Below are 115343 nucleotides of genomic sequence, written 5' to 3'. Positions count from 1 at the left end.
AATTATAGTAACTATTATACTAATTCAGAAACAAAAGTCAACCTATTCTTTTAACTAAGGTAACAATTTTTGTAACAGCCGATTTTGCATGTAAAAAGAGACCTCAAGAGGTCTCTTGTGATAATTAGCGCATGGTTACAAATTCTTCTGAGGCAGTTGGGTGGATAGCTACTGTAGCATCAAAGTCTGCCTTGGTTGCACCCATCTTGATGGCAACAGCGAATCCTTGAATCATCTCATCCACTCCGTAACCAAGTCCGTGAAGACCAACAACTTTTTCGTCAGCACCAGCGGTGATAAGTTTGAAGCGCGATTCTTGACGATGGTTTGTAACGGCTGAGTACATAGATGCAAAGCTTGACTTGTAGACTTTGATGTTATCTTGGCCGTATTCTTTGATAGCTTGATCTTCAGTTAAACCGACTGTTCCGATTGCTGGGTGGGAGAAGACAACAGTAGGGATAGTTCTGTAATCCATCTTGGCATTTGTTTTTCCGTTGAAAAGGCGTTCAGATAGGGTACGTCCTGCCTTGATGGCTACTGGAGTTAGTTCCTTCTCACCAGTAACGTCTCCAAGGGCATAAATACCATCTACAACAGTATTTTGATACTCATCCACTTGGATAAATCCACGTTGGTTGAGTGTGACGCCAGCCTTTTCTAACTCAAGACCATCTACATTTGGACGGCGTCCAGTAGCCCAGATAACTTGGCTTGCAGTGTGACTAGAACCATCTTCGAAATGAATGGTAATACCTTGCTCCGTTTCTTCGAGCTTGACGGGTACCTTGTGTGTGTGCAAAGGTAGACCCGTTTTTTCCATTTCATTGACAAGTCCTTCAACGATGTAGCTGTCAAAACCACGCAAGGGACGATCACGGCGGACAAACAAATCAGTTTTTACTCCGAGTGCGTGGAGAACACCTGCTAATTCAACAGCGATATAGCCAGCTCCAAGAATCGCAACGGATTCAGGAAGTTGCTCCCAAGCAAAGACATCGTCTGAGCTGCCACCGAGTTCAGCTCCAGGAATAGTTGGGATGCTTGGACGAGCCCCAGTCGCAATCACGATATGCTTGGCACGAATCAATTCACCATTGACGCTGACTGTGTGGGAATCAACGAAATGAGCACGACCTTCAATCAAATCAACCCCATTGCGCTTGAAACTTCCATCATAAGATGAGCGGGCACGGTCGATGTAGGCTTCACGATTTTGACGAAGTTTTGCGAAATCAAATTGAACATCTGAACTTGTAAAACCATAGTCAGGGCCGTAGTGGTGGAAGCTTTCAGCGATTTGCGCTCCATACCACATGATTTTTTTAGGAACACAGCCGACATTGACGCAGGTTCCACCTAATTTTTTCTCTTCGATAACAGCAGCTTTAGCACCGTGTTCGCCAGCGCGGTTCATAGTGGCAATGCCGCCGCTTCCTCCACCGATGGCGATGATATCATATTCTCTCATAGAAAACTCCTTATAGCTTTGATAGTCATATTCTATCGTTTTTATTTTTTGAATGCAAAAATCTGCTACGATAAAAAAATTATAAAAACGCTTGCCAAATTCAAAAAGATATTGTATTATATATCTAGCACAATAATCCAATAAACGAATACCGAACGAAATAATGATCCTGAATTGTCATTGTTTCCATCTGAACTGACATTGTTTGGGCTTGGTGTTTCTGATATAATGGTTTTTGTAAGGCAAAAGAATAAAGGAGCTTAAAAATGAAAAGAAATAAGAAGGCAAAAAAATGGCAATTATACACAGCGATTGGTGTTGCCAGTGCTATTGTTATCGGTGCTGCGGGGATTTTGATTTTTAGACAACCTTCCCAGTCAGCTGTCAAGGAGGAAACCTCTCATATCGTTACTGCTAAGGAAGGTTCTGTTGCTTCATCGGTTCTCTTGTCAGGTACGGTTACAGCAAAAAATGAACAATACGTTTATTTTGATGCTAGTAAGGGAGATTTAGATGAAATTCTCGTTTCGGTTGGAGACAAGGTCGAAGAAGGACAAGCTTTGGTCAAATACAGCAGTGCAGATGCTCAAGCTGCCTATGATGCAGCCGATCGTGCAGTTGCAAAGGCAGACCGTCATATCGAGGAGTTAAACAAAGCTCGTGAAAATGCATCAGCTGTACCAGCTTCCCCACAAGTTCCAACAGAAGCAGGACTCCCAGAACAAGCGCAAGCAGCGACTTCTTCCGTATCTTCTATTGATTCTCAAATCAGTGATGCCAAGGATAACCGTGCAGATGCTGTGGCTCAGCTCAACAAGGCTCAAGCTCAGCTGGATGCTGCAACTGTCCTCAGTACACTAGAAGGGACTGTAGTTGAAGTTAATCGTAATGTTTCCAAATCGCCAACGGGTAACAGCCAAGTGGTAGTACATGTCGTAAGTAATGAAAACTTGCAGGTCAAAGGGGAGTTGTCTGAATACAACCTTGCTAACCTTTCTGTAGGCCAAGAAGTTACCTTTACTTCGAAGGTTTACCAAGATAAGAGCTGGACAGGAAAAATCAGCTATATTTCTGATTATCCTAAGAACAATGGAGAAGCAGCAAATGCAGCTCTTGGAGGGAATACTGGATCTAAGTATCCTTATACTGTTGATGTGACTAGCGATATCGGTGAGTTGAAACAAGGCTTCTCTGTCAGTGTGGAAGTCAAAAACAAGAGTAAAGCCATCCTTGTTCCTTTGACAAGTGTTGTTACCGAAAATGACAAAAACTATGTCTGGGTCGTTGACGACCAGAAAAAAGCGAAGAAGGTAGAAGTTACTTTGGGGAATGCGGATGCAGACAATCAAGAAATTACTTCAGGTGTGACAGACGGAGCCAAGGTCATCAGTAATCCAACATCTTCCTTGGAAGAAGGAAAAGAGGTGAAGGCTGATGAAGAAACTAATTAGTCTCAAAAATATCTGCAGGAGTTATCGAAATGGTGACCAAGAACTGCAGGTCCTTAAAAATATCAATCTAGAAGTTCATGAAGGTGAGTTTGTTGCCATTATGGGACCTTCTGGTTCTGGTAAGTCCACTTTGATGAATACCATTGGAATGTTGGATACACCAACCAGTGGAGAGTATTATCTTGATGGCCAAGAAGTAGCAGGTCTTGGAGAGAAACAACTGGCCAAGGTCCGCAACCAGCAAATCGGCTTTGTCTTTCAGCAGTTCTTTCTCTTGTCCAAACTCAATGCGCTTCAAAATGTCGAATTGCCCTTGATTTACGCTGGTGTTTCGGCTTCAAAACGTCGGAAATTGGCTGAGGAATTTCTGGAAAAGGTTGAGCTGACGGAGCGCAGTCATCATTTGCCTTCCGAGTTATCAGGTGGTCAAAAACAACGTGTAGCGATTGCGCGTGCCTTGGTAAATAATCCCTCTATCATCCTAGCAGACGAACCTACAGGAGCCTTGGATACCAAGACAGGAAATCAAATCATGCAGTTGTTGGTGGAGTTAAACAAGGAAGGGAAAACCATTATCATGGTCACGCATGAACCTGAGATTGCTGCCTATGCCAAACGCCAGATTGTTATTCGTGATGGGATCATCTCGTCTGACAGTGCTCAGGTAGAAAAGGAGGAAAACTAAGATGCAGAATCTGAAATTTGCCTTTTCATCCATCATGGCCCACAAGATGCGTTCCTTCCTCACCATGATTGGGATTATCATCGGAGTTTCGTCTGTCGTTGTCATCATGGCTCTGGGAGACTCCATGTCGCGTCAGGTCAATAAAAACATGACCAAATCGCAGAAGGATATCCACGTCTTTTTCTCTCCTATCAAAAGCAAGGACGGCTCCTTTACGCAGAAACAATCCGCTTTGACAGTCAGTGGGAAAGAAGAGGATGTTCATGTTGAACCACCAAAACCACTGGAGTCTTGGGTCAAGGAGGCTGCTAAACTTAAAGGAGTAGACAGTTACTATGTCACCAACTCGACCAACGTTACCTTGTCTTATAAGGATAAGAAGGTTGAACGAGCGACTCTGACAGGCGGAAATAGCACCTACATGAACGCAGTTGAAAATGAAATCGTTGCGGGTAGAAGTCTAAGACCGCAAGACTACAAGGAATTTGCCAGTGTGATTTTGCTGGATGAAGAACTAGCCAAGAGTTTGTTTGATAGTCCAGAAGCTGCGGTTAATCAAATCATCTCTGTCAATGAATTTAGTTACCGTGTGATTGGCGTTTATAGTAGCAATGAAGCTAAAACTGCTAAAGCCTTTGGGATTGGTGGTCTTCCAATTACGACCAATATCTCTCTAGCAGCCAATTTTAATACTGATGAAATCTCGAACATCGTCTTTCGTGTCAATGATACTAGTCTAACGCAGACCTTGGGTCCAGAGTTGGCTCGAAAACTGACTGAGATTGCAGGTCTTCAACAAGGGGAGTACCAAGTTGCGGATGCAACTGCCGCCTTCCAAGAGGTACAACAACTATTTGGTTTTATGACAACCATTATCAGTGCCATCGCAGGAATCTCTCTCTTTGTCGGGGGAACTGGTGTTATGAATATCATGCTGGTTTCGGTGACAGAACGCACGCGTGAGATTGGTCTGCGGAAAGCTCTCGGAGCTACTCGGGCTAATATCTTGGTACAGTTTTTGATTGAATCCATGATCTTGACCTTGCTAGGTGGTGTCATCGGTCTTGGGATTGCTGCTGGAATGACCATGTTAGCTGGAGTATTGCTTCAAAACATGATTGCAGGTATCGAAGTTGGGGTTTCCCTCCCAATCGCTCTCTTTAGCTTGGCTGTGTCAGCAAGTGTTGGGATGATTTTCGGAGTCTTGCCGGCCAATAAAGCCTCTAAGCTTGATCCAATCGAAGCTCTTCGCTATGAATAAGATATAGAACAGAAAAAAACAAGATGGACATTTGTCTATCTTGTTTTTGTATGGATTTTCCTATCGAAAATCACTAAAAATATGATATAATGAAGTGTTAGAAAAACAGGTTTCATTTGCCTGGAAAGGAAAAATTATGTCTGAAAAGAATTTTTATATTACAACACCGATTTACTATCCATCTGGTAAACTTCATATTGGTTCTGCCTACACAACCATCGCTTGTGATGTCCTAGCTCGCTACAAACGCCTCATGGGCTACGATGTCTTTTATCTGACAGGTCTTGACGAGCATGGTCAGAAAATCCAGCAAAAAGCGGAAGAAGCTGGCATCACACCTCAAGCCTATGTTGATGGGATGGCAGTTGGTGTCAAAGAACTCTGGCAATTACTTGATATCTCGTACGATAAATTTATCCGTACGACGGATGACTACCATGAAAAAGTAGTGGCGCAAGTCTTTGAACGTTTACTTGCTCAAGATGACATCTACCTAGGTGAATATTCTGGTTGGTATTCAGTTTCAGATGAAGAATTCTTTACAGAAAGCCAGCTTGCAGAAGTTTTCCGTGATGAAGCTGGAAATGTAACGGGCGGTATTGCTCCATCAGGTCACGAGGTTGAATGGGTTTCAGAAGAGTCTTATTTCCTTCGCCTCAGCAAATACCAAGATCGTTTGGTAGAATTTTTCAAATCTCACCCTGACTTCATCACTCCAGATGGTCGTCTTAATGAAATGCTTCGTAACTTTATTGAGCCAGGTTTGGAAGACTTAGCGGTTTCTCGTACAACCTTTACCTGGGGTGTGCCAGTCCCATCCAATCCAAAACATGTTGTCTACGTTTGGATTGATGCCCTTCTCAACTATGCGACTGCTCTTGGTTACGGTCAAGACGAACATGCTAACTATGATAAATTCTGGAATGGAACAGTCTTCCACATGGTCGGAAAAGACATTCTTCGTTTCCACTCAATCTACTGGCTAATCCTTCTCATGATGTTGGATATGAAATTGCCTGACCGCTTGATTGCCCACGGTTGGTTCGTCATGAAAGACGGCAAGATGTCTAAGTCTAAAGGGAATGTGGTCTATCCTGAAATGCTAGTAGAACGTTATGGACTTGATCCACTTCGTTACTACCTCATGCGTAGTCTTCCAGTCGGTTCAGACGGAACCTTTACTCCTGAGGACTACGTCGGCCGTATCAACTATGAACTAGCCAATGACCTTGGAAATCTCCTCAACCGTACGGTTTCCATGATCAACAAGTACTTTGATGGTCAAATCCCTGCCTATGTAGAGGGTGTAACAGAGTTTGATAATGCTCTTGCTGAGGTTGCAGAACAATCAATCGCAGACTACCATACACACATGGAAGCCGTTGATTACCCACGTGCTTTAGAAGCAGTATGGACTCTTATCTCACGTACCAACAAATACATCGATGAGACAGCCCCATGGGTCTTGGCTAAGGATGAAGAGCACCGTGACCAATTGGCAAGTGTTATGAGTCACTTAGCAGCTAGCCTTCGCGTTGTAGCTCACATGATTGAACCATTTATGATGGAAACCAGTCGTGCAGTTTTGACTCAACTTGGTTTAGCAGAAGTTTCTAGTCTTGAAAACTTGAGTTTGGCTGATTTCCCTGCAGGTGTAACAGTCGTTGCCAAAGGAACACCAATCTTCCCACGTCTGGATATGGAAGAAGAGATTGCCTATATCAAGGAACAAATGGAAGGCAACAAACCAGCTGTCGAAAAAGAATGGAATCCAGACGAAGTTGAACTCAAACTCAACAAGGATGAAATCAAGTTCGAAGACTTTGACAAGGTTGAGATCCGTGTCGCAGAAGTCAAAGAAGTTTCTAAAGTGGAAGATTCTGATAAGTTGCTCCAATTCCGCCTAGATGCTGGTGATGGCGAAGACCGTCAAATCCTCTCAGGAATTGCAAAATACTATCCAAATGAGCAAGAATTGGTCGGCAAGAAAGTCCAAATCGTTGCCAACCTCAAACCACGCAAGATGATGAAAAAATATGTCAGTCAAGGAATGATCCTCTCAGCTGAACATGATGGAAAATTAACCCTTCTCACAGTTGATCCAGCTGTACCAAACGGAAGTGTGATTGGCTAATAGCAAAAAACCAACGTTAGGCACGTTGGTTTTTCTTGTTATGTACGAGATTTTCTAAGAAGTAGTCCATCTCCTTTTGAGACCGGAGGACAATTACTTTCTCAGAGTAGGTTTCTTGAACCTGCTGATAGCGTTCTTTAGCAGGTATTGTACGCCCATCCCAGAGAATCCATCTGATAAATTCCCAGTCAAAGCGTTCAGGGCAACCTGCAGCCATACTTTCTCTGACCTTGCCTCGGTATGTGAGATACCGTTTAAAGGCTCGAAAGAGACAAGTCCATGGTGAAAAATTGAGAAAGATGATTTGGTCAGCTTCCAGCATTCTTTCTTCATAGCAACACCAAGAGTAGTTGCCGTCGATGACCCAAGCTTCGTGCTTTGTGAGAAAGTTTTTCATTTCGGTCAACATCCATTCGGGGTCACTGTCTTGCCAACCAGGTTGAAATTGGAGTGTGTCCATATGCAGTTTGGGGATGGAGTAGTGGCTAGATAACCTTTCTGCCAGAGTGGACTTGCCGGCTCCAGAATATCCGATGATTGCTATTTTCATTTTCTTCCTTTTCTGATTAGAGGACAAAAAAACAGCCTCTATGGACTGTTTCTTATTTAGCAAGTTTAGCTGAAAGACGAGCTTTATCGCGGCTTGCTTTGTTTTTATGAATCAAACCTTTAGTTTCTGCTTTGTCGATAGCTGAGCTAGCAGCACGGAAAAGTTCTTCAGAAGGGTTTGCTTCGAAAGCTTTGATAGCAGTACGCATAGCTGATTTTTGAGCTGAGTTTTTTTCGTTTTGTTTAACGTTCAATTCAGCGCGTTTGATAGCTGATTTAATGTTTGCCAATGTTCTTACCTCCATATTTACTAACTATACCATTATATATGAAAACTTAGGTTTTGACAAGGGGAAATTATTTTTTTAGGTAAATTTCATCGATTTCATGGTTTTTAGTCTTGTGGAGAATGACCTCGGCGCGATTCCTTGTCGGTTCGATATAGTTTTGTAGATTTGTGAGATTAATGCTGGTCCAAACCTGGTGAGCAAAGGCTTCAACTTCTCCAATCGGCATTTGCGTAAAGCGGTGGTAGTAGCTGTTGGGATCATTTTGGGCAAAGCTGAGCAGCTTTAAGAAACGATCCAGATACCAGCTTTCAATGTCTTCAACTGCTGCATCCACATAGATGGAGAAATCAAAGAAATCAGTAATGTAAAGGCGCTCATTTTGAGGGTTTTGAAAGACGTTGATGCCTTCGACAATGACAAAATCAGCAGCTTTGACACGTTGTTTCTCTCCAGGAACGATGTCATACACTTCATGAGAATAGACAGGAATATCGACATCTTGCCCATTCTTTAGGCGGTCAAGAAAATTCAGCAAGGCTTCCATATCATAACTTTCAGGAAAACCTTTGCGATTTAAGATATCTTGGTCAATCAAGGTTTGATTGGGATAGAGAAAACCGTCAGTCGTCACCAATTCTACAGTAGCATCTGGAAGAGTGCGTGATAGAAGAATCTGAAGTAAGCGACTAGTGGTCGATTTCCCCACAGCAACACTACCAGAAACCCCAATAATAAAAGGTTGGGATTTGCTTTCACGTTGGAGAAAAATTCCTTTTGAAAAAGCCAAATCATCCTTGGTGCGCTTGTAAATATGGATAAGATGAACTAGGGGAAGATAGACATCTGTTACGTCCTGTAGACTAATCTGGTCATTGAAACTCTTGATGGATTCTAACTCTTCCTCTGTCAAGGGAGGGGTTGTTTTGCGATGCAATGATTGCCAAGTCTGGCGACTGATTTTTTCAAAATGTAAAAATTCGTTGGTCATTTGTTTTCCCCTAGATATTTTGTTTATCATACCATAAAAAGCTAAAAAGATAAAGCGGTTTCTTGATGGTAGTAAGTCAATATCGTATAATAGAGGTAGATGGAGGTTGAATAATTTAATAATGAGATAGGGAATGGTTTCTGAAGACTTATCAGTTATTGAAAGTGGGCTTTTTGGTTCACAACTTATAGGAGGTGTGTCATGAAAATCTTAAAAAGTTATATATTGGAACTCTGTTTTATTTTAAGTTTTGCCTTACCTTTTATAAGGGGAGCGAATGCGGATAATGGTAGACGCTTTGTGGAAATCTATTACGGTTTTACTTTTTTGATGGAACATGCCATTGTAACAGTTGTCTTTATCTGTTCGCTCTTGATTGCTTGGCTAGTAAAAAAGCAGTGGACGAAATGGCTTGCTGCTGGTAGTTATCTATTTTTGATTTTGTGGATTGCTACAGAAGGATATCTATTCCGTATGTCACTAGAGGATTTGATACGACTTTGGACAAGTTTGGAAATCTTGACACAAACTTATCAGTTGGGTTTTTATCTAAACATCATATTGGGAATCTTGTTGATAATAAAGTATTTTAAGGTTAAGAAATAGTAATAAAAATGCGCCTGATTGCAGACGAACTGTTTTTTCCTGACTATGATAATTTGTAGTTCCCGATAGATTGTAATGTATTTCTAATAATTGAAAGAGATTGAAGAAAAGGTTTTTTGACTAGGATTCTTCAGTCTTTTTCATTTGCTCATCACTTTGTAAACGATTTACAATTCAAGCCAAATTATGGTAAAATAGTTTTATGAGTAAAATGTATTATGCAGAAAATCCTGATGCTGCTCACGACATTCATGAGTTAAGAGTGGAGTTGTTGGGAGAAAACATGACCTTTTTGACGGATGCGGGTGTTTTTAGCAAGAAAATGGTTGACTTTGGGAGTCAGCTCTTGCTCAAGTGTCTAGAGGTAAATGAAGGAGAGACGGTCCTTGATGTCGGCTGTGGGTACGGTCCCCTTGGTATTACTTTGGTCAAGGCTTACGGAGTTCAGGCAACTATGGTCGATATCAATAATCGTGCCTTGGACCTAGCGCGACAAAATGCTGAACGTAATAAAGTAGAAGCAACGATTTTCCAATCCAATATCTATGAACAAGTTGAAGGGAAGTTTGACCATGTTATTTCCAATCCGCCGATTCGAGCGGGCAAACAGGTTGTTCATGAGATTATCGAAAAGAGCAGAGATTTCTTGAAAGACAGAGGAGATTTAACCATCGTCATTCAGAAAAAACAAGGAGCTCCAAGTGCTAAAAGTAAGATGGAAGACGTTTTTGGAAATTGTGAAATCGTAAAGAAAGATAAGGGATACTATATCCTTAGAAGTGTGAAAGAATGAGAGCAGTTGATTTAATTCAAAAGAAACGAGATGGTCAAGAACTGACTGCAGCTGAAATCAAATGGTTGGTAGAAGGCTATGTGGCTGGAACTGTTCCAGACTATCAGATGTCTGCTTTTGCTATGGCTGTTTATTTTAAAGGAATGACCACACGTGAGATTTCTGATCTAACGATGAATATGGTCAAGACAGGTCAGGAGTTTGACTTGTCAGCTATTGATGGGGTTAAAGTTGATAAGCATTCGACTGGTGGTGTAGGTGATAAGGTGACCTTAATCTTGGCTCCCCTTGTTGCGAGTTTCGGTGTTCCCGTAGCTAAAATGAGTGGTCGTGGTCTCGGCCATACTGGTGGAACAATTGATAAATTGGAGTCCATTAAGGGCTATCAAGTTGAGCGAAGTCAAGAAGATTTCATTCGTCAGGTACAGGACATTGGTGTATCTGTCATTGGGCAGTCCGATCAGCTGGTTAAAGCAGATAAACTTCTCTATGCCCTCCGTGATGTGACAGCAACTGTCGACACGATTCCTTTGATTGCTAGTTCGGTGATGAGCAAGAAAATTGCTGCAGGAGCGGATGCCATTTTGCTAGACGTAACGGTCGGTGAGGGGGCCTTCATGAAGACGGTTGATGAGGCGCGCGAATTGGCTCAAACCATGGTGGATCTTGGTAAGGCAGTTGGTCGAAAGACGGTAGCAGTCATTACCGATATGAGCCAACCCTTGGGAAAAGCTATTGGCAATCGTCTCGAAATCCTTGAGGCAATCGATATTCTCAAAGGAAATGGCCGAGAAGATATTAGTCACTTTATCTGCGAGCTAGCTCAGATTATGCTTGGCTTGGCTGATGTTGAGAAAACGATCAAGGAAATCTGTCAACACCTGGAAAATGGCCAAGCACTGGCTAAGTTTGAAGAAATGGTAGCAGCACAAGGTGGTGATTTAGAAGATCTCTATCGCCCAGTCAAAGTTGCCCATGTGGTGGAAATCCCTGCTCAAGAAACGGGTGTTATTTCAGCTCTTCCAGCTATGGAATTTGGGCTCTATGCCATGAGACTAGGAGCTGGTCGTGCAGTCAAGTCTGATGACTTGGACTATGAAACAGGGATTGTTTTTGAAAAGAAAGTTGGAGACTCCGTTCAAAAGGGTGAAATTGTTGCAAAAGTTTATACAAATGGAAAAATTTCTTCTGAACTAGTTACAGAATTTCAAAAATATGTTAAAATAAATGATGGAGTGCAAAGTTTACGAGAAATTATAGAAATTATCTCATAAAACCAGGGAGAATCCGAATATGAAGTTAAATAAATATATTGATCATACGCTTTTAAAGCAAGATGCAAGCCAAGAACAAATTGATTGTTTGCTATCTGAAGCGCGTGAGTATGACTTTGCCAGTGTTTGTGTCAATCCCACATGGGTTAAACATGCGAAAACAGGGCTTGAAAGCTCAGATGTAAAGGTTTGTACAGTAGTAGGTTTTCCTTTGGGAGCAACAACTTCAGCTGTGAAAGCTTTTGAAACAAAAGAAGCTGTTCAAAACGGTGCGGATGAGATTGATATGGTTATCAATGTTGGTGCCCTCAAATCAGGAAATCTGGATTTGGTTGAATCGGACATCCGTGCTGTCGTAGAAGCAAGTGGTGACAAGTTGGTTAAGGTCATTATTGAAGCTTGCTTGTTGACAGACGATGAAAAGGTTGTGGTCTGCCAATTATCCCAGAAAGCAGGCGCTGACTTTGTCAAAACATCAACTGGATTTTCAACTGGTGGTGCCACTATTGAGGATGTTCAGTTGATGCGTGAAACAGTCGGGCCAGATATGGGAGTTAAGGCAGCTGGTGGAGCTCGTTCATATGCAGATGCTGTCGCTTTTGTGGAAGCAGGCGCTACCCGTATCGGAACATCTGCTGGTGTAACAATCTTAAAAGGAGAATTGGCAGATGGCGACTACTGAGTTGATTGAACTAGCAATTGAAACTAGCAAGAAAGCTTATGTGCCTTATTCTCACTTTCCTATCGGAGCTGTTTTAGTTGCCAAGGATGGTAGCATTTATACGGGTGTCAATATCGAGAATGCTAGTTATCCCTTGACTAATTGTGGAGAACGTACTGCTATTTTTAAAGCAGTTTCGGAGGGGCAACGGGAGTTTTCAGAATTGATTGTCTACGGACAAACTGAAAAACCCATCTCGCCATGTGGTGCTTGTCGCCAGGTCATGGTTGAATTTTTTGAACAAGATCTAAAAGTGACTTTAGTCGCTAAAGATAAATCGACGGTCGAGATGACGGTCGGGGAGTTACTTCCATACTCATTTACAGACTTAAACTAGTCTGAGTCACTCTCTGAGTGACGCGGTCCTTGTGGCCAACCAATCCATACTTGCAACATCGTTGCACATCTTATTTAGGAGGTTCAGTAATGAACAAGAAACAATGGCTAGGCCTTGGTCTAGTTGCAGTAGCAGCAGTTGGACTTGCTGCATGTGGTAACCGCTCTTCTCGTAACGCAGCTTCATCTTCATCAGAAATGAAGACCAAAGCAGCAATCGTAACAGATACTGGTGGTGTTGATGATAAATCATTTAACCAATCAGCTTGGGAAGGTTTGCAAGACTGGGGTAAAGAACACAATCTTTCTAAAGATAAAGGTTACACTTACTTCCAATCAACAAGCGAAGCAGACTATGCTAACAACTTGCAACAAGCGGCTGGAAGTTACAACCTGATCTTCGGTGTTGGTTTTGCCCTTCACAATGCAGTTGAGGAAGCAGCGAAAGACCACTCTGACCTAAACTATGTCTTGATTGATGATGTGATTGAAGGTCAAAAGAATGTTGCGAGCGTAAGATTTGCGGATAACGAAGCAGCTTACCTTGCTGGTGTTGCAGCAGCTAAAACAACTAAAACAAAACAAGTTGGTTTTGTAGGTGGTATCGAATCTGAAGTTATTTCACGTTTTGCAGCTGGATTCAAAGCTGGTGTTGAATCAGTAGACCCATCTATCAAAGTCCAAGTTGACTACGCTGGTTCATTTGGTGATGCTGCCAAAGGTAAAACAATCGCAGCAGCTCAATACGCTGCCGGTGCAGACGTTGTCTACCAAGCAGCTGGAGGTACAGGTGCTGGTGTCTTTGCTGAAGCAAAATCATTGAACGAAAACAAAAATGAAAACGAAAAAGTTTGGGTTATCGGTGTAGACCGTGACCAAGCAGCAGAAGGTAAATACACTTCTAAAGATGGTAAAGAATCTAACTTCGTTCTTGTATCTACATTGAAACAAGTTGGTACAACTGTAAAAGATATTGCCAACAAAACAGAAAAAGGTGAATTCCCTGGTGGACAAGTGATTGTTTACTCATTGAAAGATAAAGGGGTTGAGCTAGCAGTAACAAACCTTTCAGAAGAAGGTAAAAAAGCTGTTGAAGATGCAAAAGCTAAAATCCTTGACGGAAGCGTAAAAGTTCCTGAAAAATAATGGATAAAAGTCATTTCTTAGGAAGCGGCCATTGGTCGCTTCTTTAAGGATTGAGGCAATTTTTGTCTCAATAGAGCTTGTTAATGTGATTAGCAGGTTTTATTGAAATAAAATAAACCTCTGAAAGGAAGAGCATATGGCACACGAAAATGTCATTGAGATGCGGGATATTACCAAGGTGTTTGGTGAATTTGTAGCAAACGACAAAATCAACTTGCAACTGCGAAAAGGTGAAATTCATGCACTTTTAGGAGAAAATGGAGCGGGTAAATCCACTCTGATGAATATGCTGGCAGGACTTCTTGAACCAACAAGTGGTGAAATTGTGGTGAATGGTCAGGTTGTAAAACTAGACTCACCATCTAAAGCCGCTGGTCTTGGAATTGGGATGGTTCACCAACATTTTATGTTGGTTGAAGCTTTTACAGTAGCTGAGAATATCATTTTAGGGAGTGAAATCACTAAAAATGGTGTTCTAGATATAGCTGGTGCTACTAAAGAAATCAAGGCTCTTTCTGAACGTTATGGTTTGGCAGTGGATCCTGCTGCTAAGGTGGCGGATATTTCCGTTGGAGCCCAACAACGTGTAGAAATCTTGAAAACACTCTATCGTGGTGCTGATATCCTTATCTTTGACGAACCTACAGCCGTATTGACTCCTTCAGAGATTGATGAGTTGATGGCAATCATGAAAAACCTTGTCAAAGAAGGGAAGTCTATCATTTTGATTACCCATAAACTGGATGAGATTCGTGCGGTATCCAATCGAGTCACGGTTATCCGTCGTGGGAAATCAATCCAGACAGTTGAAATCGCAGGGGCAACAAATGCGGACTTGGCAGAAATGATGGTTGGACGCTCAGTCTCCTTTAAAACGGAAAAACAAGCACCACAACCCAAAGAAGTGGTCTTGTCTATCAAAGACTTGGTTGTCAATGAAAACCGCGGTGTACCAGCTGTGAAGAATCTTTCTTTGGATGTTCGTGCTGGTGAAATTGTCGGTATTGCAGGTATTGATGGCAATGGTCAGTCTGAACTCATTCAAGCCATTACTGGTCTTCGTAAGGTTGAGTCAGGTAGCGTTGAATTAAAAGGCAAATCAATCGTAGGGATGCATCCTCGACAAATTACAGAACTCAGTGTGGGGCATGTTCCTGAAGACCGTCACCGTGATGGCTTGATTTTGGAGATGATGATTTCAGAAAATATCGCTCTTCAAACCTACTACAAAGAACCACTCAGCAAGAATGGTATCTTGAACTATGCCAATATCACTTCGCATGCTAAGAAATTGATGGAAGAATTTGATGTCCGTGCTGCCAGTGAATTTGTTCCTGCAGCAGCTCTTTCAGGAGGAAATCAACAAAAAGCGATTATCGCTCGTGAGATTGATCGTGATCCTGATCTCCTTATCGTCAGCCAGCCAACTCGTGGTTTGGATGTCGGTGCCATTGAATATATCCACAAACGTTTGATTGAAGAGCGTGATAACGGGAAGGCTGTCCTTGTTGTCAGCTTTGAATTGGATGAGATTTTAAATGTCTCAGACCGAATTGCTGTTATTCACGATGGAAAGATTCAAGGTATTGTATCGCCAGAAACAACTAACAAACAAGAACTTGGTGTCTTGATGGCAGGTGGAAACTTGGGAAAGGAGAAGAGTGATGTCTAAAAAATTACAACAAATTTCGGTTCCCTTGATTTCCGTATTCTTAGGAATCTTGCTCGGAGCCATTGTCATGTGGATCTTCGGATATGATGCTATCTGGGGTTATGAGGAGTTGTTCTATACAGCTTTTGGTAGCCTCCGTGGGATTGGAGAAATTTTCCGTGCCATGGGTCCTCTTGTCTTGATAGGTCTTGGTTTCGCAGTTGCCAGTCGAGCAGGTTTCTTTAACGTTGGACTTCCTGGTCAAGCACTTGCAGGCTGGATTCTCAGTGGTTGGTTTGCCTTGTCAAATCCAGATATGCCTCGTCTCGTTTTGATTCCATTAACAGTGATTATTGCTTTGATCTCAGGTGGAATTGTTGGTGCGATTCCAGGTATCCTCAGAGCCTATCTCGGTACGTCAGAGGTTATCGTGACCATCATGATGAACTACATTGTATTGTATGTGGGAAATGCCTTTATTCATGCCTTTCCTAAAGATATTATGCAAAGTACAGATTCAACGATTCGTGTTAGTGCCAATGCTACATACCAGACACCATGGTTATCAGAGTTGACTGGAAATTCCCGTATGAATATCGGAATCTTCTTTGCAATCATTGCTGTTGGCGTGATTTGGTTCTTGCTCAAGAAAACGACTCTCGGTTTTGAAATTCGTGCAGTTGGTCTTAATCCCCACGCTTCAGAGTACGCTGGTATTTCAGCAAAACGTACAATCATCCTATCAATGATTATCTCTGGTGCCTTGGCTGGTCTTGGTGGAGCTGTCGAAGGTCTTGGAACTTTCCAAAACGTTTACGTTCAGGGATCATCATTGGCTATCGGATTTAACGGGATGGCAGTTAGTTTGCTTGCTGGAAATTCACCAATTGGAATTCTCTTTGCAGCCTTCTTATTTGGAGTTTTGCAAGTAGGAGCACCGGGTATGAATGCAGCACAAGTTCCGTCTGAGCTTGTCAGCATTGTAACAGCGTCTATTATCTTCTTTGTCAGCGTTCACTACATTATCGAACGCTTTGTCAAACCTAAAAAACAAGTTAAAGGAGGTAAGTAAGGATGTCTATTACAACATTGCTCACCCTCTTGGTCTCTTCTATGCTGATTTACTCAGCACCACTTATTTTTACGAGTATCGGAGGAGTTTTCTCTGAACGTGGTGGTGTCGTTAACGTCGGTCTTGAAGGAATTATGGTTATGGGAGCCTTTTCTGGGGTTGTCTTTAACCTTGAGTTTGCAGAACAACTTGGAGCAGCGACTCCTTGGATTTCCTTGTTAGTTGCTGGTATCGTGGGAGCTATTTTCTCCCTCATCCATGCTGTCGCAACGGTTCATTTCCGTGCAGACCATGTTGTCAGTGGTACAGTATTGAACTTGATGGCTCCTGCCCTAGCAGTTTTCTTGGTTAAAGTTCTTTATAACAAAGGGCAAACGGATAACTTAAGCCAGACTTTTGGACGTTTTGATTTCCCAGTTTTGGCTGATATCCCTGTGATTGGAGATATCTTCTTCAAGTCAACAAGTCTTCTTGGCTACTTGGCCATTGCCTTCTCATTCCTTGCTTGGTTTATCCTCTTCAAGACCCGATTTGGTCTTCGCCTTCGCTCTGTCGGGGAACACCCTCAAGCAGCGGATACCTTGGGGATCAATGTCTACATGATGCGATATCTTGGAGTTATTATTTCAGGTTTCCTTGGGGGAATTGGGGGAGCGATTTATGCTCAATCCATTTCAGTTAACTTCTCAGTGACAACTATTGTCGGTCCTGGATTTATCGCTCTTGCTGCGATGATCTTTGGTAAATGGAACCCAATCGGTGCTATGCTTTCTAGTCTTTTCTTTGGACTTTCACAAAGTTTGGCAGTTATCGGTTCTCAATTGCCTTTCCTACAAGGAGTGCCAGCGGTTTACCTTCAAATCGCACCTTATGTCTTGACCATCCTTGTCTTAGCAGCCTTCTTTGGAAAAGCAGTCGCACCTAAGGCAGACGGTATCAACTACATCAAATCAAAATAAGCATACAAAAAAACGTCAGTTTAAACTGGCGTTTTATTTGTTAGGATTTTGATGGGTTAGGTTCAATCCCCAAGGGACAAGATTTTCAGCTTTATTTTTGATACGTGTGATATTATCCTTGTGACGAATAATAATCAAGCTAGCAAGTGCTAGGATAATCAAAATGAAGAGAGGGTCATAGCTGTTTAGGATAAAACCAAATAGTGGAAAAATCAGAACTCCGATAACGGCTGCGATAGAAGCAGTAACGCTAGACAGGGAAATCATACTGCCTAGATAGAGGGTTCCAAAGAATACGATTGCCAGGTAGAGACAGAAGACAGGCGCAAATCCGAAAACAACTCCAGCGCTTGTTGCGACAGCCTTGCCCCCTTTAAACCCTGCAAAGATAGGAAAGGTGTGTCCAATTACGGCCAAAAGTCCAAAGACGAGAGGTGATACACCTTGTTGGTGGAAAAGAATAGGAAGTAGGGTGGCCAAGGTCCCTTTAAAGAAGTCAATTACAAAGGTTGCCATACCTGCCTTCTTACCTAAAATACGGAAAGTATTGGTCGTTCCAGTATTTCCAGAACCGTGTTCACGCAGATTTGTTTGAAAGAAAACTTGTCCAATCCAAAGACCAGACGGAATCGAACCTAGCAAATAAGCTAGAATTAATAATACAAATGTCATCATAGACCTATTATACCATGAAATGCTGTGGAAAGTCAGAGATTATCTTGTGAAATTGTGACAGCTGAATGGGAAAAACTTTGCAAAATCCCTAGAAAACCTGTAAAATAGTAAAGATGAACAAATAGGAGGTTCCTTGTGTCAAAAAAGGAAATCAATATTAATAACTACAATGATGACGCCATTCAGGTGCTAGAAGGGTTGGATGCAGTCCGTAAACGTCCGGGGATGTATATCGGATCAACTGACGGTGCCGGTCTCCATCACCTAGTCTGGGAAATTGTGGACAATGCAGTCGATGAGGCCTTGTCTGGATTTGGTGACCGTATTGATGTGACCATTAATAAAGACGGCAGTTTAACGGTTCAAGACCATGGTCGTGGGATGCCAACTGGGATGCACGCCATGGGAATTCCAACTGTTGAGGTTATCTTTACCATTCTCCACGCTGGAGGAAAATTCGGTCAAGGCGGCTATAAGACATCTGGTGGTCTCCACGGGGTGGGATCTTCAGTCGTTAATGCCCTATCAAGTTGGCTGGAAGTTGAAATCACCCGTGATGGAACAGTCTATAAGCAACGTTTTGAAAATGGTGGGAAACCAGTAACAACTCTTCAAAAGGTTGGGACAGCAGCTAAGTCGAAGACAGGTACCAAGGTGACCTTCATGCCAGATGCCAGTATCTTTTCTACGACAGACTTCAAGTACAATACCATTTCAGAGCGCCTCAATGAGTCAGCATTTCTCTTGAAAAATGTGACCTTGTCTCTAACTGACAAGCGAACAGAAGAAGCGATCGAGTTTCACTATGAAAATGGGGTGCAGGACTTTGTTTCTTACCTCAACGAAGACAAGGAAACCTTGACGCCAGTTCTATACTTTGAAGGCGAAGACAATGGATTTCAAGTGGAAGTTGCCCTCCAGTACAATGATGGATTTTCAGATAATATTCTATCTTTTGTCAATAACGTTCGCACGAAGGATGGGGGGACGCACGAGACAGGACTCAAGTCAGCCATTACCAAGGTCATGAATGACTACGCTCGTAAGACAGGTCTTCTCAAGGAAAAAGATAAAAATCTTGAAGGATCAGACTATCGTGAGGGACTTGCTGCCGTCCTTTCTATCCTAGTTCCGGAAGAACACCTCCAGTTTGAAGGACAGACTAAGGACAAACTAGGCAGTCCACTGGCTCGCCCGATTGTTGATAGCATTGTCGCAGAAAAATTAACTTTCTTCCTCATGGAAAATGGAGAACTAGCTTCCAATCTCATCCGCAAGGCTATCAAGGCTCGTGACGCTCGTGAAGCAGCACGTAAAGCGCGTGATGAAAGCCGAAATGGAAAGAAAAATAAAAAAGATAAGGGATTATTGTCTGGTAAGTTGACTCCGGCCCAGTCCAAGAATCCAGCCAAGAACGAACTCTATCTGGTCGAGGGAGACTCTGCCGGTGGCTCTGCCAAACAAGGTCGTGACCGTAAATTCCAGGCTATCTTGCCCCTTCGTGGTAAGGTGATTAATACAGCCAAGGCTAAGATGGCGGATATCCTTAAAAATGAAGAAATCAACACTATGATTTATACCATCGGAGCGGGTGTCGGAGCAGACTTCTCTATTGAAGATGCCAACTATGATAAGATCATTATCATGACCGATGCGGACACCGATGGTGCCCATATCCAGACCTTGCTCTTGACATTTTTCTACCGCTACATGCGTCCCCTAGTTGAGGCAGGCCATGTCTATATCGCCCTTCCGCCTCTTTACAAGATGTCCAAAGGGAAAGGAAAGAAAGAAGAAGTGGTCTACGCTTGGACGGACGGAGAGCTAGAAGAACTCCGCAAGCAGTTTGGCAAAGGCGCCACCCTCCAACGATATAAAGGTCTTGGTGAGATGAACGCGGACCAACTCTGGGAAACAACCATGAATCCAGAAACCCGTACTCTTATCCGTGTTACAATCGAAGACCTAGCACGCGCAGAACGTCGCGTAAACGTCCTCATGGGAGACAAGGTCGAACCACGCCGTAAGTGGATTGAGGATAATGTCAAGTTTACGCTGGAAGAAGCGACAGTGTTTTAAGGAGTATGAATAATGGTTGATTCAGGACATTCGATTTTTGGTAGTTACTTGGGTTTGATTTTCTTAGTTTCTTTACCCTCGGCTATTCTTGCATTCTACATTAACAGTCGAAAAAAAAGTTTCCAAGGATTATACGCACCGATTGTATTTACTTTATTTATGATCTTGATGCTTTTATTTAATATGGATTCCTCAGAATCCAGTGCTTTAGTAGCGACTGCTATTATGCTGTTTATTGGTTTTCCTTTGATAGCAGGAGCCTTAGTATACACACTTATTCGATTGTGTTACGTCTATCCGGAGAAACGGTGGAAGGCTTTTTTGATTTTCCTATCTTATGTTTTAGGCCCCCTATCTGTAGGTATTCTGGGATGGTATGTGGTAAATTTAGTTCAGATCCATCTGTTGACATTCTTGGTAATGATTTTGATGATTCTTGTTTCCTATCTTCCTCCTCTCTATCTCCATTACACCAAACGAAATCAGTAAGACACAGAATACTTTTTGGTTGGGTATAGTGATTAATTGCTTAGATTATGTCAGAGATGGCAAATGGTTTACGATTTATAATGAAAAATAATTTCAAACAGCTCTAAGTGATGAAGAAGTGAAATATGAGAACAGATCAGGAAATACTTGGACTGATTTTAGGGACAGTTAAAACTTTAAAAGTTGACGCTGGTAAGAACTCAAGTATCTCCTCCTCAATAATCTGACGGATGACCTTACTCAGACCTGTTTCTTTAAGGGTATAACCTATACCAGACAGGGGAGTTGTAAAGTTCAAGTAAAGGTGATGATTATCTTTTGTAGGTAAACAATCGCTAAAACTATTGGAGGTGCTGGATTGATTACGTTATTAATGATGCCTTTTTTCCTTGTTCTCTTGGCCATTTTTGGAATTATATATGATTTAATGACCAATAAAGGTAGAAAAGAGTGTGCTCGCACAGTATCCTTGTTTATATTGAACATCCTCACTATTGGTATCTGTCTATTAGATCTACCCATGGAAAGTAAACCATACTCAGGAATAGGGTTTATCTTATTTTATGCACTTGCCTACACACCTTTGATGATTGTTTTCTCACTATATACTCTCTATCGGATTGGAAAACATTATAGGTATTTTAAGAGTAAGTTTGCTATAACACTCCTATTTAATGCTATTTTACTTTTCCTTCTTTCATTAGTAAATACTTTTGTATTATGGAGAAGCTTTCAAATATATCATAGAAACGATATGAATTTGTTTTATTTTATTTTAATCGTTTTGGGGATTTGTTCAACTATCCAATTGATCGTAGGCGAACTTGAGATAAAAAGAATACGAGGCATCCAAAAACAAGAGGAGCTAGACGGCAATGAAAAATAATTCTATAAAAGATATGTGCAGACAACATAGAAGTGAAGCGCAAATGCTGAGGTTGATTTCACAGACTGCTAAAACTTTACAAGTCGAGGCTGTCGCCATGTCTGGTTCACGAACGGATACAAAAGCACCAAAAGATGAATTTCAAGACTATGATGTTGTTTATCTTGTTGATAATCTTGAAAACCTAATTTCAGACTTGTCTTGGCTGGATCAGTTTGGCAAGCGCATGATTGAGCAGCATAACGTACTTGACCATCGCCACCTCTATCTCATGCTCTTTGAAGATGGCAATCGGATTGATTTGACCCTCTGCCCCAAAGACCATATTCAAGAGTGGGTAGATAGTGAAGCAGGGTTCACCGTTTTAGAAGATAAGAAGGGTTTATTTGAACCCTACTTTCCAAGTCCTCAACGTTACTGGACAAGCCCAGCTAGTGCAATAGAGTTTGACAAAGCCTGCAATGAATTTTGGTGGGTGTCAGCCTATGTGGTTAAAGGGATTTGTCGCAAGCAAGCCATCTATGCCACGAATCATCTCTACGGGATTTGTCAGCAAGAGTTGTTAAAAGTCTTTGCTTGGCAGGTCGCAAGTGATAGGGGAGAGGTCGATATCGGCAAGAACTACAAGTATCTTTTCCAGTATTTACCTACAGAGAAAGAGAAGGAATTCTCAGCTCTACTTGATTTTTCAAGTGTAGAGAAACTTACTCAGTCATTGTTTGCTACGATGCAACTTTTCCACAGAGAAGCTCAAATCCTTGCTCGAAAGATAGGCTTTGCCTACGATAAGGAAGTGGCGGAGAAGATGATTAAGTATGCTGAGGAGAAACTTCCTAATCGCTAAATACTTAAGCAACGTATTTTAAACTACAGAAAGGGTCGTTTGGTTACTTATCGTAACTGAACACGGGACTAATCCTTTCTACATCCTTTTATCATTACACATACTCTACATTCTTTGAAAGGAGTTGAACACGCCCTAAATGCTGTGTGAAAAAAATAAATTCTCTTGTGAGCATCGCTCACTGCAATAATTTCCTATTTTCACTTTGCATTTTACGGGCTTAGTATCCTATGTCTAACATTCAAAACATGTCCCTGGAGGACATCATGGGAGAGCGCTTTGGTCGCTACTCCAAATACATCATTCAAGACCGGGCTTTGCCAGATATTCGTGATGGCTTGAAGCCGGTTCAACGTCGTATTCTTTATTCTATGAATAAAGATGGCAATACTTTTGATAAGAGCTACCGTAAGTCAGCCAAGTCTGTCGGTAACATCATGGGGAATTTCCACCCACACGGAGATTCTTCTATCTATGATGCCATGGTCCGTATGTCTCAGGACTGGAAAAACCGTGAGATTCTAGTTGAAATGCATGGTAACAACGGTTCTATGGACGGGGATCCGCCTGCTGCTATGCGTTATACCGAGGCCCGTTTGTCTGAGATTGCTGGTTATCTTCTTCAAGATATCGAAAAGAAGACAGTTCCCTTTGCTTGGAACTTTGACGATACCGAGAAAGAACCGACGGTTTTGCCAGCAGCCTTTCCAAACCTCTTGGTTAATGGTTCGACTGGAATTTCGGCTGGTTATGCCACAGACATTCCTCCCCATAATTTGGCTGAGGTTATCGATGCGACAGTCTACATGATTGACCATCCGACAGCCAAGGTGGACAAACTCATGGAATTCTTGCCTGGGCCAGACTTCCCTACAGGGGCTATCATTCAAGGGCGTGATGAAATCAAGAAAGCCTATGAAACTGGGAAAGGGCGCGTGGTTGTTCGTTCTAAGACGGAGATTGAAAAGCTAAAAGGCGGTAAGGAGCAAATCGTTATCACTGAGATTCCTTATGAAATCAATAAGGCTAATCTCGTCAAGAAAATCGATGATGTTCGTGTCAATAACAAAGTAGCGGGGATTGCTGAGGTTCGTGATGAGTCTGACCGTGACGGTCTTCGCATTGCTATCGAACTCAAGAAAGACGCTAATACCGAGCTTGTTCTCAACTATCTTTTCAAATACACCGACTTACAAATCAACTACAACTTTAACATGGTAGCGATTGATAATTTCACTCCTCGTCAAGTTGGAATTGTCCCAATCCTGTCTAGCTACATCGCCCACCGTCGTGAAGTGATTTTGGCACGTTCCCGCTTTGATAAGGAAAAGGCTGAGAAACGTCTGCATATCGTTGAAGGTTTGATTCGCGTGATTTCGATTTTGGACGAAGTCATTGCCCTTATCCGTGCTTCTGAGAATAAGGCTGACGCCAAGGAAAACCTCAAGGTCAGCTATGATTTTACAGAAGAGCAGGCTGAAGCTATCGTGACCTTACAACTTTACCGTTTGACCAATACAGACGTGGTTGTCTTGCAGGAAGAAGAAGCAGAACTTCGTGAGAAGATTGCAATGCTCGCGGCGATCATCGGTGACGAACGGACTATGTACAATCTCATGAAGAAAGAACTCCGTGAGGTTAAAAAGAAATTTGCGACTCCACGTTTGAGTACTTTGGAAGATACAGCAAAAGTAATCGAGATTGACACAGCTAGTTTGATTGCCGAGGAAGATACCTATGTCAGCGTGACTAAGGCAGGCTATATCAAGCGTACTAGCCCACGTTCTTTTGCGGCATCCACTCTGGAAGAAATTGGCAAGCGTGATGATGATCGTTTGATCTTTGTGCAAACTGCCAAGACAACCCAGCACCTCTTGATGTTCACAACTCTTGGGAATGTCATCTATCGACCAATCCATGAATTGGCAGACATTCGCTGGAAGGACATCGGAGAGCACTTGAGCCAAACGATTACAAACTTTGAAACTAACGAAGAAATCCTCTATGCAGAAGTAGTGGATCAGTTTGATGATGCGACAACCTACTTTGCAGCAACTCGACTTGGTCAAATCAAGCGCGTAGAACGCAAAGAATTCTCTCCATGGCGGACCTACAAGTCGAAGTCTGTCAAGTATGCTAAGCTCAAAGACGAGACAGACCAAATTGTAGCAGTGGCTCCGATTAGACTTGATGATGTACTCTTGATTAGTCAAAATGGTTATGCCCTTCGTTTCAATATCGAAGAGGTTCCCGTTGTCGGTGCCAAGGCTGCAGGTGTCAAGGCTATGAACCTGAAAGCAGATGATGCGCTTCAGGCAGCCTTTATCTGTAACACCTCATCCTTCTACCTCTTGACCCAACGTGGAAGCTTGAAACGCGTTTCCATTGAGGAAATTCCAGCGACCAGCCGTGCCAAACGAGGCCTACAAGTTTTGCGTGAGTTGAAAAACAAACCGCACCGTGTCTTCTTGGCTGGAGCAGTTGCAGAGCAAGGTTTCGTTGGTGATCTTTTTAGTACAGAAGTAGAAGAAAACGACCAAACGTTACTTGTCCAATCGAACAAGGGAACAATCTATGAAAGCCGATTGCAAGACCTCAACTTGTCAGAACGTACTAGCAATGGAAGCTTTATTTCAGACACGATTTCAGATGAGGAAGTTTTCGATGCTTACCTCAAAGAAGTCTTTAAAGAGGACAAAACAAATTCGTAAAAAGAATCAGTCCAGAGGGCTGATTTCTTTATGTTGAAAAATTTTCAGAAAATTACAAATAATACTTGAAATTTTACTAGAAAAGTGTAGAATAGAACACATAGTTTGAATAGTATAAAGGAGAAACACATGACAGTTGCAATTGATTGGGAAAATCTTGGTTTTGCTTATATGAAACTACCTTACCGTTATATCGCTCACTACAAAAATGGTCAATGGGATCAAGGAGAATTGACAGAGGATGCAACCTTGCATATTTCAGAGTCTTCTCCAAGTCTCCACTATGGACAGCAAGCATTTGAGGGATTGAAAGCCTATCGTACCAAGGACGGCAGTGTTCAATTGTTCCGTCCTGACGAAAATGCCAAGCGTTTGCAACGTACTTGTGACCGTCTTTTGATGCCACAAGTTCCGACAGAAATGTTTGTAGAAGCTTGTAAAGCAGTTGTGCGTGCAAATGAAGAATACGTCCCACCATATGGAACAGGTGGAACCCTTTATCTTCGTCCACTTTTGATTGGTGTTGGGGATATTATCGGGGTTAAACCAGCAGAAGAGTATATTTTCACCATCTTTGCTATGCCAGTTGGTAACTATTTTAAAGGTGGTTTAGTCCCAACCAACTTCTTGATTCAGGATGAATACGACCGTGCAGCTCCGAATGGTACAGGTGCGGCCAAGGTAGGTGGAAACTATGCTGCTAGTCTCCTCCCAGGTAAAATGGCCAAGTCACGCCAATTTTCAGATGTTATCTACTTAGACCCATCTACACATACAAAGATTGAAGAAGTCGGATCAGCTAACTTCTTTGGAATCACGGCAGACAATGAATTTGTTACGCCATTGAGTCCATCCATCTTGCCATCTATTACCAAGTATTCTTTGCTTTATTTGGCAGAACACCGCTTGGGCTTGACTCCGATTGAAGGCGATGTCCCAATTGATAATTTGGATCGTTTTGTAGAGGCAGGAGCTTGTGGTACAGCAGCGGTCATTTCGCCAATTGGAGGTATCCAACATGGCGATGATTTCCATGTTTTCTATAGTGAAACAGAAGTAGGTCCTGTTACACGTAAACTTTATGATGAATTGACCGGTATCCAATTTGGTGATGTAGAAGCGCCTGAAGGATGGATTGTCAAAGTGGACTAAAAGACATGAAATAAAGAAGAGCTCCATAGCAGTTGTAAGTGCTGAAATGGAGTTTTTTCTTGCTAGTTTGAGCATTTTCTTGTACAATAGAAAAAGTGAAAAGAGGTAGAGTATGAGTAAAAAAGATAAGAAAATTGAAATCCAATTAACCGATGCAAAAGTGACTGTTGGAAAAGACAGTTATGAAGGATACGTTTTGACGATCGGGAAAAAGGTTATTGGGGAAATTGCCGAATTAGATAGCCAATTTGCCATCATAAAGAATGGAAATGTCGATAGTTTTTATAAAAAACTTGAAAAAGCTGTGGAAATTTTGATTGAAAACTATAATTTGACAAAATAATACTTGTTTTATTGAAAATTTCATGATATAATAGTTCTCGTTAAACATTGGAGAGATAGCGAAGAGGCTAAACGCGGCGGACTGTAAATCCGCTCCTTCGGGTTCGGGGGTTCGAATCCCTCTCTCTCCATTCATCAATGGGGTATAGCCAAGCGGTAAGGCAAGGGACTTTGACTCCCTCATGCGTTGGTTCGAATCCAGCTACCCCAGTTCTTAGGTAATAAATTCAAGATAAAAAGAAAAATATCTTAGGGTATTTTATTTTTATAATTGAAAGACGTGAACGATATGAACATGTCTTTGCGGGTGCTTAGGAAAAAAATTATAAGTATGTCAAGTTTGGAAAAACTTGATTGTTGGAGGATTTTTTAGATGAACGAATTTGAAGATTTGCTAAATAGCGTTAGCCAAGTTGAGCCTGGTGATGTTGTTAGTGCTGAAGTATTGACAGTTGATGCGACTCAAGCTAACGTTGCAATCTCTGGGACTGGTGTTGAAGGTGTCTTGACTCTTCGCGAATTGACAAACGATCGCGATGCAGATATCAATGACTTTGTGAAAGTAGGAGAAGTATTGGATGTTCTTGTACTTCGTCAAGTAGTTGGTAAAGATACTGATACAGTTACATACCTTGTATCTAAAAAACGCCTTGAAGCTCGCAAAGCATGGGACAAACTTGTAGGACGCGAAGAAGAAGTTGTTACTGTTAAAGGAACTCGTGCCGTTAAAGGTGGACTTTCAGTAGAATTTGAAGGTGTTCGTGGATTCATCCCAGCTTCAATGTTGGATACTCGTTTCGTACGTAACACTGAGCGTTTCGTAGGTCAAGAATTTGATGCTAAAATCAAAGAAGTTGATCCTAAAGAAAACCGCTTCATCCTTTCACGTCGTGAAGTTGTTGAAGCAGCTACTGCAGCGGCTCGTGCTGAAGTATTCGGTAAATTGGCTGTTGGTGATGTCGTAACTGGTAAAGTTGCTCGTATCACTAGCTTTGGTGCTTTCATCGACCTTGGTGGTGTTGACGGATTGGTTCACTTGACTGAATTGTCACACGAACGTAACGTATCACCTAAATCAGTTGTAACTGTTGGTGAAGAAATCGAAGTGAAGATCCTTGATCTTAACGAAGAAGAAGGACGCGTATCACTTTCACTTAAAGCAACAACACCTGGACCATGGGATGGTGTTGAGCAAAAATTGGCTAAAGGTGATGTAGTAGAAGGAACAGTTAAACGTTTGACTGACTTCGGTGCATTTGTTGAAGTATTGCCAGGTATCGATGGACTTGTTCACGTATCACAAATTTCACACAAACGTATCGAAAATCCAAAAGAAGCTCTTACTGTTGGTCAAGAAGTTACTGTTAAAGTACTTGATGTTAACGCTGACGCAGAACGCGTATCTCTTTCTATCAAAGCTCTTGAAGAACGTCCAGCTCAAGAAGAAGGACAAAAAGAAGAAAAACGTGCTGCTCGTCCACGTCGTCCAAAACGTCAAGAAAAACGTGATTTCGAACTTCCAGAAACACAAACAGGATTCTCAATGGCTGACTTGTTTGGTGATATCGAACTTTAATCAAATTGATAATCACAAAATCCTTTGTTTAAAACAAGGGATTTTTCTTTTGTCTCTTTCTCATTTTTGATATAATAGTTCTATGTTAGATTCAGAAAAACAATCACAATATCAATTGTTAAATGAGGAACTCTCTTATTTACTTGAAGGTGAGAGCAATGTTCTTGCCAATCTTTCGAATGCTAGTGCCCTCCTAAAATCTCGCTTTCCGAATACTGTATTTGCAGGGTTTTATCTGTTTGATGGTAGCGAGTTGGTTTTAGGGCCTTTTCAGGGTGGTGTTTCTTGTATTCGCATTCCGCTTGGGAAAGGCGTTTGTGGAGAAGCTGCTGAGTTTCAAGAGACTGTTTTAGTTGGCGATGTGAGCACCTATCCAAACTACATTTCTTGTGATAGTATGGCCAAGAGTGAAATCGTGGTTCCTATGCTCAAGAATGGTCAATTGCTGGGTGTCTTAGACCTGGATTCTTCACTTATTGATGATTATAATGCAATTGACCGCGATTACTTGGAACAATTTGTCGCTATTTTGCTTGAGAAGACAGAATGGGACTTTACGATGTTTGAGGAGAAAGCCTAATGTATCAAGCACTTTATCGAAAATATAGAAGCCAGACTTTTTCACAACTAGTAGGTCAAGAAGTTGTGGCTAAAACCCTAAAACAAGCGGTCGAGCAGAAAAAGATTAGTCATGCCTATCTTTTCTCAGGCCCTCGTGGGACTGGGAAGACTAGTGTGGCTAAGATTTTTGCCAAGGCTATGAACTGTCCGAACCAAGTGGACGGAGAACCATGTAATAACTGCTATATCTGCCAAGCAGTGACAGAAGGTAGCTTAGAAGATGTTATCGAAATGGATGCGGCTTCGAATAACGGAGTTGATGAAATCCGAGAAATTCGTGATAAATCCACCTATGCTCCTAGTTTGGCACGTTATAAGGTCTATATCATAGACGAGGTTCATATGTTGTCTACGGGAGCCTTTAATGCGCTTTTAAAGACTCTAGAAGAACCAACTCAAAATGTTGTCTTTATCTTAGCGACTACCGAATTGCACAAGATTCCAGCAACTATTTTATCGCGTGTCCAACGTTTTGAGTTTAAATCGATTAGAACGCAAGATATCACAGCACATATTCATCATATTTTAGAAAAAGAACATATCAGTTCTGAACCAGATGCCGTGGAAATCATTGCTAGACGGGCTGAAGGTGGAATGCGGGATGCCTTGTCTATTCTGGACCAAGCCTTGAGTTTGACTCAAGGGAATGCTTTAACTACAGCTATCTCTGAGGAGATTACAGGCACCATTAGTCTATCAGCGCTTGATGACTATGTAGCCGCCTTGTCTCAGCAGGATGTTTCAAAAGCTCTTGATTCTTTGAATCTTTTGTTTGAAAATGGCAAGAGCATGACTCGTTTTGTGACGGACCTCTTGCGGTATTTGCGTGATCTACTAGTTGTTCAGACAGGTGGCGAAAATACTCATCATAGTCCAGTTTTTATGGACAATCTAGCTCTTTCTCAGGAAAGTCTCTTTGAAATGATTCGAATAGCGACTGTGAGCTTGGCGGATATGAAAGCTAGCCTGCAACCTAAGATTTATGCTGAGATGATGACTATTCGTTTAGCTGAGATTAAGCCTGAATCTGCGGTTTCGGGAACTGTTGAAAGTGAAATTTCTGAACTGAGACAGGAAGTCGCCCGTCTTAAACAAGAACTTGCCAATGTTGAAACAGCTCCTAAACAAGTGGCGCCAGTCCCTAGCCGTCCAGCCACTTCCAAGACAGTCTATCGAGTAGACCGTAATAAGGTTCAGGCTATCCTACAAGAAGCTGTTGAAAATCCTGAATTGGCACGGCAAAACTTGATTCGCCTCCAGAATGCATGGGGGGAAGTGATCGAAAGCTTAGCTGGACCTGATAAGGCTCTGCTTGTTGGTTCTCAACCAGTTGCGGCAAACGAACACCATGCTATTTTAGCCTTTGAGTCTAATTTCAATGCAGGGCAAACCATGAAACGGGATAACCTCAATACCATGTTTGGCAATATTCTCAGCCAGGCGGCTGGATTTTCACCTGAAATCCTGGCAATTTCCCTAGAGGAATGGAAAGAGGTTCGTGCAGCATTTTCAGCTAGAAACAAGTCTTCTCAAGCTGATCAAGAGGCGGAAGAAGAAAGCCTAATTCCAGAAGGATTTGAATTTCTGGCTGATAAAGTCATGGTCGAAGAAGACTAAAAGTGGATTTCATGGTACAATAATCCTATGACTAGACAACAATTTATCGTGATAGCACTATTTACCGCTGCTGAGACTTATTTTTTCAATGAAGCTTGGATGACGGGTCGCTATTTCATGGCAGCCTTTTGGGCCATTCTTCTTTTTCGAAATTTTAGGTTAAGTTATGTAATGGGGAAAATAGTAGATGCCATTGATCAGCACCTAAACCGCAAGGATTAGTCACTAGCTTCTAAACAAAATCAAAGCCTTTTAGGCTTTTTTTTGTTATACTAGTAGAGTATATTTATGGACCTTTTCTTGTATTTTTTAGAGAAATGTAAGTGATTTCGCTAAAAATAAAGGAAGTAGGCCAGAAAAAGAAAGGAACTATCATGTCAGTATTAGAGATCAAAGATCTTCACGTTGAGATTGAAGGAAAAGAAATTTTGAAAGGGGTCAATCTGACTCTGAAAACAGGAGAAATCGCAGCTATTATGGGACCAAATGGTACTGGTAAATCGACTCTTTCTGCCGCTATCATGGGGAACCCTAACTATGAAGTTACTAAAGGTGAGGTCTTGTTTGATGGTGTAAACATCCTTGAATTGGAAGTAGACGAGCGTGCGCGTATGGGTCTTTTCCTTGCTATGCAATACCCATCTGAAATCCCTGGAATTACCAACGCAGAGTTTCTTCGTGCAGCCATGAATGCTGGTAAAGAAGATGATGAAAAGATTTCAGTTCGTGAGTTCATCACTAAACTAGACGAGAAAATGGAATTGCTCAACATGAAAGAAGAAATGGCAGAGCGTTACCTCAACGAAGGTTTCTCAGGTGGTGAGAAAAAACGCAATGAAATTCTTCAACTCTTGATGTTGGAACCAACATTTGCACTTTTGGATGAGATTGACTCTGGTCTTGATATTGATGCCCTTAAAGTTGTTTCTAAAGGTGTTAATGCTATGCGTGGTGAAAGCTTCGGTGCCATGATTATTACTCACTACCAACGTCTCTTGAACTACATCACTCCTGACGTGGTACACGTGATGATGGAAGGTCGTGTGGTCCTTTCTGGTGGTCCAGAATTGGCTGCCCGTTTGGAACGTGAAGGATACGCAAAACTAGCTGAAGAACTTGGCTACGACTACAAGGAAGAATTGTAATTCCCTCGTATCTTTTAGGAGAAGTAAATGACTAAAGAGAATATTAAACTTTTTTCAGAAATGCACGCTGAACCAAGCTGGTTGGCTGACCTCCGTCAAAAAGCTTTTGATAAGATTGAGAGTTTGGAATTACCAGTTATTGAGCGTGTCAAATTTCACCGTTGGAATCTGGGAGATGGAACCATTACAGAAAGTGAACCTTCAGCAAATGTTCCTGACTTCACGGTTCTAGATAATCACTTGAAGCTGGTGCAAGTAGGAACGCAGACTGTTTTTGAACAAACTCCAGTTGAATTGGCTGAACAAGGAGTAGTCTTTACAGACTTTCACTCAGCTTTAGAAGAAATTCCAGAACTTATCGAGGAATTCTTCATGTCATCTGTTAAGTATGATGACGACAAGTTGGCAGCCTACCATACAGCTTATTTCAATAGTGGGGCTGTACTCTACATTCCTGATCACGTTGAGATTACAGAGCCAATCGAAGGAATTTTCTACCAAGACAGTGATAGCGATGTGCCATTTAACAAGCATATTATGATTATCGCTGGTAAAAATTCTAAGATTAGTTATCTTGAACGTCTAGAGTCACGAGGTGAAGGTAGTGCGAAGGCAACTGCCAATATCACAGTTGAAGTGATTGCTCGTTCTGGTGCGCAAGTGAAATTTGCAGCTATTGACCGTTTAGGTGAAAATGTCACTGCCTATATTAGCCGTCGTGGTAAACTAGGAAACGATGCAAGCATTGACTGGGCAATCGGTGTCATGAACGAAGGAAATGTCGTTGCGGACTTTGATAGCGACTTGATTGGAAATGGTAGCCATGCTGACCTTAAAGTCGTAGCTCTTTCAAGCGGCCGTCAGGTACAAGGGATTGACACTCGAGTGACTAACTACGGATGTAACTCAATCGGAAATATCCTCCAACATGGGGTTATCCTTGAAAAAGCAACTTTGACCTTCAACGGTATCGGTCACATCATCAAAGGCGCTAAGGGAGCAGATGCCCAACAAGAAAGTCGAGTTCTCATGCTTTCAGACCAAGCGCGTTCCGATGCCAACCCAATTCTTTTGATTGATGAAAATGATGTTACTGCAGGTCACGCGGCTTCTATCGGACAAGTTGATCCAGAAGATATGTACTATCTCATGAGTCGTGGCTTGGATAAGGCAACTGCAGAACGCTTGGTTGTTCGTGGTTTCCTTGGATCTGTTATCGTTGAGATTCCAGTCAAAGAAGTTCGTGATGAAATGATTGCAACTATCGAAGAAAAATTGTCAAAACGCTAAGGGGAAGCCTATGTTAGATGTAGAAGCGATTCGCAAGGATTTTCCAATTTTGGACCAGATTGTCAACGATGAACCTCTGGTCTATCTGGACAATGCCGCGACGACACAAAAACCACTAGCAGTTCTGGAAACGATTAACCGCTATTATGAGCAGGACAATGCAAATGTTCATCGTGGGGTTCATACCTTGGCGGAGCGGGCGACAGCTTCCTATGAGGTGGCTCGTGAAACCATTCGTAAGTTTATCAATGCAGGCTCTACAAAGGAAGTTCTCTTTACCAGAGGAACGACAACCAGCCTTAACTGGGTGGCACGCTTCGCTGAGGAAATCCTGACTGAGGGAGACCAGGTCTTGATTTCAGTAATGGAACACCATTCTAATATCATTCCATGGCAGGAGGCCTGTCGCAAGACTGGGGCAGAGCTTGTCTATGTTTATCTCAAGGACGGAGCTCTGGATATGGATGACTTGCGCGCTAAATTGACTGATAAAGTCAAGTTTGTCTCCCTAGCTCACGCCTCAAATGTTCTTGGTGTGGTCAACCCTATCAAAGAAATCACGCAATTAGCCCACCAAGTTGGAGCTATCATGGTGGTGGATGGTGCTCAGTCTACGCCCCATATGAAGATTGATGTCCAGGACTTGGATGTGGACTTCTTTGCTTTTTCAGGTCACAAGATGGCTGGACCAACTGGTATTGGTATTCTTTACGGTAAAGAAAAGTATCTGGAACAAATGTCACCAGTTGAGTTTGGTGGCGAGATGATTGATTTCGTCTATGAGCAATCTGCTAGTTGGAAGGAATTGCCTTGGAAATTTGAGGCTGGAACGCCAAATATGGCAGGTGCTATCGGACTTGCTGCAGCAGTGGATTATCTGGAAAAGATTGGTATGGATGCCATTGAATCTCATGAACAGGAATTGATTGCATACGTCTTTCCAAAATTGCAGGAAATTGAAGGGTTAACCATTTATGGTTCGCAAGACCTGGCTAAACGTTCAGGTGTCATTGCCTTTAATCTAGGTGACCTTCATCCCCACGACCTCGCGACAGCTCTGGATTATGAAGGAGTAGCGGTTCGTGCCGGTCACCATTGCGCCCAACCTTTGCTTCAGTATTTGGAAGTTCCAGCAACAGCTCGTGCAAGTTTTTATATCTACAATACCAAGGCAGATTGTGACAAGCTAGTCGATGCCCTACAAAAGACAAAGGAGTTTTTCAATGGCACTTTCTAAACTAGATAGCCTTTATATGGCAGTGGTGGCAGACCATTCGAAAAATCCACATCACCAAGGGAAGCTGGAAGATGCTGAGCAAATTAGTCTCAATAATCCAACCTGTGGGGATGTTATCAACCTCTCTGTCAAGTTTGATGCAGAGGACCGTTTGGAAGATATTGCTTTTCTAAATTCAGGATGCACGATTTCAACTGCTTCTGCTAGTATGATGACAGATGCTGTTTTGGGCAAGACCAAACAAGAAATTCTAGAACTTGCAACTATCTTTTCTGAAATGGTTCAAGGTCAAAAGGATGACCGTCAAGACCAACTCGGGGATGGTGCCTTCTTGTCAGGTGTTGCCAAATTCCCACAACGAATCAAGTGTGCAACCCTGGCTTGGAATGCCCTTAAGAAAACAATTGAAGATCAAGAAAAACAGTAAGACAAGTTTCTTTTGTCTTACGAATCAGTAGAAATGAAGAATGAAAGAAAGGATATTATGGCTGAAGAAAGAGTAGAACCAAAACCAATTGACCTTGGTGAATATAAATTTGGTTTCCATGACGATGTAGAGCCTGTCCTATCGACAGGAAAAGGATTGAACGAAGAAGTCATTCGCGAATTATCAGCTGCTAAGGGAGAACCTGAGTGGATGTTAGAATTCCGTTTGAAGTCTTATGAAACCTTCAAAAAAATGCCTATGCAAACCTGGGGAGCAGACTTGTCAGAGATTGACTTTGATGATTTGATCTACTACCAAAAACCTTCTGATAAACCTGCCCGTTCATGGGACGAAGTTCCTGAAAAAATCAAAGAAACCTTTGAACGTATCGGGATTCCAGAAGCTGAGCGTGCTTATCTAGCCGGTGCCTCTGCCCAGTACGAGTCAGAAGTGGTTTACCACAACATGAAGGAAGAGTTCCAGAAATTGGGGATTATCTTTACAGATACGGATTCTGCCCTCAAGGAATACCCAGACTTATTTAAACAATACTTTGCCAAGTTGGTACCGCCGACAGATAACAAGTTGGCTGCCCTCAACTCAGCAGTATGGTCAGGTGGAACATTTATCTACGTACCAAAAGGTGTCAAGGTAGATATTCCGCTTCAAACCTACTTCCGTATCAACAACGAAAATACAGGTCAGTTCGAACGTACCTTGATTATTGTCGATGAAGGAGCAAGCGTCCACTACGTAGAAGGCTGTACAGCGCCAACTTATTCAAGTAACAGCTTGCACGCTGCCATTGTAGAAATTTTCGCTTTGGACGGAGCTTATATGCGTTATACAACCATCCAAAACTGGTCTGATAATGTCTATAACTTGGTAACAAAACGTGCCAAAGCTTTGAAAGATGCGACTGTTGAGTGGATTGATGGTAACTTGGGTGCTAAAACAACCATGAAATACCCGTCTGTTTACCTTGATGGAGAAGGAGCGCGTGGAACCATGCTCTCTATCGCCTTTGCCAATGCAGGGCAACACCAAGATACGGGTGCCAAGATGATCCACAACGCTCCACATACAAGCTCGTCTATCGTGTCTAAATCCATTGCTAAAGGCGGAGGAAAGGTGGACTATCGTGGACAAGTAACCTTTAACAAGAACTCTAAGAAATCTGTTTCTCACATCGAGTGTGATACCATTATCATGGATGACTTATCAGCGTCAGATACCATTCCGTTTAATGAAATTCACAACTCGCAAGTTGCTTTGGAACACGAGGCCAAGGTATCTAAGATTTCAGAGGAACAACTCTACTATCTCATGAGTCGTGGATTGTCAGAATCTGAGGCAACCGAGATGATTGTCATGGGATTTGTCGAACCCTTCACTAAAGAGCTACCAATGGAATATGCAGTTGAGCTGAACCGCTTGATTAGCTATGAAATGGAAGGTTCTGTCGGATAAAAGAAAAAGGAGAAGCAAATGGGATTTTTAAAAAAATTATTCGGTAATGTCGAAAAAGCAAATAAAGGCGAAATTCCTGTTGAGGAAATTGTTCCACCTTTTACAATTGATCTTGCAGAAGAAGCTGATGATTATTGGAGACAAACGGAAGAGCTTCTTTTGATAAACGCTGTAAAAGCTGTTGGTGGTCCTGAGGCAGTAGAACGTGCTTTTGTTCTCGCTAATTTCAAAGAAAACCAAGAAACTTTTGAGCTCTTTTATCAAATAAACGGTCAGCTCCTTTCGTGGAAAGAGATGGATGAAAGTATTGTCGCTAAGATTAGCAATCAACTACTTCCTCAAGCACCAGAGGTAGCTCAAGCAGTAAATGAAAATTACGAAGAAGCGAAGGTTCCAGTCATTGAATACGTAATGCTTCAGTTTGAAACTGCAACCATGGCTTGGTTTGGTCGGAAGCTGACAACAGCTTCTCCAGAAGCACAACTGACTTTTGAAGAATTGGTATCTGGTTGGCGTGCTATCTTGGAACAAGAAGTTCCAAATCGTCCTTTAGATAGTGACCGTCCGTTCCCTTACTTTGAAGTTTAAAATCCCAAATCCCCAAAACCTTTCAATGGAGTGTACTGTTGAGCTTACTCGCTTGATGAGTAACTAATTGAAACAATCAGTGGGTAAAAATGCAAATTCTGAACAGGAATCCTTTCTGTTCAGAATTTTTTTCAAATAAGTACCTAATAAATATTCACAAAAAAACTTTTATATGGTAAAATAAAACAATTACATTTAGTGGAGATGAAGTATGAATATTTTTAGAACCAAGGATGTGAGTCTGAGACAGACAGAGATGCATCGCCATTTGAAATTGTGGGATTTGATTCTTCTAGGGATTGGTGCCATGGTGGGGACTGGGATTTTCACCATTACCGGAACAGCAGCGGCTACCCTAGCTGGTCCATCACTAGTGATTTCCATTGTGATTTCTGCCCTGTGTGTTTCTCTATCAGCACTCTTTTTCGCAGAATTTGCCTCTCGTGTGCCTGCTACTGGTGGTGCTTATAGTTACCTCTATGCGATTCTAGGAGAATTGCCAGCCTGGATTGCTGGCTGGTTGACCATTATGGAATTCATGACGGCTGTTTCAGGTGTGGCGTCTGGCTGGGCAGCTTACTTTAAGGGATTGCTCAGTAATTATGGTATCTCCATGCCGCAAGCCTTGAATGGAACCTTTAATCCTGAACAGGGAACCTATATCGATCTTCTACCTATTTTAGTACTGACATTGGTAACGGGATTGGTTTTATTAAATTCCAAGGCAGCCTTACGCTTTAATTCGCTTTTAGTGGTCTTGAAATTCTCAGCTCTCGCCTTATTTATCCTAGTTGGTATTTGGTACATCAAGCCAGAAAATTGGACAGATTTTGCTCCATTCGGTTTTGGTCAACTATATGGTGGAAGTACTGGGATTATGGCGGGTGCATCTTTGATGTTCTTTGGATTTCTCGGATTTGAGTCTATTTCCATGGCAGTTGATGAAATTCAAAGTCCGCAAAAAAATATTCCTCGCGGAATTGTCCTTTCTCTGACAATCGTCACCATTCTCTATGCTTTGGTAACCTTAGTATTGACAGGGATTGTTCACTACAGTAAGCTCAATGTGGACGACGCAGTAGCATTTTCATTACGGAGTATTGGTATAGGCTGGGCGGCAAATTATGTTTCGCTTGTAGCCATTCTAACCCTGATAACCGTATGTATCTCCATGACTTACGCTTTGTCTCGGATGATTTACAGCTTAGCACGTGATGGACTTTTACCCCAAAGTTTCAAACAATTAAGCAAGACTAGTCGTGTTCCTAAAAATGCGACCCTCCTAACAGGAGTTGCTTCAGCCATTGCTGCAGGAGTGTTTCCTCTAGCCAGTATTGCAGCCTTCTTAAATATCTGTACGCTAGCTTATCTGATTTTGCTAGCCTACGGAATAATAAAACTCAGAAAGAATAAGGGGATGCCAAAAGAGGGAGAGTTTAAAACTCCCTTGGTGCCACTTTTGCCAATTCTTTCCATTCTTATCTGTGTTTCCTTTATGCTTCAATATAGTTTAGATACCTGGATTGCCTTTGGCATTGCTCTTGTAGTTGGTCTAGTTATTTACTTTACTTACGGGTTCCGCCATTCAACCCTCGCAGAAGAAGAATAAAAGCTGGGAATTCCCAGCTTTTATTCTTTCACATAAGTAAATCCTTCACCCAGAATTTCATGAGCCTCAGTGATGGTGATAAAGGCTTGAGGATCAATTTTGTGAATCATATCTTTCATTTTAACGATTTCGTTTCGACCGACGATACAGTAGATAATTTTTAAATCCTTTTTGCTGTAGTATCCTTGACCAGATATAAAGGTAACGCCACGTCCGAGTTCATCGTTAATCTCTTTGGCCAATTGATCAGGATATTGGGTAATAATCATAAATCCTTTACCACCATAACCTCCTTCGCCTATCAAGTCGATAACACGAGCGATGATAAAGTCAAACAAGAGGGTATAGGTAACTAGACGAAGGTCCTGGAAGATAATCAAAATCAACATTAGGATAAAAAAGTCAATCCCAAAGAGCAATTTCCCAATCGAAATATTAGTGTATTTGTTGAGGATACGGGCAACGATATCAGAGCCACCAGTGGTTCCACCAGCATTAAAGATAATCCCTAAACCAACCCCCAGTAAGACTCCTGAGACTAAAGCAACAATGATGAGATCACCTTGCAAGTCGATGTGCAAAGGAATACGCTCAAAAATTGCTAGCCAAACGGAAAGTGAAATAGATCCAAGAAGGCTGGAGTAGAGGGTCTTAGGTCCAAATATTTTCCAAGCCAGGATAAATAAAGGGATATTAATCAAGAGGTTCATCAATGAGACAGGAATCTTAAAAAGGTAGTAGGTAATCAAGGTAATACCTGTCGCCCCTCCCTCAAATAAATGATAAGGAACAACAAAGTAGGTAAGACCGAAGGCATAGATAGCAGCTCCAAGAATAATGGTGATAATCGGTTGAAGTTTTCGAATCATGGCTGTTCCTCACTTTTCTATAGATAGATTATACCAAAAATTCAGTTCTTTTCATCGGATCACTTATGATTTTTTATCATTTTTTTGATATAATAAAGGAGAAAATCCCAATCCTATCAAGAAGAATAGAAAGATTGAATTATGACACAAGTAAAAATTGTAACGGACTCTTCTGTTACTATCGAACCAGAAGTAGTTAAAGAATTAAATATCACTGTTGTCCCTCTATCAGTTATGATTGATAGTGTGCTTTATTCGGATGCAGATTTGAAAGAGGGAGAATTCCTTCATCTTATGCAACAAAGTAAGAATCTTCCTAAAACAAGCCAGCCACCTGTAGGAGTATTTGCTGAGGTATTTGAAGAACTAGGTAAAGATGGTAGTCAAATTATCGCCATTCACATGTCCCATGCCTTGTCTGGAACTGTGGAAGCTGCTCGCCAAGGGGCCAGCCTCTCAACTGCTGATGTAACAGTTATTGATAGTTCCTTTACAGATCAAGCGATGAAGTTCCAAGTTGTTGAAGCCGCAAAACTTGCTAAAGAAGGTAAAGATTTAGAAACGATCTTAGCTCATGTAGAGGACGTCAAAAATCATACAGAACTCTATATCGGTGTTTCGACGCTAGAAAACTTAGTTAAGGGTGGTCGTATTGGACGTGTGACAGGATTACTAAGCTCACTCTTGAACATTCGTGTAGTAATGCAGATGAAAAACCACGAACTTCAACCAATCGTCAAAGGACGTGGAGCGAAAACGTTCAAAAAGTGGCTTGAGGAATTAACCGAGACGCTTTCCAAAAAATCAGTTGCAGAAATTGGAATTTCCTATGCTGGAACGAACGAATGGGCGAATGAGATGAAGGCATTATTGCAACCTTATGTTGAGAAGCCAATCTCTGTATTGGAAACTGGCTCTATTATTCAAACTCATACTGGAGAGAATGCTTGGGCGATTCTAATTCGCTACAATTCCTAAAAAAATAGAGAAAAAATGTTCGAAATAGTGTTTTTGACTTGACCTATAGCCGATTTTAGGATATGATTATATTTGTTAATTAGAAATTATTTGGAGGATTTGTTAACATGGCAAACAAACAAGATTTGATCGCTAAAGTAGCAGAAGCTACAGAATTGACTAAGAAAGATTCAGCAGCAGCAGTTGACGCTGTATTTGCAGCAGTAACTGAATACCTTGCAGCTGGTGAAAAAGTTCAATTGATCGGTTTCGGTAACTTTGAAGTTCGTGAGCGTGCTGCACGTAAAGGTCGCAACCCACAAACTGGTAAAGAAATCAAAATCGCAGCTTCTAAAGTTCCAGCATTCAAAGCTGGTAAAGCTCTTAAAGACGCTGTTAAATAATGAATTTTCAAAAAGCCTATTGTATCAAGCTTCCTAGCTTGATCAACAGGCTTTTTTTGTTTATTTGAAGAGTTGAGTTATGATTCTGTACAAAAAGAAAAAGGTTCCCATGGATGAGAACCTTCTTTTCATTAGTTTTTAGAAGCTGCTTGGAATTCAGGGTTTTTCCATGCTTCATCAATGATAGCTTGCAATTCTTTAGCTGATGCTTGCATTTTTTGAGTTTCAGCATCGTTCAATGGGATGTTAACTGGGCGAACGATACCGTGTGCACCAACGATAGCAGGTTGACCGATAAAGACATTTTCAACACCGTATTGACCTTCTTGGAATACAGAAAGTGGTAGCACCGCATTTTCATCGTCAAGGATAGCACGAGTGATACGAGCAAGGGCAACGGCGATACCGTAATAAGTAGCACCTTTTTTGTTGATGATTGAGTAAGCTGCATCACGAACTGAGATGAAGAGTTCAACAAGGTCAGCTTCATTCAAGTCACGGTTAGCTTGCAACCATTGTTCCAATTTAACACCGGCAACGTTAGCGTGTGACCAAACAGCAAACTCGGAGTCACCGTGTTCACCCATGATGTAGGCGTGAACTGAACGTGCATCAACACCGATAGTTTCAGCAAGTGCTTGACGGAAACGAGCTGAGTCAAGTGAAGTACCTGAACCGATAACGCGTTCTTTAGGGAAACCTGAGAATTTCCATGTTGAGTATGTCAAGACGTCAACTGGGTTAGCAGCAACAAGGAAGATACCGTCAAATCCAGATGCAACAACTTGTTCAACAATTGATTTGTTGATTGCCAAGTTTTTACCTACAAGGTCAAGACGAGTTTCACCTGGTTTTTGTGGAGCACCAGCAGTGATAACTACAAGGTCTGCATCCGCACAGTCTTCGTACTTAGCTGCATAGATTTTTTTAGGTGAAGTAAAAGCTAGCGCGTGGCTAAGGTCTTCAGCATCACCAACTGCTTTTTCAAACAATTGAGGAATTTCAATGATACCAAGTTCTTGTGCAATTCCTTGTGTTACGAGGGCAAAAGCGTAAGATGAACCTACGGCACCGTCACCGACAAGGATCACTTTTTTGTGTTGTTTAGTTGCTGTCATTTGTCTAAACATCTCCTTTATTTTATTAAGGGGGAACCCCCATTTGATTTCATTCTATCACTTTTGCTAAGCTTTGTCACGGATATACCTTCGGGATAAGTATGTAAACGTTTTAGTGGTTTCAGAAGGCTGAAATGAAGGACGAATTATGGTATAATATATCTAATTACTAATAGTGAAATGAGGCATTTATGAATGCAGGATAAAAACTTAGTGAATGTCAATCTGACAAAGGAGATGAAGACCAGCTTTATCGACTACGCCATGAGCGTTATCGTCGCGCGGGCCCTTCCTGATGTTCGAGATGGCTTAAAACCTGTTCACCGTCGTATTCTTTACGGAATGAATGAACTAGGTGTTACACCAGACAAACCTCATAAAAAATCAGCCCGTATTACAGGGGATGTTATGGGTAAATACCACCCACACGGAGATTCCTCTATTTACGAAGCCATGGTTCGTATGGCCCAGTGGTGGAGCTACCGTTACATGCTTGTTGATGGGCATGGAAACTTTGGTTCTATGGACGGGGATGGTGCAGCCGCGCAACGGTACACTGAGGCACGTATGAGCAAGATTGCTCTTGAAATGCTTCGTGATATCAATAAAAACACCGTTGATTTCGTAGATAACTACGATGCTAACGAACGTGAACCCTTGGTTTTGCCAGCTCGTTTTCCAAACCTTTTGGTCAATGGGGCAACTGGTATCGCTGTTGGGATGGCAACCAATATTCCACCTCACAACTTGGGTGAAACCATTGATGCAGTGAAGTTGGTTATGGATAATCCTGAAGTGACGACTAAGGACTTGATGGAAGTCTTGCCTGGTCCAGATTTTCCGACTGGTGCTCTTGTTATGGGGAAATCAGGGATTCATAAGGCTTATGAGACTGGTAAAGGTTCCATTGTCCTTCGTTCTCGTACAGAGATTGAAACCACTAAGACGGGTCGTGAGCGTATCGTTGTAACGGAATTCCCTTATATGGTTAATAAAACCAAGGTACATGAGCATATTGTTCGCTTAGTTCAGGAAAAACGAATTGAGGGCATTACAGCCGTACGTGATGAGTCCAACCGTGAAGGCGTTCGCTTTGTAATCGAGGTTAAACGCGACGCGTCTGCCAACGTTATCCTTAACAACCTCTTCAAGATGACCCAGATGCAAACCAACTTTGGTTTCAACATGCTCGCGATTCAAAATGGCGTGCCAAAAATCTTGTCCCTTCGTCAAATTTTGGATGCTTATATCGAGCACCAAAAAGAAGTGGTTGTTCGCCGTACTCGTTTTGACAAGGAAAAAGCAGAAGCGCGTGCGCACATCTTAGAAGGTCTTTTAATTGCACTTGACCATATCGACGAAGTGATTCGTATCATTCGTGCCAGTGAAACAGATGCGGAAGCGCAAGCTGAGTTGATGAGCAAGTTCAAGCTTTCTGAACGTCAAAGTCAAGCTATCCTTGATATGCGTCTTCGTCGTTTGACAGGATTGGAACGTGATAAGATTCAGTCTGAATATGATGACTTAATTGCTTTGATTGCAGATTTGGCTGATATTCTTGCCAAACCTGAGCGCGTGGCGCAAATTATCAAAGAGGAATTGGACGAAGTCAAACGCAAGTTTGGTGACAAGCGTCGTACGGAGTTGATGATTGGAGAAGTCTTAACTCTTGAAGATGAAGATTTGATTGAAGAAACGGATGTCTTGATTACCCTATCTAACAAGGGCTATATCAAACGTTTGGACCAAGGTGAGTTCACTGCTCAAAAACGTGGTGGCCGTGGAGTTCAAGGTACGGGAGTTAAGGATGATGACTTTGTGCGTGAGTTGGTTTCAACCAGCACCCATGATCATTTGCTCTTCTTTACCAATAAAGGACGCGTATACCGACTAAAAGGTTATGAAATACCTGAATACGGTCGTACTGCTAAGGGCTTGCCAGTTGTCAATCTATTGAAGTTGGACGAAGGTGAGAGCATTCAGACCATCATCAACGTTGAGTCTGAACGTAGTGATGACGCCTATCTCTTCTTTACAACTCGTCACGGTATTGTGAAGAGAACCAGTGTTAAAGAGTTCGCTAATATTCGTCAAAATGGACTGAAAGCCTTGAATCTCAAGGATGAAGACGAATTGATTAATGTCTTGCTGACAGAAGAAGATACGGATATTATCATTGGTACCAAGTTTGGTTATGCTGTTCGCTTTAATCAATCAGCTGTTCGTGACATGAGCCGTATCGCGACTGGTGTTCGAGGAGTCAATCTTCGTGAGGGTGACACAGTAGTTGGCGCTAGCGTGATTACAAACCAAGATGAGGTTCTTATTATCACTGAAAAAGGATATGGTAAACGTACACTTGCTACTGAATATCCTACTAAAGGCCGTGGTGGTAAAGGGATGAAGACAGCCAATGTTGCTGAGAAGAATGGTCCTCTGGCAGGTCTCCTCACTGTTAAGGGAGATGAAGACCTGATGATTATCACAGATACAGGTGTCATGATCCGTACAAACGTTGCCAATATTTCACAAACGGGACGCTCAACTATGGGAGTTAAGGTGATGCGTCTAGATCAGGATGCTAAGATTGTGACCTTTACAACGGTTGCTGCGGCAGAAAAAGAAGAAGTTGGGACTGAAATTGAAACAGAAGGTGAAGCATAATGTCTCATAGAAGAACGAAAAATAAAAAGAGTAAGAAAAACAAGCGCAGAAATCTATTTATCAATATTTTAGCAGGTTTCTTAATTCTTCTTTCCCTAGCCTTGATTTTTAATTCAAAGATTCGTGATATCTTTTTGGTCTGGAATACCAATAAATACCAAGTCAATCAAGTCACTAAGGAAAATATAGATGAAAATCTAAAAACAGAAGGAAATTTTGATTTTGACTCTGTTAAGTCTATTTCATCTGAAGCTGTATTGGCTTCTCAATGGGATGCTCAGAAACTTCCCGTTATTGGAGGTATTGCTATTCCCGAAGTGGAGATTAACTTACCGATTTTTAAAGGGTTGGATAATGTAAACCTGTTCTACGGAGCAGGGACCATGAAACCAGACCAAAGAATGGGAGAAGGGAACTATTCTCTAGCTAGTCACCATATCTTTACTGCTGAAAATGCCAGTCAAATGCTCTTCTCACCTTTGGTCAATGCCAAAGCAGGTATGAAAATTTACCTGACGGATAAGGATAAAGTTTATACTTATGAGATTACAGAAGTTAAACGTGTTACACCAGACCGTGTAGATGAAATCGAAGATCGTGATGGCGTAAAAGAGATTACTTTGGTTACCTGTGTTGATTATAATGCGACTGAGCGTATAATCGTCAAAGGAATCTTTAAAGAATCAAAAGCTTATTCTGAGACTTCTGAGGATATTTTGAAGGCCTTTAATCAACCGTATAGACAACGATATTAAGAATGAATGAACCAGTGAAGTGCTATTTCACTGGTTTTTTATATGAACAAATAGAATCAAAATAGTTCTTATGAAAAAGGTTTGTAAGCCTCACGATAAAGATTTTGAAAAAGATTTTTAAGATAAATATTTTAGAATTTTACAGAAAACGCTTTCGAGAAAACGAGAATTATGTTATAATTATCACAAATAAAAGTTTTAGGAGTTTTTTATGGTCTCTTCAGAATTTATTTCAAAGATTGAATTTGCTTGCAAAAAGAAAGAAAGTCTTTATAGTCAAAGTAAGTTTAAGTATGCGATTCGTTCCATGTTTGCAGGTGCTTTTCTGACATTTAGTACGGCTGCGGGCGCAGTTGGGGCTGACTTGATTAATAAGATCGCTCCAGGTAGTGGACGTTTCCTCTTCCCATTTGTTTTTGCTTGGGGATTGGCCTACATTGTTTTCTTAAATGCTGAACTGGTAACTTCAAATATGATGTTCTTGACAGCTGGTAGTTTCTTGAAAAAAATCTCTTGGAGAAGAACAGCTGAGATCTTACTTTACTGTACCTTGTTCAATCTCATCGGAGCTTTGATAGCAGGTTGGGGCTTTGCCCACTCAGCAGCCTATGCAAATCTAACACATGATAGCTTCATTTCAGGGGTTGTAGAGATGAAGTTAGGCCGTTCAAATGAATTAGTCTTGCTTGAAGGTATTTTAGCCAATATCTTTGTAAACATTGCCATTCTTTCATTCGTTTTGGTGAAAGACGGTGGCGCAAAACTTTGGCTTGTTTTGTCAGCAATTTACATGTTTGTATTCTTAACAAACGAACACATTGCTGCGAACTTTGCTTCTTTTGCGATTGTTAAGTTCAGCGTTGCAGCAGATTCAATTGCTAACTTTGACATACCTAATATTCTTCGTCACTGGGGTGTAACCTTTGTCGGAAACTTTATCGGAGGAGGTCTCTTGATGGGCTTGCCATACGCTTTCCTCAATAAAAACGAAGATACTTATGTCGATTAAAAAACGGGCACGAGTGAATCGTGCTTTTTTGTTTGATGTGTAAGACTAGTCATAGTTGTTCCTTATATCAAAATATAGAAAAACGGTATTGGAAAAGACTAGCACAAGATGATACAATATCCCTAATGAAGCTATTTGGAGGTCGTCATATGACTCGTGATTTTAAATTTGAAACTCTACAATTACATGCTGGGCAAGTAGTTGATCCAGCAACTAAGTCTCGTGCAGTACCGATTTATCAAACAACATCCTTCGTTTTTGATGACACGCAAGAAGGTGCCGATCTGTTTGCCTTGAGAAAACCAGGGAATATCTATACTCGTATTACCAACCCTACAACAGCAGCCTTTGAGGAAAGAATCGCTGCTCTTGAAGGTGGTGTTGGAGCACTAGCGACAGCATCAGGGATGGCTGCTGTAACCTACACTATTTTGGCGCTTGCTCACGCAGGTGACCATGTGGTGGCAGCGTCAACTATTTACGGAGGGACCTTCAACCTCTTGAAAGAAACCCTTCCTCGTTATGGGATCACAACAACCTTTGTAGATGTGGATAATTTAGAGGAAGTGGAAGCAGCTATCAATGACAATACCAAGCTTGTCTTGATTGAAACCTTGGGGAATCCCTTGATTAACATTCCTGACTTGGAAAAATTGGCAGAGATTGCGCATAAACACCAGATTCCTCTCGTTTCGGACAACACTTTTGCCACACCATATTTGATTAACGTCTTCTCTCATGGTGTAGATATTGCCATTCACTCAGCAACCAAGTTTATCGGTGGACATGGTACGACTATTGGTGGAGTGATTGTCGATAGTGGTCGTTTTGACTGGGAGGCTTCAGGGAAGTTCCCTCAATTTGTTGAGGAAGACCCAAGTTACCATAACTTGAGCTATACTCGTGATGTGGGTGCAGCAGCCTTTATTATCGCTGTTCGTGTTCAATTGCTCCGTGATACAGGTGCTGCCTTGTCGCCATTTAATGCCTTTCTCTTGCTCCAAGGGCTTGAAACTCTCTCTCTTCGTGTTGAACGTCATGTGCAAAATGCAGAGAAAATTGTTGATTTCCTTGTAAATCATCCTAAGGTAGAGAAGGTAAATTATCCAAAACTAGCTGACAGTCCATATCATGCCTTGGCTGAGAAATATTTGCCAAAAGGTGTTGGTTCAATCTTTACCTTCCATGTTAAAGGCGGAGAGACAGAAGCTCGCAAGGTAATTGATAATTTGGAAATCTTCTCTGACCTTGCAAACGTGGCAGATGCCAAATCTCTTGTTGTCCATCCTGCGACAACCACTCACGGTCAATTGTCAGAAAAAGACCTAGAAGCAGCAGGTGTCACACCCAACCAAATCCGCTTGTCTATCGGACTTGAAAATGTAGAGGATTTGATTGAAGATTTGCGTTTGGCCTTGGAAAAAATTTAAAGTAACAGATATAAACAGTGGGTTTCGACTCACTGTTTTTGATTTTCCCTCAGGCATGATATAATGGTTACAGAAGTCTAGAAAGAGGGAAGTTATGAACGAAATCAAATGTCCCAACTGTGGGGAAGTCTTTACAGTAAATGAAAGTCAGTATGCCGAACTTTTATCCCAAGTGAGAACTGTTGAGTTTGATAAGGAATTGCACGAGCGAATGAAGCAGGAGCTGGCCTTGGCTGAGCAGAAGGCTATGAATGAGCAACAGACTAAACTGGCTCAAAAAGACCAAGAAATTGCGCAACTGCAGAGTCAAATCCAAAAGTTTGATACAGAGAAGGAATTGGCCAAGAAAGAAGTTGAACAGACAAGCCATGAGGCCTTATTAGCAAAGGACAAGGAAGTGCAGGCCTTGGAAAGCCAATTGGCTACATTGCGTTTAGAGCATGAAAATCAACTGCAAAAGACCCTTTCTGACCTAGAAAAAGAACGGGATCAGATCAAAAATCAACTCCTCTTGCAAGAAAAGGAAAATGAGTTGTCTTTGGCTTCTGTTAAGCAGAATTACGAAGCCCAGCTCAAGGCTGCTAGTGAACAAGTCGAATTTTACAAGAATTTCAAAGCCCAACAATCTACAAAAGCTATCGGGGAAAGTCTAGAACACTATGCGGAGAGTGAATTCAATAAGGTTCGCAGTTTTGCCTTTCCAAATGCCTACTTTGAGAAGGATAACAAGGTTTCTACGCGTGGGTCTAAAGGCGACTTTATCTTCCGTGAATGTGATGAAAATGGGGTGGAAATCATTTCCATTATGTTTGAAATGAAAAATGAAGCGGACGGAACAGAGAAGAAGCACAAGAATTCGGACTTCTACAAGGAGTTGGATAAAGACCGTCGGGAGAAGAACTGTGAGTATGCAGTTTTAGTAAGTATGCTTGAAGCTGATGACGACTCCTTTAATACAGGCATTGTCGATGTTAGCCATGTGTATGAGAAGATGTATGTGGTTCGTCCCCAGTTCTTTATCCAGTTGATTGGTCTCCTGCGAAATGCGGCTCTTAATTCTTTGAAATACAAGCAAGAGTTGGCCTTAGTCCGGGAGCAAAATATTGATATTACGCATTTTGAGGAAGATTTGGATGCCTTCAAAGTAGCTTTTGCCAAAAACTACAACTCTGCTTCAACCAACTTTGGTAAAGCCATCGATGAAATCGATAAAGCCATCAAGCGTATGGAAGAGGTTAAGAAATTCCTAACAACATCCGAAAACCAACTCCGCTTAGCTAACAACAAGCTTGAAGATGTTTCGGTCAAAAAATTGACTCGTAAAAATCCAACCATGAAAGCGAAGTTTGAAGCGTTGAAGGGGGAGTAGAATTCCCTTAGGAACAGAGATTTATATGAAAAGAGCTATAGAAATTATTAGAACATGGTCAGCTGATAAAATAGAATTAATTTTTCTTAAAATTATATTTAAATATTTGCTGTATTTTTTAGTGTTTTCAACAGTAATGGTTTATGTCTATATTTTTAACAATTCATCGACCACTTACACAAATGTATTAACAGTATTTCTTGTCCTTCTTATATTGTTTATTCTTCTATCTAAACTATTACTTGATAAGGCTTTAATTGATATTTTATTTGAGGATATCAATTTAACAAAGTATGAAGAAATAGTTGCTAGAGCTGAGGAAAATTCTTTATATAGGAATGTTCAGATTCTTCCAAAATATTTGGCAAATGCAAGAGTATCCTTTTATAGAGGAGATTTCCAAGATAGTTTAGAATTGCTGAATAAAATAAAAAATAGTAGTCTAAAAAAATCCAAAAATCTGTACTATGTATTTCATATCAAGTATTATAGCATCCTAAACTTGGTTCATTTGAATGATTGTTTAGAATTGCAAGAATTAATGGTAGAAATTGAAGTACTAACAAGTAATGTTCAATCGCAAATTTTAAAATATCAGAAAGAAATTTTGAGTTTAAAAGCTATTGTTGATATCTATTGTAATAGAATATCAAATGACTATTTTGACACTGCGGAACCAGAAAATAAGTTAGCTCGAATCATGTTCTCTTATTACGGTGCTCTCAATGCCCAATTAAAAGGAGACGAAGCTCGTGCTCGTAGTTTGTTTGAAAGTATAGCCTATGAAAATCCAGAACTATTTTATGTTCAGGAAGCGCAGAAATATTTAGAAGGAGAAAACTGATGTCGGAACGTAGAGCTTTACCGATTGGAAGTGTTGTTCGAGTGAGAGAAGGTGTGGAGCCTGTCATGATTGTTAATCATTGTCCAGATACTAAAAAGCAGAGGCAAAAATGAAACTAGGACCATTTGGATTGGGCTTATCAATAGGGTGGTAAAACATGGAAATACAATTACAATTACGTGGAAACTCAGAAGGATTTATACTTCAGTCAAAATTACCTGATGATGAACATTGGACTGAAAGAATTGAAATCGTTCAAGAAGAGGAAGGTTATCGTCTATATGCAAAAGATGTAGAAATTCTTGTCTTGAAAGAATCAGAATATATTTCTAAAAAGAAAAGAATAGTCGCAAGAGGGTTAAATAAGGATTTGATTTATTATGAAGAAAAAAGACTTGATCATTTATGGGAACAAGCATACTGGCATGGAGTTTTTCAATTTAATTTAAATAACTATGAAATGACGCGTGTAGGTTCAGGTAGTAAAGGAGATATTTTACCTGTCACAAAAGATGGCATTCCGATTGCCGTTTATGCTGCAAGTAATATTGCAATTGCTGGAAAGAGAAACTTTTCTCTCTATACTGAAAATATTGACGAAATTGACAATTTACTGATGTTTTACGTAATTGATTATATTAGGGGATATGACTTTTTAAATATTGATTCTTTATCTGCAAGATATCGTTTCTTTTATCAATTCGATGATCGCTCAGCTATAACGAAGGAACATTTAGATATGCTTCCAGAGGAGAGAAGACCATCTAAGTTAGAGGCGTTTATCATTTATTTTTTGTCAGCCTTCCTTGTTGTGGGTGTAAGCTTGGTATCATTACGCCCTTTATTCGCATTTTTAGTAGGATTACTAATACATTATATTTATACTATCATAAAGAATTGGAGAAATAGAGATGAATAAAAATTGGTTGCCACTCGGAACAACTGTTTTATTAAAGAATGGGACTCAACCTATTATGATTGTCGGGCGCTATCAACAGAATAGTGAAGGGAAAGTTTTTGATTATTCTGGGGTCCTAAACCCTCAAGGCTTTGAAGATTCCCAGTCAATGTATTTGTTTGATGCCGAGAAAATTGAGCAGGTGTTATTTAAAGCTCACGTAACAGAGTTTGAGAAAGAGTTTATCACAAGATTAGAAGAGTTCGTTTCTAGCGATAAATAGGTCTGAGTTTTATTAACAGCTTGTGAAAACTTTCGTTACTAAAAAAATGAATAATGAAGGAGTAGTAGGAAGTGTTTTGATAAACTGAAAAGGACGGCAAGCAAGGTTATTTTGATTTTGGAGCCGTCATATTCCACTAGGGTTTATTAATCAAAACTTAACAAAGAGGAGTTTTATGAAGTGCGATTACTTGGCTATATTGATCGTAGATTTCAAGATTTTTTGAGTCGCTATGATGAGGAAGTTTCAAAATCACCTATGACCACTTTACCGTAGATGATTTTAAAAAGTGACATACAAATCCTAGGATTTCATTCTAGGATTTTCTATATGGTGAGAAAATGTTATAATGAAGATTAAGTAGAATTGATGTATCCGAAGTTCGAGTTCAAAAAGAGTTGTTAGTTATTTCGGTAAATAGTATCAAGGAGCAACTATCTGTCTCGAGAAGCCGTCTATCAGAGGTCGTTTCAACTGATAGCTTTAAAGGAGCAGTGAAGGATGCCATTAACCAGAAGGTGACCAACTATCAGATACCACTGGTTGATAACTATGTCAATGCCCTAGATAGCATTGTCAGTCGCTATGATGGACTTGTGAAGCTCTTTCAAGACATGGTGTCAGAGACTGACAACAATGCCATTATTAAGACAGAATATCTAGAACACATCAAGCAACGGATGAAAGATCCGATCGAGGGATTAAAGAGCAGTTCCAGTAAGACACAAAATATCTATGCAGGGATTAGCGATATCCTAACGTTAACGAATTCTAGTTTGGATAGTGTAAATACAAGCTATAATCAAGCAGTCAAGAGTTTAGATGATACCATAAAGAACATGGAGGCTTTTAATAGTGTTCTTCTAAAAACAGATACATTTGACCTCATAGATATGCAAAATAGTGAAATCGCTACCCTATCAGGTTATGCCTCTCTTCCATATGGGAACCGCGTATCGAGAAATTATTATAATCGAACTCAGTTTAAAAACTCAGTTTCAGAGATACACACAGCTATCCATAGCAACTCCAAAGCTGTGAAGTACCAAAATGCTCTCGCAAAACAGCTTGCCGAGTCTAAGTATAGTGGGACGGTAAATCTCAGAACAGCAAAAAGAAATTTCTGTATCGAAAATTAGTGAAACTTTTGGTTTAACTCCTCCTGAAGCAGAAGATGTTTTAGATTATATTAAATCAATGGGGGAAGCTATCATTACCTATCGAGGAGCAAATATTTTTCTTAATGGTATAAAAATAACAATGGATAGCCAAGGAAGAATGAGATGGGGTAATAGATTCCTTTTCAAATCTAATGCGGTTTCAAAGAGTCTGTTAATCCACTAAATGATTTTAAAGGCTGGAGAGAGGTAGGGAAAGTTGGCAAAGCGTTTAAATTAGCTGGAGGAATTTTAACAGCTATAAATATCTATAATAATTTTAGGGAGAATGTGGATATGTCTGATGGTATCTCGGCCAAAGAAGCGCGGGACTTTACGATTGATTCAGCCGTTGATATTGGATCAGGTGCTGCAGCTGCTGGATTGGGGGCTGCCATTGGTTCGGCCTTCTTACCTCCGTTAGGAACAGTAATAGGAGCGGGTGCAGGGATTGCTATCAATTATGCTCTAAATCATGTTAAGTTACCATTTGTTGGTAAGAGTGTAGTTGATACGATAAAAGATTTTGGGAAGGATATAGGAGATAGTATAGGAAATAGTATAGGAAATAGTATAGGTAATGTAGTAAGTTCTATGTTTGGAGGTTAATATGGAAGAAAAAACAGTGAAAGAAGTTGAAGAATTAAATAAAGTATATTTTAAAAGCTTAGCGAATACTCGCGCATCTGCAAGTATGATGGTTATTTCGTTCACAGGAGCCTTCGCTTCGGCATTGTTTCTGCTTTTCCAATATTTTTATTTTGTTAAAGGCTACGGAATAAATCCTTTGGAAAATTACTTTTTTGATTTTGTTTTGATTTATGTTATTTATCTTGTCGTGGCAACCTTTATTCCGCTAGGAATGACATTTATTTATCGTAGACAGATTTTATCAACCATATTATTACTTTTATCTTATATAGGTATTTTTTTATCTTTGATACTTATATCTTATATTATTCTTGTTTATTCAGGGACTAATTTGCAAGAATATAACGAACGTTCATTATACACCATTCCTTTTTTGTTAATCTGTACAGTTGTTGGTTTTGTTTATCACTATTTTTGGCTAAAAAGCGAGTTAAAAAAAGGTTTTTCTACCAATAGAACAATGGGTAATTATTTTGCGAAATCTAGTACCCGCAATAATAATTCTCTTCTCATTATTTTTACAGTTTCCATGCTAGGCGGTGTTCTTTCTGGTAAGTTTGCGCTAGTTTTAGGAATTCTAACAGCGGTACTTTTTAGCTATGGCTTCTCCCAACTCATCACAGAAGTCGCCTATCTTTTATATCTAAAAACTCAAAGCAAGGAGTATTGGGAAGATGTACCTAAGAAAAAAGAGACTTTTCGAAATTTATTTAAGGATTTCAGTTTGAAGAAAGCAAAGATTAGAATTTCCCTTGAGATTTTGTTTTGTTCAATATTCCTAGGTATTATGTATAATATAGGCTATTTTAGTCCTAGTTCATACACCCCCCTTTGGCTTATTTGGTTTGGGAGAACATTTATAATTTTGATAGGACTGGATATTTTGGGGAGCTTTATTCTATCTATGATGAAAAGATTAAAAACTGGATTCAAAAAAGGAAAGAAAAAATGAATTTTAAATAAAGAGAATTAAGTCTTACAAATTTAATTGGTTTTAGATTGGAATTAACTCCCTCAGCCACTTTCTTTGATCGTTTGATCTCAGATTCTAAGGGGTTTAAACTCCAGATGATACAAAACGGATTTTATGCAGATGGTCCAATATTTTACAGTTACAATCCAATGAAAACTGTTCAAGATGTTCTTGTATTTACAACAGTTGGGAATAAACTTGAGATAAAGGGAGAAAATACTTCAGGTATTTTCTTTCAGGAGTCGTTAAATTTCACAACCGATTTTTATTATCGCCATTATAATCAAGAAGAGCCAATCCCATATGAAGAAATCGAAAAAGAAATTTCAAAGTTAGGATTTAAATTAGTAAATATTATTCATGTCGTATTGGATCTTTATGGAGACTATGTAATTGACATGTATTGTGAGGTTGAAAAAGATTGATGAAACTACCAGAAAATGTTGTCAAAGTTAATAAAATTGCTTTTCAAAATGTGGTTAGACAGAGACTATCATTTCATTACAGTGAGATGGAAGAGCATTTGGAGCAGTTTATAAAAGGAATTGTAGAAGCGGGCTATCAATTAAAAGGCCCGTTCTTTTACAGTTTGAATAACGTTCCGTTAAATGAAGTAATAGAAATTGAGTTATTTATGCCTATATCCAACGATTTATTTAGTTTAAAAGGTTATAATTTTTCAACTTATTTTGAAATTAGCAATTTATTAAAAACGATTATTAAAGGAGACCTTAAGACTTTGACAGAAATAGAATATGCAAAATTAATAATAGCATTGGAAAAAAATGATTTGGAGATGGTAACCCCTTTTTATCACGTGGTTCCCAAAAACGGATTAGAATATTTAGAATTATTGGTAGGCTATTCCGAAAATATTTAGTAATGTAACTAAAGGTCGATAACTATATCAATGCCCTAGATAGCATTGTCAGTCGCTATGATGGACTTGTGAAGCTCTTTCAAGACATGGTGTCAGAGACTGACAACAATGCCATTATTAAGACAGAATATCTAGAACACATCAAGCAACGGATGAAAGATCCGATCGAGGGATTAAAGAGCAGTTCCAGTAAGACACAAAATATCTATGCAGGGATTAGCGATATCCTAACGTTAACGAATTCTAGTTTGGATAGTGTAAATACAAGCTATAATCAAGCAGTCAAGAGTTTAGATGATACCATAAAGAACATGGAGGCTTTTAATAGTGTTCTTCTAAAAACAGATACATTTGACCTCATAGATATGCAAAATAGTGAAATCGCTACCCTATCAGGTTATGCCTCTCTTCCATATGGGAACCGCGTATCGAGAAATTATTATAATCGAACTCAGTTTAAAAACTCAGTTTCAGAGATACACACAGCTATCCATAGCAACTCCAAAGCTGTGAAGTACCAAAATGCTCTCGCAAAACAGCTTGCCGAGTCTAAGTATAGTGGGACGGTGGCCGAAAATGAGAACTTAATAGATTCATTATTTAATGTTTATAAAAATGTCACAAAGAGTGATTTATATAAAAATAGTAAGGACTATAAAAAACATTTAAAATCTATTTTGCCAGCTTTATATGCGTCGTATCGTTTTAGTCAAAATAAAAAAGGAGATACCATTGTTCTTAAAGAGACAACAAAATTTGGTCAATTACTAGATGACTTTTTTGAAGTTACCAAGAAGTTAAGTGGCAGTCGTACCTATAAGGTTGTTCAATATAAAAATGGTGGTGTTCCACAGACCTTCAAATCCATAATGAAAAAGCTAGGCTATACTAAATATAATGAAGAATTGAGTAAGGTTTTCAAATCTTTTACAGATACAACTCGATTTAGTACCAAAGTGGCTAGTGTCGGAAAATCACTTGTGTCTACAACTGGAAGCCTATTGAAAGAAGAATTTATTAAAGAGATTACTTTCAAAGGTGCTGGTAAAGGCCTGTGGAGTTTAGGAAAGGCAGGCGCATCTGGAGGATTTAAAGGTTTAGTTAAGTCTGCTACAGATAGCTTTAAAAATTACAAAGAAGGTTTTAAATCCGCTACGAAGTTTGGTAAGTTTTTAAAAGGTGCTGCAGTTGTTGGTGTTGCTTTAGATGTGGTTGATACTTTCTCAAAAATCCACGATAATAAACAAGAGGCTAAACGTCAAGGTCTAAGAGGAAATGAAGTTAAGGCCAGTGTGGCAACAGGTTTTGTGATAGATGCGGCCAAGGCAGCAGGAACAACTGTTGCGGCAACTGCCGCAGCGAGTGCAGGAGCTGCATTTGCAGGAGTTGTAGCAGGGGCGGTAGGCATTGCTACAGCTCCTGCATGGTTAACAGGGGCTGCGGCAATAGGAACAGCAGCTCTTGTTGGATGGGGTCTTAGCGCGCTGGATAAACGCTTTAAAATTACAGATAACCTAAAAAAAGGTGTCAATAGCCTAATTAAAGGCATGAGAGGATGGATTAAATGATACTGGAACGAATCAAAAAATATTTTGAGTTTCAAAGAAGTAGAATAAAGGGACCAGTTCCTATCTGGGGCGTATTAAATGGGATTTTTATTTTATATCCTTTGGCATTTTTGTTTTTTCTTGCAGGAGGGTTAGAGGTTCTAAAAAATGAGGACTTATATCAAGGACTGCTTATTTCAGGGATTGTTGTTTGGGTTTTAAATTTAGTATTTTTACTAGATCTTAAGAGAGGGATTTTAACCAGTTTTGGAACCTATCTCATGTATTTGACTGGTCATGTTTATACTATTATTGGATTTAGTAGTTTGAGTGGGGACCATAACTTTATTGTTCTAAAGTTATCTCTCCCCTTTATCTATGCCATTGTAATTATTATCGTCATGAGCTGTTTGGTTGACTTGGACTCTGAAGAAATTATCCCGGAGAAGGCTGGAAAAATTATGCTTAATTTTGTAGTGGGACCGATAATACTTTTATCTCTTTGCTTTATTTTTCTAGCTATCATTGGATATGATTTTTTAATGGGGTGGGGAGTATCCTTATTGTTAATGATTTTTGGCTCTGCTTTATACCAAACATGGTTTTATATTATCTATGCCTACCAACATCGTCATGATATTGAGGAAACAAGACCAATCAAGCATATAGAAGTGTCTTCGGATTTGATTCAAAATAAAGAATTTGATAAAAATAGATTTAAAAAGGAAAAGAAACATGATTAAAGAAGTCCAAATTCATATGGAACATTTGATGACAGACCAGGTCCAGATTCAAGCGGACGAACTATTGGAGTTATTTGTTCATACAGAACTCTTACCCTATACCAATGGCATCTATAAAGATGGTCCGACCATTTTTGAAATGACTCCAACTCAATTTGACGAAGAAGAACAGGACGTTACCCTTTATATACCTGTCATTTCAGAAACAAACTCAACGAGCCAACTAAGGTACCAAGCTAGTTTAAATATTGAGGGTATCAGTAAACGTGTGCCATTTGAGGATGGCTTGGACCAGTCCATCTACGAGATGAAGGATTACATCAGAGAGCACGGTTGGAAGTTGCAAGACAAGTTGTATCTGGTCTTGATTCCAGTTTATGATGATTTGTTTGTAGATTTGATTATCCCAGTGGAGAAGTAAAATGGCAGAAATTACATATGGTATGAATCAATCATTAATGATGAGTAATGTCTTAAGTATCGATTACAACATTACTGGTGATGAAATTGCAGTAGCCTTTCAAGATATGGTTCAAACAGCCGTAGCGGCTGGGTATACGCCAAAAAGCAATCCATTTTACTCATGTCCTCATATCGGAGAGTTGGATGATGGTACATACAATATCACAGTCTATCTTCCCGTTCATGAGGATTATCTAGGAGAGAATGAATTGCTTGAAGGGACAGCTTATAATAGTTATTTTTTAGTTCCGCAAATGGTAGGAGCTAGAGTTACTGGGGAGGAAGCAGTCAACTTTGATAAGGCTATATACGGCTTAACCAATTTATTGATCGACAATGACTTAGAAGAATCTACACCCGTATTTTATATTTCAAGTAAGATAAATGATGTTTTGTATACAGATATCATGGTAGGGGTTCGAGAAAAAAGGGATTAATTCTGAACTGTAAAAATTTTTACTATTAATATTGATTGGAAATGAGTTAAACTTTAATAAATGAAGGGGGAGTGAGAAAACAAGATATGAACGGTATTATCAACTTAAAAAAAGAAGCGGGGATGACCTCGCATGATGCGGTTTTTAAACTGCGTAAGATTTTGGGAACCAAGAAAATTGGTCATGGTGGAACCTTAGATCCGGATGTGGTGGGTGTTTTGCCGATTGCGGTTGGCAAGGCGACCCGCATGGTCGAGTTTATGCAGGACGAGGGCAAGGTCTATGAGGGGGAAATCACTCTCGGCTATTCCACGACTACTGAGGATGCCAGTGGAGAAGTGGTCGCAGAGACCCCTGTTTTATCGCCCTTGGATGAAAAGCTTGTCGATGAAGCAATCGCTAGTTTGACTGGGCCTATTACCCAGATTCCTCCTATGTATTCGGCTGTCAAGGTCAATGGTCGTAAGCTCTATGAGTATGCGCGTGCTGGTCAGGAAGTGGAACGTCCAGAACGTCAGGTGACCATTTATCAATTTGAACGAACAAGTCCGATTTCTTATGAGGATCACCTTGCACGTTTTACATTTCGTGTGAAATGTAGTAAGGGGACTTATATCCGTACTTTGTCAGTTGATTTGGGAGAGAAGCTGGGTTATGCGGCCCATATGTCCCATTTGACTCGGACGAGTGCAGCAGGTTTACAACTGGAGGATGCTCTTACCTTGGACGAAATTGCTGCAAAAGCGGAGGCTGGCCAACTGGACTTTCTCCATCCTCTAGAGATTGGTACAGGGGACCTTGTCAAAGTTTTCCTAACTCCAGAACAAGCTACAGAAGTGCGCTTTGGTCGTTTTATCGAGTTAGACCAAACAGAACAAGAAGTGGCTGCTTTTGAAGGTGATAAATTGCTTGCCATTTTAGAAAAAAGGGACAATTTCTACAAACCAAGAAAGGTTTTTGGCTAGTCTAACTGGAGTGTGGGGATGGATTTGTTTCCCCTAGACTATCCAAATCAGACTATAAATTTTGCAAAAAATGTGATAGAATAGACGACGGATAAAAAAACGGAGGATAGCATGCAAAATAGACCAATCATTATCGGAGTGACAGGTGGTTCTGGTGGTGGTAAGACCAGTGTTTCAAGAGCCATTTTATCGCATTTTCCTGATGAAAAGATTTCCATGATTGAGCATGATTCGTACTACAAGGATCAGTCTCACTTGACCTTTGAAGAGCGCGTCAAAACCAACTACGACCATCCTTTTGCCTTTGATACAGACTTGATGATCGAGCAGATTAAGGAATTGTTGGCAGGGCGCCCAGTAGACATTCCAACTTATGACTATACAGAGCATACGCGGAGTAGCAAGACCTATCGTCAGGAGCCTCAGGATGTCTTTATCGTTGAGGGGATTCTGGTCTTGGAGGATAAGCGCCTGCGCGATTTGATGGATATCAAGATTTTTGTGGATACAGATGATGATGTGCGCATTATTCGTCGTATCAAGCGAGATATGGAGGAGCGTGGACGTAGTCTGGATAGCGTTATTGATCAGTATTTGGGTGTGGTCAAACCTATGTACCACCAGTTTATCGAGCCGACCAAGCGTTATGCTGATATCGTCATTCCTGAGGGAGTCAGCAATACAGTTGCTATCGACCTTTTGACCACTAAGATTGCAAAGATTTTGGAAGAAGCGCGAAACAGCAAATAATCAGATGAGGAGGCCTAGCCTCCTTTTTCTATTTTTCCTTTAGTTTCAGTAGAAAAAAGGTGATTTTTAAGCATGTTTTTGGTATAATAATACCCATGGAAAAGCAAGAAAATGAATAGTAGGTGGAGATGGAAAAGTATTTATCGGTAACAACTTTGACCAAGTATCTGAAAATGAAATTCGATAAAGACCCTTACTTGGAACGGGTCTATTTAACTGGTCAAGTTTCCAACTTTCGTAAACGACCTACTCACCAATATTTCTCCCTAAAGGATGACCATGCAGTTATTCAAGCGACCATCTGGTCAGGGATCTATCAGAAATTAGGTTTCGACCTGGAAGAAGGTATGAAGATCAATGTAATTGGGCGTGTGCAGGTTTATGAACCCAGTGGGAGCTACTCTATCATCATTGAAAAGGCTGAGCCTGATGGGGTTGGGGCGCTCGCGATTCAGTTTGAACAACTTAAGAAAAAATTGACGGAAGAAGGTCTATTTCAAGAGAGATTCAAGCAACCTCTTCCCCAGTTTGCTAAGCGAATCGGTGTGGTAACCAGTCGCAGTGGAGCTGTTATTCGAGATATTATCACGACCGTCAGCAGACGCTTTCCAGGTGTTGACATTCTTCTCTATCCGACCAAGGTGCAAGGTGATGGAGCTGCGGAGGAAATTGCTCGAAATATTGCGCGCGCCAATCAACGTGAGGACCTAGATGTTCTCATCATTGGTCGTGGTGGGGGTTCCATCGAGGATCTCTGGGCTTTTAACGAAGAGATCGTGGTACGGGCTATTTTTGAATCTCGTTTGCCAGTTATTTCTAGTGTTGGGCATGAGACAGATGTGACCTTGGCAGACTTTGTGGCCGATCGTCGTGCTGCGACGCCAACAGCTGCGGCTGAATTGGCAACGCCTGTGACCAAGTTGGATCTCTTGAGCCATTTGCAAAATCAAGAAAAACGGATGGCGACAGCAGTTCAGAATGTCCTGTCAAGAAAAAAAGAAGCTCTGAAAAAATGCAGTCAGTCAGTCATCTTTAGACAACCAGAGCGCTTGTATGATGGTTATTTGCAACGCTTGGACCAACTGCAACTGCGATTAAAACAAAGTTTGCGAACACGGATTTCTGATAACAAACAGCTAGTCCAAGCAAGGACGCATCGACTAGTACAGTTATCACCTGTTACCAAAATCCAGCGTTATCAAGACCGTCTAGGTCAGTTGGACAAGCTCCTACGCAGCCAAATGGCGCTGGTTTATGATGCCAAGGTTGCTGAGGTCAAGCGACTTTCGGAAGCATTGTTGATGTTGGATACCAGTCGAATTGTGGCGCGTGGTTATGCTATTGTCAAAAAAGAAGAGTCAGTAGTAGACTCGGTTGAGAGTTTGAAGAAAAAAGATCAAGTAACGCTTTTGATGCGAGATGGTCAAGTAGAATTAGAGGTTAAAGATGTCAAAACAAAAGAAATTTGAGGAAAATCTAGCAGAACTGGAGACCATTGTCCAAAGTTTGGAAAATGGTGAAATTGCTTTAGAAGATGCAATTGCGGCCTTTCAAAAGGGCATGGTCTTGTCAAAAGAGCTCCAAACGACGCTGGACAAGGCTGAAAAGACCTTGGTTAAGGTCATGCAAGAAGACGGAACAGAAAGTGATTTTGAATGAAGAAGCAAGAAAAATTATCTCTTGTCGAGTCTGCCTTGGAAGATTTTTATGGAGACCAGCAGTTTGCCTCTAGTTTGCGAGAGTCTGTTCTCTATTCCATTCATGCTGGTGGCAAGCGTATTCGGCCTTTTCTCTTGTTAGAAGTTTTGGAATCCCTGAGAGTGGTTATCCAACCAGCTCACGCGCAGGTGGCTGCGGCTTTGGAAATGATTCATACAGGAAGCTTGATTCATGATGATCTTCCTGCCATGGATGATGACGATTATCGTCGGGGGCGTTTAACCAATCATAAGAAATTTGGCGAAGCTATGGCAATATTGGCAGGAGACGCCTTGTTCCTAGATCCCTATGCCTTGATAGCGCAGGCAGATTTACCAAGTCAGATCAAGGTGGATTTGATTGCCAATTTATCCCTTGCTTCAGGGAGTCTAGGTATGGTGGCAGGGCAGGTTTTAGATATGGAAGGCGAACACCAGCATTTATCCTTGGAAGAACTTCAGACCATTCATGCCAATAAGACTGGAAAATTACTAGCTTATCCTTTCCAAGCAGCTGCTATCATTGCGGAATTGGAACCAGAAATCCAAGCAAAATTGAAAACTGTGGGTGAATTGATTGGGCTGGCCTTTCAAGTCAGAGATGATGTGCTGGATGTAACAGCTAGTTTTGAGGAAATCGGCAAGACTCCACAAAAGGATTTGCAGGCTGAAAAATCAACCTATCCAGCCTTGCTGGGTTTGGAGGATGCCATTGCCTTTTGTAACCAAACCTTGGATCAAGCTAATGCCAAGTTAGAAGAAATTGCCCAGCAAGTCAGCTTTGAAACAGAGCCGATTGTGAAAGTAGTAGAAAGTTTGAGAATCAATGGCTAAGGAAAGAGTGGATGTACTAGCTTATAAACAGGGCTTGTTTGAAACGCGAGAACAGGCCAAGCGCGGTGTAATGGCAGGTCTAGTCGTAGCAGTCCTTAATGGAGAACGCTTTGACAAACCAGGAGAGAAAATCCCAGATGACACTGAGCTAAAACTCAAGGGTGAAAAACTCAAGTATGTCAGTCGAGGTGGTCTAAAACTAGAGAAGGCCTTGCAGGTCTTTGATTTGTCAGTGGAGGGAGCAACCACGATTGATATTGGGGCTTCCACTGGAGGATTTACTGATGTCATGTTGCAAAATGGTGCTGAGTTGGTCTTTGCAGTTGATGTTGGCACCAATCAGTTGGCTTGGAAATTACGTCAAGACCCTCGGGTTATCAGCATGGAGCAGTTTAATTTTCGTTATGCTGAAAAGACTGATTTTGAGCAGGAACCAAGCTTTGCCAGTATTGATGTGAGTTTCATTTCCCTCAGTCTGATTTTGCCTGCTTTGCATCGTGTCTTGGCTGATCAAGGTCAGGTGGTGGCACTTGTCAAACCCCAGTTTGAAGCAGGTCGTGAGCAGATTGGGAAAAATGGAATCATTCGAGATGCCAAGGTTCATCAAACTGTCCTTGAATCTTTCACTGCTATGGCAGTTGAACAAGGTTTTTCAGTTCTTGGATTAGACTATTCACCAATCCAAGGTGGACATGGAAACATCGAATTTCTGGCATATTTGAAAAAGGAAGAGGGAGCAAGTAACCAAGTTGCTCCTGAAATAGAAAAAGTTGTAGAGAGAGCACATAGAGAATTTAAAGATGAATAAAAAAGAGAGACTTGAAAAAATTAGAAGATTTGTTACGGATTATCAGATCGGGACTCAGGAAGAAATCGTTGAGCATTTGAAGGAAGCAGGTATTTCTGCTACGCAAGCCACTGTCTCAAGAGACATCAAGGAGCTTGGGATTGTTAAAATTCCTTTGAAGAACAACACCTATATCTATGAGTTGCCAAAATCAATCGTCAAAAGTTTGCAGTTGGCTGAGGACAATATTGTGAGTTCTGAGTTAATGGGAAATATGATCAACCTTGCTGTCATTCCTGGAAATACTATTTTTGTGAAGAGTCAGTTGGTTGAAGCATTTTCTGAACAGATTTTTAGCTGTCTAGCTGATGATGATTCTATCTTAATTGTAGCTAGAACAGCAGAGGCAGCTGAAGAAATTGTTGAACAAGTCAAAAAATGGTAGGTCAGTATGTTACTTGAAATTTCGATAAAAAACTTTGCCATTATTGAGGCGATTTCGCTCAATTTTGAAAAGGGTATGACTGTTTTGACCGGGGAAACGGGTGCTGGAAAGTCTATCATTATCGACGCTATGAATCTCATGTTGGGGGCTCGTGCAACAACAGACGTTATTCGTCAAGGTGCGCCAAAGGCAGAGATTGAGGGGCTTTTCTCGGTTGAAAATAGTCGCCTTTTACAGGAACTTTTTGAAGATCAAGGTTTGGAAATGGGTGATGAAATTATCATCCGGCGTGAAATTTTGCAAAATGGTCGTAGTGTTAGTCGCGTGAATGGCCAGATGGTCAATCTTTCTGTTTTGCGTGCTATTGGGCAACACCTTGTGGATATCCATGGTCAGCATGACCAAGAGGAGTTAATGCGTCCTCAACTGCACATCCAGATGTTGGATGAGTTTGGTGATGCTGCTTTCTTGGACTTGAAGGAGACCTATCAAACGAGCTTTGATGCCTATCGCAAAATGCGTAAGCAGGTTTTGGAAGTCAAGAAAAATCAACAGGAACACAAGGCTCGTATTGAGATGTTGGAATTTCAAATGGCAGAGATTGAGGCTGCAAACTTGCAGGCTGGTGAAGACTTGACTCTCAACCAAGAACGAGATAAGCTTCTCAATCATAAAAATATTGCGGATACGCTAACCAATGCCTATAGCATGTTAGACAATGAGGAATTCTCCAGTCTTGCCAATGTGCGTTCGGCCATGAATGACATGGAAAGTGTTGAAGAATACGACCCTGAATACCGTGAAATTTCAAGTTCTCTGTCAGAGACCTACTATGTTTTAGAAGATATTACAAAGCGTTTGGAAGATATTATTGAAGATCTAGATTTTGATGGCAATCGACTCATGCAGGTTGAGAATCGCCTAGATCTTCTGAATACTATTTCCCGTAAGTACGGTGGAACTGTGGATGATGTCCTGCTTTATTTTGCTAAGATTACGGATGAGTACAATCTCTTGACAGGAAATAACCTTTCCTCCGAAGACATGGAAGCAGAGCTTAAGAAATTGGAAGTCAATCTTGTTGCGTTGGCAAATCAGCTAGCTTCAGCTCGCCATGACTTGGCCCAGCAGTTAGAAGCAGAGATAAAACAAGAACTGCAAGATCTCTATATGGAGAAGGCTCAATTTCAAGTTCGCTTTAGTAAGGGCAAATTTAATCGTGAGGGGAATGAAACAGTTGAATTTTACATTTCCACCAACCCAGGTGAGGACTTTAAGCCTTTGGTCAAAGTTGCGTCCGGTGGGGAATTATCTCGTCTTATGTTGGCTATCAAGTCAGCCTTTTCTCGTAAGGAAGGGAAGACCAGTATTGTCTTTGATGAGGTGGATACGGGAGTTTCAGGTCGTGTAGCCCAAGCCATTGCTCAAAAGATTCATAAGATTGGTCAGCATGGTCAGGTTTTAGCTATTTCTCACCTACCACAAGTGATTGCCATCGCGGATTATCAATTCTTTATTGAGAAGATTAGCGATGAGCGCTCAACGGTGTCGACGGTTCGCCTTTTGACTTTAGAAGAGCGAGTAGAGGAAGTAGCTAAAATGTTGGCTGGGGAAAATGTAACAGAGGCTGCCCTTACCCAAGCTAGAGAATTATTGCAAACGAGGATGAAATAAATGACAGACTATTATGTAATTGGAGATGTTCACGGGAAAGCAGGTATGCTAGAAGATCTGCTCAAAACATGGGATGGTCACACCCAGTTGCTCTTTCTAGGGGATTTGATTGACCGTGGTGAAGACAGTCGACGTGTTCTAGAAATGGTCAAAGACTTGGTCGACAATCAAGGGGCTATCTGTCTATCAGGAAACCACGAGTATATGTTTCTGACTTGGCTCGATGACCCAGAAGAAAGCTATGACCATTATCGTCGCAATGGTGGAGATACAACGATTAACTCAATTTTAGGTCGTCCCTTGGATGCACCAGTTGATGGCGTAGAAGATGCCAAGCGTGTTGCGACTGAAGCGGCAGACTTGATCGAATTTATTCGTCAAATGCCATTTGTAGTAGAGACAGACAAGTATATCTTTGTTCATGCGGGTATTGACTTGACCTTGGATGATTGGCATGAAACTACAGATTATAAAAAAGTCTGGCTCAGAAAGCCATTCCACGAAGCTGAAAATCATACTGGAAAAACTATTGTATTTGGGCATACACCGGTTTATGGTTTGCTGAAGCAAGACCGAGGTACTGCTGAGCTTTGGATGACAGAAGATGGCAAGATTGGCATGGATGGAGGAGCTGTCTATGGCGGTGTCCTTCATGGAATCGTCTTTACAGACAAAGGAATGACTGAACACCACTTTATCGAAAATGATGGTTTTATTGCCGAAGATTAGTACTCCTAGCAGGGTATGGTCTTGTCAAAATGTTAAAAACAATTTATAATTAATAGATACCCTGAAAGGAAGAGCATCATGAACTTAGAAGAATTGAAGAAACGACAGGAGAAGATTCGAAACTTCTCTATTATCGCCCATATTGACCATGGGAAATCAACCCTAGCAGACCGCATTTTGGAAAAGACGGAGACCGTTTCTAGTCGTGAAATGCAAGCCCAGCTTTTGGATAGTATGGATCTTGAGCGTGAACGTGGGATTACCATCAAACTCAATGCCATTGAGCTCAATTACACTGCAAAAGATGGGGAAACTTATATTTTCCACTTGATTGACACACCTGGGCACGTGGACTTTACCTATGAAGTGTCGCGTTCGCTAGCTGCCTGTGAAGGAGCGATTTTGGTGGTTGATGCGGCCCAAGGGATTGAAGCTCAAACACTTGCCAACGTTTATCTAGCCTTGGACAATGATTTGGAAATTCTGCCCGTCATTAACAAAATTGACCTACCAGCAGCTGATCCAGAGCGTGTACGTACAGAGATTGAGGATGTCATCGGACTGGATGCCAGCGAAGCGGTCTTAGCTTCAGCCAAAGCTGGTATTGGTATTGAAGAAATTCTTGAGCAGATTGTTGAAAAAGTGCCAGCTCCAACTGGTGATGTTTCAGCTCCATTAAAAGCTTTGATTTTCGATTCCGTTTACGATGCTTATCGCGGGGTTATTCTCCAAGTGCGTGTTATGGACGGAGTGGTCAAACCTGGCGATAAGATTCAGCTCATGAGCAATGGAAAGACCTTTGATGTGACGGAAGTTGGTATTTTTACACCGAAAGCAGTCGGGCGCGATTTCCTAGCGACAGGTGACGTTGGTTATATTGCAGCTTCCATCAAGACGGTTCAAGACACTCGTGTGGGTGATACAGTGACCCTAGCAAGCAATCCTGCAGCAGAACCACTAGATGGCTACAAGCAAATGAACCCTATGGTCTTTGCAGGTCTTTATCCAATTGAGTCAAACAAGTACAATGACCTTCGTGAAGCCCTTGAAAAATTGCAGCTCAACGATGCCAGCCTGCAGTTTGAACCAGAAACATCTCAGGCTCTTGGATTTGGTTTCCGTTGTGGATTCCTTGGACTTCTCCATATGGATGTTATTCAAGAGCGTTTGGAGCGTGAGTTCAACATTGACCTTATCATGACAGCTCCGTCTGTTATCTATAAGGTTAATCTGACTGACGGTGAGTCAATGGATGTGTCTAACCCGTCTGAGTTTCCTGATCCGACTAAAATCGCGACTATTGAAGAGCCTTATGTTAAGGCGCAAATCATGGTACCACAGGAGTTTGTTGGTGCAGTAATGGAATTGGCTCAACGTAAGCGTGGTGACTTTGTGACCATGGACTATATTGATGACAATCGTGTCAATGTTATTTATCAAATTCCGCTTGCTGAAATCGTCTTTGACTTTTTTGATAAGCTCAAGTCTTCGACGCGTGGTTATGCAAGTTTTGACTACGAATTGTCAGAGTATCGTCCGTCTAAGCTGGTCAAAATGGATATCCTTCTCAATGGTGATAAGGTCGATGCACTCAGCTTTATCGTTCACAAGGATTTTGCCTACGAACGTGGGAAACTCATCGTTGATAAGCTCAAGAAAATCATCCCTCGTCAACAATTTGAGGTGCCGATTCAAGCAGCTATTGGGCACAAGATCGTGGCTCGAACGGATATCAAGGCCCTTCGTAAGAACGTACTTGCCAAGTGTTATGGTGGTGACGTTTCTCGTAAACGCAAACTCCTTGAAAAACAAAAAGCTGGTAAGAAACGCATGAAAGCTATCGGATCAGTAGAAGTCCCACAAGAAGCCTTCCTTAGCGTCTTGAGCATGGATGAAGAATAGAAATAAAAAAAAACTCTTGAAGATTTTTCAAGAGTTTTTGCTTTAAATGTGAGCTATAAAATCGGAAGCTAACAGAATAGATCAGGTTAGAATTTGACAGAAGTCCATATTTTTCTTATAATGCAGATTGAAAGGTGGTAGGATGAAAAAATTATTAATTTTAGGTACTGTAGTTACTGCTAGTGTTTTTCTAACTTCATGCTCCAATAATTCGCAAACAGCAACCGAAGAAAGTTCGACTGCGGTTGTTAGGTCTTCAAGCAGTCAGGAAACGAGTAGCACTAGTTCTGCTGTTTCTGAAGCGAAAAAGGAAGAGACGCAAATCATCGGTTCGAATGAATATGGATTTGTCAAGGTACCCAAATCATGGGTTCGATTCCATGAAGTAGAAGGTGGAAATGATGTACAGTATAGTGATGGAACAGATATCAACATTGTTACGCTGAATACCTTCAAGGCTGAGCAGTTCAATATCAGCGAAGAAGAATATGCTAAACTGGATGTTGTGACTGTCTCATCTAGTATTTTAACTTCCAAAGAACAAAGCTCTGATTTCAGTAAGGTTTGGGGCTCCAAATCGACCATTGGAGGCTATGAAGCCTATGTTGTCAATGCAATTGCTAAATCAGGGAAATACCTCGTTACCTGGGTTTTCCGATCAAATGATGGTAAAATCCGCTATGTTTCACTTGAAGGGGATGGGGAAATTTTAAAAACAATCTTACCGATGGTTGAAAGTAGCTGGTCAACTACTAAATCTGAATAAATGAAAAAAAGAAGATCCTTGGTCTTCTTTTTATTTTTTTTACGAATAGATAGATGAGTAGAAAAAGAAATGGAGTTGTATATGAAGATCACAAACTATGAGATTTACAAATTGAGAAAAGCTGGGCTGAGCAATCAACAAATTTTAACAGTTCTTGAATACGATGAGACTGTAGATCAGGAGCTTTTGCTAGGTGATATTGCGGAACTATCGGGGTGCCGTAATCCTGCTGTCTTTATGGAACGCTATTTCCAGATAGATGATGCACAGTTGGAGAAGGAGTTTCAAAAATTCCCATCCTTCTCGATTCTAGACGACTGTTATCCTTGGGATCTGAGTGAGATTTATGACCCTCCAGCTCTTTTGTTTTACAAAGGGAATCTGGATTTATTGAAATTTCCAAAGGTTGCTCTTGTAGGGAGTCGTTCATGTTCGAATCAGGGAGCAAAGTCGGTTCAGAAAGTCATTCAAGGTTTGGAAAACGAGTTAATCGTGGTCAGTGGTTTAGCCAAAGGGATTGATACAGCTGCCCATATGGCTGCACTCCAGAATGGAGGAAGAACAATTGCTGTCATTGGAACAGGATTGGATGTCTTTTATCCCCGAGCCAATAAACGTTTGCAGGAACACATTGGCAATCACCATTTGGTACTTAGCGAATACGGACCAGGTGAGGAACCCTTGAAATTTCACTTTCCAGCTCGTAATCGCATCATAGCAGGACTGTGCCGTGGCGTTATTGTAGCAGAGGCAAGGATGCGTTCTGGTAGTCTCATCACCTGTGAGCGAGCTATGGAGGAAGGGCGTGATGTTTTTGCCATTCCGGGAAACGTTTTAGATGGCCATTCAGATGGTTGCCACCACCTGATTCAAGAGGGAGCAAAGCTGATTTCCAGTGGTCAAGATGTGCTGGCTGAGTTTGAATTTTAAGGAGAAATTTGTTCACTCAGAGAAACTTTTCTTCTATATATAGGACTTAGGTCTTGACAGCTATAGAAAAATGGTTTACACTTTATAAAGTTTATTACTTTGAAAAGGTGTGATAGTGTGGCTACGGCAACAAAGAAGAAAAAATCAACAGTTAAGAAAAATCTAGTCATCGTGGAGTCGCCTGCTAAAGCGAAAACGATTGAGAAATATCTAGGCAGAAATTACAAAGTTTTAGCCAGTGTCGGGCATATCCGTGATTTGAAGAAATCCAGTATGTCAGTCGACATTGAAAATAACTATGAACCACAGTATATCAATATCCGAGGAAAAGGTCCTCTCATCAATGACTTAAAAAAAGAAGCTAAAAAGGCCAATAAAGTCTTTCTGGCGAGTGACCCGGACCGTGAAGGAGAAGCAATTTCCTGGCATTTGGCTCACATTCTCAACTTGGATGAAAATGATGCCAACCGTGTAGTCTTTAATGAAATCACCAAGGACGCAGTAAAAAATGCCTTTAAAGAACCTCGCAAGATTGACATGGACTTGGTCGATGCCCAACAAGCTCGTCGTGTCTTAGACCGCTTGGTCGGGTATTCAATTTCGCCTATTTTGTGGAAAAAGGTCAAGAAGGGCTTATCAGCAGGACGCGTGCAGTCAGTTGCCCTTAAGCTCATCATTGACCGTGAAAATGAAATCAATGCCTTCCAACCGGAAGAATACTGGACAATTGATGGTGTCTTTAAGAAGGGAACCAAACAATTTCAGGCTTCTTTCTATGGTATGAATGGCAAAAAAATGAAATTGACCACCAATGAAGAAGTCAAAGAAGTCTTGTCCCATTTGACTAGCAAAGATTTCACAGTAGACCAGGTAGATAAGAAAGAACGCAAACGAAATGCGCCCCTACCTTATACTACTTCAACTATGCAAATGGATGCGGCTAACAAAATTAATTTCCGTACTCGAAAGACTATGATGGTAGCCCAACAGCTCTATGAAGGGATCAATATCGGATCAGGTGTACAAGGTTTGATTACCTATATGCGTACAGACTCGACTCGTATTAGTCCTGTGGCTCAAAATGAAGCCGCAAGCTACATTAACGACCGTTTTGGTAGTAAGTATTCCAAGCATGGTAGCAAGGTCAAGAATGCCTCAGGTGCTCAAGATGCCCACGAAGCCATTCGCCCATCTAGTGTCTTTAACACACCAGAAAGCATCGCTAAGTACTTGGACAAAGACCAGCTCAAGCTCTATACCCTTATCTGGAACCGTTTTGTGGCTAGCCAGATGACAGCTGCTATCTTTGATACCATGGCTGTTAAGCTTTCTCAAAATGGGGTTCAGTTTGCAGCGAATGGAAGCCAAGTTAAGTTTGATGGGTATCTTGCTATCTACAATGACTCTGACAAGAACAAAATGTTGCCAGATATGGCAGTAGGAGATGTGGTCAAGCAGGTCAATAGCAAGCCAGAACAACATTTCACCCAACCACCAGCTCGCTATTCGGAAGCGACTCTTATCAAGACCTTGGAAGAAAATGGGGTTGGACGTCCGTCAACCTACGCTCCGACCATTGAAACCATCCAAAAACGTTACTACGTTCGTCTAGCAGCAAAACGTTTTGAACCAACAGAGTTGGGTGAAATTGTTAATAAACTCATTGTTGAATATTTCCCAGATATTGTCAATGTGACCTTCACAGCTGAGATGGAAGGAAAACTGGATGATGTCGAAGTTGGAAAAGAGCAGTGGCAACGTGTCATTGACGAATTTTATAAACCATTCTCTAAAGAGGTAGCCAAGGCTGAATCCGAAATGGAAAAAATCCAGATCAAGGATGAGCCAGCTGGATTTGACTGTGAAGTTTGTGGCAGTCCGATGGTGATTAAGCTCGGTCGTTTTGGTAAATTCTATGCTTGTAGCAATTTCCCAGACTGCCGTCACACACAAGCGATTGTCAAAGAGATTGGAGTCGAGTGTCCAAGCTGTCATCAAGGACAAATCATCGAACGCAAAACCAAGCGCAATCGTATCTTCTATGGTTGCAATCGTTACCCAGAATGTGAGTTTACTTCCTGGGACAAACCAATTGGCCGTGACTGTCCAAAATGCGGACACTTCCTTGTGGAGAAAAAGGTCCGTGGTGGAGGCAAGCAGGTTGTATGTAGTAATGGCGACTACGAAGAAGAAAAAATTAAATAAAATGCAGAGTCCTGAAAATGAATTTCAGGCTCTTTTTTGTTGATGCTTGACAAATTTCCCCCTTGTATGCGAAACTAGAGAAAGAGTAATTTATCTAGGAGAAATCATGCGTATCATTTATCTCAGTATTGGCTTTATTTCACTGGCTTTAGCTGTCATTGGGGTTGTCCTACCACTTTTGCCAACGACGCCCTTTCTTTTGTTAGCTATCGCTTGCTTTTCTAAATCTTCTAAGCGTTTTGAAGACTGGCTTTATCATACAAAGCTTTATCAGACTTATGTAGCGGACTTTCGGGAAACCAAGTCAATCGCGCGAGAACGAAAGAAAAAAATCATCGTATCTATCTATATCTTGATGGGGATTTCTATTTATTTTGCCCCTCTTTTGCCAGTCAAAATCGGTCTGGGAGCCCTGACTATCTTTATCACCTACTATCTCTTTAAAGTCATTCCTGACAAAGAATAGATAAAAATAGTAGTTATTTGCCTTGATAAAAATGAAAGCATATTTAAAATAATATGATATAATAAATTCAAAGAAAACATCAAGGAGAATCAAATGATTTACGAATTTTGTGCTGAAAATGTGACCTTGCTTGAAAAAGCGATGCAGGCTGGAGCTCGTCGAATCGAACTTTGTGACAATCTAGCAGTGGGTGGAACAACACCTAGCTATGGAGTGACCAAGGCAGCGGTTGAACTGGCAGCTAACTACGACACCACCATCATGACTATGATTCGTCCACGTGGTGGCGACTTTGTCTATACTGATCTTGAAATAGCGATCATGCTAGAAGACATTCGTTTGACTACTCAGGCTGGAAGTCAAGGGGTTGTATTTGGGGCTTTAACTGCTGATAAGAAGTTAGATAAGCCTAATCTTGAGAAGTTGATTGCCGCATCTAAAGGAATGGAAATTGTCTTTCACATGGCCTTTGATGAATTGAGTGATGAAGACCAGTTGGAAGCCATTGACTGGCTCAGCCAAGTCGGAGTCACTCGTATCTTAACTCGTGCTGGTGTGTCTGGAGATTCGCTAGAGAAACGTTTCGCTCATTATCACAGAATTTTGGAACAGGCTAAAGGTAAAATTGAAATTCTACCAGGTGGGGGGATTGACTTGGATAACCGTCAAACCTTTATCGAACAGTTGGGCGTGACACAATTGCATGGAACCAAGGTTGTCTTTTAAAAAATAGAAAGGAACTGCTAGCTTTTGGTAGCAGTTTTCACTTATGTTTGAAATTTTTAAATCCTATCAGTTTAATAAAGAAAAAGCTCATGCCTATGGTTTTGTAGAAAATGGGGAAGTCTGGACCTATAGTTGCCAGATTTTGCAGGGTGACTTTTTCATGACAGTCTCCATCACTCCTGATAATGTGAGTTTTCTTGTTTTTGACCAGGAAACGGGTGACCTCTATCCTCAAGTACATATGGAAAGCATGCGGGGAAGTTTTGTTGCAAGTATCCGTGAGGCTTGTTTGGAGATTCTTTACCAGATTCGGAAGGCTTGCTTTGATGTACAGGATTTTATCTGCCCTCAGACTAAGCGTATCATGGCTCAAGTTCAGAAAAAATATGGTAATCAGTTGGAATATCTATGGGAGAAATCGCCTGATACAGCAGTGTTAAGACATGAAGGCAATCAAAAGTGGTATGCTGTTTTGATGAGAATCCCATGGGATAAGCTGGAAAAGGGGAGAGAAGGGCTAGTCGAAGCAGTCAACCTCAAACACGACCAAGTAGCTGATTTGCTTTCAAAAAAAGGCATTTATCCGGCCTTTCATATGAACAAACGCTACTGGCTTAGTCTGGCGCTTGATGATAGTTTGCAAGATGAAGAAGTGATAGAACTCATCGAAAAAAGTTGGAACTTGACTGTGAAAAAATAAGGAAATTCGCTTGAGTTTTCAAATACTTTCAATTAGCAAAATATTCTTTACTGAAGAAATTTTCAGAAAATATTGGATTTTTTCTTGACAAGAGATTTTTCCTATGCTAAAATACTAAACAAGATATCAAACGAAGGAGAAAGTCAAACATGAAAACAGCTAAGTTTAATCAATTTGCTTTGTTGTTGAGGTACTCGGGCTAGTGCAAAAGCATTAGTCCTGTTTGGCTTACCAAGCGGGAGTAAATCAACATCTCGCTTGGGCTTCTGAGCGAGATGTTTTTTTAAAACCACATTTGGAAAAGGGGAAATCTTATGCGTACAGTTGAATTTTTTGATACAAGCCTTCGTGATGGGGAACAAACACCTGGTGTTAACTTCTCAATAAAGGAAAAAGTTTCCATTGCAAGACAGCTGGAGAAATGGGGAATTTCTGTAATTGAAGCTGGTTTTCCGGCTGCTAGTCCAGATTCATTTATAGCTGTTCAAGAAATTGCTAAAGCCATGAAAAAAACAGCAGTGACAGGATTAGCTCGTTCTGTAAAATCTGATATTGATGCTTGTTATGAGGCTCTTAAGGATGCCAAGTATCCACAAATTCATGTCTTTATCGCTACCAGTCCGATTCACCGCAAGTATAAGCTCAATAAGAGCAAGGAAGAGATTTTAGAAGCTATCAAGGAACATGTTTCTTATGCTCGTTCTAAGTTTGAAATCGTCGAATTCTCTCCTGAAGATGCGACTAGAACAGAGTTGGATTTCCTCTTACAAGTCGTTCAAACAGCGGTCGATGCAGGTGCATCTTATATCAATATCCCTGACACAGTTGGTTTTACGACTCCAGAAGAGTTTGCACGTATCTTTGATTACTTGACTGAAAATATTAAATCAGATCATAAAGTTGTCTTTGGTGTCCACTGTCACGATGATCTCGGTATGGCAACTGCAAATACTTTGACAGCAATTAAACACGGTGCTGGACGTGTCCAGGGAACTATTAATGGTATCGGTGAACGCGCAGGTAATGTTGCTCTTGAAGAAGTAGCTGTTGCTTTGAAGATTCGTGAGGATTTCTTCCAAGCAACTAGTGATATTGTTTTGGATGAAACAATGAATACGTCTGAAATGGTTTCTCGCTTTTCTGGTATTCCAGTTCCTAAAAATAAGGCTGTCGTTGGTGGCAATGCCTTCTCTCATGAATCGGGTATTCACCAAGATGGAGTCCTTAAAAATCCTCTTACCTATGAAATCATTACACCTGAATTGGTTGGTGTGAAGAGTAACAGTCTTCCGCTTGGAAAATTGTCAGGTCGCCACGCTTTTGTAGAAAAACTAAGAGATTTGGCCCTAGATTTTACTGAAGAAGACATCAAACCACTCTTTGCTAAGTTCAAGGCGCTGGCGGACAAAAAGCAAGAAATCACAGATGCAGATATTCGAGCTCTGGTAGCTGGAACCATGGTTGAAAACCCAGAAGGTTTCCACTTTGATGATTTACAACTTCAAACTCATGCAGATAATGACATTGAAGCGCTTGTTACCCTAGCCAATATGGATGGTGAGAAAGTCGAATTTAATGCAACAGGGCAAGGCTCTGTTGAAGCGATCTTTAACGCTATCGATAAGTTCTTTAACCAATCTGTCCGCTTGGTGTCCTACACTATTGACGCGGTAACAGATGGAATCGATGCCCAAGCTCGTGTCTTGGTCACTGTTGAAAACAGAGATACAGAAACCATCTTTAACGCAGCAGGTCTTGATTTCGATGTATTGAAGGCTTCCGCTATTGCCTATATCAATGCCAATACTTTTGTTCAAAAAGAGAATGCAGGTGAGATGGGGCATAGCGTTTCCTACCGAGACATGCCTAGTGTGTAAAGGAGAAGGCTATGACAAAGAAAATAGTAGCTCTAGCAGGGGATGGAATCGGTCCAGAAATCATGGAAGCTGGTTTAGCGGTTCTGGAAGCTCTAGCTTCAAAAACAGGTTTTGACTATGAGATAGATAGATGCCCCTTTGGAGGTGCAGGTATTGATGCTGCGGGGCATCCCTTACCTGATGAAACCCTCAAGGCATGTAGAGAAGCAGATGCTATTCTCCTTGCGGCTATCGGTAGTCCCCAGTATGATGGTGCAACTATTCGGCCTGAACAAGGCTTGCTGGCTCTTCGGAAGAAACTCAATCTCTATGCCAATATTCGACCTGTTAAGATTTTTGACAGTCTCAAGCATTTATCACCTCTCAAACCGGAACGAATTGCTGGTGTAGACTTTGTCGTGGTGCGTGAGTTGACAGGTGGTATCTACTTTGGGGATCATATCCTTGAAGAGCGAAAAGCGCGTGATATCAACGACTACAGCTATGAGGAAGTAGAGCGGATTATTCGCAAGGCCTTTGAAATTGCAAGCAATCGGAGAAAAATCGTTACTAGTATCGATAAACAAAACGTTCTAGCAACATCAAAACTTTGGCGGAGAGTAGCTGAGGAAGTTGCGCAAGATTTTCCAGATGCAACCTTGGAACACCAGTTGGTGGACTCAGCTGCTATGCTTATGATTACTAATCCTGCCAAGTTTGATGTTATCGTGACGGAGAATCTTTTCGGAGATATTCTATCTGATGAATCAAGCGTTCTATCTGGCACGCTTGGAGTCATGCCATCAGCTAGTCATTCTGAAAAAGGTCCAAGCCTCTACGAACCTATTCATGGTTCGGCACCTGATATTGCAGGTCAGGGAATTGCCAATCCTATCTCTATGATTTTGTCAGTTGCCATGATGCTGAGAGACAGCTTTGGACGTTATGAGGATGCGGAGCGTATCGAGCGTGCTGTTGAAGCTAGTTTAGCGGCTGGCATTTTAACAAGAGATATTGGAGGACAGGCTTCTACTAAGGAGATGACAGAAGCCATCATTGAAAGATTATGAAGATGAATGAAGGAATCACGCTTGCCCTCTTGATTTGGAATTTGCTGATTTTCTTGATTTATGGCATTGACAAATCCAAGGCAAGAAGAGGTGCTTGGCGCGTCCCAGAGAAAATCTTACTCATTTTAGCCTTTACTTGTGGTGGTTTTGGTGCCTGGTTGGCAGGAATCACCTTTCACCACAAGACTAGAAAATGGTATTTTAAAACAGTTTGGTTTCTCGGGATGGTGACCACACTAGTAGCCTTATATTTTATTTGGAGGTAATGGATGGCAGGAAAATCGATTTTTGATAAATTATGGGACCGCCATGTCATCACAGGAGAAGAGGGGCAGCCTCAACTCATGTATGTGGACCAGCACTATATTCATGAAGTGACTAGTCCCCAAGCTTTTCAAGGATTAAGAGATGCGGGCCGCAGATTGAGACGGCCAGACTTGACATTTGGAACCTTTGACCACAATGTACCAACTGTCAATATCTACGATATTCGAGATGTGATTTCTAAGGCCCAAATTGATAAGCTTGCTGAAAATGTTGAGGAGTTTGGGATTGAACATGCAGCCCACGGTTCTGAAAAGCAGGGAATCGTTCACATGGTAGGTCCAGAGACAGGACGGACCCAACCAGGAAAATTCATCGTTTGTGGAGACAGTCACACAGCTACTCACGGAGCTTTCGGAGCTATCGCCTTTGGGATTGGGACCAGTGAGGTCGAGCATGTCTTTGCTACCCAGACCCTCTGGCAAGTTAAACCTAAGAAAATGTTGGTAGAATTCACCGGTGTTCCTCAAAAAGGAGTTTATTCTAAGGATTACATTCTCGCCTTGATTGCCAAGTACGGCGTTGCTTGTGGTGTAGGATATGTGGTGGAATATCGTGGACAAGCCATTGATGCACTGACCATGGAAGAGAGAATGACCATCTGCAATATGTCCATCGAGTTTGGCTCTAAGATGGGCATCATGAATCCAGATCAAACTACCTATGATTATCTCAAAGGACGAGAATGTGTTCCAGAGGATTTCGAGGAGGCAGTTGCCGACTGGAAGACCCTTGTCAGCGATGATGATGCTGTTTATGATAAGGTTATCCAGATGGATGTCTCAGACTTGGCTCCTATGGTGACCTGGGGAACCAATCCTGCTATGGGCGTCGACTTTGACAGTAGCTTCCCAGAAATTAAGGATATGAATGATGAACGAGCTTATCATTACATGAACTTGGAGCCTGGTCAAAAGCCAGCGGACATTGAACTAGGCTATATTTTTATCGGGTCTTGTACCAATGCTCGAATCAGTGACTTACAGCTGGCTGCGCGATTTGTCAAAGGGAAGAAAATTGCTCCCAATCTAACAGCAATCGTAGTACCAGGTTCTCGTCCTGTGAAACGAGCTGCGGAGAGGTTGGGCTTGGATAAGGTTTTCCTAGATGCTGGTTTTGAGTGGCGAGACCCAGGTTGCTCTATGTGCCTAGGGATGAATCCTGACAAGGTCCCTGATGGGGTTCACTGTGCCTCAACCAGTAACCGCAACTTTGAAGACAGACAGGGATTTGGTGCTAAAACCCATCTCTGCAGTCCAGCTATGGCAGCGGCGGCGGCCATCGCAGGGCGCTTCGTAGATGTTCGGCAAATGCCAGAGGCCCAGTAAGGAGAGGATATGGAGAAATTTACAGTTTATACGGGAACGACCGTTCCTCTCATGAATGATAACATCGACACCGACCAAATACTCCCCAAGCAGTTTCTCAAGTTAATTGATAAAAAAGGCTTTGGAAAGTACCTCATGTATGCTTGGCGTTATCTGGACGATAACTACACTGAGGACCCAGACTTTGTTTTTAATCGACCTGAATATCGTAAAGCTAGTATTCTCATCTCAGGGGATAACTTTGGGGCAGGTTCTTCGAGAGAACACGCAGCTTGGGCTCTAGCCGACTATGGTTTTAAGGTCGTGATTGCAGGTTCTTTTGGGGATATTCATTACAATAATGAACTCAATAATGGCATGCTGCCTATTGTCCAGCCTAGGGAGGTTAGAGAGAAACTAGCCCAACTCAAACCGACTGACCAGGTAACTGTGGACTTGGAACAACAAAAAATCATCTCACCAGTTGGAGAATTCACTTTCGAAATAGATAGCGAGTGGAAACACAAGCTCTTAAATGGTTTGGATGATATCGGTATTACTTTGCAGTATGAAGATTTGATTGCTGCCTATGAAAAACAACGACCGGCCTACTGGCAGGAATAGAAAAATAGAAAAGGAAATATAGAATTATGACAAAACACATTCAATGGAACGGAACACTTTCACAAGAAGGCTATGACATTTTAAAAGGTGAGGGTGGGTGCATTGTATGCCCTACAAAAGTTGGTTACATTATCATGACGAGCGATAAGGCAGGTCTTGAACGTAAATTTGAAGCCAAAGAGCGTAACCGTAACAAACCAGGTGTTGTACTTTGTGGTAGCATGGACGAGCTACGCGCTTTAGCACAACTCAACCCAGAAATTGAAGCCTTCTACCAAAAACATTGGGACGAAGACATTCTCCTCGGTTGTATCCTTCCATGGAAACCAGAAGCTTTTGAGAAATTGAAAGCATACGGTGATGGTCGTGAAGAACTCATGACAGACGTTCGTGGTACTAGCTGTTTTGTCATCAAATTTGGGAAAGCTGGTGAACAGTTGGCTGCAAAACTTTGGGAAGAAGGTAAGATGGTCTATGCCTCATCAGCTAACCCATCTGGTAAAGGAAACCGTGGTAAGGTGGAAGGTATCGGTCAACGTATCGAAGGAGCAGTGGACCTTGTCATCGAAGCAGATGACTACGTTGCTTCAATCCAACCAGACAAAACGATTGAAACTCGCTACGAGCAAGGTGTGATGGTTTCTATGGTCGATAAGGACGGAAAACTCATCCCAGAACAAGGAGGAGATCGTTCAATCTCACCAGCACCAGTCGTTATCCGTAAAGGGCTTGACATTGATAAAATCATGATGCACCTGTCAGATACCTTTAACTCATGGGACTACCGTCAAGGTGAGTATTATTAAGATTGAAGAAGAGGAGAGAATTTAATCTCTCTTTTTTCTCTTTCTATTTTCAAAGCAAAAACCGAACGATATTATTTTATGATTGAAATAATTTGACAAAAACTGTACTTTGGTTTATAATTAATTAAGGAAACGTCGGAAAAAGGCGTAGAGATGCGCAAGCATAGGTAGGTCATTACAAAAGAAACGAGACATCGATATGTTAAATGAATTTCCAATTTTTGATTACGAAGATATTCAGTTGATCCCAAATAAATGTGTCATTAAAAGCCGTGCAGAAGCAGACACGAGTGTCACACTTGGAAATCACACTTTCAAACTACCTGTTGTGCCAGCAAATATGCAGACGATTTTGGATGAGAACGTAGCAGAGCAACTGGCTAAAGGTGGCTACTTCTACATTATGCATCGTTTTGATGAGGCTGGGCGCATTCCTTTTATCAAACGCATGCACGATCAAGGCCTTATTGCATCCATCTCTGTCGGTGTCAAGGATTACGAGTATGACTTTGTTAGCCAACTCAAGGCTGATGCTCCTGAGTATATCACGATTGACATTGCTCATGGTCATGCGAATAGCGTGATTTCTATGATCCAACACATCAAGAAAGAATTACCAGATACATTTGTCATTGCTGGTAACGTGGGAACACCAGAAGCTGTTCGTGAATTGGAAAATGCTGGTGCGGATGCAACAAAGGTTGGAATCGGTCCTGGTAAGGTTTGTATTACCAAGGTCAAGACAGGTTTTGGTACAGGTGGCTGGCAGTTGGCTGCCCTACGTTGGTGTGCCAAGGCTGCGCGTAAACCGATCATCGCTGATGGTGGGATTCGTACTCATGGTGATATTGCCAAGTCTATCCGTTTCGGTGCCAGCATGGTCATGATTGGTTCCCTTTTTGCAGGACATATCGAAAGCCCAGGAAAGACGATTGAAGTCGATGGCGAACAGTTCAAAGAATACTATGGTTCAGCTTCTCAATATCAAAAAGGAGCCTATAAAAATGTGGAAGGTAAGCGAATCTTACTGCCTGCTAAAGGGCATTTGCAAGACACCCTTACTGAGATGGAGCAGGACTTGCAAAGTGCTATTTCCTATGCAGGTGGACGAAAGGTTGCTGACCTCAAACACGTTGATTATGTTATCGTGAAAAACTCTATCTGGAACGGGGATGCTTCCCACTAATGGACGCTTAGTCTACCCATAAAAAACTTGTTATTAGAGCAAATTTCTGTTATAATAAGACAAGTTTCCACCCTTAGTGTAATGGATATCACGTAAGATTCCGGTTCTTGAGATGGGGGTTCGATTCCCTCAGGGTGGATGTAAAAAGTCTAAGAAAGCCTTAATTAAGGCTTTTTCTTTATCTCGTCCAAAGTTTGCCCCTAAAATTGAAAAGTTTGTTCTAAAAAATGCTCAAATTCCCTCTAGTCTCGTTTTAAAGTGACTCAGGGGGCTTTTTTTGATATAATAAAAGAGACTGTTATCAGTTAGAAAGAGGTTGGTATGAAAGAATTACAAACTGTACTTAAGAAGCGTTTTGCAATCGAATTCGCAGACAAAAACTTACTGGAGACTGCCTTTACTCATACGAGTTATGCCAATGAGCACCGCCTCTTAAAAATTTCACACAATGAGCGCTTGGAATTTTTAGGAGACGCTGTTCTGCAATTATTGATTTCAGAATATCTGTATAAAAAATATCCTAAGAAACCAGAGGGAGATTTGTCCAAACTCCGTGCTATGATTGTCCGTGAGGAGAGTTTGGCTGGTTTTGCGCGTGATTGCCAGTTTGATCAGTTTATCAAGCTAGGAAAAGGGGAAGAAAAGTCTGGTGGGCGCAATCGTGACACCATTCTTGGCGATGCCTTTGAAGCCTTTCTGGGAGCATTGCTTTTAGACAAGGATGTTGCTAGGGTAAAAGAGTTCATCTATCAAGTCATGATTCCCAAGGTTGAAGCAGGTGACTTTGAAATGATTAAGGATTACAAGACGCACCTGCAAGAGTTGCTCCAGGTTAATGGCGATGTGGATATTCGCTACCAGGTGACCTCTGAGACGGGGCCTGCCCATGATAAGGTTTTTGATGTAGAAGTTCTTGTTGAGGGCAAGAGTATCGGAAAAGGTCAAGGCCGTTCTAAAAAATTAGCAGAGCAAGAGGCCGCCAAAAATGCAGTTGAGAAAGGGCTGGATTCATGTATTTAAAGGAGATTGAGATTCAGGGATTCAAGTCCTTTGCTGACAAGACCAAGGTCGTCTTTGATCAAGGTGTGACAGCTGTTGTTGGGCCCAATGGTTCTGGGAAGTCAAATATCACAGAAAGTCTGCGATGGGCCTTGGGAGAGTCTAGTGTCAAGAGTCTTCGTGGTGGTAAGATGCCCGACGTTATCTTTGCTGGGACCGAAAGTCGTAAGCCACTCAATTATGCCTCTGTTATCGTGACCTTAGACAATGAAGATGGCTTCATCAAGGATGCAGGGCAAGTCATTAAGGTAGAACGCCATATCTATCGTAGTGGTGATAGCGAGTTTCGGATTGATGGCAAAAAAGTGCGCTTGCGTGATGTGCACGACCTCTTCTTGGATACCGGTTTGGGTCGGGATTCCTTCTCCATCATTTCCCAAGGGAAGGTTGAGGAAATTTTTAACTCCAAGCCCGAAGAACGCCGCGCTATTTTTGAAGAAGCTGCTGGAGTTTTAAAATACAAGACTCGTCGAAAAGAAACAGAAAGCAAACTGCAACAAACTCAGGACAATCTCGACCGCTTAGAGGACATTATCTACGAGTTGGACAATCAAATCAAGCCCCTTGCAAAACAAGCCGAGAATGCGCGCAAGTTTCTTGACTTGGATGGTCAACGCAAGACGATTTATTTGGATGTACTGGTTGCCCAAATCAAGGAAAACAAAACTGAACTAGAGCTAACAGAAGAAGAGTTAACGCAGGTTCAGGAACTCTTGACCAGTTATTACCAAAAGCGTGAAGAGTTAGAAGAGGAAAATCAAAGTCTTAAAAAGAAACGCCAGGATCTCCAAGCTCAAATGGCCAAGGATCAAGGAAGTTTGATGGATTTGACTAGTTTGATCAGTGACTTAGAGCGAAAACTAGCCCTATCCAAACTGGAATCCGAGCAAGTTGCCCTTAATCAACAAGAAGCACAAACCCGTTTGACTGCTTTGGAAGATAAGAGGAAGGCTCTAAGTAAGGAAAAGGCTGAAAAAGAAGGGAATTTGGAACAGTTAGAGGAAAGTCTAGCTGAAAATAACAAGGAACTCAATCACTTAGAAGCAGAATTGCTAGCTTTTTCAGATGATCCTGACCAGATGATTGAGCTCTTGCGCGAACGCTTTGTCGCTCTTTTACAAGAAGAAGCGGATGTCTCAAACCAACTGACCCGCATCGAGAATGAGTTGGAAAACAGCCGTCAACTATCTCAAAAACAAGCAGACCAACTTGAGAAGTTGAAAGAACAACTGGCTACAGCTAAAGAGAAGGCCAGTCAACAACAGGCTGAGCTTGAAACTGCAAAGAAGCAGGTTCAGAAATTATTGGCAGACTACCAAGCTAGTTCCAAGGAACAAGAGGAGCAGAAAGTTTCTTACCAAGCCCAGCAGAGCCAACTCTTTGATCGTCTAGACAGTCTCAAAAACAAGCAGGCTAGAGCCCAGAGTTTAGAAAACATCCTAAGAAATCATAGTAATTTTTATGCGGGTGTTAAGAGTGTTCTTCAAGAAAAAGCCCGTCTTGGTGGGATCATTGGTGCAGTCAGTGAACATTTGACCTTTGATGTGCATTATCAAACTGCCCTAGAGATTGCGCTTGGAGCTAGCAGTCAGCATATCATCGTAGAAGATGAAAACGCGGCAACCAAGGCGATTGATTTCCTAAAACGTAACAGAGCTGGTCGTGCAACCTTTCTTCCACTGACGACTATCAAGGCTCGTACCATTTCTAGTCAGAATCAAGATGCTATCGCAGCAAGTCCAGGATTTCTGGGAATGGCAGATGAGTTGGTGTCGTTTGATAAGAGACTAGAAGCCATTTTCAAAAACTTGCTTGCTACAACGGCTATCTTTGATACTGTAGAACATGCGCGTGCCGCAGCTCGTCAAGTTCGCTATCAGGTTCGCATGGTGACGCTTGATGGTACCGAATTGCGCACAGGTGGTTCCTACGCGGGGGGTGCCAATCGTCAAAACAACAGTATTTTCATCAAGCCAGAGCTGGAGCAATTACAAAAAGAAATTGCTAAAGAAGAAGCTGACTTGCGGTCAGAAGAAGCGAGTTTGAAGACCTTGCAAGATGAGATGGCGGTATTGGCAGAAAGATTAGAAGCTATCAAATCTCAGGGTGAGCAAGCTCGTATTCAGGAGCAAGGCTTGTATCTTGCTTATCAACAAACCAATCAGCAGGTCGAAGAACTGGAAACGCTTTGGAAACTTCAAGAAGAGGAATTAAATCGCCTTACTGAAGGAGATTGGCAAGCGGATAAGGAAAAATGCCAAGAGCGCCTTGCTACTATTGCTAGAGAAAAGCAAAATTTGGAAGCTGAGATTGAAGAGATTAAGTCTAACAAAAACGCTATTCAAGAACGCTATCAAAACTTGCAGGAACAGATTTCTCGAGCGCGCTTGCTTAAGTCAGAACTGCAAGGACAAAAGCGGTACGAAGTGACTGATATAGAACGCTTAGGTAAGGAACTGGATAATCTGGATATCGAGCAAGAGGAGATTCAGCGTCTCCTCCAAGAAAAGGTTGATAATCTTGAGAAAGTGGATACGGATTTGCTAAGTCAGCAGGTGGAAGAGACCAAAACTCAGAAAACAAACCTCCAACAAGGTTTGATTCGCAAGCAGTTTGAGTTGGATGATATCGAAGGCCAGCTGGATGATATTGCCAGCCATTTGGACCAGGCTCGCCAGCAGAATGAGGAGTGGATTCGTAAACAAACACGTGCTGAAGCCAAGAAAGAAAAGATCAGCGAACGCTTGCGCTATCTACAAGCTCAACTAACAGACCAGTACCAGATCAGCTACACTGAAGCTCTAGAAAAGGTTCATGAACTGGAAAATCTCAATCTGGCAGAGCAAGAGGTTAAGGATTTGGAGAAGGCTATTCGCTCACTGGGCCCTGTCAATTTGGACGCTATTGACCAGTACGAAGAAGTTCACAACCGTCTGGACTTCCTCAATAGTCAACGAGATGATATTTTGTCTGCGAAAAACCTGCTCCTTGAGACCATCACAGAGATGAATGATGAGGTTAAGGAGCGCTTCAAATCAACCTTTGAGGCTATTCGTGAGTCCTTTAAAGTAACCTTTAGACAGATGTTTGGCGGTGGTCAGGCAGACTTGATATTGACTGAGGGCGATCTTTTAACAGCTGGTGTGGAGATTTCTGTTCAACCACCAGGCAAGAAAATCCAGTCTCTCAACCTCATGAGTGGTGGTGAAAAAGCCCTATCTGCTCTGGCTCTGCTCTTCTCAATCATCCGAGTTAAGACTATTCCTTTCGTCATCTTGGACGAGGTAGAGGCGGCGCTGGACGAAGCTAATGTTAAACGTTTTGGGGATTATCTCAATCGTTTTGACAAGGATAGTCAGTTTATCGTCGTGACCCACCGTAAAGGGACCATGGCGGCAGCGGATTCTATCTATGGAGTTACCATGCAAGAATCAGGTGTATCTAAGATTGTTTCGGTTAAGTTAAAAGACTTGGAAGAAACAGTAAACTAGTTACCAAACGATAGCATCTCTTAGGAGGTGCTATTTTTTAAAACTCATAGCTTGAATTGTCTATCAAGGTCAGTTCAGGCGCAAAAAACGACATTTGGGATTTCCTCTTAGCGAAAAGGCTTTCTCTATGATATAATAGTTTCATGATTACAACAGTACCTATTAAGAACGAAAAAGACATTGCAGTACCGGGAAAAACAGTCCTTGTACTTGGTTATTTTGATGGCATCCACAAGGGGCATCAGAAACTTTTTGAAGTAGCTAGCAAGGCTTCAATGAAGGATTATCTGCCAGTTGTCGTGATGACCTTTACAGAGTCACCAAAACTTGCCTTACAACCTTACCAACCTGAGCTCATGCTCCATATCGTCAATCATGAGGAACGGGAGCACAAGATGAAGTGGCACGGAGTAGAGGCTCTTTTCTTACTGGACTTTAGTAGCAAATTTGCTAGTTTAACGGGTCAAGAATTCTTTGATACCTATGTTCGAGCTTTAAAACCAGCTATTATTGTAGCAGGATTTGACTATACTTTTGGCTCTGATAAGAAAACTGCGGATGACCTGAAGGATTATTTTGATGGAGAGATCATCATTGTTCCTCCGGTCGAAGACGAAAAGGGCAAGATTAGTTCTACACGGATTCGTCAGGCAATTCTTGATGGAGATGTAAAGGAAGTCAATCATCTGCTCGGCACTCCGCTCCCATCTCGTGGAATGGTCGTTCATGGAAATGCTCGTGGGCGGACTATTGGTTATCCAACAGCCAATCTGGTCCTAAGAGACCGAACTTACATGCCAGCGGACGGTGTTTACGTAGTCGATATCGAAGTGCAACGTCAGAGATATCGTGGAATGGCGAGCGTTGGCAAAAATGTCACCTTTGATGGAGAAGAACCACGTTTTGAAGTCAATATTTTCGACTTTTCAGACGATATTTACGGTGAGACAGTCATGGTCTACTGGCTGGACCGTGTTCGCGATATGGTCAAATTTGACTCCGTAGAGGAACTGGTAGACCAACTCCAGAAAGACGAAGAGATTGCTCGAAACTGGAAGGATGGAGAGTAAGAGTTTGCTATCAATTCGAAAGAGTAGATAGAATGAAATTCATATAATGGACAAAAAAAGTAGCCTTTGCAGGCTACTTTTTATTAAAACACGCGATATACATAAGGATTTTCTGGTTTGTCTACTTTTGTGAAACTCTCAACTTCCAGTGTTGGGAGTTTTTGTTTGAGTTCTTTATGGTAGTGGAGGGTCAGGGTTCCTCTGGCGGTAATCCAGGTATTGTCAGGATACTGGCGTGAGTTCCCCTTGGTCAGGAGTCCATATACTCCAGAGTCTGCGATACAGTGGATGATTCCAAAGCGAAAGAGGAATTGGCTATCTGGATGGCTAGGATCGTTATAGACAAAGCCTGTAAATTCGATTTTCTTTCCTTCAAACTCTTGAGGGTAGTCATAGAGAACTTCCATGACCTCCATATAGTTTTCATCAGTGATTTGAATGGTTGGTTGGGTGAGGTATTTGTCAGCTGTAGACCTCATTTCCTTTTCATAAGTAGATTTGGAAAAATAGGTGCTGGTATCGGGTTTGAGGTATTGACTGGATGTTCCTTCGCTTGCCTGAATGGCTGTGTTGATTCCCTCAGCAAGTGGGAAATGATATCCTTTGGCAGATACGGTTCTCGAGTCCAAACTTACTGTCGGAAAGGCAACTCCAATCAAGAGAGGTAGTGACAGTAAAAGGATGCTGATTCGTCTAGATCGGCGACTTTCCAAATGGCTGTGGGAGTTGATTTTCTTGATCCAGATATAGAATTGGACCAGAGCCAAGAGAAGAGAAAGGATCATGGAGATATAGACTAGATAGGAATAGTGGAGGTTGATGTAGTGACTGAGCTTGCCAGATAGCTGCAGATACAGAGTTAGGGCAAAATAACCCAGTAGAATGATAAATCGGATCATAGCATCACTCCTATCATGTAAGAATAAAGCAAGACAAGCACTGTCACGATGCCCATGAATTGCCAGATGAAGCGCGCTTTGAGATAGTGTTTCATCATGAGGAGATTTTTGATATCAAGCATGGGGCCAATGACCAGAAAAGCAAGGACTGGCGATAGGCCGAAGCTCGAGAGGAGAGAAGCACCGATAAAGGCGTCCGCCTCGCTACAAAGTGAGAGGAGAAAGGCTAGAAACATGAGCAAGAGAATCGCAAGGACTGGACTTGCGCTGATAGAGGTCAAGATCCGAGTCGGGACATAGACCTGCACGATAGCCGCAAAGAGACAGCCAAAGACCAAGTAACGCCCCATATCGAAAAACTCATCAATAGCTTGTATAAAGACCTGAAACACTTTTCTAGAGGGACTCAAGTGTGAAAAGTCATGTTCATGACAAGTGATAGGATTCTCTTTTTGAATGGGTTCCTTCCAGAAAAATCCTAAGAAAATCCCAAGCACCAAAGCAATCACAATGGCTCCCAGAGCTCGCAAGAAGGCAAATTTTAATGAATTGCCAAAGGCAGAATAAGTGGCGAAAAGAACGATAGGATTGATGATGGGAGCAGTCACCAGAAAGGGAACGGCCGTGTAGCTGGGCACTTTCTTTTCCAGAAAACGATTGATAATCGGAACGATACCACATTCGCAAGAAGGAAAGAGAAAGCCAATGAAGGTACCAAAAAAGATCCTCCCCCAACGATTGCGAGGGAGAAACTCATAAACTTTATCAGGTGTGATATAGACCTCAATCAATCCCGAAATGAGACTCCCAATCAAGACAAAAGGAAGGGCTTCAATCATGATGGAGAGAAAAATAGCTCCCGCTTGTAATACACTAGGAGGAAGAGATTGGAAAATCGTCATCTATTTTTTCTTCTCAACTTTTTCTTTTTTATCTTTGTCATCTGGAAAAGTGACTTGTGTTAAGTCAGGAAGTTTTGCGAATTCTTCAAACATCTTGTCCAAGTCATCCGTTTTTGTAAATTTAACAGCCATGGGCCTACCTCTTTTCTACATTCTACCTCTATTATACTATTATTTTCTTGAAAAGGGATTATTTTGATAATCAAAGAGGTAAAAAAGGGTAGGGCGAAACAAGGGCTGTTCCTTATGGTATAATAGGTTTATGGATAAAAAATATGAAAAAATTTCCCAAGATTTGGGAGTAACCTTAAAGCAAATCGATACTGTTCTAAGTTTGACGGCTGAGGGGGCGACAATTCCCTTCATCGCGCGATATCGAAAGGACATGACTGGTAGTCTGGATGAGGTGGCGATTAAGGCCATTATCGACTTGGATAAAAGTCTGACAAATCTCAACGACCGTAAAGAAGCTGTCTTAGCTAAGATACAAGAACAAGGCAAACTAACCAAGGAATTGGAAGAAGCTATTTTGGCAGCTGAAAAATTAGCAGACGTTGAAGAACTCTATCTTCCTTATAAGGAAAAACGTCGAACCAAGGCAACTATTGCCCGAGAAGCTGGACTCTTTCCTCTTGCTCGCTTGATTTTGCAAAATGTAACTGGCTTAGAGAAAGAAGCTGAGAAGTTTTTCTGTGAAGGATTTGCGACTGGTCAAGAAGCTTTGGCTGGTGCAGTTGATATCTTGGTAGAAGCCCTATCTGAAGATGTCAATCTACGTGCTATGACCTATCAGGAAGTGCTGAGACACTCTAAAATCACTTCGCAAGTCAAAGATGAAAGTCTTGATGAAAAACAAGTTTTTCAGATTTATTACGAATTCTCAGAGACTGTTGGCAACATGCAGGGCTATCGTACCTTGGCCCTCAATCGCGGGGAGAAACTTGGTGTCTTGAAGGTCGGTTTTGAACATGCGACGGACCGTATTCTTGCCTTCTTTGCTGCTCGTTTCAAAGTCAAAAATGCCTATATAGATGAAGTTGTCCAACAGTCAGTTAAGAAAAAGGTCTTACCTGCTATCGAACGACGCATTCGGACAGAATTAACTGAGAAAGCAGAAGAAGGAGCTATCCAACTCTTTTCAGACAACCTGCGTAATCTCCTCTTGGTTGCTCCACTGAAAGGGCGCGTGGTTTTAGGATTTGACCCTGCCTTTCGTACAGGTGCCAAGCTTGCTGTCGTAGATGCAACAGGAAAAATGCTGACGACTCAAGTCATTTATCCAGTAAAACCAGCATCAGCTCGTCAAATTGAAGAAGCCAAGAAAGATTTGTCGGACTTGATTGGTCAATACGGTGTGGAAATTATTGCTATCGGAAATGGGACGGCCAGTCGGGAAAGTGAAGCCTTTGTAGCGGAAGTTCTGAAAGATTTTCCTGAGGTCAGCTATGTCATCGTCAATGAAAGTGGCGCTTCGGTCTACTCTGCCAGTGAACTTGCTCGTCAGGAATTTCCAGAATTAACCGTTGAAAAACGTTCGGCTATTTCAATCGCCCGTCGTTTGCAAGATCCGCTTGCTGAATTGGTTAAAATCGATCCCAAGTCAATCGGTGTCGGGCAATACCAGCACGATGTCAGTCAGAAGAAACTGTCTGAAAGTCTGGACTTTGTCGTCGATACCGTAGTTAACCAAGTCGGCGTCAATGTCAATACTGCTAGCCCAGCTCTTCTTTCCCATGTGGCTGGACTCAATAAAACCATCTCTGAAAATATTGTCAAATACCGTGAGGAAGAAGGAAAAATCACTTCACGCGCACAAATCAAAAAGGTTCCTCGTCTCGGTGCCAAAGCCTTTGAGCAGGCTGCAGGTTTCCTCCGTATCCCGGAAAGTAGCAATATTCTTGATAATACAGGAGTTCACCCAGAAAACTATGCTGCGGTTAAGGAGCTCTTCAAACGCTTGGATATCAAGGACTTGAATGAAGAAGCACAAAATAAGCTTAAGTCCCTTTCAGTCAAGGAGATGGCGCGAGAACTGGGTCTTGGCCCAGAAACGCTTAAAGATATCATTGCCGACCTTCTCAAACTAGGTCGAGATTTCCGTGATTCTTTTGACGCACCTGTACTCCGCCAAGATGTCTTGGATATCAAAGACTTAAAAGTCGGCCAGAAGCTGGAAGGTGTGGTGCGTAATGTCGTTGATTTCGGTGCCTTCGTTGATATCGGGATTCACGAAGACGGCTTGATTCATATTTCCCATATGAGTCGTAAATTTATCAAACATCCCAGCCAAGTGGTATCAGTCGGAGATTTGGTAACGGTTTGGGTCAAGAAAATCGATACCGAACGTGAAAAAGTCAATCTGTCGCTCTTAGCTCCAGATGAAACTGACTGAGTACGTTCAGTCTGTTTCCCTCGAAGACTTTGGTAGACCTTTTACCCACCAAGCCCAGTGGAATTCTCGTCTGCGAACGACAGGTGGACGATTTTTCCCCAAGGATGGGCATTTGGACTTTAATCCCAAGGTTTATAATGAACTAGGTTTGGAAGTCTTTCGCAAAATCGTGCGCCATGAACTCTGTCACTATCACCTTTATTTTCAGAAAAAGGGTTATCGACATAAGGACCGAGATTTTAAAGAACTTTTGAAAGAAGTGGATGGACTGCGCTTTGTTCCCCATTTGAAAGACCAAAGTAATTTCCTGGTCTATCAGTGCCAATACTGCCAGCAACGCTATCAACGCAAGAGGAAGGTTGATACAAAACGCTATCGCTGTGGCGTCTGCCGTGGCAAACTCGTCATCTTAAATCGGCCTAAGGACTGATGTTTGTGAACCTGTTTCATGCTATACTACTTGTAAGAATACCGAAAGAGGAAACAATCATGAATACAAAATTTTATAAAATGAGACGAAATCGTATGGTGTCAGGAGTTTTAGCTGGGCTATCAGACAAGTGGAATTTTGATGTAACCCTAGTCCGCTTTCTCTTCGCCATTTTTACCGTAGCAAATTTTGGAATTGGTGTGATAATATACATCATCCTTGCCTCTATCCTGCCAACTAAGGAAGAAATCGAAGCCGAAATGTACGGAACAGGACCACGCAAACGCAAGGAAGCCGAAGCCATTGATGACAATGATGGCTGGTTTTGGTGAGTAAATCTACGGTAACAAAAGTTTTGCAACGATACTACAAGAGAAAAGAAAGCAGTAGCATGCTTAGGAAATACTTTAAAAACTATAAATGGACGGACGTGTTCTGGATTCTATTTATTTTGATTACTAGTTTTCTATCAACTAATAATTACTTATACCACTTAACGAAACAGGATTTTTCAGAAGAAGGTTGTCTTTTAGCAATTCCTTTGTTTCTTTTTCATTTTCTCTTCATTGATAAATTCATCATTTCTAGACGAGATCAAAAAGATGAATAACTTTTAACCCTTGCATCCGCAAGGGTTTTCTTCTTGCCTTTCTTTTATGGTAAAATATTGATAGCGAAATTGCTTGATATTCTTCAATCTTACAAAAATGTAAGATTAAAGTCTCTTTTGTAAGGTTAGGTTATGGCAGGCTACTTTTTTTTGCGATAAACTAGACTCATAAAGAACAAAGGAGCAAAACCATGAAAAGAATTTTACAAAAGAAAACAAGAAAACCAAGTCAAAAAGATATCGAGCGTGTTCAACTGGGATGCGCTATGATGCAAGCACAGTTTCAATTGATGGGATATTAAGAAGGAGAAAATCATGACACTTTTAGATGTAAAACACGTTCAAAAAATCTATAAAACACGTTTCCAAGGCAACCAAGTAGAAGCACTCAAAGATATTCACTTTACTGTAGAGAAGGGTGACTACGTTGCCATCATGGGTGAGTCTGGTTCAGGAAAGTCAACCCTGCTCAACATTCTAGCTATGCTGGATAAGCCAACTCGCGGGCAGGTTTACCTGAATGGAACCGACACAGCCACTATTAAAAATTCACAGGCTTCGAGTTTTCGTCGTGAGAAGTTGGGATTTGTCTTCCAAGACTTTAATCTGCTAGATACCTTGTCTGTTAAGGACAATATCTTGCTTCCGTTAGTGTTGTCACGAAAACCTATCACAGAGATGATGAAGAAATTGGTAGTAACCGCTGAAAATTTGGGCATCAACCAACTGCAAGAGAAGTACCCTTACGAGATCTCAGGAGGTCAAAAACAGCGGGTAGCAGTAGCACGCGCCATCATCACTGAACCTGAAATTCTTCTTGCGGATGAGCCAACAGGAGCTCTTGATTCCAAGTCATCTGCAGCCTTACTCGATGTATTTGATGAAATCAATGAACGCGGTCAAACCATTCTCATGGTAACTCACTCAACGGCAGCAGCCAGCAGGGCCAAGCGCGTTCTCTTTATCAAGGACGGAATTCTTTACAACCAAATCTACCGTGGAGACAAGACAGAGCGTCAGATGTTCCAAGAAATCTCTGATACTTTGACTGTTATGGCAAGCGAGGTGAATTAGTATGTTCCGATTGACTAATAAGTTAGCGGTATCCAACTTGATTAAAAACCGCAAACTCTACTATCCCTTTGCCCTTGCTGTTCTCTTAGCAGTGACCATTACCTATCTTTTTTACTCTTTGTCACTTAATCCTAACATTGGTAAGATTCGAGGGGGAGAAACTATCTCTATGACCCTTGCTCTCGGTATGGTGGTTGTTACTATCGCTTCTGGAATTATTGTCCTTTATGCTAATAGTTTTGTCATGAAGAACCGCTCCAAGGAGCTGGGTGTATATGGTATGCTGGGTCTCGAAAAGCGCCATTTAATCAGTATGGTTTTTAAGGAGCTTCTTATTTTTGGTTCCTTAACCTTGACAGCTGGTCTCGGTCTAGGATCTCTCTTTGATAAGCTAATCTTCGCCCTTCTTCTGAAGCTGATGAAAATGAAAGTGGAGCTCGTTTCGACTTTCCAACCAATTGTCTTTATCCTAGTTCTCATCGTTTTTGGAGCTATCTTCCTAGGTCTAATTTTTATCAATGCCTTTCGCATCGGACGCATGAATGCCCTTCAGCTCTCTCGTGAAAAAGCCAGTGGTGAGAAAAAAGGACGTTTCTTAGGTGTCCAAACCATTCTAGGTCTGATTAGTTTGGGAGCGGGTTACTATCTAGCAGTAACAGTCGAAAACCCACTTTCTGCTGTTCTGATTTTCTTCGTAGCAGTTTTGTTAGTAATTTTGGGAACTTATCTTCTCTTCAATGCAGGGATTACAGTTTTCTTACAAATCTTGAAGAAAAACAAGACTTACTATTACCAACCCAACAACATGATTTCCGTATCCAATCTTATCTTCCGTATGAAGAAAAATGCGGTTGGTTTGGCGACTATTGCCATCCTTTCAACCATGGTCTTGGTAACCATGTCAGCAGCAACGAGTATCTTTAAGGCATCAGAAAACTTTAAGAAGGTCATGAATCCACATGATTTTGGGATTACAGGACAGAATGTTGAAAAAGAAGACATCGAAAAACTCTTGAACAAGTATGCTAGTGAAAAAGGATTGACTGTCACAAAGAAAGAAGTCCTTACATACAGTAACTTTGGTGTGGCAAATCAAGAAGGTACGAAATTAACAATTTTTGAGAAAGGTCAAAATCGTGTTCAACCGAAAACTATTTTTATGGTCTTTGACCAAAAAGACTACGAGAATATGACGGGGCAAAAACTTGGACTTTCAGGTAAGGAAGTTGGATTGTTTGCTCAAAATAAGCAACTTCAAGGGCAGAAAGAACTGACTCTGAATGACCAGACCTACACGATCAAAGAAGAAATCAAAAAAGATTTTATTCTTGAACATGTCCCAAATCAGTACAATATTCTAACTTCGGACTATAACTATTTGGTTGTTCCTGACTTACAAGCCTTTCTAGAACAGCATCCTAATTCTTCCATCTTTAATCAATACTATGGTGGTATGAATGTAACGGCTAGTGAGGAAGAGCAGCTTAAAATTGCAGATGACTATTCAAAATTCGTCAACAACTTTAATAGAGAAATAAACAAAGAAGGAAGCTATGTTTACGGAAGCAATCTGGCTGATAGTAGTGCGCAGATGAGTGCTCTCTTTGGTGGAGTTTTCTTCATCGGTATCTTCCTCTCTATCATCTTTATGGTGGGAACAGTTCTTGTTATCTACTACAAACAAATCTCTGAAGGATACGAAGATCGCGAACGCTTTATCATTTTGCAAAAAGTCGGTCTCGATCAAAAGCAAATCAAGCAAACCATCAATAAACAGGTCCTAACTGTTTTCTTCCTCCCATTGCTCTTTGCCTTCCTACACCTTGCCTTTGCCTATCATATGCTTAGCCTCATCCTAAAAGTCATTGGGGTGCTAGATGCGACCATGATGTTGACTGTCACTTTATCCATCTGTGCTATCTTCCTCATCGTCTATGTCTTAATCTTTATGATTACCTCAAGAAGCTATCGCAAGATTGTGCAAATGTAAAAAAGATACCTCGATATTTATCGAGGTATTTCTTTTATCTTAAATGCTGAAGAGTTGTCCAAACAGGTAAGTCACTCCCATGGTGAGAAGTCCGATACAAAGATTACGGATCATAGCTGTTTTCGTAGGTGCCTTGCCTAGTTTAGCACTGGTATAGCCAGTGACGAGAAGGGAAAGGGCAACGATAAAAACAGTAGCAGGAATGCGATAGTCACTTGGAAAGACAGTGATTGAAAGCATAGGAGGAAGACTTCCCAGTACAAAGGCGATAAAGCTAGAGATAGCAGCATGCCAAGGATTGGTAAATTCTTCGTACTCGATACCGTATTTTTCCTCAACCAGGGCTTTGAGTGGATTTTTTAAAAAGGCCTTGTTGGTCAAAAGTTGTGCGGACGTTTCACACTCACCATTTTGAAGGTAAGCAGCATAGAGGGATTGTTTTGCAGATTCGATGTCTTTATCCAAGAGTAATTGTTCTCGGGCAACAGCGGCTTCTTCCGTGTCTTTCTGAGTGGATACAGAGACATATTCGCCACCGGCCATAGAAAAAGCACCAGCGAGGATAGCGGCTAATCCTGATAAAAAGATAATCCAGATATTGCTTGTCGCACTGGCAACACCGATAACGACTCCAGCAATGGAAATAATTCCATCATTGGCTCCTAGAACACCTGCGCGTAGGATATTGAGTCGGCCTGTAAAGTTAGCATCAATTTCATGTTTTATTTCTGTCATAGTCATCTCCTTTCTCTCCATTATAGAGAAAAGGGTAGGGGAATACAAACTTTTTAAACTATCTGAAAAAAGTTCTACTATTCTAATTTTTATGCCCTTTGAAGTTTCTCCGAAAAAGTAGTGCTATCCTACTGTACTGGACCTTTTTAAACTTATCTATGGTATAATAGAAGATAGATTTATCAATTGGAGAATGAAGGATTTTATGATTAAACTTATAGCAACCGATATGGATGGAACCTTTCTAGATGGAGAGGGTCGGTTTGATATGGAACGCCTCAAAAACGTACTTGTTTCCTACAAGGAAAAGGGGATTTATTTTGCTGTGGCTTCGGGTCGTGGTATCTTGTCCCTTAAAAAGCTATTTGCGGATGTGCGTGATGAAGTGATTTTTATAGCTGAAAATGGGAGCTATGTTGAGTTTCATGGTGAGAATATGTACGAGGCTACTATGTCTCGGGATTTTTACTTAAGCACTTTTGAAGCTTTAAAGAAATCGCCCTATTTTGATGAAAGTAAAATGCTCTTGACTGGGAAAAAAGCTTGCTACGTATTAGATACAGTGGATGAGACCTATCTCATGTTTAGCCGTCACTACAATGAAAATATTCAAAAAGTAGCGAGTTTGGAAGATATCACAGATGAGATTTTTAAATTCACCACCAACTTCACAGAAGAAACGATAGAAGCTGGAGAGGCCTGGGTCAACGAAAATGTTCCTGGTGTAAAAGCTATGACAACAGGTTTTGAATCCATCGATATTGTCTTGGACTACGTTGATAAGGGTGTGGCTATTGTTGAGCTGGCAAAAAAACTTGGTCTGACCATGGATCAGGTCATGGCTTTTGGTGATAATCTTAATGACCTTCACATGATGCAGGTTGTTGGACACCCCATCGCTCCTGAAAATGCGCGACCAGAGATTTTAGAATTAGCAGAAGCAGTGATTGGCCACCATAAGGACCAATCAGTGATGGCTTATATGGAGGGTTTGTAATGGCAGATATTAAATTGATTGCATTGGACTTGGATGGCACCTTGCTGACAACGGATAAGAAGCTAACAGATCGTACCAAGGCGGTCCTCAAAGTTGCGCGTGATCGTGGCATCAAAGTTGTACTGACAACGGGACGTCCTCTGAAGGCTATGGATTTCTTTCTCCATGAGCTGGGTACTGATGGTCAAGAGGATGAGTACACCATCACCTTTAATGGTGGTCTGGTACAGAAAAATACAGGAGAGATTCTCGATAAAACCGTCTTTTCAATCGACGATGTGGCACGCTTGTACGAGGAAACTGAAAAACTAGGGTTGCCGTTAGATGCCATTTCAGAAGGAACAGTCTATCAAATCCAATCAGACCAAGAAAGTCTCTATGCTAAGTTCAACCCAGCCTTGACTTTTGTGCCAGTCGCTTTTGAAGAACTATCTAGTCAGATGACGTATAATAAATGTGTGACTGCCTTTGCCCAAGAACCCTTGGATGCAGCGATTCAACAGATTTCTCCTGAATTGTTTGACCAATACGAAATCTTCAAATCGCGTGAACTCTTATTGGAATGGTCGCCGAAAAACGTCCACAAGGCAACAGGTTTAGCGAAATTAATTAAACACTTAGGAATCGACCAAAGTCAAGTCATGGCTTGTGGGGACGAGGCCAATGACCTTTCCATGATTGAGTGGGCAGGTCTGGGAGTTGCCATGCAAAATGCTGTTCCAGCGGTTAAGGAAGTTGCCAATGTCATTACCCCGATGACCAACGACGAGGAAGCCGTTGCCTGGGCTATCGAAGAATACGTGCTAAAGGAGAACTAGAATATGGGATTATTTGACCGTCTATTCGGAAAAAAAGAAGAGCCGAAAATCGAAGATATTGTAAAAGAAGCACTGGAAAATCTTGATTTGTCAGAAGAGGTTGAAGAAAACCAAACGTCAGTCGAAGAAACTTCTCAGGAAGAAACAACAAGAGACAAAGTGGAAGAAACTCTTGCTCAAGAAGAAATTCCTCAGATCTTGACAGAAGAAGTTATTGAACCAGAAGCAGTCGAGGAAACAGACCAAGAGGAGCCTGAGCTAGAAGCTGATGAATTGGAACAATTCCAAGAGCCGGAAGAAGTTTTAGAAGAAGAGAACCAAGAAACTGAAGAAGAACTAGCGTCAGAAGTAGTTGAAGAAGAACTTCCTCAGGTTGAAGAAAACGTGCAGGAAAAATATGACCGCAGTCTAAAGAAAACCCGTACGGGATTCGGAGCTCGTTTGAATGCCTTCTTTGCCAACTTCCGTTCTGTCGATGAAGAATTCTTCGAGGAATTGGAAGAACTGCTCATCATGAGCGACGTCGGTGTGCAAGTCGCTTCAAACTTAACAGAAGAACTACGCTATGAAGCTAAACTCGAAAACGCTAAGAAGCCTGACGCACTTCGTCGTGTTATTATCGAGAAATTGGTTGAACTTTATGAGAAGGATGGCAACTACGATGAACAAATCCACTTCCAAGATGGTTTGACAGTTATGCTCTTTGTTGGAGTTAATGGTGTTGGGAAGACAACTTCTATCGGGAAATTGGCTCATCGCTACAAACAAGCTGGCAAGAAAGTCATGCTGGTTGCGGCAGATACCTTCCGTGCGGGTGCCGTTGCCCAGCTAGCTGAATGGGGTCGACGTGTGGATGTTCCTGTTGTGACGGGACCAGAAAAGGCTGACCCTGCTAGTGTGGTCTTTGATGGGATGGAACGCGCCGTAGCCGAAGGGATTGATATTCTCATGATTGATACAGCAGGTCGTTTGCAAAACAAGGACAACCTTATGGCCGAGTTGGAAAAGATTGGTCGCATTATCAAACGTGTCGTTCCTGAAGCACCTCATGAAACTTTCCTGGCACTCGATGCTTCAACTGGACAGAACGCCTTGGTACAAGCTAAGGAATTTTCGAAGATAACACCATTGACTGGTATTGTTTTGACAAAAATTGACGGAACTGCTCGCGGTGGTGTTGTTCTGGCTATCCGCGAAGAACTTAATATCCCTGTAAAATTGATTGGTTTCGGTGAAAAAATTGACGATATCGGGGAATTTAACTCAGAAAGCTTTATGAAGGGTCTCTTAGAAGGCTTGATTTAATACAAAATAAATATCCTGCAAGTTAATCTTGCAGGATATTTTTGCTATTCCAAACGGCCATCTTCACGATAGGCGATATCTGGTTGCCAGGTCCATTTGGCTCCATACTTTTCAAGTAAGTCAAAGCTAGCTTGTGGCCCCATGCTTCCAGCTTTATAATCGTAGAGTGGAGCACCGTTTTCAGCCCAGAGCTTTTCGATACGGTCAATCAATTTCCAAGAAGCACTTACCTCATCCCAGTGGCTAAAATTGGTTGAGTTGTTGTTCAAGACATCGTAGATTAATTTCTCGTATGGATCTGGTGAGGCTCCAGTAGCAGTAGCATCTGTACGGTAATCCAGAGAGCTTGGTGCTAGGTTAAATTCTTCACCGACTTGCTTCCCATTTAGGCTGAGAGAGAAGCCTTCAGTTGGTTGAATATAGATGGTCAAGATATTTGGCGCTAATGGTTCTCCAAAGATAGAGTCCATTTGCTTAAAGACGATATTGACATGAGTGCCTTTTTCTGTCAGGCGTTTACCAGTACGGAAGAAGAAGGGAACACCACGGAAACGATCGCTGTCTACAAAGAAGGCGCCAGATGCAAAGGTTTCTGTTGTAGATTCAGGATCGACATTTGGCTCGCTTCGATAGGAAATGTATTTCATGCCATCGATTTTACCAGAGCGGTACTGACCACGGATAAACTGTTCTTTCAGTTCTTCCTCAGTTGGATGATAGAGGTTTTTAAAGACCTTTATCTTTTCAGCGCGAATCTCATCTTTTGTAAAGCTGGCAGGTTTGTCCATGGCTAGAAGAGAGAGGAGTTGAAGTGTATGGTTTTGCACCATATCACGAAGGGCACCAGATTGATCATAGTAGCCACCGCGTTCTTCAACACCCAAACGTTCCGCAAAGGTAATCTGAACATTATCGATGTGTTCGCGATTCCAAACATTCTCAAAGATCATGTTGGCAAAACGAACAGCAAAGATACTCTGAATCATCTCTTTACCTAGGTAATGGTCGATTCGGTAGATTTGCTCCTCATCAAAGGCCGCAAGGAGATCTTCATTGAGCTTGCTCGCTGTTTCGTAGTCTGTACCAAATGGTTTCTCAACGATCAAGCGCTCAAAACCTTTACCATCGACAATGTTTTCAGATTTGAGGTGCTTGGCAATGGTTCCGAAGAACTGAGGTGCCATAGACAAGAAGAAGAGCTTATTGTGTTCAGCTTGATATTTTTCGTTGAGCTCAGCTTGTAATTGGCGCAAAGCAATATAATGTTCCGTATCATTCACATCATGGCTTTGATAGTAGAAGTGGCTAGCGAATTCTTGGGCTTGCTCGGTACTATCTGCCAAATCAAGGATGGATTCGACAACTACAGATTCAAAATATTCCTTACTCCAAGGTCTACGAGCTGTTCCGATAACAGCAAAATGCTCAGAGAGATTGCCTGATTTATAGAGTCTGAAAAGGGAAGGGTAGAGTTTGCGTTTAGCTAAATCTCCACTCGCACCGAAAATTGTAACAATAACCTTTGATGACATCTAGCTACCTAATTTCTATATTTTTTCCTAGTTGGACTAGGGATGAGATTTCCTCATTATCATAGTTTTTATTTTATCATAATTTTCAAAAAAAACAAAAAATCCAATACGTAATTAAAAAACTGTAAGGAGAACCTTACAGTTTTGTTTTATACATTTAAGACCTTGTCCAAGAACTCTTTTAGACGAGGGTGTTGCGGGTTATCAAAGATTTGATCTGGTGTCCCATCTTCTAGGAATTCACCATCAGCCGTAAAGATAACACGGTTGGCTACCTGGCGAGCAAATCCCATCTCATGGGTTACGATAATCATGGTCATACCTTGTTCCGCCAATTCCTTCATGACATTCAGTACATCTCCAACCATTTCAGGGTCCAGAGCGGAAGTTGGCTCATCAAAGAGCATGATATCAGGATTCATGGCAAGTCCACGAGCGATAGCTACACGCTGTTTCTGACCGCCTGAAAGGCTATCTGGGTTGGCATTAGCTTTATCTGCTAGTCCAACCTTTTCAAGCAACTCCATCCCCAATTTTTCAGCTTCTTCTTTGGTCATCCGTTTGTGTTCAATAGGTGCAAAAGTGATATTTTCTAGGACTGACATGTGAGGGAAGAGGTTGAAATGTTGGAAGACCATTCCCACGTTTTCACGAACATGGTCGACATTGGTTGATTTTTCAGTCAGATCGTAACCATTTACTGTGATGTGGCCACTCGTTACCTCCTCGAGGAGGTTAAGGCTACGGAGGAATGTGGATTTACCAGAACCAGAAGGACCGATGATACAAACAACATCTCCTTCATAAAACTTAGTAGTAATACCTTTTAAAACTTCGTTTTTTCCATAGTACTTATGCAAATCATTTACATCAATTTTTAGTTTTGCCATTAACGAATCCTCTTTTCTAAGCGTTTCGCTAGTCTAGTCAAAAGCGTGATAATTACAAGATAGAAGATAGCAAGGATTGCATACATCTTGAAACTTTGGTAGTTACGGGCGATGATGATCTTACCAGTTTGGAAAAGTTCCACCAAACCGATAGCAGATACAATGGTTGTATCTTTAAGAGCGATAACGAATTGGTTGACAAAGTTTGGCAACATCAATTTAGTCGCTTGTGGCAAGATAATCTTACGCATGGTTTTTCCATAAGAGATACCAAGACTGCGGCTGGCCTCCATTTGCCCAACTGGAACAGCTTGAATCCCACCACGAACAATTTCAGCGATATAAGCAGCAGCATTGAGTGAAAGGGCAATAGTACCAGCTACAAAGTCATTGATTGGACTTTGTTGGCCTGTAATCGACTCGATGAAGTTTGGAATACCCCAGAAGATGAAGGCTGCAAGAATCATCAAGGGAATACCACGGATAACGTCAACGAAAATCTCAGAGATTAGACGAAGAGATTTGTATGGGCTAACGCTAAACATACCGAAGATAATACCGATGACAATGGCAATTGCAAATGAGATAAGAGCTAGAGCAAGAGTGATTCCAAGTCCGCTAAGGAGTTGTTTGTAGTTATTTTGAAGCAAGCCCCAGATAGTTGTTTCGTCAACCGTACTTGTAGAGTTAGTTGAAGATTCGCTAGCTAGATACTTGTCAAGAATCTTTTGGAATTCACCGTTAGCTTTGAGGTTTGCAAGTCCGTTATTGAACATCTGAATCAATTCAGGGTTTGTTCCTTTTTTAACCGCAAAGGCAGTTTCACCGATTGGAGTTCCAGCGATTGGTGTTTTCAATTTTTGCCCTTGGCTGATAGAATATTTGAGAACTGGCTCATCATCCATCACAGCATCAATAGCTCCAGTATTCAGACTGTCATACATTGATGCGCCATCTGCGAAGGTTTTAATCTTATAGCCGTATTTGCTTTGATTTTCAGTAAGGAATGTTTGGGAAGCAGTTCCGTTTTTAACACCGACAGTTTTATCCTTGAGGTCTTCATAAGAAGCTATCGTGCTTGATTCTTTCACACCGAGAATCGTATTTGCTGTGTAGTATGATTCTGAGAAGTCGAAGGTTTCCTTACGGGCATCTGTTACAGACATACCAGCAATGATACCATCTGCTTGTCCTGCTTGAACAGCACTGATGGCTGCGTCAAATCCTGGGTTGGTAATTTCAATTTCAAAACCTTGATCTTTGGCAATGGCCTTGATGAGGTCCATATCAATACCAGTGTATTGATTGCTTGAATTTTGAAAGACGAATGGGGCGAAAGATGAGTCACTGGCAATAATGTACTTGCTTTTCACTGGAGTAGCTTTTTGTCCAGCAGCAGTAGTTGTCGTTGGGCTTGCCGTTGTTGTAGAAGCTGTCCATTTTTGGATGATTTGCTCCAAGCTACCATCCTTCTTCATTTGTGCTAGGGCTTCATTAAACTCGGTAACCAAGTGTTCATACTTGCTCCCTTTTTTGACACCAAAGGCAAAGCTTCCAACAGCCTCACCATCCATATTGATGCTGAGATCTTGTCCTTGGTTAATCGCATACTCAATAACAGGTTTGTCATCCATGATGGCATTTACAGCACCAGCACTAAGACTGTTATTCATCAAATCACCTGTATCAAAGGTTTTAATAGAGAAACCGTATTTATCTTTGATACTTTCTAGGAAACGTTGAGCGGCAGTTCCGTTCTTAACTCCAACTGTTTTGCCGCTAAGTTCCTCATATTTGGTGATTTTATTTGCCTTTGTGGTAGCAATGACAACTTTTGTATCATAATAGGTATCAGACATGGTAAAGACATTTTCGCGTTCTTTTGTTTTTGTCATACCTGCCATAATAGCATCTGCTTGACCTGACTGCACCGCATTTACAGCTGCATCAAAGCCAGGATAAGACATTTGGATGTTCCACCCTTTGATTTCTGCGACTTTATTGATAATATCAACATCAATTCCTTTATAGGTTTGATCTGAATCTTTAAACTCAAAAGGTGCGTAAGCTGTATCAGACACAATCTTAACAGTATCAGCTTTTGCCATACCTAGTGAGAAAATGGGAAATAAAATGAGCAAACATGCTAGTATTTTTTTCTTCATTTTTAGTCTCCTTTTCCGAATATTTTCCCATTATATCAGAAAATGAATGAAAAGGCAAATTTTATGGATTTTATGTAAGAAAATGTAACATAGAATCCTTGCTTTTATCAACCTAGAGAAGAGTCTGAAAAGTAAATTTATGGTAAAATAGAAGGATAGAAAAATGCAGATGAGGCAATCATGATAAATAGAATTACAGATAATGAATTTAAACTAGTATCAAAATACGAACCTTCAGGAGATCAACCACAAGCGATTGAGCAGTTGGTTGACAATATCGAGGGTGGAGAAAAGGCCCAAATTTTGATGGGGGCGACGGGTACAGGGAAGACCTATACCATGAGTCAGGTCATTTCCAAAGTCAATAAACCAACTTTGGTCATTGCCCACAACAAAACCCTAGCTGGTCAGCTCTATGGGGAGTTTAAGGAATTTTTCCCTGAAAATGCTGTTGAGTACTTTGTGTCCTACTATGATTATTACCAACCTGAGGCCTATGTCCCTTCAAGCGATACCTATATAGAGAAGGATAGCTCGGTCAATGATGAGATTGACAAACTTCGCCACTCAGCGACATCAGCTCTTTTAGAGCGTAATGATGTCATTGTCGTGGCCTCTGTCTCTTGTATCTATGGTCTGGGTTCGCCAAAGGAATATTCTGATAGTGTTGTTAGTCTCCGTCCAGGTCTGGAGATTTCTCGTGATAAACTTTTGAATGACTTGGTGGATATTCAGTTTGAACGCAATGATATTGATTTCCAACGGGGAAGATTTCGCGTACGCGGGGATGTGGTGGAGATTTTCCCAGCTTCCCGAGATGAACACGCTTTTCGAGTAGAGTTTTTCGGGGATGAAATTGATCGTATCCGTGAAGTTGAGGCTTTGACAGGTCAGGTATTGGGAGAAGTAGATCATTTGGCGATTTTCCCAGCTACTCACTTTGTGACCAATGACGATCATATGGAAGTTGCGATTGCCAAGATTCAAGCAGAATTAGAAGAGCAGTTAGCTGTTTTTGAAAGGGAAGGTAAACTGCTAGAAGCTCAGCGTTTGAAACAGCGGACAGAGTACGATATCGAAATGTTGCGTGAGATGGGTTATACCAACGGTGTTGAAAACTATTCTCGTCACATGGATGGTCGTAGCGAAGGAGAGCCTCCTTATACGCTTCTCGACTTCTTCCCAGATGATTTCTTGATCATGATTGATGAAAGTCACATGACCATGGGGCAAATCAAGGGAATGTACAATGGAGACCGTTCGCGTAAGGAAATGCTGGTTAATTATGGTTTCCGTTTACCGTCCGCCTTGGACAATCGTCCTCTCCGTCGGGAAGAGTTTGAGAGTCATGTTCACCAGATTGTTTACGTTTCAGCAACACCAGGTGACTATGAAAATGAACAGACCGAGACAGTGATTGAGCAAATCATTCGTCCAACAGGGCTTCTAGACCCAGAAGTGGAAGTCCGTCCGACTATGGGACAGATTGATGACCTCTTAGGTGAAATCAATGCTCGTGTTGAAAAGAACGAACGAACCTTTATTACCACCTTGACCAAGAAAATGGCAGAGGATTTAACCGACTACTTCAAAGAAATGGGCATCAAGGTCAAGTATATGCACTCGGATATCAAGACCTTGGAACGGACAGAGATTATCCGCGACCTACGCTTGGGTGTTTTTGATGTCTTGGTCGGAATCAATTTGCTCCGTGAAGGGATTGACGTACCCGAAGTAAGTTTGGTTGCTATTCTAGATGCTGACAAGGAAGGTTTCCTTCGTAACGAACGTGGCCTCATCCAGACCATTGGACGTGCTGCCCGTAATAGCGAAGGACATGTCATCATGTATGCGGACACGATGACTCAGTCTATGCAACGTGCCATCGATGAAACGGCCCGTCGTCGGAAAATCCAGATGGCTTATAATGAAGAGCATGGTATCGTTCCACAAACTATTAAGAAAGAAATCCGTGATCTAATCGCCGTAACCAAGGCAGTTGCCAAGGAAGAGGACAAGGAAGTCGATATCAATAGCCTCAACAAACAAGAACGTAAGGAACTCGTCAAAAAACTCGAAAAACAAATGCAAGAAGCCGTCGAAGTGCTTGACTTTGAACTCGCAGCTCAGATTCGTGATATGATGTTGGAAGTGAAGGCGTTGGATTAGATAGGAGAGAACGAATGAAAATTTTAGTCATCAATGGACATCCTGACAAGGGCAGTTTCTGTCAAGAAATTTTTCAAACGATTGTAGAAAATATTGACTCAAATCATCATGAGCTTGAATCTATTAATCTAAATGAGATAGATTTTGATCCCGTATTACGTTATGGTTATCGAAAACGTATGGAAGAGGACTCTTTCATACTTCGCTCTCAGGAATTAATCCAGTGGGCAGATCATTTCATTTTTGATTATCCAATTTGGTGGAGTAGTATGCCTAGTTTATTGAAGGGTTGGATTGATCGTGTTTTCATGCCAGGAATTGCTTACTCTGCCAATAATAAAGGAAGTTTTATTTGGAACTACTTAAGAGGTCAGCAGTTTAAAAAGTTACTAAAAGGAAAAACAGCCAGTATTTACGCAACATCCATGGCACCAACATGGTGGTACAAAGTATTTTCAGGCTCTATCAATATTCCAGACAGTTATGAAATATCAGTATTAAAGAATGCTGTCCTAAATCACTGCGGTATTAAAACAAAGAAAGTTTCAATTTTGGGTGAGTTAGGGCGTGAGGTGAATACAAATTCTACAAGACATAAATATCTGCAAAAAGTTGCTGAGGAAGTGAAGGCGTTGGATTAGGAAAAAGTATGGTTTATTTAAGAAAACTAATTGAAGAAGATTTGGTGTCTTTGTGGGAAATTGCTTATTCACAATCTAATCCAATTTGGAAGCAGTATGATGCTCCCTATTATGACGATTATCAGCATTTTCCTAATTTTCAAGAATTTAAACTACAAAAATCAGAATCTACTCTAAACAACTCAAATCGCCTTGGTATTTTTGTTGATGATAAACTTGTTGGGACTGTTTCGCTCTACTGGGTATGTAAACAAACAAGATGGATGGAATTGGGGATTTGTATTTATGATAACAAGTTTTGGAACTCTGGCATTGGAAAAGCTGCTATGCTACAGTGGATAGATCGGACATTTCAGGATTACTTGGAGTTGGAGCATCTTGGTTTGACAACTTGGTCAGGAAATCTTGGTATGGTAAAACTTGCTGAAAAATTAAGAATGAAAAAAGAAGCTCATATTCCAAAAGTTCGTTATTACCAAGGCAAATATTTTGATAGTATTAAATTTGGTATTTTAAGAGAAGAATGGGGTAAAATAAATGAACCTAACTATCAAACAAATGGAAACTCCTGAAGAGATAGAAGGTAAATCCTTCGTTCATTGGCAAACGTGGAGAGAGGCTTATGATGATCTTTTACCTGCAGAATTTCAGGAGACGATGACATTAGAAAGATGTCGATTCTTTAGTCAAAAATATCCTAAAAATACATTGATTGCGATAGATGGCATGAAGGTAGTTGGTTTTATCAGTTATGGAAACTTTCGTGATGAGACTATTCAAGCTGGTGAAATTATTGCCTTATATGTTTTAAAAGACTATTATGGAAAAGGTATTGCTCAGAAGTTAATGAAGGAAGCTCTGACGACTCTTGAACAGTTCTCTGAAATATTTTTATGGGTATTAAAAGAGAATAAGCGAGCCATTGCTTTCTATCAAAAAATGGGTTTTACTTTTGATGGGCAAGAAAAAATACTTGACCTTGGAAAACCTATTACTAAAATTAGAATGGTACGTAAGAAATCCTCAAAATCTGAGAGTTAAATACTGGTAGAATTGCGATTTTGTTTTCAGATTACGCAATGAACCAACAATCACGTTTTAGAATATATTTTAAATAGAGGGAAGTTATTATGAATTTGAAAGAGAAGAAGTATAAGAAGTCATCGGGCTTAGATTCTGTTCGTTTTTGGTTACAAGGGCATCGATTTGTCAAATTTATGCTTGATATTACCTTTTATATCATCTTGTTCCTAGTTATAGAATTTACAACATCACAGAACAAAAGCCTTCCAGCTGATTTTCGGTACAGAGAACTCTTATTTCCCTTGCAATTGAATCTTTTTATTTTGGGTAATAGGTTCTATGCTCTCTTTTTGTCAGTGAAAACTAAAAAAGAAAGGACCCTTAAAAGATTTTGTGAACCCTTTATTTATATCAATATCCTTAGCTTCATTTTTCAACTGATTGGTGTGAGAAAAAGAGGAAGAGTTGTTCTGTCACCTTTGTTTTCACTGGAGTCATCCTATATCTGGTTTCCTATTGTCATCTACCTTCTAGTCTTGATGTTAACTCTGGCAATCTTCTTTCTCTCTAAAGACTCAAAAAAAGGAGTAGATGAAAATGAAGATGAGTAGACAAATGAAGTACAAGACAAAAGAAAAATCTTCTTGGACTAATAGGATTTTTCTTTGGATGGAAAGGCACAGAAGGATTGCTCAACTTTTGGATACGAGTGTGTTATTTGGATCTATGTTTGTATCATTTCTTGCCGCCTCTTACATTAGTTATCTATTACCGAACATAAACTATCTTTCCCCCTTAAGCTTCAATCTTATCCTTCTGATCTTATCAACCTATTTCCTTGTCTTTCGTTTTAGTAGTGATAAACTTCAGAAATGGCGTTACTTTTCATGGGGATTTATTGGGTTCAATGGTCTTCTTTTTCCCTTTCATCTCTTGGTAGGTCTGAATTGGCTAGGACGTCGTAAGTCAACGAATTTCCCTCCCATAATTTCTATGGATCCGGCATATGTCTGGGTTCCTATTGTAAGTTATCTCTTTTTCTTTTTCTTGGGGCTGGGAATTCTGCTTTTGATTATACGGATAGAAAAGAGAAGAAGGAGGCGTAAATGGAACGAAAGATTAAGAGACAAAAGAAGGTCAAACAACAGAACAGACAAATGAGAAAAATCCATAAAAAGTATTCTTTGGTAGCTCACGTCCAATTGTGGATGGAAAGACATTCAAAGATTGCTTCTTTTATGGATGGTGGTATAATATTATTATCTATTTTTGGTATCATGTATGTGTTGTTCGAGACGTCACTTATCCCGAAACCATATCAAGAACTGTCCTATGTCTTGCCAATTATTATGAATTTTGTCTTTTTGGTTCACACATTCTATCAAGGTATTTTTAGAGATAGTTTTAGCAACAAGGCTTCAGTACAAGGATTTTTAAAAACTTTTCTATTCATAAACGGACCTATTTTTCTCCTCCACTTACTTGTTGGGGTGAAAGGGAGAAATGTTAAAAAAATTCCTTCCCTATTATCTGTCGATTATCGCTACATCTGGCTTCCAATTGCTACCTATCTAATCTTTTTCATCATTCCAGCGATATTGATGGTGATTTTGAAATATAAGGACAAAAAGAGGAAAAATCATGACAAAAGAAAATCGAACTAGGTTATTTTCATTTAAAACACTCTATTTGGCTTTGCTGAGCTTTGTGGTTCTTCATTTGGTGTTGTTGGTTTTTGGACTATCTTTTACGCCGATTTTGTGGAATAGTTGGTTTTTCATTCTTTGTTTGACCTTCCTAATCCATCCCTGGAGAATCTTTTATAGAACAAGAGATGCTAAATGGTATCACCTTATTTTTCAAATATTTAGTGGATTGGTGACATTTTACCTTTGGTTTGCAGCATTCTTTGTTTTATCAGTTATCTCGGATCCAGCCGTCCCTATCAATATAGACTATCGCATAGAAGATAAGGAAATCATCATTGCTAGAGGTTTTTTGGCCCGTACTACTTATGAACATCATGAATTGATCAATCCCTTTATCATGAAGGCAGAAGTAAAATACAACGAAGATACATTTTAATAACTTAGAAAGCGAGTAAACCTATGTCCCGTGCCCAAGCAACTATTTTAACCAACATCTGTCTGATTGAAGACCTCGAAACCCAGCGCGTGGTGATGCAGTTTCGTTCACCCGAAAACAATCGCTGGTCTGGCTATGCCTTTCCAGGAGGACATGTTGAGAATGGCGAGGCCTTTGCCGAGTCTGTCATTCGTGAGATTTATGAAGAAACAGGTCTAACCATTCAGAATCCACAACTAGTCGGTATTAAAAACTGGCCCTTAGATACAGGTGGGCGCTACATCGTCGTTTGCTATAAAGCGACAGAGTTTACTGGAAATCTCCAATCCTCAGAGGAAGGAGAAGTATCTTGGGTGCAAAAAGACCAGATTCCAAACTTGGATCTGGCCTATGATATGTTGCCTTTGATGGAAATGATGGAAGCACCTGACAAGTCTGAGTTCTTCTATCGCCACCGTACAGAGGACGGCTGGGAGAAAGAAATCTTCTAGTCTTTTACCAAATAACCCAACTGATCCAAGGCCTCCTCGATATAGTGGAGGTCTTGTTGTGTCTCGGCTTCAACAAGGTGGTAATGGATGCCGTCTGTCAATTCAGAAAGGGGTCTAAAGTCTGAATTCTCGACTTGTTCCAGAAAGTGCTGGACATCTCGGCGGCAGGTGAGTTTGAGTAGGGTTTCAATTTCACCATAAACGGGATGATCGATTAAGATATTTTGAACGCGTCCGCCATTATCTACAATGGCTAGAAGTTCCTGCCCGATTTCTTCCAGTTCATGTTTCACTTTAAAGAGTTTGTGGACGTAGGGGCTGGCATCATTTTCTTTGTAGATATAGCCACGATTGGTGGATAGGATAGGAGCTCCATCTGCTCGGAGAATAGCGATGTCCTGTACAATGACTTGGCGCGTAACATGGAAGTGTTCAGCCAAGGTTTGACCATTGAGAGCTTTTGGCGCCTCTTTTAACAGTTTGAGAAGAGCTTGTTTGCGATCCTTTGTCATAGTTTTTCCTTTTAGCGACGTTTTCGAAGCACTTTATAGACAGCTAGTGCTAATGTATAGTCTACCATACTATGGACAATTGTTCCAAAACCAACTAGGACAAAGAGAACATAAAACATATTTTCAACATTTGTCCCTGAAGTAGCATAAAAGATGATACAAGCTATTACTTCAGCGATAGCATGAACAACACCCAAAACAAAGTTAAAAATCCAAGACGCCTTTGGTTTATTCAAGGTTTCAGGGAATTTTTTTAAGTACAAAGCTCCCAAAGTACCAAAAACAATGTGTGAAAAGGCACGGAGTACAATAACAGGCGGATAGCCTGCCATCAGAAAACCAAGACTAGAAGCAATAATTACAAAAGCAGCCATCAAAGGCGAAAGAAACATGGCGATAAAGATGGGGATATGACTTCCCAAGGTGTAAGAAGCCGGTGGGATAACGATTTTAAAAGGCATAATGATTGGAATCAAAATCGCTATTGCAGTGAGTAGGGCAGTCATAGTCATAAACTGCGTTTTTTTCCGTATATCCATAAGAACCTCCATTTGTCTGTATATACACAAGTATAGTACAATAAATCACCAATCAAGTCAAGAAGCATTATTGATTTTTCAGGAAAATTTGGTTAAAATGTGGTAAAGAATAATAGGAACTGAGGAGAAATTGTGATGATACTTTTTGTTTACCTAATCGTGGTAATCGTGATGATGTCAAAGCAGAAAAAAGAAGGGAAAGTAGTCTCAGGTTGGACTCGCTTCCTAGTTTATAGTTTATTGGTCCTTTCGCTACTCTCTCTATTAGCAGGTGTTTTGGCTCTTTCACTTGTCTTTAATCCCTTAGTAGGATTTTACTATATGGAAGTTATAGGAATCATGTTAGAAATTGTTCATTTTGTCAATATGATGATTGCTTTTGGTTTGATTTTATTGTCGGTAAGTATATACTTGGATAGTCAGAGAAACCAAGAACCAACTCCTCTTTCACATCATGTAGTGAGACTCGGTGTTCATATCCTTTTGATTATTCTCATGCTTAAAATATGAAAACTCCACTTTCATTATGAAAGTGGAGTTGATTTTTTATTTCTTCAAGGTTTCGAGACGGGGAACAATTGCTACTGTGAGAACGGCAGAGATGACAAGCTCGGCAATAGAGTTTGTAGAAATAACGGTTGCTAGGAGTTTTTGGATATTGCCGTCGAAGACATTTCCAAAAAGGAAGAAGATTCCCCCAAGGACAAAGACGGTGTTGGTAAGGGAACCGAGAGCACCAGCAAAGATGAGACCCGTTCTGTTTTTTAATAATTTATAAACCAAGTAAGGTGTCAGCCCAATCAAAACGCGAGGGACAATAGCGATAATCGCAGAATAGATGTTTCCGTTCGGTACGAATGGTGAGAAGAGGTAGCTTGTTGGAAGGATGGTAATTGTGTTTACCGTTAAGCTCAATAGTCCCATAAGAAAACCAAGTGTAACCCCAACCCGAGGTCCATAGATGATACTAGCAATAATGACTGGAATATGAACGATAGTTGGTTTAATTGGGAATGGGAAAAGGTTAAATAGGAGAGAACTCAAAAAGTGGATAACGAGCATAACTGCAAAAAAGATAGCAATCGGTGCAATGTTAGAGCGTTTGTTCATCGAGGGTTTCCTTTATTCTTTCTAAAATAGTATTCAGGTCAGCTAGGGCGCCTTTGCCGTGATCGCCACAGGCTAGTAGAGATTCTTTTGGAGAGATGATCTGATAACCATAGGTCTCTAATGTTTTTAGATTAGCCTGAGTTGCCGGATGGTCATACATTTTTGTGTTCATGGCTGGTGCGATTAGCTTTTTGACGTGGTCTGGCAGGGCAAGCGCTGTACTTGTCATCATGTTGTCCGCAAAGCCATGGGCTAACTTTGCTATGGTATTAGCAGTAGCAGGGGCTACAATAAAAAGATCGGTTCTTTTGCCTAGTTCGATATGATTGACTTGATTAGGATAAGGCTCCTTCATGACGTCAAGGTGGACAGGATTTTGAGAGAGGACCTGTAGTGTCAACGGTTGGATAAACTCTCTCGCTGCCTCAGTCATTAATACAGTGACATCATGGCCTTGTTTTTTCAAGGAACTGACTAGATCAGCTGCTTTATAGGAGGCAATGGAACCTGTCACTGCGATGAGAATATTTGCCATGGCTTTCCTTTCTATGAATCGTATGCTTGAATTTTTTCAAGGAGGAGGTTTGCAATTTCCTCTTTGGTTTGAACTGTTTGGAGTTGTTCTCTCTCAACAAAGATTGCATCATGCTGATTTGCTGAGATTTGAGTCAGGTCATTTGCAATGATTAAGTCTGCTTGGTTCTTGATAAGACTCTTTCGTGCGATCTCAATGAGATAATCCTTAGAGACATCAACCAGCAATTTAAACCCAATCAGATGAATAGCAGGATTCCATTCCTTGACTAGAGAGATGATTTTTGGAGTTTTTTTCAGGAATAAAACCTGAACTTCATCAGTTGAAGAAATCTTAGCTTCTTTATTTTTCTTATCTAATAATTCTTCCAGGTTAGAGCTCGTCTTAACTTCATCTAGTCCCGTCATATAAACAGGAGTGTAGTCAGACACAGCCATTGAGTGGATTAAGACCTGATATTCCTTAACAAGTTCTTGCATCACAACTAGAAGGTCGTTGGTATTATCAATTTCTCGAATGCTTAGGTTGGGATGAGCTTCTGGCTTCAGAGCTCGTTTTGTCGTTATCAAACAAACTTCATGCCCCGCAGCAAGCAAGGTTTCTGTGATGATTTTCCCCAAGCGACCTGTAGAATGGTTAGTAATAGAGCGGACACTATCAATAGCCTCACTGGTACCGCCCGATGTGACTAAAATTTTCATAGCACTATTGTACACAAAAATAAACAGTAAGTAAAATGAAAGAGATAAAATTTTGCTAAAACAAAGCTACACTATAGTTTATAACTATAAAGCCATATAAAATTTTTCAAAGGGCTCTAAAAATCTTGAAATCAAGGGTATTTACGAACGTTTAGAGAGTTTATGGATGTTAAAAATCTTGTTTTGTGTTATAATGAATTATCACATTAGAGGTTAGAGGAGTTTTGAATGAAAACAGATATTGAAATCGCGCAGAGTATTGAGTTAAAACCAATCGTTGATGTTGTTGAGAAACTGGGTATTTCTTACGATGATTTGGAATTGTATGGAAAGTACAAGGCTAAACTCAGCTTTGATAAAATTCGTGCAGTTGAGAGCAATCCAGTTGGGAAATTGATCTTGGTTACTGCCATCAACCCAACACCTGCTGGTGAGGGGAAATCAACTATTACCATTGGTCTGGCAGACGCCTTGAACAAGATTGGCAAGAAAACTATGATTGCTATTCGCGAACCGTCTCTTGGCCCAGTAATGGGAATTAAGGGTGGTGCTGCTGGTGGTGGTTATGCCCAAGTGTTGCCAATGGAAGACATCAACCTCCACTTTACTGGGGATATGCATGCCATTACAACTGCTAACAATGCCCTTTCTGCCTTGGTTGACAATCACTTGCACCAAGGAAATGAGCTGGGAATTGACCAACGTCGTATTATTTGGAAGCGTGTTGTGGACTTGAACGACCGTGCTCTTCGCCATGTGACTGTTGGTCTTGGCGGTCCTCTAAATGGTATTCCACGTGAGGATGGTTTTGATATTACAGTTGCTTCTGAAATCATGGCGATTTTGTGCTTGGCGACGGACATCGAGGACTTGAAACGCCGTTTGGCTAATATCGTTATCGGCTATCGCTACGACCGTACCCCTGTTTCTGTAGGTGATTTAAAGGTTGAAGGTGCCTTGGCTTTGATCTTGAAAGATGCCATTAAACCGAACTTGGTTCAGACAATTTATGGTACACCTGCCTTTGTACATGGTGGTCCATTTGCCAATATTGCTCATGGATGTAACTCTGTTTTGGCAACAAGCACAGCCCTTCGCTTGGCTGATTATACTGTTACTGAAGCTGGTTTTGGTGCAGACCTTGGCGCTGAGAAATTCCTTGATATCAAAACACCAAACTTGCCAACTTCTCCAGATGCGGTAGTCATTGTTGCAACCCTCCGTGCTCTTAAGATGAATGGTGGTGTGGCTAAAGATGCTTTGACAGAGGAAAATGTTGAGGCAGTTCGTGCAGGTTTTGCTAACTTGAAACGCCACGTTGAGAACATCCGTAAATTTGGAGTGCCTGCAGTTGTCGCGATTAACGAATTTGTTTCTGATACAGAAGCTGAAATCGCTGCCTTGAAGGAACTATGTGCCTCAATTGATGTGCCAGTTGAACTAGCAAGTGTCTGGGCTGATGGCGCAGAAGGTGGTGTAGCACTTGCCGAAACACTTGTCAAGACAATCTCAGAAAATCCAGCTAACTACACACGTCTTTATGACAATAACCTTTCTGTCCAAGAAAAGATTGAAAAGATTGTCACTGAAATCTATCGCGGTACAAAAGTCAACTTTGAAAAGAAAGCTCAAACGCAAATCGCCCAAATCGTTCAGAATGGTTGGGACAAATTGCCAATCTGTATGGCTAAAACTCAGTACAGTTTCTCAGACAATCCAAATGCACTTGGAGCACCAGAGAACTTTGAAATTACCATTCGTGAATTGGTACCAAAATTAGGTGCGGGCTTCATCGTTGCCTTAACAGGTGATGTCATGACCATGCCAGGTCTTCCAAAACGACCAGCAGCTCTCAACATGGATGTTGAAAGCGACGGAACTGTTCTAGGTTTGTTCTAGTATATTGTAATTGAATTAAAATGAGTTTGGAAAAGCTTTCCAAGCTCATTTTCTTGTCTAGATATGGGAGTTGTCTTCAGCTGATGAGAGAGGTGTCTTCTACAAGCAAACAGTCTAGGTAAAGATATTTTCCCTGATTTCTGATATAATAGAAATATTGACTTCAAGAGTAAGGAAGAGAAAATGAACGCATTATTGAATGGAATGAATGACCGTCAAGCTGAGGCGGTGCAAACGACAGAAGGGCCCTTGTTAATCATGGCTGGTGCTGGTTCTGGGAAGACTCGTGTTTTAACTCACAGAATCGCCTACTTGATTGATGAAAAGATGGTCAATCCTTGGAATATCTTGGCCATTACCTTTACCAATAAGGCGGCGCGTGAGATGAAGGAGCGCGCCTATGGCCTCAATCCAGCAACACAGGACTGCCTAATTGCGACCTTTCACTCCATGTGTGTTCGTATTTTGCGTCGTGATGCGGATCATATTGGCTACAATCGTAATTTCACTATTGTAGATCCAGGAGAGCAACGAACTCTCATGAAGCGCATTCTCAAGCAATTAAACTTGGATCCTAAAAAATGGAATGAACGGACTATTTTGGGAACCATTTCCAATGCTAAGAACGACCTAATTGATGATGTGGCTTATGCTGCTCAAGCTGGTGATATGTATACGCAAATCGTAGCTCAGTGTTACACAGCCTATCAAAAAGAGCTTCGTCAGTCAGAGTCGGTTGACTTTGATGATTTGATTATGTTGACTTTGCGTCTCTTTGATCAGAATCCTGATGTTTTGACCTACTACCAGCAGAAGTTCCAGTACATTCATGTTGATGAGTACCAAGATACCAACCATGCCCAGTACCAACTGGTCAAACTCTTGGCTTCACGCTTTAAAAATATCTGCGTAGTCGGTGATGCTGACCAGTCTAT

115 protein-coding genes and 3 tRNA genes (1 of these 118 cut by a window edge) are annotated in these 115343 nt (G+C 41.2%); 99 read left to right on the top strand and 19 right to left on the bottom strand.

Translation table 11 applies throughout. The annotated features are described in order from the left end of the window. Positions 1–124: 124 nt before the first annotated feature. Positions 125–1471: a glutathione-disulfide reductase gene (gene gor / locus FD735_RS06205; RefSeq protein WP_139658755.1), complete on the bottom strand. Its 1347-nt coding sequence runs from the start codon at positions 1469–1471 to the stop codon at positions 125–127. 266 nt (positions 1472–1737) lie between these two features. On the opposite strand from gor, the gene FD735_RS06200 reads away from it, so the two are divergent. From FD735_RS06200 to metG, 4 genes are all read left to right on the top strand, one after another. After that, entirely contained in the window at positions 1738–2922 is a 1185-nt protein-coding gene (locus FD735_RS06200; protein WP_139658754.1) for an efflux RND transporter periplasmic adaptor subunit, read from the top strand. Then, complete coding sequence (locus FD735_RS06195) at positions 2906–3607, top strand: ABC transporter ATP-binding protein (protein WP_139658753.1); 702 nt, start codon at positions 2906–2908, stop codon at positions 3605–3607. Before FD735_RS06200 ends, FD735_RS06195 begins: the two co-directional genes overlap by 17 nt. 1 nt (position 3608) lies before the next feature. Continuing rightward, entirely contained in the window at positions 3609–4868 is a 1260-nt protein-coding gene (locus tag FD735_RS06190) for an ABC transporter permease (protein WP_139658752.1), read from the top strand. Between the two features lie 136 nt (positions 4869–5004). After that, entirely contained in the window at positions 5005–7002 is a 1998-nt protein-coding gene (gene metG, locus FD735_RS06185) for a methionine--tRNA ligase (protein WP_139658751.1), read from the top strand. 16 nt (positions 7003–7018) lie between these two features. On the opposite strand, the gene FD735_RS06180 is transcribed toward metG, so the two are convergent. The 3 genes from FD735_RS06180 to coaA all read right to left on the bottom strand — a co-directional run bounded on the left by FD735_RS06180 (position 7019) and on the right by coaA (position 8829). After that, on the bottom strand, positions 7019–7552 hold the full coding sequence (locus FD735_RS06180; RefSeq protein ID WP_139658750.1) for a DNA topology modulation protein: 534 nt from the start codon (positions 7550–7552) through the stop codon (positions 7019–7021). A 52-nt stretch (positions 7553–7604) separates the two neighbouring features. Next, complete coding sequence (rpsT, locus tag FD735_RS06175) at positions 7605–7841, bottom strand: 30S ribosomal protein S20 (protein ID WP_001274000.1); 237 nt, start codon at positions 7839–7841, stop codon at positions 7605–7607. 67 nt (positions 7842–7908) lie between these two features. Next, positions 7909–8829 carry a type I pantothenate kinase gene (coaA, locus tag FD735_RS06170; protein ID WP_084921794.1) on the bottom strand — a complete coding sequence of 307 codons (921 nt, stop codon included), beginning with the start codon at positions 8827–8829 and terminating at the stop codon, positions 7909–7911. A gap of 201 nt (positions 8830–9030) precedes the next feature. On the opposite strand from coaA, the gene FD735_RS06165 reads away from it, so the two are divergent. From FD735_RS06165 to FD735_RS06125, 9 genes are all read left to right on the top strand, one after another. Next, the gene (locus FD735_RS06165) at positions 9031–9435 is read left to right on the top strand and encodes a hypothetical protein (RefSeq protein ID WP_049477650.1); all 405 of its coding nucleotides are present in this window, start codon (positions 9031–9033) and stop codon (positions 9433–9435) included. Between the two features lie 202 nt (positions 9436–9637). Further along, entirely contained in the window at positions 9638–10228 is a 591-nt protein-coding gene (locus FD735_RS06160) for a class I SAM-dependent methyltransferase (protein ID WP_080976511.1), read from the top strand. Next, positions 10225–11502 carry a pyrimidine-nucleoside phosphorylase gene (locus tag FD735_RS06155; RefSeq protein ID WP_139658749.1) on the top strand — a complete coding sequence of 426 codons (1278 nt, stop codon included), beginning with the start codon at positions 10225–10227 and terminating at the stop codon, positions 11500–11502. The genes FD735_RS06160 and FD735_RS06155 overlap by 4 nt, the downstream gene beginning before the upstream one ends. 19 nt (positions 11503–11521) lie before the next feature. Further along, positions 11522–12184 carry a deoxyribose-phosphate aldolase gene (gene deoC / locus FD735_RS06150; RefSeq protein WP_139658748.1) on the top strand — a complete coding sequence of 221 codons (663 nt, stop codon included), beginning with the start codon at positions 11522–11524 and terminating at the stop codon, positions 12182–12184. After that, positions 12171–12560 carry a cytidine deaminase gene (locus FD735_RS06145; RefSeq protein ID WP_000246096.1) on the top strand — a complete coding sequence of 130 codons (390 nt, stop codon included), beginning with the start codon at positions 12171–12173 and terminating at the stop codon, positions 12558–12560. The genes deoC and FD735_RS06145 overlap by 14 nt, the downstream gene beginning before the upstream one ends. Positions 12561–12649: 89 nt before the next feature. After that, complete coding sequence (locus FD735_RS06140) at positions 12650–13705, top strand: BMP family protein (RefSeq protein WP_001036150.1); 1056 nt, start codon at positions 12650–12652, stop codon at positions 13703–13705. Positions 13706–13841: 136 nt separating this feature from the next. Then, entirely contained in the window at positions 13842–15377 is a 1536-nt protein-coding gene (locus FD735_RS06135) for an ABC transporter ATP-binding protein (RefSeq protein ID WP_000929834.1), read from the top strand. Further along, positions 15370–16428, top strand: coding sequence for an ABC transporter permease (locus tag FD735_RS06130; RefSeq protein WP_084921799.1), 1059 nt, complete (start codon positions 15370–15372; stop codon positions 16426–16428). The genes FD735_RS06135 and FD735_RS06130 overlap by 8 nt, the downstream gene beginning before the upstream one ends. 2 nt (positions 16429–16430) lie before the next feature. Further along, positions 16431–17387 (top strand): ABC transporter permease, encoded by a 957-nt coding sequence (locus FD735_RS06125; protein ID WP_125441087.1) that lies wholly within the window; start codon positions 16431–16433, stop codon positions 17385–17387. A gap of 33 nt (positions 17388–17420) precedes the next feature. On the opposite strand, the gene plsY is transcribed toward FD735_RS06125, so the two are convergent. After that, on the bottom strand, positions 17421–18062 hold the full coding sequence (gene plsY / locus FD735_RS06120) for a glycerol-3-phosphate 1-O-acyltransferase PlsY (protein ID WP_139658747.1): 642 nt from the start codon (positions 18060–18062) through the stop codon (positions 17421–17423). A 135-nt stretch (positions 18063–18197) separates the two neighbouring features. Between plsY and parE the strand changes: the two genes are divergently transcribed. From parE to FD735_RS06015, 20 genes are all read left to right on the top strand, one after another. Continuing rightward, positions 18198–20141, top strand: a complete 1944-nt coding sequence (gene parE, locus FD735_RS06115) for a DNA topoisomerase IV subunit B (RefSeq protein WP_139658746.1) — start codon at positions 18198–18200, stop codon at positions 20139–20141. 12 nt (positions 20142–20153) lie between these two features. Further along, positions 20154–20630: a hypothetical protein gene (locus FD735_RS06110; protein WP_080976179.1), complete on the top strand. Its 477-nt coding sequence runs from the start codon at positions 20154–20156 to the stop codon at positions 20628–20630. 373 nt (positions 20631–21003) lie between these two features. Next, a complete protein-coding gene (locus tag FD735_RS06100; protein ID WP_139659107.1) occupies positions 21004–21516 on the top strand; it encodes a hypothetical protein in 513 nt (170 codons plus the stop codon). Further along, the gene (locus tag FD735_RS06095) at positions 21506–22360 is read left to right on the top strand and encodes an aminoglycoside 6-adenylyltransferase (protein WP_139658745.1); all 855 of its coding nucleotides are present in this window, start codon (positions 21506–21508) and stop codon (positions 22358–22360) included. Before FD735_RS06100 ends, FD735_RS06095 begins: the two co-directional genes overlap by 11 nt. Positions 22361–22590: 230 nt before the next feature. Beyond that, entirely contained in the window at positions 22591–25071 is a 2481-nt protein-coding gene (parC, locus tag FD735_RS06090) for a DNA topoisomerase IV subunit A (RefSeq protein WP_139658744.1), read from the top strand. A gap of 129 nt (positions 25072–25200) precedes the next feature. Further along, the gene (locus tag FD735_RS06085) at positions 25201–26223 is read left to right on the top strand and encodes a branched-chain amino acid aminotransferase (RefSeq protein WP_000214925.1); all 1023 of its coding nucleotides are present in this window, start codon (positions 25201–25203) and stop codon (positions 26221–26223) included. Positions 26224–26335: 112 nt separating this feature from the next. Further along, the gene (locus tag FD735_RS06080; RefSeq protein WP_000037107.1) at positions 26336–26566 is read left to right on the top strand and encodes a DUF2969 domain-containing protein; all 231 of its coding nucleotides are present in this window, start codon (positions 26336–26338) and stop codon (positions 26564–26566) included. A gap of 49 nt (positions 26567–26615) precedes the next feature. Further along, a tRNA-Tyr gene (locus tag FD735_RS06075) sits at positions 26616–26696 on the top strand. A gap of 8 nt (positions 26697–26704) precedes the next feature. Further along, positions 26705–26776 (top strand) — tRNA-Gln (locus FD735_RS06070). 162 nt (positions 26777–26938) lie between these two features. Then, positions 26939–28141 (top strand): 30S ribosomal protein S1, encoded by a 1203-nt coding sequence (gene rpsA, locus FD735_RS06065; protein WP_001001617.1) that lies wholly within the window; start codon positions 26939–26941, stop codon positions 28139–28141. Between the two features lie 82 nt (positions 28142–28223). After that, on the top strand, positions 28224–28721 hold the full coding sequence (locus FD735_RS06060; RefSeq protein ID WP_071851957.1) for a GAF domain-containing protein: 498 nt from the start codon (positions 28224–28226) through the stop codon (positions 28719–28721). Next, positions 28721–30379: a DNA polymerase III subunit gamma/tau gene (gene dnaX / locus FD735_RS06055; protein ID WP_139658743.1), complete on the top strand. Its 1659-nt coding sequence runs from the start codon at positions 28721–28723 to the stop codon at positions 30377–30379. Before FD735_RS06060 ends, dnaX begins: the two co-directional genes overlap by 1 nt. Before the next feature lie 27 nt (positions 30380–30406). Beyond that, positions 30407–30601, top strand: a complete 195-nt coding sequence (locus tag FD735_RS06050; protein ID WP_000198269.1) for a DUF3272 family protein — start codon at positions 30407–30409, stop codon at positions 30599–30601. A 152-nt stretch (positions 30602–30753) separates the two neighbouring features. After that, a complete protein-coding gene (gene sufC, locus FD735_RS06045; protein WP_045615100.1) occupies positions 30754–31524 on the top strand; it encodes a Fe-S cluster assembly ATPase SufC in 771 nt (256 codons plus the stop codon). Positions 31525–31551: 27 nt separating this feature from the next. Next, positions 31552–32814, top strand: a complete 1263-nt coding sequence (gene sufD / locus FD735_RS06040) for a Fe-S cluster assembly protein SufD (protein ID WP_139658742.1) — start codon at positions 31552–31554, stop codon at positions 32812–32814. Between the two features lie 10 nt (positions 32815–32824). Next, entirely contained in the window at positions 32825–34051 is a 1227-nt protein-coding gene (locus FD735_RS06035; RefSeq protein WP_139658741.1) for a cysteine desulfurase, read from the top strand. Continuing rightward, positions 34038–34478 (top strand): Fe-S cluster assembly sulfur transfer protein SufU, encoded by a 441-nt coding sequence (gene sufU, locus FD735_RS06030; protein ID WP_001218475.1) that lies wholly within the window; start codon positions 34038–34040, stop codon positions 34476–34478. The genes FD735_RS06035 and sufU overlap by 14 nt, the downstream gene beginning before the upstream one ends. A gap of 57 nt (positions 34479–34535) precedes the next feature. Next, positions 34536–35948, top strand: a complete 1413-nt coding sequence (gene sufB / locus FD735_RS06025) for a Fe-S cluster assembly protein SufB (protein WP_000797057.1) — start codon at positions 34536–34538, stop codon at positions 35946–35948. Between the two features lie 18 nt (positions 35949–35966). Then, positions 35967–36536, top strand: a complete 570-nt coding sequence (locus FD735_RS06020) for a hypothetical protein (RefSeq protein WP_139658740.1) — start codon at positions 35967–35969, stop codon at positions 36534–36536. A 211-nt stretch (positions 36537–36747) separates the two neighbouring features. After that, entirely contained in the window at positions 36748–38145 is a 1398-nt protein-coding gene (locus FD735_RS06015; protein ID WP_125413137.1) for an APC family permease, read from the top strand. A 20-nt stretch (positions 38146–38165) separates the two neighbouring features. Here FD735_RS06015 and FD735_RS06010 read toward each other — a convergent pair whose 3' ends face one another. Further along, the gene (locus FD735_RS06010) at positions 38166–39014 is read right to left on the bottom strand and encodes a YitT family protein (protein ID WP_139658739.1); all 849 of its coding nucleotides are present in this window, start codon (positions 39012–39014) and stop codon (positions 38166–38168) included. 141 nt (positions 39015–39155) lie between these two features. Between FD735_RS06010 and FD735_RS06005 the strand changes: the two genes are divergently transcribed. Together FD735_RS06005 and FD735_RS06000 are read left to right on the top strand one after the other, a co-directional pair. Beyond that, positions 39156–39992 carry a DegV family protein gene (locus tag FD735_RS06005; protein ID WP_070697275.1) on the top strand — a complete coding sequence of 279 codons (837 nt, stop codon included), beginning with the start codon at positions 39156–39158 and terminating at the stop codon, positions 39990–39992. 107 nt (positions 39993–40099) lie between these two features. Beyond that, a complete protein-coding gene (locus FD735_RS06000; protein ID WP_001284636.1) occupies positions 40100–40375 on the top strand; it encodes an HU family DNA-binding protein in 276 nt (91 codons plus the stop codon). Between the two features lie 131 nt (positions 40376–40506). Here the strand turns inward: FD735_RS06000 and FD735_RS05995 are convergent, their stop codons facing one another. Then, positions 40507–41493, bottom strand: coding sequence for an L-lactate dehydrogenase (locus FD735_RS05995; RefSeq protein ID WP_000127489.1), 987 nt, complete (start codon positions 41491–41493; stop codon positions 40507–40509). A 195-nt stretch (positions 41494–41688) separates the two neighbouring features. Between FD735_RS05995 and gyrA the strand changes: the two genes are divergently transcribed. From gyrA to FD735_RS05765, 45 genes are all read left to right on the top strand, one after another. Then, entirely contained in the window at positions 41689–44157 is a 2469-nt protein-coding gene (gyrA, locus tag FD735_RS05990; protein ID WP_139658738.1) for a DNA gyrase subunit A, read from the top strand. Continuing rightward, positions 44157–44912 (top strand): class A sortase, encoded by a 756-nt coding sequence (locus FD735_RS05985; protein WP_139658737.1) that lies wholly within the window; start codon positions 44157–44159, stop codon positions 44910–44912. The genes gyrA and FD735_RS05985 overlap by 1 nt, the downstream gene beginning before the upstream one ends. 211 nt (positions 44913–45123) lie before the next feature. Beyond that, a complete protein-coding gene (locus tag FD735_RS05980; RefSeq protein WP_139658736.1) occupies positions 45124–45921 on the top strand; it encodes a formate/nitrite transporter family protein in 798 nt (265 codons plus the stop codon). A gap of 149 nt (positions 45922–46070) precedes the next feature. Further along, the gene (locus FD735_RS05975) at positions 46071–47351 is read left to right on the top strand and encodes an O-acetylhomoserine aminocarboxypropyltransferase/cysteine synthase family protein (RefSeq protein WP_044020622.1); all 1281 of its coding nucleotides are present in this window, start codon (positions 46071–46073) and stop codon (positions 47349–47351) included. Between the two features lie 94 nt (positions 47352–47445). Further along, a complete protein-coding gene (locus tag FD735_RS05970) occupies positions 47446–48720 on the top strand; it encodes a DUF2130 domain-containing protein (RefSeq protein WP_139658735.1) in 1275 nt (424 codons plus the stop codon). A 25-nt stretch (positions 48721–48745) separates the two neighbouring features. Continuing rightward, positions 48746–49564 (top strand): hypothetical protein, encoded by an 819-nt coding sequence (locus tag FD735_RS05965; protein ID WP_255296281.1) that lies wholly within the window; start codon positions 48746–48748, stop codon positions 49562–49564. Beyond that, positions 49564–49677 (top strand): DUF4176 domain-containing protein, encoded by a 114-nt coding sequence (locus FD735_RS05960; protein WP_223363364.1) that lies wholly within the window; start codon positions 49564–49566, stop codon positions 49675–49677. Before FD735_RS05965 ends, FD735_RS05960 begins: the two co-directional genes overlap by 1 nt. A gap of 44 nt (positions 49678–49721) precedes the next feature. After that, on the top strand, positions 49722–50483 hold the full coding sequence (locus FD735_RS05955; protein ID WP_139658734.1) for a hypothetical protein: 762 nt from the start codon (positions 49722–49724) through the stop codon (positions 50481–50483). After that, positions 50476–50745, top strand: coding sequence for a DUF4176 domain-containing protein (locus FD735_RS05950; protein ID WP_139658733.1), 270 nt, complete (start codon positions 50476–50478; stop codon positions 50743–50745). Before FD735_RS05955 ends, FD735_RS05950 begins: the two co-directional genes overlap by 8 nt. Positions 50746–51143: 398 nt before the next feature. Then, positions 51144–51884 (top strand): T7SS effector LXG polymorphic toxin, encoded by a 741-nt coding sequence (locus FD735_RS05940; RefSeq protein ID WP_255296280.1) that lies wholly within the window; start codon positions 51144–51146, stop codon positions 51882–51884. A 315-nt stretch (positions 51885–52199) separates the two neighbouring features. Beyond that, the gene (locus FD735_RS05935; protein WP_139658732.1) at positions 52200–52511 is read left to right on the top strand and encodes a hypothetical protein; all 312 of its coding nucleotides are present in this window, start codon (positions 52200–52202) and stop codon (positions 52509–52511) included. Position 52512: 1 nt separating this feature from the next. Next, positions 52513–53505 (top strand): hypothetical protein, encoded by a 993-nt coding sequence (locus tag FD735_RS05930; RefSeq protein ID WP_139658731.1) that lies wholly within the window; start codon positions 52513–52515, stop codon positions 53503–53505. Positions 53506–53621: 116 nt separating this feature from the next. Next, a complete protein-coding gene (locus FD735_RS05925; RefSeq protein WP_139658730.1) occupies positions 53622–53951 on the top strand; it encodes a hypothetical protein in 330 nt (109 codons plus the stop codon). Continuing rightward, entirely contained in the window at positions 53951–54406 is a 456-nt protein-coding gene (locus FD735_RS05920; RefSeq protein ID WP_084945331.1) for a DUF5085 family protein, read from the top strand. Before FD735_RS05925 ends, FD735_RS05920 begins: the two co-directional genes overlap by 1 nt. Positions 54407–54474: 68 nt before the next feature. Continuing rightward, entirely contained in the window at positions 54475–55974 is a 1500-nt protein-coding gene (locus FD735_RS05915; RefSeq protein WP_255296279.1) for a T7SS effector LXG polymorphic toxin, read from the top strand. Next, a complete protein-coding gene (locus tag FD735_RS05910) occupies positions 55971–56696 on the top strand; it encodes a hypothetical protein (RefSeq protein ID WP_139658729.1) in 726 nt (241 codons plus the stop codon). The genes FD735_RS05915 and FD735_RS05910 overlap by 4 nt, the downstream gene beginning before the upstream one ends. After that, complete coding sequence (locus FD735_RS05905; RefSeq protein WP_139658728.1) at positions 56689–57117, top strand: hypothetical protein; 429 nt, start codon at positions 56689–56691, stop codon at positions 57115–57117. The genes FD735_RS05910 and FD735_RS05905 overlap by 8 nt, the downstream gene beginning before the upstream one ends. A gap of 22 nt (positions 57118–57139) precedes the next feature. Further along, complete coding sequence (locus tag FD735_RS05900) at positions 57140–57595, top strand: DUF5085 family protein (RefSeq protein ID WP_255296278.1); 456 nt, start codon at positions 57140–57142, stop codon at positions 57593–57595. Between the two features lie 86 nt (positions 57596–57681). Then, entirely contained in the window at positions 57682–58560 is an 879-nt protein-coding gene (gene truB, locus FD735_RS05895) for a tRNA pseudouridine(55) synthase TruB (RefSeq protein WP_125422683.1), read from the top strand. Between the two features lie 111 nt (positions 58561–58671). Then, positions 58672–59310 carry a uridine kinase gene (gene udk, locus FD735_RS05890; protein WP_001181376.1) on the top strand — a complete coding sequence of 213 codons (639 nt, stop codon included), beginning with the start codon at positions 58672–58674 and terminating at the stop codon, positions 59308–59310. 128 nt (positions 59311–59438) lie between these two features. Further along, positions 59439–60779 carry an exodeoxyribonuclease VII large subunit gene (gene xseA, locus FD735_RS05885; protein WP_139658726.1) on the top strand — a complete coding sequence of 447 codons (1341 nt, stop codon included), beginning with the start codon at positions 59439–59441 and terminating at the stop codon, positions 60777–60779. Then, the gene (locus FD735_RS05880) at positions 60757–60969 is read left to right on the top strand and encodes an exodeoxyribonuclease VII small subunit (RefSeq protein ID WP_049505917.1); all 213 of its coding nucleotides are present in this window, start codon (positions 60757–60759) and stop codon (positions 60967–60969) included. Before xseA ends, FD735_RS05880 begins: the two co-directional genes overlap by 23 nt. After that, complete coding sequence (locus FD735_RS05875) at positions 60966–61841, top strand: polyprenyl synthetase family protein (protein WP_139658725.1); 876 nt, start codon at positions 60966–60968, stop codon at positions 61839–61841. The genes FD735_RS05880 and FD735_RS05875 overlap by 4 nt, the downstream gene beginning before the upstream one ends. Beyond that, entirely contained in the window at positions 61834–62649 is an 816-nt protein-coding gene (locus FD735_RS05870) for a TlyA family RNA methyltransferase (RefSeq protein ID WP_125391278.1), read from the top strand. Before FD735_RS05875 ends, FD735_RS05870 begins: the two co-directional genes overlap by 8 nt. Next, positions 62642–63073, top strand: a complete 432-nt coding sequence (locus FD735_RS05865) for an arginine repressor (RefSeq protein ID WP_001034390.1) — start codon at positions 62642–62644, stop codon at positions 63071–63073. Before FD735_RS05870 ends, FD735_RS05865 begins: the two co-directional genes overlap by 8 nt. Positions 63074–63079: 6 nt before the next feature. Beyond that, the gene (gene recN, locus FD735_RS05860) at positions 63080–64747 is read left to right on the top strand and encodes a DNA repair protein RecN (RefSeq protein ID WP_139658724.1); all 1668 of its coding nucleotides are present in this window, start codon (positions 63080–63082) and stop codon (positions 64745–64747) included. Then, entirely contained in the window at positions 64748–65476 is a 729-nt protein-coding gene (locus FD735_RS05855) for a metallophosphoesterase family protein (protein ID WP_139658723.1), read from the top strand. It begins immediately after the preceding gene. Positions 65477–65554: 78 nt separating this feature from the next. Next, the gene (gene lepA / locus FD735_RS05850; RefSeq protein WP_139658722.1) at positions 65555–67378 is read left to right on the top strand and encodes a translation elongation factor 4; all 1824 of its coding nucleotides are present in this window, start codon (positions 65555–65557) and stop codon (positions 67376–67378) included. Between the two features lie 142 nt (positions 67379–67520). Beyond that, positions 67521–68144, top strand: a complete 624-nt coding sequence (locus FD735_RS05845; protein ID WP_139658721.1) for a hypothetical protein — start codon at positions 67521–67523, stop codon at positions 68142–68144. An 81-nt stretch (positions 68145–68225) separates the two neighbouring features. After that, positions 68226–69074, top strand: a complete 849-nt coding sequence (gene dprA, locus FD735_RS05840; RefSeq protein ID WP_139658720.1) for a DNA-processing protein DprA — start codon at positions 68226–68228, stop codon at positions 69072–69074. A 117-nt stretch (positions 69075–69191) separates the two neighbouring features. Beyond that, on the top strand, positions 69192–71279 hold the full coding sequence (gene topA, locus FD735_RS05835) for a type I DNA topoisomerase (protein WP_084921813.1): 2088 nt from the start codon (positions 69192–69194) through the stop codon (positions 71277–71279). 106 nt (positions 71280–71385) lie between these two features. Continuing rightward, on the top strand, positions 71386–71745 hold the full coding sequence (locus FD735_RS05830) for a YbaN family protein (protein WP_007516860.1): 360 nt from the start codon (positions 71386–71388) through the stop codon (positions 71743–71745). Between the two features lie 93 nt (positions 71746–71838). Continuing rightward, positions 71839–72471: a copper homeostasis protein CutC gene (locus FD735_RS05825; protein WP_000638806.1), complete on the top strand. Its 633-nt coding sequence runs from the start codon at positions 71839–71841 to the stop codon at positions 72469–72471. A gap of 43 nt (positions 72472–72514) precedes the next feature. Then, positions 72515–73171, top strand: coding sequence for an MmcQ/YjbR family DNA-binding protein (locus tag FD735_RS05820; RefSeq protein ID WP_139658719.1), 657 nt, complete (start codon positions 72515–72517; stop codon positions 73169–73171). A gap of 314 nt (positions 73172–73485) precedes the next feature. Then, on the top strand, positions 73486–75048 hold the full coding sequence (locus FD735_RS05815) for a 2-isopropylmalate synthase (protein ID WP_139658718.1): 1563 nt from the start codon (positions 73486–73488) through the stop codon (positions 75046–75048). Between the two features lie 11 nt (positions 75049–75059). After that, a complete protein-coding gene (gene leuB, locus FD735_RS05810) occupies positions 75060–76097 on the top strand; it encodes a 3-isopropylmalate dehydrogenase (RefSeq protein WP_139658717.1) in 1038 nt (345 codons plus the stop codon). Further along, positions 76094–76363, top strand: a complete 270-nt coding sequence (locus tag FD735_RS05805; RefSeq protein ID WP_049505894.1) for a DUF1294 domain-containing protein — start codon at positions 76094–76096, stop codon at positions 76361–76363. The genes leuB and FD735_RS05805 overlap by 4 nt, the downstream gene beginning before the upstream one ends. A gap of 3 nt (positions 76364–76366) precedes the next feature. Then, the gene (leuC, locus tag FD735_RS05800) at positions 76367–77749 is read left to right on the top strand and encodes a 3-isopropylmalate dehydratase large subunit (RefSeq protein WP_125391286.1); all 1383 of its coding nucleotides are present in this window, start codon (positions 76367–76369) and stop codon (positions 77747–77749) included. Positions 77750–77758: 9 nt separating this feature from the next. Beyond that, positions 77759–78352 carry a 3-isopropylmalate dehydratase small subunit gene (gene leuD, locus FD735_RS05795; protein WP_000410641.1) on the top strand — a complete coding sequence of 198 codons (594 nt, stop codon included), beginning with the start codon at positions 77759–77761 and terminating at the stop codon, positions 78350–78352. Positions 78353–78378: 26 nt separating this feature from the next. Continuing rightward, the gene (locus tag FD735_RS05790; protein ID WP_084849756.1) at positions 78379–79158 is read left to right on the top strand and encodes an L-threonylcarbamoyladenylate synthase; all 780 of its coding nucleotides are present in this window, start codon (positions 78379–78381) and stop codon (positions 79156–79158) included. Between the two features lie 199 nt (positions 79159–79357). Beyond that, complete coding sequence (locus tag FD735_RS05785; protein WP_000931170.1) at positions 79358–80344, top strand: GMP reductase; 987 nt, start codon at positions 79358–79360, stop codon at positions 80342–80344. A gap of 67 nt (positions 80345–80411) precedes the next feature. After that, positions 80412–80483, top strand: a tRNA-Arg gene (locus tag FD735_RS05780). A 182-nt stretch (positions 80484–80665) separates the two neighbouring features. Further along, positions 80666–81364: a ribonuclease III gene (gene rnc, locus FD735_RS05775; RefSeq protein ID WP_000661472.1), complete on the top strand. Its 699-nt coding sequence runs from the start codon at positions 80666–80668 to the stop codon at positions 81362–81364. Then, positions 81355–84894, top strand: coding sequence for a chromosome segregation protein SMC (gene smc, locus FD735_RS05770; protein ID WP_139658716.1), 3540 nt, complete (start codon positions 81355–81357; stop codon positions 84892–84894). Before rnc ends, smc begins: the two co-directional genes overlap by 10 nt. Positions 84895–85037: 143 nt before the next feature. Continuing rightward, a complete protein-coding gene (locus tag FD735_RS05765) occupies positions 85038–85964 on the top strand; it encodes a bifunctional riboflavin kinase/FAD synthetase (protein WP_057489163.1) in 927 nt (308 codons plus the stop codon). Positions 85965–86047: 83 nt separating this feature from the next. On the opposite strand, the gene FD735_RS05760 is transcribed toward FD735_RS05765, so the two are convergent. The 3 genes from FD735_RS05760 to FD735_RS09945 are packed head-to-tail and all read right to left on the bottom strand — an operon-like array spanning position 86048 to position 87897. Beyond that, positions 86048–86863, bottom strand: a complete 816-nt coding sequence (locus FD735_RS05760; protein WP_139658715.1) for a TIGR03943 family protein — start codon at positions 86861–86863, stop codon at positions 86048–86050. Next, a complete protein-coding gene (locus FD735_RS05755) occupies positions 86860–87765 on the bottom strand; it encodes a permease (RefSeq protein WP_139658714.1) in 906 nt (301 codons plus the stop codon). Before FD735_RS05755 ends, FD735_RS05760 begins: the two co-directional genes overlap by 4 nt. Continuing rightward, entirely contained in the window at positions 87766–87897 is a 132-nt protein-coding gene (locus FD735_RS09945) for an SPJ_0845 family protein (protein WP_000268696.1), read from the bottom strand. A 130-nt stretch (positions 87898–88027) separates the two neighbouring features. Between FD735_RS09945 and FD735_RS05745 the strand changes: the two genes are divergently transcribed. The 5 genes from FD735_RS05745 to FD735_RS05720 all read left to right on the top strand — a co-directional run bounded on the left by FD735_RS05745 (position 88028) and on the right by FD735_RS05720 (position 94261). Further along, the gene (locus tag FD735_RS05745; protein WP_139658713.1) at positions 88028–90157 is read left to right on the top strand and encodes a Tex family protein; all 2130 of its coding nucleotides are present in this window, start codon (positions 88028–88030) and stop codon (positions 90155–90157) included. After that, positions 90144–90587: a SprT family protein gene (locus tag FD735_RS05740; protein WP_000778611.1), complete on the top strand. Its 444-nt coding sequence runs from the start codon at positions 90144–90146 to the stop codon at positions 90585–90587. The genes FD735_RS05745 and FD735_RS05740 overlap by 14 nt, the downstream gene beginning before the upstream one ends. Before the next feature lie 59 nt (positions 90588–90646). Then, entirely contained in the window at positions 90647–90919 is a 273-nt protein-coding gene (locus FD735_RS05735) for a PspC domain-containing protein (RefSeq protein ID WP_139658712.1), read from the top strand. Between the two features lie 593 nt (positions 90920–91512). Continuing rightward, entirely contained in the window at positions 91513–92271 is a 759-nt protein-coding gene (locus tag FD735_RS05725) for an ABC transporter ATP-binding protein (RefSeq protein ID WP_000173369.1), read from the top strand. Between the two features lies 1 nt (position 92272). Then, positions 92273–94261, top strand: coding sequence for an FtsX-like permease family protein (locus FD735_RS05720; protein WP_139658711.1), 1989 nt, complete (start codon positions 92273–92275; stop codon positions 94259–94261). Between the two features lie 39 nt (positions 94262–94300). Here FD735_RS05720 and FD735_RS05715 read toward each other — a convergent pair whose 3' ends face one another. Beyond that, complete coding sequence (locus tag FD735_RS05715; RefSeq protein WP_084918319.1) at positions 94301–94996, bottom strand: VIT family protein; 696 nt, start codon at positions 94994–94996, stop codon at positions 94301–94303. A gap of 205 nt (positions 94997–95201) precedes the next feature. On the opposite strand from FD735_RS05715, the gene FD735_RS05710 reads away from it, so the two are divergent. The 3 genes from FD735_RS05710 to ftsY are packed head-to-tail and all read left to right on the top strand — an operon-like array spanning position 95202 to position 98116. Then, positions 95202–95993, top strand: a complete 792-nt coding sequence (locus FD735_RS05710) for a Cof-type HAD-IIB family hydrolase (RefSeq protein ID WP_139658710.1) — start codon at positions 95202–95204, stop codon at positions 95991–95993. Then, complete coding sequence (locus FD735_RS05705) at positions 95993–96811, top strand: Cof-type HAD-IIB family hydrolase (protein WP_139658709.1); 819 nt, start codon at positions 95993–95995, stop codon at positions 96809–96811. Before FD735_RS05710 ends, FD735_RS05705 begins: the two co-directional genes overlap by 1 nt. 3 nt (positions 96812–96814) lie before the next feature. Continuing rightward, positions 96815–98116 carry a signal recognition particle-docking protein FtsY gene (ftsY, locus tag FD735_RS05700; RefSeq protein ID WP_139658708.1) on the top strand — a complete coding sequence of 434 codons (1302 nt, stop codon included), beginning with the start codon at positions 96815–96817 and terminating at the stop codon, positions 98114–98116. 44 nt (positions 98117–98160) lie between these two features. On the opposite strand, the gene zwf is transcribed toward ftsY, so the two are convergent. The 3 genes from zwf to FD735_RS05685 form a co-directional block, all read right to left on the bottom strand. Continuing rightward, on the bottom strand, positions 98161–99648 hold the full coding sequence (gene zwf / locus FD735_RS05695; protein ID WP_084878362.1) for a glucose-6-phosphate dehydrogenase: 1488 nt from the start codon (positions 99646–99648) through the stop codon (positions 98161–98163). 149 nt (positions 99649–99797) lie between these two features. Beyond that, on the bottom strand, positions 99798–100538 hold the full coding sequence (locus FD735_RS05690) for an amino acid ABC transporter ATP-binding protein (RefSeq protein WP_001096337.1): 741 nt from the start codon (positions 100536–100538) through the stop codon (positions 99798–99800). Further along, positions 100538–102703, bottom strand: coding sequence for an ABC transporter substrate-binding protein/permease (locus FD735_RS05685; protein WP_139658707.1), 2166 nt, complete (start codon positions 102701–102703; stop codon positions 100538–100540). The genes FD735_RS05690 and FD735_RS05685 overlap by 1 nt, the downstream gene beginning before the upstream one ends. Positions 102704–102883: 180 nt before the next feature. On the opposite strand from FD735_RS05685, the gene uvrB reads away from it, so the two are divergent. From uvrB to FD735_RS05640, 8 genes are all read left to right on the top strand, one after another. After that, complete coding sequence (uvrB, locus tag FD735_RS05680; protein ID WP_139658706.1) at positions 102884–104872, top strand: excinuclease ABC subunit UvrB; 1989 nt, start codon at positions 102884–102886, stop codon at positions 104870–104872. Positions 104873–104886: 14 nt separating this feature from the next. Beyond that, positions 104887–105513: an NAD(P)H-dependent oxidoreductase gene (locus FD735_RS05675; protein ID WP_139658705.1), complete on the top strand. Its 627-nt coding sequence runs from the start codon at positions 104887–104889 to the stop codon at positions 105511–105513. Between the two features lie 8 nt (positions 105514–105521). Next, positions 105522–106085, top strand: coding sequence for a GNAT family N-acetyltransferase (locus FD735_RS05670; RefSeq protein ID WP_139658704.1), 564 nt, complete (start codon positions 105522–105524; stop codon positions 106083–106085). Then, a complete protein-coding gene (locus FD735_RS05665) occupies positions 106051–106554 on the top strand; it encodes a GNAT family N-acetyltransferase (RefSeq protein WP_139658703.1) in 504 nt (167 codons plus the stop codon). Before FD735_RS05670 ends, FD735_RS05665 begins: the two co-directional genes overlap by 35 nt. An 89-nt stretch (positions 106555–106643) precedes the next feature. After that, positions 106644–107147: a hypothetical protein gene (locus FD735_RS05660; RefSeq protein WP_139658702.1), complete on the top strand. Its 504-nt coding sequence runs from the start codon at positions 106644–106646 to the stop codon at positions 107145–107147. 495 nt (positions 107148–107642) lie between these two features. After that, the gene (locus FD735_RS05650) at positions 107643–108200 is read left to right on the top strand and encodes a hypothetical protein (protein WP_139658700.1); all 558 of its coding nucleotides are present in this window, start codon (positions 107643–107645) and stop codon (positions 108198–108200) included. Further along, complete coding sequence (locus FD735_RS05645) at positions 108178–108621, top strand: hypothetical protein (RefSeq protein ID WP_139658699.1); 444 nt, start codon at positions 108178–108180, stop codon at positions 108619–108621. The genes FD735_RS05650 and FD735_RS05645 overlap by 23 nt, the downstream gene beginning before the upstream one ends. A 23-nt stretch (positions 108622–108644) precedes the next feature. Then, on the top strand, positions 108645–109112 hold the full coding sequence (locus FD735_RS05640) for an 8-oxo-dGTP diphosphatase (protein ID WP_125391786.1): 468 nt from the start codon (positions 108645–108647) through the stop codon (positions 109110–109112). Here the strand turns inward: FD735_RS05640 and FD735_RS05635 are convergent. Further along, a complete protein-coding gene (locus FD735_RS05635) occupies positions 109109–109624 on the bottom strand; it encodes a transcription repressor NadR (RefSeq protein WP_000159158.1) in 516 nt (171 codons plus the stop codon). The genes FD735_RS05640 and FD735_RS05635 overlap by 4 nt on opposite strands. A gap of 11 nt (positions 109625–109635) precedes the next feature. After that, positions 109636–110163, bottom strand: coding sequence for an ECF transporter S component (locus FD735_RS05630; RefSeq protein WP_084921832.1), 528 nt, complete (start codon positions 110161–110163; stop codon positions 109636–109638). A gap of 135 nt (positions 110164–110298) precedes the next feature. On the opposite strand from FD735_RS05630, the gene FD735_RS05625 reads away from it, so the two are divergent. Further along, positions 110299–110673, top strand: a complete 375-nt coding sequence (locus tag FD735_RS05625) for a hypothetical protein (RefSeq protein ID WP_139658698.1) — start codon at positions 110299–110301, stop codon at positions 110671–110673. Positions 110674–110709: 36 nt separating this feature from the next. On the opposite strand, the gene FD735_RS05620 is transcribed toward FD735_RS05625, so the two are convergent. Genes FD735_RS05620 through coaB form a run of 3 tightly spaced genes read right to left on the bottom strand, consistent with a single transcriptional unit; the run spans position 110710 to position 112509 of the window. Next, positions 110710–111273 carry an ECF transporter S component gene (locus FD735_RS05620; protein WP_001042723.1) on the bottom strand — a complete coding sequence of 188 codons (564 nt, stop codon included), beginning with the start codon at positions 111271–111273 and terminating at the stop codon, positions 110710–110712. Beyond that, a complete protein-coding gene (gene coaC / locus FD735_RS05615; protein WP_139658697.1) occupies positions 111257–111808 on the bottom strand; it encodes a phosphopantothenoylcysteine decarboxylase in 552 nt (183 codons plus the stop codon). Before coaC ends, FD735_RS05620 begins: the two co-directional genes overlap by 17 nt. Before the next feature lie 11 nt (positions 111809–111819). Continuing rightward, positions 111820–112509: a phosphopantothenate--cysteine ligase gene (coaB, locus tag FD735_RS05610; protein ID WP_139658696.1), complete on the bottom strand. Its 690-nt coding sequence runs from the start codon at positions 112507–112509 to the stop codon at positions 111820–111822. A gap of 228 nt (positions 112510–112737) precedes the next feature. Here coaB and FD735_RS05605 point away from each other — a divergent pair, with 228 nt between their 5' ends. Together FD735_RS05605 and pcrA are read left to right on the top strand one after the other, a co-directional pair. Next, positions 112738–114408, top strand: coding sequence for a formate--tetrahydrofolate ligase (locus FD735_RS05605; protein ID WP_139658695.1), 1671 nt, complete (start codon positions 112738–112740; stop codon positions 114406–114408). 183 nt (positions 114409–114591) lie between these two features. Next, positions 114592–115343 carry the 5' portion of a DNA helicase PcrA gene (gene pcrA, locus FD735_RS05600; RefSeq protein WP_139658694.1) on the top strand. The gene runs 1537 nt beyond the window's last position, so 752 of the gene's 2289 nt are visible here — the first part of the coding sequence; the start codon lies at positions 114592–114594; its stop codon lies beyond the right edge, outside the window.

It is taken from the genome of Streptococcus sp. 1643, from assembly GCF_006228325.1.
Classification (GTDB): Bacteria; Bacillota; Bacilli; order Lactobacillales; family Streptococcaceae; genus Streptococcus.
Note: the sequence above shows the minus strand (reverse complement) of the source record. Positions and strands in the feature narration are given on the sequence as shown.

Excerpts from the sequence above, each read along its gene's own strand:
- FD735_RS06010 (WP_139658739.1), bottom strand. The coding sequence starts at position 39,014 with ATGATTCGAAAACTTCAACCGATTATCACCATTATTCTTGGAGCTGCT.
- FD735_RS05685 (WP_139658707.1), bottom strand. The coding sequence starts at position 102,703 with ATGAAGAAAAAAATACTAGCATGTTTGCTCATTTTATTTCCCATTTTC.
- FD735_RS05630 (WP_084921832.1), bottom strand. The coding sequence starts at position 110,163 with ATGGATATACGGAAAAAAACGCAGTTTATGACTATGACTGCCCTACTC.
- FD735_RS06200 (WP_139658754.1), top strand. The coding sequence starts at position 1,738 with ATGAAAAGAAATAAGAAGGCAAAAAAATGGCAATTATACACAGCGATT.
- FD735_RS05720 (WP_139658711.1), top strand. The coding sequence starts at position 92,273 with ATGTTCCGATTGACTAATAAGTTAGCGGTATCCAACTTGATTAAAAAC.
- FD735_RS05900 (WP_255296278.1), top strand. The coding sequence starts at position 57,140 with ATGAATCAATCATTAATGATGAGTAATGTCTTAAGTATCGATTACAAC.
- FD735_RS05820 (WP_139658719.1), top strand. The coding sequence starts at position 72,515 with ATGTTTGAAATTTTTAAATCCTATCAGTTTAATAAAGAAAAAGCTCAT.
- FD735_RS06100 (WP_139659107.1), top strand. The coding sequence starts at position 21,004 with ATGATGCCTTTTTTCCTTGTTCTCTTGGCCATTTTTGGAATTATATAT.
- sufC (WP_045615100.1), top strand. The coding sequence starts at position 30,754 with ATGTCAGTATTAGAGATCAAAGATCTTCACGTTGAGATTGAAGGAAAA.
- FD735_RS05985 (WP_139658737.1), top strand. The coding sequence starts at position 44,157 with ATGTCTCATAGAAGAACGAAAAATAAAAAGAGTAAGAAAAACAAGCGC.
- truB (WP_125422683.1), top strand. The coding sequence starts at position 57,682 with ATGAACGGTATTATCAACTTAAAAAAAGAAGCGGGGATGACCTCGCAT.
- lepA (WP_139658722.1), top strand. The coding sequence starts at position 65,555 with ATGAACTTAGAAGAATTGAAGAAACGACAGGAGAAGATTCGAAACTTC.
- FD735_RS05870 (WP_125391278.1), top strand. The coding sequence starts at position 61,834 with ATGGCTAAGGAAAGAGTGGATGTACTAGCTTATAAACAGGGCTTGTTT.
- leuB (WP_139658717.1), top strand. The coding sequence starts at position 75,060 with ATGACAAAGAAAATAGTAGCTCTAGCAGGGGATGGAATCGGTCCAGAA.
- FD735_RS06080 (WP_000037107.1), top strand. The coding sequence starts at position 26,336 with ATGAGTAAAAAAGATAAGAAAATTGAAATCCAATTAACCGATGCAAAA.
- FD735_RS06085 (WP_000214925.1), top strand. The coding sequence starts at position 25,201 with ATGACAGTTGCAATTGATTGGGAAAATCTTGGTTTTGCTTATATGAAA.
- FD735_RS05660 (WP_139658702.1), top strand. The coding sequence starts at position 106,644 with ATGAATTTGAAAGAGAAGAAGTATAAGAAGTCATCGGGCTTAGATTCT.
- coaC (WP_139658697.1), bottom strand. The coding sequence starts at position 111,808 with ATGGCAAATATTCTCATCGCAGTGACAGGTTCCATTGCCTCCTATAAA.
- FD735_RS06015 (WP_125413137.1), top strand. The coding sequence starts at position 36,748 with ATGAATATTTTTAGAACCAAGGATGTGAGTCTGAGACAGACAGAGATG.
- FD735_RS05880 (WP_049505917.1), top strand. The coding sequence starts at position 60,757 with ATGTCAAAACAAAAGAAATTTGAGGAAAATCTAGCAGAACTGGAGACC.
- rnc (WP_000661472.1), top strand. The coding sequence starts at position 80,666 with ATGAAAGAATTACAAACTGTACTTAAGAAGCGTTTTGCAATCGAATTC.
- FD735_RS05935 (WP_139658732.1), top strand. The coding sequence starts at position 52,200 with ATGTCTGATGGTATCTCGGCCAAAGAAGCGCGGGACTTTACGATTGAT.
- dprA (WP_139658720.1), top strand. The coding sequence starts at position 68,226 with ATGAAGATCACAAACTATGAGATTTACAAATTGAGAAAAGCTGGGCTG.
- dnaX (WP_139658743.1), top strand. The coding sequence starts at position 28,721 with ATGTATCAAGCACTTTATCGAAAATATAGAAGCCAGACTTTTTCACAA.
- FD735_RS05920 (WP_084945331.1), top strand. The coding sequence starts at position 53,951 with ATGAAACTACCAGAAAATGTTGTCAAAGTTAATAAAATTGCTTTTCAA.
- FD735_RS05910 (WP_139658729.1), top strand. The coding sequence starts at position 55,971 with ATGATACTGGAACGAATCAAAAAATATTTTGAGTTTCAAAGAAGTAGA.
- FD735_RS05710 (WP_139658710.1), top strand. The coding sequence starts at position 95,202 with ATGATTAAACTTATAGCAACCGATATGGATGGAACCTTTCTAGATGGA.
- uvrB (WP_139658706.1), top strand. The coding sequence starts at position 102,884 with ATGATAAATAGAATTACAGATAATGAATTTAAACTAGTATCAAAATAC.
- FD735_RS05925 (WP_139658730.1), top strand. The coding sequence starts at position 53,622 with ATGATACAAAACGGATTTTATGCAGATGGTCCAATATTTTACAGTTAC.
- metG (WP_139658751.1), top strand. The coding sequence starts at position 5,005 with ATGTCTGAAAAGAATTTTTATATTACAACACCGATTTACTATCCATCT.
- FD735_RS05785 (WP_000931170.1), top strand. The coding sequence starts at position 79,358 with ATGTTAAATGAATTTCCAATTTTTGATTACGAAGATATTCAGTTGATC.
- FD735_RS05705 (WP_139658709.1), top strand. The coding sequence starts at position 95,993 with ATGGCAGATATTAAATTGATTGCATTGGACTTGGATGGCACCTTGCTG.
- FD735_RS05825 (WP_000638806.1), top strand. The coding sequence starts at position 71,839 with ATGATTTACGAATTTTGTGCTGAAAATGTGACCTTGCTTGAAAAAGCG.
- recN (WP_139658724.1), top strand. The coding sequence starts at position 63,080 with ATGTTACTTGAAATTTCGATAAAAAACTTTGCCATTATTGAGGCGATT.
- FD735_RS06135 (WP_000929834.1), top strand. The coding sequence starts at position 13,842 with ATGGCACACGAAAATGTCATTGAGATGCGGGATATTACCAAGGTGTTT.
- FD735_RS06190 (WP_139658752.1), top strand. The coding sequence starts at position 3,609 with ATGCAGAATCTGAAATTTGCCTTTTCATCCATCATGGCCCACAAGATG.
- FD735_RS06160 (WP_080976511.1), top strand. The coding sequence starts at position 9,638 with ATGAGTAAAATGTATTATGCAGAAAATCCTGATGCTGCTCACGACATT.
- FD735_RS05760 (WP_139658715.1), bottom strand. The coding sequence starts at position 86,863 with ATGATCCGATTTATCATTCTACTGGGTTATTTTGCCCTAACTCTGTAT.
- xseA (WP_139658726.1), top strand. The coding sequence starts at position 59,439 with ATGGAAAAGTATTTATCGGTAACAACTTTGACCAAGTATCTGAAAATG.
- FD735_RS06155 (WP_139658749.1), top strand. The coding sequence starts at position 10,225 with ATGAGAGCAGTTGATTTAATTCAAAAGAAACGAGATGGTCAAGAACTG.
- FD735_RS06005 (WP_070697275.1), top strand. The coding sequence starts at position 39,156 with ATGACACAAGTAAAAATTGTAACGGACTCTTCTGTTACTATCGAACCA.
- FD735_RS06180 (WP_139658750.1), bottom strand. The coding sequence starts at position 7,552 with ATGAAAATAGCAATCATCGGATATTCTGGAGCCGGCAAGTCCACTCTG.
- coaB (WP_139658696.1), bottom strand. The coding sequence starts at position 112,509 with ATGAAAATTTTAGTCACATCGGGCGGTACCAGTGAGGCTATTGATAGT.
- smc (WP_139658716.1), top strand. The coding sequence starts at position 81,355 with ATGTATTTAAAGGAGATTGAGATTCAGGGATTCAAGTCCTTTGCTGAC.
- FD735_RS05815 (WP_139658718.1), top strand. The coding sequence starts at position 73,486 with ATGCGTACAGTTGAATTTTTTGATACAAGCCTTCGTGATGGGGAACAA.
- FD735_RS05830 (WP_007516860.1), top strand. The coding sequence starts at position 71,386 with ATGCGTATCATTTATCTCAGTATTGGCTTTATTTCACTGGCTTTAGCT.
- FD735_RS05855 (WP_139658723.1), top strand. The coding sequence starts at position 64,748 with ATGACAGACTATTATGTAATTGGAGATGTTCACGGGAAAGCAGGTATG.
- FD735_RS05960 (WP_223363364.1), top strand. The coding sequence starts at position 49,564 with ATGTCGGAACGTAGAGCTTTACCGATTGGAAGTGTTGTTCGAGTGAGA.
- FD735_RS06165 (WP_049477650.1), top strand. The coding sequence starts at position 9,031 with ATGAAAATCTTAAAAAGTTATATATTGGAACTCTGTTTTATTTTAAGT.
- rpsA (WP_001001617.1), top strand. The coding sequence starts at position 26,939 with ATGAACGAATTTGAAGATTTGCTAAATAGCGTTAGCCAAGTTGAGCCT.
- FD735_RS06020 (WP_139658740.1), top strand. The coding sequence starts at position 35,967 with ATGGGATTTTTAAAAAAATTATTCGGTAATGTCGAAAAAGCAAATAAA.
- parC (WP_139658744.1), top strand. The coding sequence starts at position 22,591 with ATGTCTAACATTCAAAACATGTCCCTGGAGGACATCATGGGAGAGCGC.
- FD735_RS05605 (WP_139658695.1), top strand. The coding sequence starts at position 112,738 with ATGAAAACAGATATTGAAATCGCGCAGAGTATTGAGTTAAAACCAATC.
- coaA (WP_084921794.1), bottom strand. The coding sequence starts at position 8,829 with ATGACCAACGAATTTTTACATTTTGAAAAAATCAGTCGCCAGACTTGG.
- FD735_RS05670 (WP_139658704.1), top strand. The coding sequence starts at position 105,522 with ATGGTTTATTTAAGAAAACTAATTGAAGAAGATTTGGTGTCTTTGTGG.
- gyrA (WP_139658738.1), top strand. The coding sequence starts at position 41,689 with ATGCAGGATAAAAACTTAGTGAATGTCAATCTGACAAAGGAGATGAAG.
- FD735_RS06140 (WP_001036150.1), top strand. The coding sequence starts at position 12,650 with ATGAACAAGAAACAATGGCTAGGCCTTGGTCTAGTTGCAGTAGCAGCA.
- FD735_RS09945 (WP_000268696.1), bottom strand. The coding sequence starts at position 87,897 with ATGGCTGTTAAATTTACAAAAACGGATGACTTGGACAAGATGTTTGAA.
- FD735_RS06145 (WP_000246096.1), top strand. The coding sequence starts at position 12,171 with ATGGCGACTACTGAGTTGATTGAACTAGCAATTGAAACTAGCAAGAAA.
- sufU (WP_001218475.1), top strand. The coding sequence starts at position 34,038 with ATGGCACTTTCTAAACTAGATAGCCTTTATATGGCAGTGGTGGCAGAC.
- leuC (WP_125391286.1), top strand. The coding sequence starts at position 76,367 with ATGGCAGGAAAATCGATTTTTGATAAATTATGGGACCGCCATGTCATC.
- FD735_RS05620 (WP_001042723.1), bottom strand. The coding sequence starts at position 111,273 with ATGAACAAACGCTCTAACATTGCACCGATTGCTATCTTTTTTGCAGTT.
- FD735_RS06095 (WP_139658745.1), top strand. The coding sequence starts at position 21,506 with ATGAAAAATAATTCTATAAAAGATATGTGCAGACAACATAGAAGTGAA.
- udk (WP_001181376.1), top strand. The coding sequence starts at position 58,672 with ATGCAAAATAGACCAATCATTATCGGAGTGACAGGTGGTTCTGGTGGT.
- FD735_RS05790 (WP_084849756.1), top strand. The coding sequence starts at position 78,379 with ATGACAAAACACATTCAATGGAACGGAACACTTTCACAAGAAGGCTAT.
- sufD (WP_139658742.1), top strand. The coding sequence starts at position 31,552 with ATGACTAAAGAGAATATTAAACTTTTTTCAGAAATGCACGCTGAACCA.
- FD735_RS06050 (WP_000198269.1), top strand. The coding sequence starts at position 30,407 with ATGACTAGACAACAATTTATCGTGATAGCACTATTTACCGCTGCTGAG.
- FD735_RS05950 (WP_139658733.1), top strand. The coding sequence starts at position 50,476 with ATGAATAAAAATTGGTTGCCACTCGGAACAACTGTTTTATTAAAGAAT.
- FD735_RS06110 (WP_080976179.1), top strand. The coding sequence starts at position 20,154 with ATGGTTGATTCAGGACATTCGATTTTTGGTAGTTACTTGGGTTTGATT.
- FD735_RS06000 (WP_001284636.1), top strand. The coding sequence starts at position 40,100 with ATGGCAAACAAACAAGATTTGATCGCTAAAGTAGCAGAAGCTACAGAA.
- FD735_RS05755 (WP_139658714.1), bottom strand. The coding sequence starts at position 87,765 with ATGACGATTTTCCAATCTCTTCCTCCTAGTGTATTACAAGCGGGAGCT.
- FD735_RS05875 (WP_139658725.1), top strand. The coding sequence starts at position 60,966 with ATGAAGAAGCAAGAAAAATTATCTCTTGTCGAGTCTGCCTTGGAAGAT.
- FD735_RS06035 (WP_139658741.1), top strand. The coding sequence starts at position 32,825 with ATGTTAGATGTAGAAGCGATTCGCAAGGATTTTCCAATTTTGGACCAG.
- FD735_RS05965 (WP_255296281.1), top strand. The coding sequence starts at position 48,746 with ATGAAAAGAGCTATAGAAATTATTAGAACATGGTCAGCTGATAAAATA.
- FD735_RS06130 (WP_084921799.1), top strand. The coding sequence starts at position 15,370 with ATGTCTAAAAAATTACAACAAATTTCGGTTCCCTTGATTTCCGTATTC.
- FD735_RS06060 (WP_071851957.1), top strand. The coding sequence starts at position 28,224 with ATGTTAGATTCAGAAAAACAATCACAATATCAATTGTTAAATGAGGAA.
- FD735_RS05740 (WP_000778611.1), top strand. The coding sequence starts at position 90,144 with ATGAAACTGACTGAGTACGTTCAGTCTGTTTCCCTCGAAGACTTTGGT.
- FD735_RS05805 (WP_049505894.1), top strand. The coding sequence starts at position 76,094 with ATGAAGATGAATGAAGGAATCACGCTTGCCCTCTTGATTTGGAATTTG.
- FD735_RS05625 (WP_139658698.1), top strand. The coding sequence starts at position 110,299 with ATGATACTTTTTGTTTACCTAATCGTGGTAATCGTGATGATGTCAAAG.
- ftsY (WP_139658708.1), top strand. The coding sequence starts at position 96,815 with ATGGGATTATTTGACCGTCTATTCGGAAAAAAAGAAGAGCCGAAAATC.
- FD735_RS05845 (WP_139658721.1), top strand. The coding sequence starts at position 67,521 with ATGAAAAAATTATTAATTTTAGGTACTGTAGTTACTGCTAGTGTTTTT.
- FD735_RS05905 (WP_139658728.1), top strand. The coding sequence starts at position 56,689 with ATGATTAAAGAAGTCCAAATTCATATGGAACATTTGATGACAGACCAG.
- FD735_RS05645 (WP_139658699.1), top strand. The coding sequence starts at position 108,178 with ATGACAAAAGAAAATCGAACTAGGTTATTTTCATTTAAAACACTCTAT.
- FD735_RS05970 (WP_139658735.1), top strand. The coding sequence starts at position 47,446 with ATGAACGAAATCAAATGTCCCAACTGTGGGGAAGTCTTTACAGTAAAT.
- zwf (WP_084878362.1), bottom strand. The coding sequence starts at position 99,648 with ATGTCATCAAAGGTTATTGTTACAATTTTCGGTGCGAGTGGAGATTTA.
- FD735_RS05635 (WP_000159158.1), bottom strand. The coding sequence starts at position 109,624 with ATGACAAAGGATCGCAAACAAGCTCTTCTCAAACTGTTAAAAGAGGCG.
- FD735_RS05675 (WP_139658705.1), top strand. The coding sequence starts at position 104,887 with ATGAAAATTTTAGTCATCAATGGACATCCTGACAAGGGCAGTTTCTGT.
- FD735_RS05665 (WP_139658703.1), top strand. The coding sequence starts at position 106,051 with ATGAACCTAACTATCAAACAAATGGAAACTCCTGAAGAGATAGAAGGT.
- FD735_RS05865 (WP_001034390.1), top strand. The coding sequence starts at position 62,642 with ATGAATAAAAAAGAGAGACTTGAAAAAATTAGAAGATTTGTTACGGAT.
- FD735_RS05715 (WP_084918319.1), bottom strand. The coding sequence starts at position 94,996 with ATGACAGAAATAAAACATGAAATTGATGCTAACTTTACAGGCCGACTC.
- sufB (WP_000797057.1), top strand. The coding sequence starts at position 34,536 with ATGGCTGAAGAAAGAGTAGAACCAAAACCAATTGACCTTGGTGAATAT.
- FD735_RS05690 (WP_001096337.1), bottom strand. The coding sequence starts at position 100,538 with ATGGCAAAACTAAAAATTGATGTAAATGATTTGCATAAGTACTATGGA.
- FD735_RS05980 (WP_139658736.1), top strand. The coding sequence starts at position 45,124 with ATGGTCTCTTCAGAATTTATTTCAAAGATTGAATTTGCTTGCAAAAAG.
- gor (WP_139658755.1), bottom strand. The coding sequence starts at position 1,471 with ATGAGAGAATATGATATCATCGCCATCGGTGGAGGAAGCGGCGGCATT.
- FD735_RS05930 (WP_139658731.1), top strand. The coding sequence starts at position 52,513 with ATGGAAGAAAAAACAGTGAAAGAAGTTGAAGAATTAAATAAAGTATAT.
- plsY (WP_139658747.1), bottom strand. The coding sequence starts at position 18,062 with ATGATGACATTTGTATTATTAATTCTAGCTTATTTGCTAGGTTCGATT.
- FD735_RS05650 (WP_139658700.1), top strand. The coding sequence starts at position 107,643 with ATGGAACGAAAGATTAAGAGACAAAAGAAGGTCAAACAACAGAACAGA.
- FD735_RS05725 (WP_000173369.1), top strand. The coding sequence starts at position 91,513 with ATGACACTTTTAGATGTAAAACACGTTCAAAAAATCTATAAAACACGT.
- FD735_RS06195 (WP_139658753.1), top strand. The coding sequence starts at position 2,906 with ATGAAGAAACTAATTAGTCTCAAAAATATCTGCAGGAGTTATCGAAAT.
- FD735_RS06125 (WP_125441087.1), top strand. The coding sequence starts at position 16,431 with ATGTCTATTACAACATTGCTCACCCTCTTGGTCTCTTCTATGCTGATT.
- FD735_RS05735 (WP_139658712.1), top strand. The coding sequence starts at position 90,647 with ATGAATACAAAATTTTATAAAATGAGACGAAATCGTATGGTGTCAGGA.
- FD735_RS05975 (WP_044020622.1), top strand. The coding sequence starts at position 46,071 with ATGACTCGTGATTTTAAATTTGAAACTCTACAATTACATGCTGGGCAA.
- FD735_RS05640 (WP_125391786.1), top strand. The coding sequence starts at position 108,645 with ATGTCCCGTGCCCAAGCAACTATTTTAACCAACATCTGTCTGATTGAA.
- FD735_RS05745 (WP_139658713.1), top strand. The coding sequence starts at position 88,028 with ATGGATAAAAAATATGAAAAAATTTCCCAAGATTTGGGAGTAACCTTA.
- deoC (WP_139658748.1), top strand. The coding sequence starts at position 11,522 with ATGAAGTTAAATAAATATATTGATCATACGCTTTTAAAGCAAGATGCA.
- leuD (WP_000410641.1), top strand. The coding sequence starts at position 77,759 with ATGGAGAAATTTACAGTTTATACGGGAACGACCGTTCCTCTCATGAAT.
- FD735_RS05995 (WP_000127489.1), bottom strand. The coding sequence starts at position 41,493 with ATGACAGCAACTAAACAACACAAAAAAGTGATCCTTGTCGGTGACGGT.
- FD735_RS05765 (WP_057489163.1), top strand. The coding sequence starts at position 85,038 with ATGATTACAACAGTACCTATTAAGAACGAAAAAGACATTGCAGTACCG.
- FD735_RS05955 (WP_139658734.1), top strand. The coding sequence starts at position 49,722 with ATGGAAATACAATTACAATTACGTGGAAACTCAGAAGGATTTATACTT.